This is a genomic window from Klebsiella sp. CN_Kp106, from assembly GCF_040064575.1.
In the GTDB taxonomy this organism is placed as follows: domain Bacteria; phylum Pseudomonadota; class Gammaproteobacteria; order Enterobacterales; family Enterobacteriaceae; genus Klebsiella; species Klebsiella michiganensis.
On sequence record NZ_JBEAIG010000056.1, the window covers coordinates 1 to 86,300 of the forward strand.

The 86,300-nt window shown below is 55.0% G+C and carries 67 protein-coding genes and 1 pseudogene; 25 read left to right on the forward strand and 43 right to left on the reverse strand.

The features are described from left to right. Together ABLU96_RS19405 and ABLU96_RS19410 are read right to left on the reverse strand one after the other, a co-directional pair. Positions 1–1,756 (reverse strand): Ig-like domain-containing protein (locus ABLU96_RS19405; protein WP_348862731.1); only part of this gene is annotated, 1,756 nt, incomplete at its 3' end. A 602-nt stretch (positions 1,757–2,358) separates the two neighbouring features. Then, the gene (locus ABLU96_RS19410) at positions 2,359–2,772 is read right to left on the reverse strand and encodes a CoA-binding protein (RefSeq protein ID WP_014228669.1); all 414 of its coding nucleotides are present in this window, start codon (positions 2,770–2,772) and stop codon (positions 2,359–2,361) included. A gap of 154 nt (positions 2,773–2,926) precedes the next feature. Here ABLU96_RS19410 and mgsA point away from each other — a divergent pair, with 154 nt between their 5' ends. Then, a complete protein-coding gene (gene mgsA, locus ABLU96_RS19415; protein ID WP_014228668.1) occupies positions 2,927–3,385 on the forward strand; it encodes a methylglyoxal synthase in 459 nt (152 codons plus the stop codon). A 28-nt stretch (positions 3,386–3,413) separates the two neighbouring features. Here mgsA and helD read toward each other — a convergent pair whose 3' ends face one another. Further along, positions 3,414–5,468, reverse strand: a complete 2,055-nt coding sequence (helD, locus tag ABLU96_RS19420) for a DNA helicase IV (RefSeq protein ID WP_032695058.1) — start codon at positions 5,466–5,468, stop codon at positions 3,414–3,416. Between the two features lie 122 nt (positions 5,469–5,590). Here helD and ABLU96_RS19425 point away from each other — a divergent pair, with 122 nt between their 5' ends. Together ABLU96_RS19425 and yccS are read left to right on the forward strand one after the other, a co-directional pair. Next, positions 5,591–6,037 carry a YccF domain-containing protein gene (locus ABLU96_RS19425; RefSeq protein ID WP_004849527.1) on the forward strand — a complete coding sequence of 149 codons (447 nt, stop codon included), beginning with the start codon at positions 5,591–5,593 and terminating at the stop codon, positions 6,035–6,037. A gap of 17 nt (positions 6,038–6,054) precedes the next feature. Beyond that, positions 6,055–8,190: a YccS family putative transporter gene (gene yccS / locus ABLU96_RS19430; protein ID WP_046878166.1), complete on the forward strand. Its 2,136-nt coding sequence runs from the start codon at positions 6,055–6,057 to the stop codon at positions 8,188–8,190. Here yccS and ABLU96_RS19435 read toward each other — a convergent pair. Continuing rightward, entirely contained in the window at positions 8,178–8,801 is a 624-nt protein-coding gene (locus tag ABLU96_RS19435; protein ID WP_046878167.1) for a TfoX/Sxy family DNA transformation protein, read from the reverse strand. The two genes, yccS and ABLU96_RS19435, sit on opposite strands and share 13 nt — an antisense overlap. A gap of 462 nt (positions 8,802–9,263) precedes the next feature. Here ABLU96_RS19435 and sulA point away from each other — a divergent pair, with 462 nt between their 5' ends. Together sulA and ompA are read left to right on the forward strand one after the other, a co-directional pair. Then, positions 9,264–9,773, forward strand: a complete 510-nt coding sequence (sulA, locus tag ABLU96_RS19440) for an SOS-induced cell division inhibitor SulA (RefSeq protein ID WP_048261052.1) — start codon at positions 9,264–9,266, stop codon at positions 9,771–9,773. A 353-nt stretch (positions 9,774–10,126) separates the two neighbouring features. Beyond that, entirely contained in the window at positions 10,127–11,197 is a 1,071-nt protein-coding gene (gene ompA, locus ABLU96_RS19445) for a porin OmpA (protein ID WP_004849520.1), read from the forward strand. Positions 11,198–11,299: 102 nt separating this feature from the next. On the opposite strand, the gene matP is transcribed toward ompA, so the two are convergent. Next, positions 11,300–11,752 carry a macrodomain Ter protein MatP gene (matP, locus tag ABLU96_RS19450; RefSeq protein WP_014228663.1) on the reverse strand — a complete coding sequence of 151 codons (453 nt, stop codon included), beginning with the start codon at positions 11,750–11,752 and terminating at the stop codon, positions 11,300–11,302. A 185-nt stretch (positions 11,753–11,937) separates the two neighbouring features. Here matP and ABLU96_RS19455 point away from each other — a divergent pair, with 185 nt between their 5' ends. Next, the gene (locus ABLU96_RS19455; protein ID WP_032749746.1) at positions 11,938–13,695 is read left to right on the forward strand and encodes a Lon protease family protein; all 1,758 of its coding nucleotides are present in this window, start codon (positions 11,938–11,940) and stop codon (positions 13,693–13,695) included. 69 nt (positions 13,696–13,764) lie between these two features. After that, positions 13,765–14,283, forward strand: a complete 519-nt coding sequence (fabA, locus tag ABLU96_RS19460) for a bifunctional 3-hydroxydecanoyl-ACP dehydratase/trans-2-decenoyl-ACP isomerase (RefSeq protein ID WP_004849514.1) — start codon at positions 13,765–13,767, stop codon at positions 14,281–14,283. 64 nt (positions 14,284–14,347) lie between these two features. On the opposite strand, the gene rmf is transcribed toward fabA, so the two are convergent. From rmf to rlmKL, 6 genes are all read right to left on the reverse strand, one after another. Continuing rightward, positions 14,348–14,515, reverse strand: coding sequence for a ribosome modulation factor (rmf, locus tag ABLU96_RS19465; protein WP_004100764.1), 168 nt, complete (start codon positions 14,513–14,515; stop codon positions 14,348–14,350). A 255-nt stretch (positions 14,516–14,770) separates the two neighbouring features. After that, a complete protein-coding gene (gene pqiC / locus ABLU96_RS19470; RefSeq protein ID WP_233932896.1) occupies positions 14,771–15,334 on the reverse strand; it encodes a membrane integrity-associated transporter subunit PqiC in 564 nt (187 codons plus the stop codon). After that, positions 15,334–16,971, reverse strand: a complete 1,638-nt coding sequence (gene pqiB, locus ABLU96_RS19475; RefSeq protein ID WP_014228660.1) for an intermembrane transport protein PqiB — start codon at positions 16,969–16,971, stop codon at positions 15,334–15,336. The genes pqiC and pqiB overlap by 1 nt, the downstream gene beginning before the upstream one ends. Then, positions 16,961–18,229: a membrane integrity-associated transporter subunit PqiA gene (gene pqiA, locus ABLU96_RS19480; protein WP_014228659.1), complete on the reverse strand. Its 1,269-nt coding sequence runs from the start codon at positions 18,227–18,229 to the stop codon at positions 16,961–16,963. Before pqiA ends, pqiB begins: the two co-directional genes overlap by 11 nt. Positions 18,230–18,243: 14 nt before the next feature. Then, the gene (locus ABLU96_RS19485; protein ID WP_049082163.1) at positions 18,244–20,151 is read right to left on the reverse strand and encodes an ABC transporter ATP-binding protein; all 1,908 of its coding nucleotides are present in this window, start codon (positions 20,149–20,151) and stop codon (positions 18,244–18,246) included. Positions 20,152–20,163: 12 nt separating this feature from the next. Next, positions 20,164–22,269 carry a bifunctional 23S rRNA (guanine(2069)-N(7))-methyltransferase RlmK/23S rRNA (guanine(2445)-N(2))-methyltransferase RlmL gene (rlmKL, locus tag ABLU96_RS19490; protein WP_014228658.1) on the reverse strand — a complete coding sequence of 702 codons (2,106 nt, stop codon included), beginning with the start codon at positions 22,267–22,269 and terminating at the stop codon, positions 20,164–20,166. Between the two features lie 98 nt (positions 22,270–22,367). On the opposite strand from rlmKL, the gene ABLU96_RS19495 reads away from it, so the two are divergent. Beyond that, a complete protein-coding gene (locus ABLU96_RS19495; protein ID WP_064404621.1) occupies positions 22,368–23,477 on the forward strand; it encodes a YcbX family protein in 1,110 nt (369 codons plus the stop codon). Here ABLU96_RS19495 and zapC read toward each other — a convergent pair. Together zapC and pyrD are read right to left on the reverse strand one after the other, a co-directional pair. Next, positions 23,474–24,016, reverse strand: a complete 543-nt coding sequence (gene zapC, locus ABLU96_RS19500) for a cell division protein ZapC (protein ID WP_004849504.1) — start codon at positions 24,014–24,016, stop codon at positions 23,474–23,476. The genes ABLU96_RS19495 and zapC overlap by 4 nt on opposite strands. 168 nt (positions 24,017–24,184) lie before the next feature. Next, positions 24,185–25,195, reverse strand: coding sequence for a quinone-dependent dihydroorotate dehydrogenase (gene pyrD / locus ABLU96_RS19505; RefSeq protein WP_004130996.1), 1,011 nt, complete (start codon positions 25,193–25,195; stop codon positions 24,185–24,187). 248 nt (positions 25,196–25,443) lie between these two features. On the opposite strand from pyrD, the gene ssuE reads away from it, so the two are divergent. Genes ssuE through ssuB form a run of 3 tightly spaced genes read left to right on the forward strand, consistent with a single transcriptional unit; the run spans position 25,444 to position 27,637 of the window. Continuing rightward, entirely contained in the window at positions 25,444–26,019 is a 576-nt protein-coding gene (ssuE, locus tag ABLU96_RS19510) for an NADPH-dependent FMN reductase (RefSeq protein ID WP_009653287.1), read from the forward strand. 56 nt (positions 26,020–26,075) lie between these two features. Further along, complete coding sequence (ssuC, locus tag ABLU96_RS19515) at positions 26,076–26,867, forward strand: aliphatic sulfonate ABC transporter permease SsuC (RefSeq protein WP_064404623.1); 792 nt, start codon at positions 26,076–26,078, stop codon at positions 26,865–26,867. Next, positions 26,864–27,637 (forward strand): aliphatic sulfonates ABC transporter ATP-binding protein, encoded by a 774-nt coding sequence (gene ssuB / locus ABLU96_RS19520; RefSeq protein WP_064404625.1) that lies wholly within the window; start codon positions 26,864–26,866, stop codon positions 27,635–27,637. Before ssuC ends, ssuB begins: the two co-directional genes overlap by 4 nt. Positions 27,638–27,702: 65 nt before the next feature. Here ssuB and pepN read toward each other — a convergent pair whose 3' ends face one another. Then, complete coding sequence (gene pepN / locus ABLU96_RS19525) at positions 27,703–30,318, reverse strand: aminopeptidase N (RefSeq protein WP_233932894.1); 2,616 nt, start codon at positions 30,316–30,318, stop codon at positions 27,703–27,705. A 327-nt stretch (positions 30,319–30,645) separates the two neighbouring features. On the opposite strand from pepN, the gene pncB reads away from it, so the two are divergent. The 4 genes from pncB to ABLU96_RS19545 all read left to right on the forward strand — a co-directional run bounded on the left by pncB (position 30,646) and on the right by ABLU96_RS19545 (position 36,607). Next, complete coding sequence (gene pncB, locus ABLU96_RS19530; RefSeq protein ID WP_025107499.1) at positions 30,646–31,848, forward strand: nicotinate phosphoribosyltransferase; 1,203 nt, start codon at positions 30,646–30,648, stop codon at positions 31,846–31,848. Positions 31,849–32,151: 303 nt separating this feature from the next. Further along, positions 32,152–33,552 carry an asparagine--tRNA ligase gene (gene asnS, locus ABLU96_RS19535; RefSeq protein WP_004849497.1) on the forward strand — a complete coding sequence of 467 codons (1,401 nt, stop codon included), beginning with the start codon at positions 32,152–32,154 and terminating at the stop codon, positions 33,550–33,552. 591 nt (positions 33,553–34,143) lie between these two features. Next, complete coding sequence (locus tag ABLU96_RS19540) at positions 34,144–35,229, forward strand: porin (RefSeq protein ID WP_014228653.1); 1,086 nt, start codon at positions 34,144–34,146, stop codon at positions 35,227–35,229. Positions 35,230–35,416: 187 nt separating this feature from the next. Then, positions 35,417–36,607, forward strand: coding sequence for an amino acid aminotransferase (locus ABLU96_RS19545; RefSeq protein ID WP_009653304.1), 1,191 nt, complete (start codon positions 35,417–35,419; stop codon positions 36,605–36,607). A 59-nt stretch (positions 36,608–36,666) separates the two neighbouring features. Here the strand turns inward: ABLU96_RS19545 and ABLU96_RS19550 are convergent, their stop codons facing one another. From ABLU96_RS19550 to cmoM, 7 genes and pseudogenes are all read right to left on the reverse strand, one after another. After that, the gene (locus ABLU96_RS19550; RefSeq protein WP_049083180.1) at positions 36,667–37,314 is read right to left on the reverse strand and encodes an MBL fold metallo-hydrolase; all 648 of its coding nucleotides are present in this window, start codon (positions 37,312–37,314) and stop codon (positions 36,667–36,669) included. Positions 37,315–37,327: 13 nt separating this feature from the next. Beyond that, positions 37,328–37,879, reverse strand: a complete 552-nt coding sequence (locus tag ABLU96_RS19555; RefSeq protein ID WP_004130967.1) for a YcbK family protein — start codon at positions 37,877–37,879, stop codon at positions 37,328–37,330. Between the two features lie 300 nt (positions 37,880–38,179). Then, entirely contained in the window at positions 38,180–39,973 is a 1,794-nt protein-coding gene (gene ldtD / locus ABLU96_RS19560) for a L,D-transpeptidase (protein ID WP_046878173.1), read from the reverse strand. A 183-nt stretch (positions 39,974–40,156) separates the two neighbouring features. Further along, positions 40,157–44,605, reverse strand: a complete 4,449-nt coding sequence (gene mukB / locus ABLU96_RS19565) for a chromosome partition protein MukB (protein WP_064404632.1) — start codon at positions 44,603–44,605, stop codon at positions 40,157–40,159. Next, complete coding sequence (gene mukE / locus ABLU96_RS19570; protein WP_004100725.1) at positions 44,605–45,309, reverse strand: chromosome partition protein MukE; 705 nt, start codon at positions 45,307–45,309, stop codon at positions 44,605–44,607. The genes mukB and mukE overlap by 1 nt, the downstream gene beginning before the upstream one ends. After that, positions 45,290–46,612, reverse strand: a complete 1,323-nt coding sequence (gene mukF / locus ABLU96_RS19575; RefSeq protein WP_014228648.1) for a chromosome partition protein MukF — start codon at positions 46,610–46,612, stop codon at positions 45,290–45,292. The genes mukE and mukF overlap by 20 nt, the downstream gene beginning before the upstream one ends. After that, positions 46,609–47,395, reverse strand: a pseudogene (gene cmoM, locus ABLU96_RS19580) (tRNA uridine 5-oxyacetic acid(34) methyltransferase CmoM). Before cmoM ends, mukF begins: the two are co-directional and overlap by 4 nt. Before the next feature lie 121 nt (positions 47,396–47,516). Between cmoM and elyC the strand changes: the two are divergent. Next, positions 47,517–48,296: an envelope biogenesis factor ElyC gene (gene elyC, locus ABLU96_RS19585; protein ID WP_064404637.1), complete on the forward strand. Its 780-nt coding sequence runs from the start codon at positions 47,517–47,519 to the stop codon at positions 48,294–48,296. Here the strand turns inward: elyC and ABLU96_RS19590 are convergent. The 13 genes from ABLU96_RS19590 to ABLU96_RS19650 all read right to left on the reverse strand — a co-directional run bounded on the left by ABLU96_RS19590 (position 48,273) and on the right by ABLU96_RS19650 (position 63,352). Beyond that, positions 48,273–49,166 carry a YcbJ family phosphotransferase gene (locus ABLU96_RS19590; protein WP_014228646.1) on the reverse strand — a complete coding sequence of 298 codons (894 nt, stop codon included), beginning with the start codon at positions 49,164–49,166 and terminating at the stop codon, positions 48,273–48,275. The two genes, elyC and ABLU96_RS19590, sit on opposite strands and share 24 nt — an antisense overlap. 141 nt (positions 49,167–49,307) lie before the next feature. Continuing rightward, on the reverse strand, positions 49,308–50,054 hold the full coding sequence (gene kdsB / locus ABLU96_RS19595) for a 3-deoxy-manno-octulosonate cytidylyltransferase (RefSeq protein WP_025107504.1): 747 nt from the start codon (positions 50,052–50,054) through the stop codon (positions 49,308–49,310). After that, on the reverse strand, positions 50,051–50,233 hold the full coding sequence (gene ycaR / locus ABLU96_RS19600; protein WP_004130952.1) for a protein YcaR: 183 nt from the start codon (positions 50,231–50,233) through the stop codon (positions 50,051–50,053). Before ycaR ends, kdsB begins: the two co-directional genes overlap by 4 nt. A 52-nt stretch (positions 50,234–50,285) precedes the next feature. Beyond that, entirely contained in the window at positions 50,286–51,515 is a 1,230-nt protein-coding gene (locus ABLU96_RS19605; protein WP_046878175.1) for a winged helix-turn-helix domain-containing protein, read from the reverse strand. 45 nt (positions 51,516–51,560) lie between these two features. Continuing rightward, positions 51,561–52,541: a tetraacyldisaccharide 4'-kinase gene (gene lpxK / locus ABLU96_RS19610; RefSeq protein WP_064404639.1), complete on the reverse strand. Its 981-nt coding sequence runs from the start codon at positions 52,539–52,541 to the stop codon at positions 51,561–51,563. Further along, a complete protein-coding gene (gene msbA / locus ABLU96_RS19615; RefSeq protein WP_004849478.1) occupies positions 52,538–54,286 on the reverse strand; it encodes a lipid A ABC transporter ATP-binding protein/permease MsbA in 1,749 nt (582 codons plus the stop codon). The genes lpxK and msbA overlap by 4 nt, the downstream gene beginning before the upstream one ends. A gap of 45 nt (positions 54,287–54,331) precedes the next feature. Next, the gene (locus tag ABLU96_RS19620; protein ID WP_064404641.1) at positions 54,332–56,587 is read right to left on the reverse strand and encodes a ComEC family protein; all 2,256 of its coding nucleotides are present in this window, start codon (positions 56,585–56,587) and stop codon (positions 54,332–54,334) included. 215 nt (positions 56,588–56,802) lie between these two features. Beyond that, the gene (ihfB, locus tag ABLU96_RS19625) at positions 56,803–57,090 is read right to left on the reverse strand and encodes an integration host factor subunit beta (RefSeq protein WP_004100704.1); all 288 of its coding nucleotides are present in this window, start codon (positions 57,088–57,090) and stop codon (positions 56,803–56,805) included. 150 nt (positions 57,091–57,240) lie between these two features. After that, a complete protein-coding gene (gene rpsA / locus ABLU96_RS19630; protein ID WP_004100702.1) occupies positions 57,241–58,914 on the reverse strand; it encodes a 30S ribosomal protein S1 in 1,674 nt (557 codons plus the stop codon). A gap of 137 nt (positions 58,915–59,051) precedes the next feature. Further along, positions 59,052–59,735, reverse strand: coding sequence for a (d)CMP kinase (gene cmk, locus ABLU96_RS19635; RefSeq protein ID WP_004849475.1), 684 nt, complete (start codon positions 59,733–59,735; stop codon positions 59,052–59,054). 292 nt (positions 59,736–60,027) lie between these two features. After that, positions 60,028–61,311 carry a 3-phosphoshikimate 1-carboxyvinyltransferase gene (aroA, locus tag ABLU96_RS19640; protein WP_004849473.1) on the reverse strand — a complete coding sequence of 428 codons (1,284 nt, stop codon included), beginning with the start codon at positions 61,309–61,311 and terminating at the stop codon, positions 60,028–60,030. Positions 61,312–61,384: 73 nt separating this feature from the next. Then, a complete protein-coding gene (serC, locus tag ABLU96_RS19645) occupies positions 61,385–62,473 on the reverse strand; it encodes a 3-phosphoserine/phosphohydroxythreonine transaminase (RefSeq protein ID WP_004849472.1) in 1,089 nt (362 codons plus the stop codon). 186 nt (positions 62,474–62,659) lie between these two features. Continuing rightward, a complete protein-coding gene (locus ABLU96_RS19650; protein ID WP_014228639.1) occupies positions 62,660–63,352 on the reverse strand; it encodes a DUF421 domain-containing protein in 693 nt (230 codons plus the stop codon). Between the two features lie 114 nt (positions 63,353–63,466). On the opposite strand from ABLU96_RS19650, the gene ycaO reads away from it, so the two are divergent. The 4 genes from ycaO (at position 63,467) to pflA (ending at position 69,748) form a co-directional block, all read left to right on the forward strand. Next, positions 63,467–65,227: a 30S ribosomal protein S12 methylthiotransferase accessory factor YcaO gene (gene ycaO / locus ABLU96_RS19655; RefSeq protein WP_014228638.1), complete on the forward strand. Its 1,761-nt coding sequence runs from the start codon at positions 63,467–63,469 to the stop codon at positions 65,225–65,227. Positions 65,228–65,612: 385 nt separating this feature from the next. Continuing rightward, positions 65,613–66,470, forward strand: coding sequence for a formate transporter FocA (gene focA / locus ABLU96_RS19660; RefSeq protein WP_004849465.1), 858 nt, complete (start codon positions 65,613–65,615; stop codon positions 66,468–66,470). Between the two features lie 51 nt (positions 66,471–66,521). Further along, on the forward strand, positions 66,522–68,804 hold the full coding sequence (gene pflB, locus ABLU96_RS19665) for a formate C-acetyltransferase (protein ID WP_014228637.1): 2,283 nt from the start codon (positions 66,522–66,524) through the stop codon (positions 68,802–68,804). 203 nt (positions 68,805–69,007) lie between these two features. After that, positions 69,008–69,748: a pyruvate formate lyase 1-activating protein gene (gene pflA, locus ABLU96_RS19670; protein WP_004871674.1), complete on the forward strand. Its 741-nt coding sequence runs from the start codon at positions 69,008–69,010 to the stop codon at positions 69,746–69,748. 54 nt (positions 69,749–69,802) lie between these two features. On the opposite strand, the gene ABLU96_RS19675 is transcribed toward pflA, so the two are convergent. Continuing rightward, a complete protein-coding gene (locus ABLU96_RS19675; protein WP_233932892.1) occupies positions 69,803–70,660 on the reverse strand; it encodes a MurR/RpiR family transcriptional regulator in 858 nt (285 codons plus the stop codon). A 122-nt stretch (positions 70,661–70,782) separates the two neighbouring features. Between ABLU96_RS19675 and ABLU96_RS19680 the strand changes: the two genes are divergently transcribed. The 5 genes from ABLU96_RS19680 to ABLU96_RS19700 are packed head-to-tail and all read left to right on the forward strand — an operon-like array spanning position 70,783 to position 74,552. Then, positions 70,783–71,058: a PTS sugar transporter subunit IIB gene (locus ABLU96_RS19680; RefSeq protein WP_014228635.1), complete on the forward strand. Its 276-nt coding sequence runs from the start codon at positions 70,783–70,785 to the stop codon at positions 71,056–71,058. A gap of 17 nt (positions 71,059–71,075) precedes the next feature. Beyond that, positions 71,076–72,341 (forward strand): PTS ascorbate transporter subunit IIC, encoded by a 1,266-nt coding sequence (locus ABLU96_RS19685; RefSeq protein WP_014228634.1) that lies wholly within the window; start codon positions 71,076–71,078, stop codon positions 72,339–72,341. A gap of 12 nt (positions 72,342–72,353) precedes the next feature. Next, positions 72,354–73,151, forward strand: coding sequence for a transketolase (locus ABLU96_RS19690; RefSeq protein WP_064404645.1), 798 nt, complete (start codon positions 72,354–72,356; stop codon positions 73,149–73,151). Next, on the forward strand, positions 73,151–74,062 hold the full coding sequence (locus tag ABLU96_RS19695) for a transketolase C-terminal domain-containing protein (protein ID WP_025107510.1): 912 nt from the start codon (positions 73,151–73,153) through the stop codon (positions 74,060–74,062). The genes ABLU96_RS19690 and ABLU96_RS19695 overlap by 1 nt, the downstream gene beginning before the upstream one ends. A gap of 52 nt (positions 74,063–74,114) precedes the next feature. Continuing rightward, complete coding sequence (locus ABLU96_RS19700) at positions 74,115–74,552, forward strand: PTS sugar transporter subunit IIA (protein ID WP_025107511.1); 438 nt, start codon at positions 74,115–74,117, stop codon at positions 74,550–74,552. 39 nt (positions 74,553–74,591) lie between these two features. On the opposite strand, the gene ABLU96_RS19705 is transcribed toward ABLU96_RS19700, so the two are convergent. The 8 genes from ABLU96_RS19705 to ftsK all read right to left on the reverse strand — a co-directional run. Beyond that, the gene (locus tag ABLU96_RS19705) at positions 74,592–75,740 is read right to left on the reverse strand and encodes an MFS transporter (RefSeq protein ID WP_009653261.1); all 1,149 of its coding nucleotides are present in this window, start codon (positions 75,738–75,740) and stop codon (positions 74,592–74,594) included. A 274-nt stretch (positions 75,741–76,014) separates the two neighbouring features. Then, complete coding sequence (locus ABLU96_RS19710; RefSeq protein WP_025107512.1) at positions 76,015–76,878, reverse strand: dimethyl sulfoxide reductase anchor subunit family protein; 864 nt, start codon at positions 76,876–76,878, stop codon at positions 76,015–76,017. A 1-nt stretch (position 76,879) separates the two neighbouring features. After that, the gene (locus ABLU96_RS19715; protein WP_009653301.1) at positions 76,880–77,497 is read right to left on the reverse strand and encodes a DMSO/selenate family reductase complex B subunit; all 618 of its coding nucleotides are present in this window, start codon (positions 77,495–77,497) and stop codon (positions 76,880–76,882) included. 10 nt (positions 77,498–77,507) lie between these two features. Continuing rightward, entirely contained in the window at positions 77,508–79,946 is a 2,439-nt protein-coding gene (gene dmsA / locus ABLU96_RS19720) for a dimethylsulfoxide reductase subunit A (RefSeq protein ID WP_032720981.1), read from the reverse strand. A 201-nt stretch (positions 79,947–80,147) separates the two neighbouring features. Further along, positions 80,148–81,440 carry a serine--tRNA ligase gene (serS, locus tag ABLU96_RS19725; RefSeq protein WP_009653254.1) on the reverse strand — a complete coding sequence of 431 codons (1,293 nt, stop codon included), beginning with the start codon at positions 81,438–81,440 and terminating at the stop codon, positions 80,148–80,150. 91 nt (positions 81,441–81,531) lie between these two features. After that, positions 81,532–82,875, reverse strand: coding sequence for a replication-associated recombination protein RarA (rarA, locus tag ABLU96_RS19730; RefSeq protein ID WP_004849446.1), 1,344 nt, complete (start codon positions 82,873–82,875; stop codon positions 81,532–81,534). A gap of 8 nt (positions 82,876–82,883) precedes the next feature. Further along, positions 82,884–83,495, reverse strand: a complete 612-nt coding sequence (lolA, locus tag ABLU96_RS19735) for an outer membrane lipoprotein chaperone LolA (protein ID WP_004130911.1) — start codon at positions 83,493–83,495, stop codon at positions 82,884–82,886. A 121-nt stretch (positions 83,496–83,616) separates the two neighbouring features. Then, positions 83,617–86,300 (reverse strand): DNA translocase FtsK (ftsK, locus tag ABLU96_RS19740; RefSeq protein WP_348862738.1); only part of this gene is annotated, 2,684 nt, incomplete at its 5' end.

Sequence of the window (86,300 nt, forward strand, 5' to 3'; positions counted from 1 at the left end):
CAGAATCCGAATCGCTGTCAGAATCCGAATCACTGTCGGAATCGGCATCGCTGTCGGAGTCCGAGTCACTGTCAGAGTCAGAGTCCGAGTCGCTGTCCGAGTCCGAATCGCTGTCTGAATCCGAGTCACTGTCGGAGTCGGAGTCCGAATCGCTGTCGGAGTCGGTGTCATCGCTAAGATCGACAGTTAATATAAATATCGGGGATCGTTCGCTGACGTTGCCGGCCAGATCGGTCACCGTGGTGCTCAGGCTATGGGATCCTTCAGCCAGGGCGTCAGGAGTAAAGCTCCAGCGTCCGTCCTCGTCCGCAATCGCGGTGCCCAGTACGGTATCACCGTCATAAATTGTGATCGTGGCGCCCGCTTCTGCCGTACCGCTCAAGGTTGGTGTATCATCATCCGTCACGCTACCGCTGTTCAGTGTACCCGTGTCTTCTCCTGCATTATCAGTTACCTGCAGATCGCTAACCGGGTTCACTATAGTGTCTACCGTCAGTTCAAACGCCGGCGAACGTTCGCTGACGTTCCCGGCTTTGTCCGTTACCGTAGTGCTCAGGCTGTGGGCGCCTTCCTCCAGACTAGCTGGCGTGAAGCTCCAGCGTCCATCCTCGCCGGCAACCACTGTGCCCAGCACGGTGTCGCCGTCATAGATCGTCACCGTGGATCCCGCTTCCGCCGTGCCGTTCAGGGTGGGCGTCGCATCGTTAGTCAGATCCCCGCTCTGCAGCTGGCCGGTGTGCTCTGCAACATTGTCGGTTACCTGCGGAATGCTGGCTGCCGGCGCAGTGGTATCGATGGTCAGTTCAAACGCCGGCGAACGCTCGCTGACGTTGCCGGCTTTGTCCGTCACCGTCGCGCTCAGGCTATGGGAACCCTCGCTCAGCTCCGGTAACGTGAAGCTCCAGTTGCCATTTTCATCCGCGACGACAGAACCCAGTTTGGTATCGCCGTCATAAATCGTTATCGTTGCCCCAGCCTCTGCTGTCCCTTTAATCTCCGGGGTCGTATCGTCAGTGACATCACCAGAATGCAGCACACCGGTGATGGGGCCCACATTGTCAATGACCGCTATGTTCTGTGCCGCGGTAGGTAGCTCGGTATCAGTATCGGAATCACTGTCAGCATCAGAATCACTATCCGCGTCGCTGTCAGCATCCGAATCACTATCTGAATCTGAATCCGAGTCGGAATCACTGTCAGAATCGGAATCACTATCTGAATCAGAATCACTGTCTGAATCAGAGTCGCTATCGCTGTCAGCATCCGTATCACTGTCGGAGTCTGAATCACTGTCAGCATCAGAATCGCTTTCAGAAACCGAAGAGTGGTGGTCTTTGTTTGAGGTGCCGGCGAACATTGCCGCAATACCCAGCAAAGCCGCGCCAGCCATAACCCAACCGGCAATACTTTGTCCCGCGCCACCGGTCGCGATGACTTCTGAAAGATCGCTAATCAGCGAATAGTGTGCCCCATCGGTACCCGCACCTTCTAGCCACCATAGCGCGCCGGTCTCATCATCCATAAGAACCAAATCACTGTGCTGTCCATGCTCATCCACAACGAAAAAGTTTTTAATTGTAACGGTGTCACCGTTTTGGAGTTTTAGAACAAGATCATTACCTTGTCGGGTATATGAACGAATATCCTCACGCTTAACGTGCAGGAGGACCACTGACTGCGTATTGAGATTAACTTGATTGCCATCGACGGTGTATTCAGCACCAGTTTCTTTCACTGTCACATTTATATTTTTCATCAGGTTGCACCCTTGAGATGAAGACGCAGTCAGAGGTATGAGATAATTCTTAATTATGCATCTTATTAGATATACCACTTAACGGAGTCCCGCAAGGTGAAAGCAAAATAATCCAATTACATTCTGTAATAAATTAAATTACTTAAATTACAACAAATTAAAATAATAAACTTACATTTTGAGATGTTAATATAGACCATAAGAAAAATGATTGCTCACGGTTATTACAATGAAGATAAAATCATGGATAATACATTTCTTATATCACCAAACCTCCATTTTAACGCTACGCCAAAAATATCTGTGATATTAGTCATATAAATGACATGAGAAAAAACAATTATTTTTTTAAACTTTAAAATATTTTATAAGGATTCCCCATATATTTTCTATGGTTTATTTATAAGAAATAAATTATCCTCGCAAGGAAATTTTAAGTAATAAGGGAGATAAAACCTGGACGATGCCTGTTAAATCCACAAAGACAATGGGTTTTATTTTAAAATAAAGAAACGTTTCGATGTAGTTTTAATTAAAATATTGACCATTAATAACTTAATCAATATTGATAATAAAAAACCCCGCCAGGCGGGGTTTTAGGTTTAACGGGCTAATCCTAATCGCGGGATCTCTATCGCCGGACAGCGATCCATCACCACGTTTAGACCGGCGTCTCGGGCGAGAACAGCCGCCTGTTCATTGATTACCCCCAGCTGTAGCCATAGCGTTTTCGCACCGATAGCCACTGCCTCCTGGGCGACGCCCCAGGCCGCTTCTGAGTTACGGAAAACATCGACCATATCCACTTTTTCCGGCACGTCAGCAAGCGTGGCATACCCTTTTTGCCCCAGCAGCGTGGTACCCGCAACCTTAGGGGAAACGGGAATGACGTGATATCCCTGCTCCAGAAGATACTTCATCACCCGATAGCTTGGGCGGTCAGGTTTGTCACTTGCCCCCACCAGGGCGATAGTCCGTGTCGAGGTCAAAATACCTGCGATATCGTTTTCTTTCATCATCATCCTCCTGCTATTTAGCCCAAGTGTATGCTAATCCGGATGAACCCGCATGAGTCCTGACCTGCAGATGCGTCAAATTTTTTCATCCCGACGCTTGCAGCAACAGTCACTTCCAGTAATCTGTCTACAGGCCAAAATGTGGAATGAAATGATGGAACTAACAACACGTACCTTGCCAGCACGCAAGCATATTGCGCTGGTTGCTCACGATCACTGTAAAGATATGCTGATGAAGTGGGTCGAGCGCCACCAGCCATTGCTGGCGCAACACACGCTCTCGGCGACAGGAACGACCGGAAATCTGGTGTCACGCGCAACCGGGCTGGAGGTGCATGCGATGCTGAGTGGTCCCATGGGCGGCGACCAGCAGGTGGGTGCGCTGATTTCAGAAGGTAAAATCGATGTATTGATTTTTTTCTGGGATCCGCTAAATGCCGTGCCACACGACCCGGATGTTAAAGCGTTATTACGTTTGGCGACGGTATGGAATATTCCCGTCGCCACCAATGTCTCAACCGCCGACTTTATTATCCAGTCCCCGCACTTCAGCGACCCCGTTGATATCCTGATCCCTGATTATCAGCGCTACCTTGCAGAGCGTCTGAAATAAGCCCCGCTGGCGGCCACGCCGCCAGCCATCATGGCTTTCTTGCTACCGGCACATCCAGCGCCTCTAGCATTTCAACAAACGGCGAAGGTTGCTCTTTATTAAACAACAGCCATACGCGCAGGCGGGCGCGGGTGATGGCGACATACAGCAAACGCCTCTCTTCGGCATCGGGAAAATCCTCCGGCTGCGGTAAGAGCGCCTGCTCCATAATCGACTCACGCGCCGGTGCAGGAAACGCATCATCCCCCTCCTGAAGGCCAAGAATTATGACGTAATCAGCTTGTTGTCCTTTGCTGGCATGAATAGTCATAAAATCGAGCTGCAGATGCGGCCAGCGCGTGGCGGCTTTCTCCAGCGCCGCCGGCTTCAAATGATGATAGCGCGCTAGCAATAAAATCCGCTGCTCTCGTTTGACATAGCCGCTCATTTTATCAAGCAGATCGTCGAGTTTGTCCTCCGCCAATAACGTCACCGCTTTTTTGTCCCCTGCGACCAGGCTGTTTAGTGGTTTCGTTAACTGGTGCGGATTTTGCTGGATAAACCCGTTGGCTATCTCGCCTATCCGGCTATTAAATCGGTACGTCGTATCCAGCGCACAGCAATCCCCTTCGCCAAAATAGTGATTAAAGGCCGTTGTTAAAGAGAGCTGAGCACCGCTGAAACGGTAGATGGCCTGCCAGTCATCGCCAACGGCAAACAGCGTCGTCTGCGTGTTTTGCCGACGTAACGCGGCGAGTAGGGATGCCCGCTGCGGGGAGATATCCTGAAACTCATCCACCAGAATATGCTTCCACGGGCTGACGAACCGCCCTTTATCCAGAATATTGATCGCCTGATGAATCAGGCCGGAGAAATCGACGGCGTTTTCATCTTTTAACGCCGTTTTCCACGCTTTTAGCAGAGGGGCCATCAGCTTAACGCGCTTGCCAAAAAGGTCGCGTACCTCTTCAGGGGCCCCGGCAATCATCTCAGCCTGCGAGCCGCCATGCATACGCATCAAGCTAACCCAGCGGTCAAGGCGGCTGGCAACACGACGTTGCAGCTTTTTGTCCTGCCAGAAATCCCCTTCAGGGATCTGCCACCCCATTTCCTCCTCCAGCCACAATCGCCAGCCTTTCGCCTGCGCTTTTTTCTCCTGGCACTGCTGCTGCCAGCTCTGTACTAAAAGTTTTTGCCGTGCAGCGCTGTCGCTCTCCAGCTTGCTGATCGTCGGGGCTTTTTTACTGCCCTGCTGGATAATGTGCAGGGCAAGGGAGTGAAAAGTACGCGCAGAGATCTCTTCAGTGCCCAGGCGCTCGCGGATGCGCTCATCCATCTCCTGCGCGGCTTGCCGACCAAACGCCAGTAGCAGAATTTGCTCAGCCGCCGCCTCGCCACGGGTCAATAACCAGCCTGCGCGCGCCACTAACACGGAAGTTTTACCGCTTCCGGCACCCGCCAGAACTAATAACGAACGCTCGCCGTTTACGACTGCGCGTGCCTGAGCCGGATTCAACGGCGATGATTCCACTGCGGCAAAAAATCCGCGGTATTGCTCCAGCATGGATTCCGTAAAAGTTTGGTTATGCTCGAGCCTGGCTTTTTCCGTATTACTCAACCAACTCTGGCATTGCCGCCATAGCTCGCGGCAGTTATCAAAAGCATCAAGACGGACTGTCGGCACTGGTAATCCGCTCAGCGCATGGCGTATTTTGCGCTGAATATCGCTTACCTGCTGACGCGTCAACCATTTACCTTCCGCGCTGGAACGCGCCACTTCCGCCAGCTGCTGGCGAAGTACATCAGCGGCAATATCGCTCATTTCCGCGCTCCACTGCTGCCAGAGCGTGTTCAGATGATGGTAAAAACGCTGGGTTTCACTCCATTCGGTACCGTGCAAACGCACAACTTTCTCGCCCGGTAGGGTAAACTCCAGCTCCCCCCAAACCAGCCCACGCTTGCAATGAATTGATAATAACTGATTGAAAGGTATAAGATATTCATGGCTATCACCGGAAACCTTTACTCCGGCATTAAGAAGTTGCACCCTGTCATAAGGATGCTGAGCCATACGCTTGCCCAATGTTGTCGCTCTAAGTTCCATATAATGTCGAATTTCAATCAGGTTGGATGTTTTTAAGTTTAACCGCCAGCGACCGGGTGCTCCAGCGTAAAAAACGCTACAATGGCCGTGCCTTATTATCCACCGTATTAAGCAGAGGGTTTATGCGTACCGTTCTGAATATTTTAAACTTTATCCTTGGCGGATTCGCCACCACGCTCGGCTGGCTTCTGGCGACGCTGGTCAGCATTGTGCTGATCTTTACCCTGCCTCTCACCCGCTCCTGCTGGGAGATAACAAAACTCTCTCTTTTTCCCTATGGGAATGAGGCCGTTCATGTCGACGAACTCGATCCTCAGGGAAAGAATAGCCTGCTAAACGCGGGTGGGACACTATTGAATATTTTATGGTTTATTTTCTTTGGCTGGTGGCTGTGCCTGATGCATATCTTTTGTGGTATCGCCCAATGCCTGACTATCATTGGCATCCCGGTTGGTATCGCCAATTTTAAAATCGCCGCTATTGCTTTATGGCCAGTAGGCCGACGAGTCGTCTCCGTCGAGACCGCTCGCGCCGCGCGTGAAGCCAATGCGCGTCGCCGCTTTCAGTAATTGAATGGAATAGAGAAATGCTCACCCCCCTGCTACGCCGCTATACATGGAACAGTGCCTGGTTATATAACATCAGGATATTTATCGCACTCTGCGGCACGACCGCATTTCCCTGGTGGCTTGGCGAAGTAAAACTCACGATTCCTCTAACACTCGGGGTGGTGGCAGCGGCGCTGACCGACCTTGATGACCGCCTGACAGGACGTCTGCGTAATCTGGCCATTACCCTCGTGTGCTTTTTTATTGCTTCAGCCTCAGTGGAACTCCTTTTTCCCTGGCCGTGGTTATTTGCGGCGGGATTAACCGTTTCAACAATCGGTTTTATTTTGCTCGGCGGCCTGGGCCAACGCTATGCCACCATCGCCTTTGGTGCTTTGTTAATCGCCATCTATACCATGCTGGGCGTTACGCTTTACAGCCACTGGTATCTTCAGCCGCTGTTTTTGCTGGCTGGCGCGGTGTGGTACAACTTACTTACCCTCTCCGGACATCTGATTTTCCCTATCCGTCCTCTTCAGGACAATCTGGCACGCAGCTACGAGCAGTTAGCTCACTATCTGGAGCTTAAATCACGCCTGTTCGATCCGGATATTGAAGATGAAAGCCAGGCTCCGCTGTATGACCTGGCGATAGCCAATGGCCAGCTTGTGGCCACGCTGAATCAGACGAAAGTTTCCCTGCTGACTCGCCTGCGCGGCGATCGCGGGCAGCGCGGAACGCGTCGCACTTTGCAGTATTACTTCGTGGCGCAGGACATCCACGAACGCGCAAGCTCATCGCATATTCAATACCAAACGCTGCGCGATCATTTTCGCTACAGTGACGTGATGTTCCGCTTCCAGCGTATGCTGTCAATGCAGGCGCAGGCCTGCCAGAAACTGTCTCGTGCCATCCTGCTACGCGAACCCTACCTTCATGACACTCACTTTGAGCGCGCTTTTATGCATCTTGACGCCGCGCTCGATCGCGTAAAAGCCAGCGGCGCGCCGGCAGAACAGATTAAGGCGTTGGGATTTTTGCTTAATAACTTACGCGCCATTGACGCCCAGCTGGCGACAATTGAATCCGTCCAGACGACTGTACAGTCCAGTCACAACACGGAAAACCTGTTAGCCGACGACCAACCTGGCAGTTTCAGCGATATCTGGCTGCGCCTGCGCAGTAATATGACCCCAGAGTCAGCTCTGTTTCGCCATGCGGTTCGAATGTCATTAGTCCTGTGCGCAGGTTATGCATTTATCCAGTTAACCGGACTGAACCACGGTTACTGGATATTGCTGACCAGCCTGTTCGTATGCCAGCCAAACTATAACGCCACTCGTCACCGGCTGGCGTTAAGGATAATCGGTACGCTCATCGGCGTAGCGATAGGCCTGCCGGTGCTGCTTCTCGTCCCTTCCGTCGAAGGCCAGCTGCTTTTAATTGTCCTGACCGGCGTGCTGTTCTTCGCGTTCCGTAATGTACAGTACGCCCATGCGACCATGTTCATTACCCTTCTGGTTTTGCTGTGCTTTAACCTCCTGGGGGAAGGTTTTGAAGTCGCCCTACCGCGTATATTTGATACGCTGATCGGCTGCGCTATCGCCTGGGCCGCAGTCAGCTTTATTTGGCCAGACTGGAAATTCCGCAACCTGCCCCGAGTACTTGAACAAGCAATCAATGCCAACTGCCGATATTTAGACGCCATACTCGAGCAATATCATCAGGGGCGCGACAACCGTCTTGCCTATCGTATTGCGCGAAGAGCGGCGCACAGCAGGGACGGTGAGCTGGCATCCGTTGTATCAAACTTATCAACAGAACCCAGAGCGGGCTCGCAAATGCGGGAAACCGCTTTTCGGTTGTTATGCCTGAACCACACTTTTACCAGCTATATCTCCGCCCTGGGCGCACACAGGGAAAAGCTGACAACGCCAGATATCCTGGCGCTGCTGGACGATGCCGTTTGTTATGTTGATGACGCGCTGCACCACTCACCGGCCGATGAACAGCGGGTACAGCAAGCTCTAACAAGCCTGCAAACCCGGATACAGCATCTTGAACCTCGTGCCGATAGCAAAGAGCCGTTAGTGCTTCAACAAATCGGGCTGCTACTGGCGCTGCTGCCAGAGATTTGCCGGCTACAGCGACAGGTTGAGATTCAACCTGAATAGCTCTCACTCTCCCGCATCTGTTCCGTTGCCCACTTCTCAAGCTCCTGACGCTGCTGCGTCGGGAGCGTGGCCGCGTGGACGCCTTCAATAGCCCCCTGTAAGGAATAAAGAATATTCACCGTTAGCGCTTTATTTATTTTTCGTAACCTCAACCAGGCTTCTTTGGCCCCAATCTTACGCAGCATTAATTCATCCGTAATGCCTGAATTAATCAGCTGTAGTTCCATATGAAAACTGATATTTGGCAAATTTTTTAATCTTCCGGAATGTCGCTGCCGATGTTTTTCATGACGCGCGCTCTGTAATGACAGCGCCGATAAATGAAAAAGCATTTTGCTATCCCGCCACAGTTCCTCATCAATATGATAATACTTCAGCGCGACCAGACGACCATTCTTCTGCATCTTCAACAGCGGGTTTTTATGCGCCACGCGGTACTCCGCGCTCTGCTCGCAAACCCGAAGATAGATTTCTCCCTCAGCCATCATGGCAAACACGGTATTATCTATCGCCAGGCTATAGCCACCAAATAAGGGCCGACAGCTTATTTTTCCTAATGGAGACAAACATGCCCGAAACTGATGGATCCTAAGACATATAAGTTTCTTCATGATTATTCCTTTGTTAATCATGTAAATAATACATAAATGTGCTAACGGATCCGTTAAAAGAGAAAATAAGTGACTTCTCTTCATGCGGCAACATGAATTATCTGTTCATTTTAATCAGCGTGTTTTTTTGCGAGCCGCTTTCAGAAAATAGTCATTTGATGAAGTTAAACGCGGGAAAGATAAAATGCTTAATTAATATTCATCACAGTAGCGTACAGAGAGCAGGGCATCCCTGTTCGCTCATAGACCGTTAATGCCATCATTTATGAGAAGAATTTAGCCAGCAAGAAAGCGCGACAACCATGAATTCACATTGTGTACGCGCGGACATCCGATGCGACCGGTTCGGGTTCACTCCCGGCGACGTACAAATTTCATCCAGCAACAGAGAAAATAGGGTTGATCTTTCACCCGGCCGCATATACTGTATATGCATACAGTAACCCACAGGCGGGATAGACTATGTTTACATCAGCTCACGCAAATCGTTCACCACTGACTTCTACTTCAGTACGTCGTCGCTCTCATGACGCTGCCGAACAGCCAGCTAATGGGCTGATCAGTGAAATAGTCTATCGAGAAGACCAGCCCATGATGACGCAGCTGCTATTGCTTCCTTTATTACAACAGCTTGGCCAGCAATCGCGCTGGCAGCTCTGGCTGACGCCACAACAGAAGCTGAGTCGTGAATGGGTGCAGTCGTCCGGTTTGCCGCTGTCGAAGGTGATGCAGATCAGCCAGCTCTCCCCCGCTAACACCCTGGAATCCATGGTTCGCTCACTGCGCACCGGAAATTATAGCGTCGTTATTGGCTGGCTATCAGAAGAACTGAGCATTGAGGAACATGAACGCCTGGTTGCCGCTGCAGAAGAGGGTCACGCGATGGGCTTTATCATGCGTCCGGTAAGAAATACCAATCAGCCAGGCAGACAACTTTCTGGGCTAAAAATTCACTCAAACCTGTATCATTAACCGAGTTTAGGATTAATCCTGGAATTTTTTTTGCCCTGGCGCGAGATGGGCTTTCTTGAACGGCATTTTTGTTAAAATGCTTGTCTGATGCGGCTTCGCGACTTTTTTTGCCTCGATTAAGTTCAACCGTATTGGTTAAACATAGCGTACACAACCCTTTTTTTTCATATGCCTGACGGAGTTCACACTTGTAAGTTTCGAACTAAGTTGTAGACTTTACATCGCCAGGGGTGATCGGCTTACGCTGCATGTATCAGCATAGTTAACAACAAGTCACGCCCCGGGTGAAGGATTTAACCGTGAGGTCTTCTGAACCTTCATGGCGAATTTTGGATGATAATGAGGCGCAAAAAATGAAAAAGACAGCTATCGCGATTGCAGTGGCACTGGCTGGCTTCGCTACCGTAGCGCAGGCCGCTCCGAAAGATAACACCTGGTACGCAGGTGCTAAACTGGGCTGGTCCCAGTATCACGACACCGGTTTCTACGGTAACGGTTTCCAGGGCAACAACGGCCCGACCCGTAACGATCAGCTGGGTGCTGGTGCGTTTGGTGGTTACCAGGTTAACCCGTACCTCGGTTTTGAAATGGGTTACGACTGGCTGGGCCGTATGGCTTACAAAGGCAGCGTTGACAACGGCGCTTTCAAAGCTCAGGGCGTTCAGCTGACTGCTAAACTGGGTTACCCGATCACTGACGATCTGGATATCTATACCCGTCTGGGTGGTATGGTTTGGCGCGCTGACTCCAAAGGTAACTACGCTTCTACCGGCGTTTCCCGTAGCGAACACGACACTGGCGTCTCCCCGGTATTCGCGGGCGGCTTAGAGTGGGCTGTTACTCGTGACATCGCAACCCGTCTGGAATACCAGTGGGTTAACAACATCGGCGACGCTGGCACCGTTGGTACCCGTCCTGATAACGGCATGCTGAGCCTGGGCGTATCCTACCGCTTCGGTCAGGACGACGTTGCTCCGGTTGTAGCTCCGGCGCCGGCTCCGGCTCCAGAAGTGACTACCAAGCACTTCACCCTGAAGTCTGACGTTCTGTTCAACTTCAACAAATCTACTCTGAAACCAGAAGGCCAGCAGGCTCTGGATCAGCTGTACACCCAGCTGAGCAACATGGATCCGAAAGACGGTTCCGCAGTTGTTCTGGGCTACACCGACCGTATCGGTTCTGATGCCTACAACCAGCAGCTGTCTGAGAAACGTGCTCAGTCCGTTGTTGATTACCTGGTATCCAAAGGTATCCCGGCTAGCAAAATCTCTGCTCGCGGTATGGGCGAATCCAACCCGGTTACTGGCAACACCTGTGACAACGTGAAAGCTCGCGCAGCTCTGATCGACTGCCTGGCGCCGGACCGTCGTGTAGAAATCGAAGTTAAAGGCTACAAAGACGTTGTAACTCAGCCGCAGGCTTAAGTTATCTCGTTAATAAAAAACCCCGCGATGCGGGGTTTTTTTTACCTTAAATTCCGCTATCAAAAAGCAGCAGCGCACCGATATATCCCGATGCTTGCATCACTACTCTTTACCTAACAGTACCTGCAAATCATGCTTCAGGCTGGACATCTTGCTGGCATACTTCTCTTTATGCTCAGCATCCTCAATCAACTGCACAATGGTTTCAGAAAGCGTTTTACCCCGTCTTTGCGCCAGACCCGCCAGACGCTGCCAGACCATGAACTCCAGGTCGATAGACTTTTTACGCGTATGCTGATGCTCCGCGTTAAAATGACGCTTACGTCGGGCGCGGATAGTCTGCTTCATGCGGTTCACCAGCGCCGGATTGATATGCTGCTCAATCCAGGTATTCACCAGCACGGGTTCATTTTCGAGCGTCAGTAATAAATCGACGGCGGCTTGCGCAGCGCTGGCTTCAATGTAGCGGGTAATAAGCTCACCTTCCCGGTGCTTTTTTACCAGATAAGTCCATTTCCAGCCGCTTTCAAGATTTTCCAGTTGTTGATATTTCATTGCGATCTCAATGTGACCGTGTAACTCATTTCAGGATATCAGTTTTTTCCTGATGTGCTGAGAATAAATGATCTTTCGTGATGTTGGTAGATTCGTTATCACCGCGACAATCGCAATCCCTCGTGTGCTCGGACGCCGCATAATGTATAATCGCGCGTTTTACATCTGACTAAAAAACAGCGACTTTGACCATTACGAAACTTACCCGAAACGACCTCGCTCCTGATACGGAAAGTTATCAGGCGCTGTTTGCACAAGCCGACTTAGCTCACGCAGAGACATCGCTCTCAGGCGAACTGCAACCCCGACTCTTCTATGGCCTGGAGCAGCTCCTGGTCACTCCAGCCATTTCGCCGTTTATGCTGGTTAAAATTCCGGAAGAGCCGGAGTACCTGCAGTGGCTGGCTAACGAAACCCGTACTTTACACCAACCGGCACAAACGCTCTGTGGCGTTCGCTATCAGGTTGATGGCGGAAAAATCTCGCTCTCCCCGGCGCAAACGGCTGAAGATAATTTCGCCAGCGTTGCGCCGGTTGAAGCCGCGGACTGGATCGAAGCAGAGCAGCTTTTTGGCTGCGTGCGCCAGTTTAATGGTGAAATCACGTTACAACCCGGTCTGGTCCATCGCGCTAACGGCGGGGTATTAATTCTCTCCCTCCGTGCATTACTGGCACAGCCCCTGCTGTGGATGCGGCTAAAAAATATGGTAACCCGCCAGCGTTTTGACTGGTTATCATTCGATGAGTCCCGCCCTCTTCCGGTCAGCATTCCCTCTATGCCCCTGAGTTTGAAAGTTATCCTGGTCGGCGAGCGGGAATCTCTTGCTGATTTTCAGGAGATGGAACCCGAGCTTTCTGCGCAGGCTATCTACAGCGAATATGAAGATAATCTGCAAATCGCTGACGCCGATACGCTGAAGCAGTGGTGCCAGTGGGTCTGGCAAAATGCTCAGCTGCTCGAGCTCCCGGGGCTGTCAGCTAACGCCTGGCCGCTGCTGATCCAGGAAGGTGCGCGTTATACAGGCGATCAGGAAACCTTGCCGCTGTGCGTGCTCTGGATTGCTCGCCAGCTTCGCGAAGCCGCCGCGTTCTGTGAAGGTGAAGAGATTAGCGCTGAAGAGATGCAAACCATGCTGGAGCGTCGTTTGTGGCGCGAAGGCTACCTTGCTGAACGCATCCAGGATGAAATACTGCAGGAGCAAATCCTGATCGAGACCGAAGGCGAATGCGTCGGACAAATCAACGCACTCTCCGTCATTGAGTTTCCGGGCCATCCGCGTGCGTTTGGCGAGCCTTCACGTATTAGCTGCGTCGTACATATCGGCGACGGCGAATTTATTGACGTTGAGCGTAAGGCCGAGCTCGGTGGCAACATTCATGCAAAAGGCATGATGATCATGCAGGCGTTTCTGATGTCCGAGCTGGAGCTCGAACAACAGCTCCCCTTCACCGCCTCCCTGACCTTCGAGCAGTCCTACAGCGAAGTGGATGGCGATAGCGCCTCCATGGCCGAACTGTGCGCGCTGATCAGCTCGCTGGCCAATGTGCCGATTAATCAGAGCATCGCCATTACCGGTTCTGTCGATCAGTTTGGTCGCGTACAGCCGGTTGGCGGGCTTAACGAGAAAATTGAGGGCTTCTTTGCTATTTGCCAGCAGCGTGGGCTGACCGGTAAACAGGGAGTCATCATTCCCTCCGCCAACGTTCGTCACCTGAGCCTGGCGCAGGAACTGCAACAGGCCGTTGCGGATGAGCAGTTCTTTATCTGGGCAGTCGATGACGTGACGGAAGCGCTGCCCATTCTGACCCAGCTACTCTGGGACGGCGAAGGACAAACGTTACGGCAAACCATTCAGGAACGTATTGCGCAGGCGACACAGCAAGAGAGTCGTCATCGCTTTCCGTGGCCGCTACGCTGGTTAGGCGGTTCAGGTTCGAACTGATCGGACTTGTTCAGCGTACACGTGTTAGCTATCCTGCGTCCCGAACTCAAAATAAGGCTTACTGAAAACATGGTAGATAAACGCGAATCCTATACAAAAGAAGACCTTCTTGCCTCTGGTCGTGGTGAACTCTTTGGCGCCAAAGGCCCACAGCTGCCGGCGCCAAGTATGCTGATGATGGACCGCGTCATCAAAATGACCGAAACCGGTGGTAACTATGACAAAGGTTATGTTGAGGCAGAACTCGATATTAACCCGGACCTGTGGTTCTTCGGTTGCCATTTCATTGGTGACCCGGTGATGCCGGGCTGTCTGGGCCTAGATGCCATGTGGCAGCTGGTTGGCTTCTACCTGGGCTGGTTAGGCGGCGAAGGTAAAGGACGTGCATTAGGCGTGGGCGAAGTGAAGCTCACCGGCCAGATACTGCCAACGGCGAAGAAAGTGACCTACCGTATTCATTTCAAACGCGTGATAAACCGTCGTTTGATTATGGGGCTGGCGGATGGAGAAGTGCTGGTTGACGGTCGTTTGATTTACACCGCAACCGATCTGAAAGTGGGCCTGTTCCAGGACACTTCCGCGTTCTGATAAACATCACGCGTTAGAAAAGGCGAAGCCCCCGCGCAGCGGAGGCTTCTTTTTAAAGAGACAGTCAGGCAATTTGTACCCTGTCCTCCATGGCCTCTCGCCAGCCTCCTAGCCAATAAGACCTTTGGTTTAAGGTCTGGTAAGGACACATTTCCTTAGACCTTCCGGTAATACCGGCCTGGTACCCACGCTGATGTGCCCGCTCCAGGCGATCTCGTTTTTGTCTCTTCATGCCTCGTTTCCCTCATACTTTGATCTGGTGGAAAAGAAAACAATGGTCACTAAATACGCAACCACGGTTAACGAATACCGCGAATCGGGGATAGCGTCAATGCGCAAAATTCACGCCATTGTCATATTTGTGAGCTACATGAAACTTCGTTTGTACAAAAACTGTGAACCAGCACAAGTAACAAACTGATGAGACAAATAAAAAAGCCGCTGCGATTTTCACTGTCGCAGCGGCTTTTATTCTTATTAATTTTACTTATGGCAAGCGGTTAATCTCGCTGGCAATCGCCGTCGCTTCCTGGGTCCAGGCCTGCGCGAGCGTTTTCACCATCGCGTCGTAACCATCCTCTTGTTGCTTAAGCTCAATATGGAACGGCCGCTTAATCAGCTGCCCCTGATGCTTCAGCAGCCACTCGCCGCTAACGATGACCCGGCCATCGTAACGGCCGTAAAAACCGCTGACGGACACGTTCAGCGTATCCTGCTCGCTCCCCAGCGGTTGAGAGGCAACCACCCAACCCGGAAGCTGGTTGCTAAGGTTCGCCACCAGCGTCGTTTTCAGCTGTTGATCGAGCGGGCTCGCCCACAGATTGTTATTCGCAATCACATACTGAACATCGGTGGTCTGATAGACCACCCCGTTACCGGCAAGATAATCCGGAATGCTCACCTGCTCGACCCAAAGCAAGTTTTTGCTTTGGTGGGCGGCGCTTTGCGCGCCACCCTGCGCCACGGGAAGCTGATAGTAAGTTTTACTCTCACCGCCGCTGCTGCATGCCGTCAGCGCGCATACCGCCGCCGCTATTAGCCATTTCTTCATTATTTCGCTCCCTTCGGCTGCGGATCTTTTTTATCCTTCGCCTCAAATACCAGCGCATTGCTCTTATCATTGAGCGTTTTCAGTACCGGCTGCAGTTCACGAAGAACCTGATCGAGACGCTGCATATCCGCAACCATCTTATTGTATGCCGCAGATCCCGGCTGGAAGCCCTGCATACTACGATTAAGCTCGCGCAACGTATTCTGCATATCGCCCGGTAGCTGCTGCATCGACTGACTTGACGTTATCTTGTTCAGACTGTCCAGCGTCGCCTGTACGTGCTGCATCGTTTTTTCACTTTGCGCCAGCGTACTGGTTGCCTGCTCCAGCAGCGGGTTAATTGGCAGATTGTTAATTTTATCCAGCGCGTCCATCAGGCGCTGCTGGATCTGCGCCAGACCACCGCTCACGGTTGGAATAATCGGATAACCGCCAAACTCCTGCATCTTGCCGCGCGGAGGGGCTTTCGGGTAGAAGTCGAGATCGATATACAGCGCGCCGGTGACCAGGTTTCCGGTTTTAAGCGAACCGCGCAGCCCGCGATTCATTAGATCATCGATATGCTTACGAATGTCAGGATCGGCGCCTAACTGATTGATCAGACGTTCCGGCTCAATTCGCACTTCTACCGGGATACGGTAATCGTCGTTGATGTTCTGCTTCAGGCCTGGGATAAAGAACGGCACCTTGCCGACGGTCCCCAGACGGATACCGCGGAATTCAACCGGCGCGCCGGGCTGCAAACCGCGAATCGAATCTTTAAAGAACATCACGTAGTCAATATGCTGGGTAAACACCGAATCCTGGATGCTGCGTTGATCGTCAAACAGATGATATTCTGTTTTATTCGCCACCGGCTCACCTAACGGTAGCCCTTCGGGAATATCAAAGCTGACGCCGCCGCCAAACAGGGTCGACAGCGATCCCATCTCAACGCGCATACCCGCAGCGGTCAGATCCACCGCAATACCGCTATCTTTCCAGAAGCGCACGTTATTGGTCACCAACCGATCGTTAGGCGCGCTAATAAACAGCTGATAGGTAATATTGCGTTTTTGCGCATCGAAGGTGCTGGTTTCAACTGAACCTACGCGGTAGCCGCGGAAAAGCACCGGATCGCCGGGTGAAAGCTGCCCCGCTTTGCTGCTTTCCAGCAGAATGCGAATACCTTTAGCATCAGGGGAGGCCAGCGGCGGTGAATCCAGCAGCGGATACTGAGCAGGAACAGAGCCTTTGCTTCCCGGCTGCAGTTCGATATAGGCGCCGGATAACAGCGTTCCCAGACCGCTAATCCCTTCACGGCCGACCTGCGGTTTAACCACCCAAAAAACCGAATCCTGATGCAGCAGTTTTTCCATACCTGAATTCAGCCGCGCTTTAATCTCCACGTGGGTCAGGTCGTCCGTCAGCGTCGCGCTTTCAATCACGCCGACGTCAACGCTGCGGCTTTTTATCCGGGTTTTGCCCCCTTCAATACCTTCTGCGTTAGTGGTTATCAGGGTCACTTCCGGCCCCTGGTGGCTATAGTGATAAAAGAGAATCCATGCGCCAATCAGCGCCGTGACTATCGGGAAGATCCACACCGGTGACCAGTTCTTCACCTTTTGCACTTTCGCTTCTCCGCTCTTATTTTCCATGCTGCAGTCTTTCCTCATGGCTTGAATCTGGCTCACGATCCCACAATAAACGCGGGTCAAAGGTCATGGCCGAAAACATTGTCATTACTACGACCAGCGCAAACATCACTGCTCCTATCGCCGGATAGATATTCATTAATCCACCGATGCGAACCAGAGCGGAGAGGACTGCGATAACAAACACATCAATCATTGACCAGCGGCCAACAAACTCGACGACTTCATAAATCAGATGCATGCGCTCCGAGTCGCGCGCTCCCTTGCCGCTGGCGTTCCAGCATAGCCAGCCAATGGCGATCATTTTTAACGTCGGCACCATAATACTGGCAATAAAGATCACCATCGCCACCGGATACGATCCTTCGCTCCACAGCAGGATCACCCCCGCCATAATCGTGGAAGGCATTTTATCGCCCAGCAGGTCGGTAATCATGATCGGCAGAATATTGGCGGGCATATAGAGGATCAGCGAAGTCACCAACAGCGCAAGCGTCCACTGCAGGCTGTTTTTACGCCGGGCGGTTCCCCTTGTCCGACAGCGCGGACAAACGGCCTCATCGACGGGCAAAACCGCCGTGCAGCATGAGCACGAGCGTAGCCCCTGACGCAGGCCGGAGACGCCGACTTTCAGCGGCTGTGTAATCGCCGGCATTGGTGCAATATCATCCCATAACCAGCGGCGATCCACGCACTGGAACGTCCTCAGCTGTAACAGGCAGAACATACACCAGGGAACGAAGCTCAGGCCGATGCCGATATCGCCGTAGGCCATCAGCTTAACGAAACTGACCAGCACCCCGGCGAGAAAGATTTCCGCCATCCCCCAAGTTTTAAGGTGAAACAGGATCCGCGCCAGAAACGCCTTTAGCCCGGAAGGCATGCTCACCCGATTGACCAGCAGCAGTATGGTGACCAGGCAGAAAGCCGGCACCAGCTGGACGAAAAGTAAAAAGAAGGTACCGAGGCTGGCGTAATCCTCGCTAAACAGCACGTTCGGAATTTCCAGCAGCTCGATTTCGCTGCTGATCCCTCCAACCTTCATATAGATGAAGGGGAACAGATTGGCCAGCAGCAGCATGAACAACGCGACCAGCGCGTAGGCTGTGGGACGCTGCCGGGGCGCGTCCCATGACGTTGTCAATGTCGTTCCGCAACGCGGACACGTAGCTTTCTGGCGATGCTCCAGCTGCGGCAAAGCCACCAGCAGATCACATTGTCGACACAGGATATGCCGCGCAGCATGATGATGATCGCACATGAAAACTCCTCAGCTTATGCGCCGTTTTTTAAACCTTCGAGATATTCCCAGCGTTCGAAGGCGGTTTCCAGCGCCTGCTCCGCTTCACTCAGCTGTGCGAGCACCTGCTGCGTATGGTCATGCGACTGACCAAAGAAAGAAGGGTCGGCAACCTGCCCCTGCAAATTCTGCAGCTGGGCTTCCAGTTCTTCCAGTTTTTGCGGCAGCTGTTCCAGCTCGCGCTGCAGGTTATAGCTTAGTTTGCTGGCAGCGCGTTTGACACTTTCTGCTTTCGGTTGAGCAACTTCAACTGTCTTTTTAGAAACCGGCTGTTTTTTCGCCAGATACTGCGCCTGCTGACCGCGGGCGTCATGATAGCCGCCCACGTATTGGCCAATTTGCCCCGCGCCTTCGAAGATCCAACACTCCGTTACCGTGTTATCCACAAACTGACGGTCGTGGCTAACCAGCATCACGGTTCCCTGATAACCGTCGACAAGCTCTTCCAGCAGCTCCAGGGTTTCGACATCCAGATCGTTTGTCGGTTCATCGAGTATCAACAGGTTGCTGGGCTTGAGGAACAGGCGCGCCAGCAGCAGGCGGTTACGCTCCCCGCCCGACAGTGCCCGCACCGGCGTCATTGCGCGTTTCGGATGGAACATAAAGTCCTGCAGATAGCCCAGGACGTGGCGCGGCTTGCCGTTCACCATCACTTCCTGTTTACCTTCCGCGAGGTTGTCCATCACCGTTTTATCCGGATCAAGTTCCGCGCGGTGCTGGTCGAAGTAAGCCACTTCCAGCTTGGTACCCACATGAATACGTCCGCTATCCGCCTGCAGCTGACCGAGCATCAGCTTCAGCAGCGTAGTTTTGCCGCAGCCGTTCGGGCCAATCAGCGCAATTTTGTCGCCGCGCTGGATTTGGGCGGTGAAGTCTTTAACCAGCACCTTGCCATCAACCTGGTAGTTGACGTTCTCCATTTCGAACACAATCTTGCCCGAACGCGCGGCCTCTTCCACCTGCATCTTCGCGCTGCCCATCACTTCACGGCGCTCACCGCGCTCGCGGCGCATGGCTTTCAACGCCCGCACGCGCCCTTCGTTACGGGTGCGACGCGCTTTGATCCCCTGACGGATCCACACTTCTTCCTGCGCCAGCTTGCGATCGAACTCCGCGTTCTGTAACTCTTCCACGCGCAGCGCTTCTTCTTTATCCAGCAGATATTGATCGTAGTTCCCCGGATAGGTCACCAGCTTACCGCGATCGAGATCGACAATTCGCGTCGCCATGTTGCGAATAAAGGAACGGTCGTGCGAAATAAAAATAATGGTGCCTTTGAACATCTTCAGGAAACCTTCCAGCCAGTCGATAGTTTCAATATCGAGGTGGTTGGTCGGTTCATCGAGCAGCAGCACGCGCGGCCCGCTGACCAGCGCGCGGCCGAGGGCCGCTTTACGCAGCCAGCCGCCGGACAGCGAGGAAAGCTCGGCGTTAGGATCCAGATTCAGCTGTTCCAGCACTTCATTAATGCGGCTATCGAGCTGCCACAGCCCTAAATTATCCAGTTGTTCCTGAAGGCGCGCCAGTTCGTTCAGATTCTTGTCGCTCGGGTCGGTCATCACCAGCTGCGAAACATCGTGATAACCCTTGAGGTATGCCGCTTGTTCAGCAATACCTTCCGCCACAAAGTCATAGACGGTTCCGGTAACATTACGCGGCGGATCCTGCTGTAGACGCGCCACAACCAGATCCAGTTCATAGATAATGCGCCCGTCATCAAGACCCTGTTCACGATTGAGGATCTTCATCAGGGTCGATTTACCCGCACCGTTGCGCCCTACCAGGCAGACGCGTTCGTTATCTTCGATATGCAGTTCAGCATTATCCAGCAGCGGCGCATCGCTGAAAGAGAGCCAGGCGCCGTGCATACTAATTAAAGACATTCTTTATTCCTTTCAGGCTGCGGTAATCAGCCAGCAGTTGTGAATCTGACGGTTGCGGGCAAAATCCTGAGACAGCGTTTTTTGCGTAATCTCCTGCGCCTTCAGGCCCAGCTGCGCCAGCCCGTCATGATCCATACGGAAACCGCGTTTGTTGTTCGAGAACATAATCGTGCCGCCTTTACGCAGCAGACGTTTTAAATCGGTCATCAGGCGCAAATGGTCGCGCTGAACGTCAAACGCATCATCCATACGCTTGGAGTTGGAGAAGGTTGGCGGATCGATAAAGATCAGATCAAACTGTTCGGTGGTCTCCCGCAGCCAGCCCAACACATCAGCCTGCATCAGGCGATGCGCGCGGCCGGTTAAGCCATTGAGGCGCAGGTTACGTTCAGCCCATTCAAGATAGGTACGGGACATATCGACCGTCGTCGTGGAACGCGCGCCGCCAAGGCCGGCGTGGACGCTGGCGCTACCGGTGTAGGAGAAAAGGTTGAGGAAATCTTTGCCTTTGCTCATCTGGCCCAGCATGCGGCGAGCAATACGGTGGTCGAGGAACAGCCCGGTATCCAGGTAGTCGGTCAGGTTTACCCACAGACGTGCGTTATACTCCTGCACCTCAATGAACTCACCTTTTTCACCCATTTTCTGATACTGGTTTTTCCCTTTCTGCCGTTCGCGGGTTTTCAGCACCAGCTTGTTCGGCGCAATCCCCAGTACGGCAATGGTGGCGGCGATAATATCAAACAGGCGCTGGCGGGCCTTGTGCGCGTCAACGGTTTTCGGCGGCGCATACTCCTGCACCACCACCCAGTCGGCGTAGCGGTCGATAGCGACGTTGTACTCCGGGAGGTCGGCATCATACAGGCGATAGCATTCAATGCCTTCCTGACGCGCCCACTTCTCATATTTTTTCAGGTTCTTACGCAGACGGTTGGCGAAATCTTCCGCCAGCATCGCGGTTTTGCCGCCTTCGTTTTCTGCAAGATGATAGTTCTTCTGGACGCAGTCGAGCGGTCCATTTTTCGCTTTGAACTGCTTATCAGCGCGCAGCTGCAGGCAGCTCAGCAGATCCGGCGAGGCGCTAAACAGCGACAGGTTCCAGCCGCCAAACTGATTTTTCATGATCCGCCCCAGCAGGCTATGCAGGGCAATCAGCGCCGGTTCACTCTCCAGACGCTCGCCGTACGGCGGGTTGCTTATCACCGTGCCGTAAGGGCCCTTCGGCAGTGGGTTGCTAAGCTGGGCAACATCTTTCACTTCGAAGGTAATCAGTTCGCCAATACCGGCGCGGCGGGCGTTGCGCTGCGCGCGTTCGATGACGCGGGCGTCAACGTCGGAACCGTAAAAGCGCGACTCATACGCCGCCAGCCCCTGACGGGCGCGGGTTTGTGCTTCGGACTTCACCTCTTTCCAGATAGCATCGTCATGCTGCGCCCAGCCGCCGAAACCCCAATGGCCGCGGTGTAAACCCGGCGCACGATCGGTAGCAAGCATCGCCGCTTCAATCAGCAGCGTACCGGAGCCGCACATCGGATCGAGCAGCGGCGTACCGGCAGCCCAGCCGGAACGCATCACTATCGCCGCAGCCAGGTTTTCTTTGATTGGCGCCATACCGGTGCCGTCGCGGTAGCCGCGCAGGTGCAGCCCCTCGCCGCTAAGATCCAGGGAGATATGCGCGGTCTCTTTATTCAGCCAGACGTTAATACGCAGATCGGGATTTTCGCGATCGACGTTGGGACGCGGCAGATTCTTACGCGTAAAGCTGTCGACGATGGCATCTTTCACCTTCAACGCCCCGTACTGGCTATTGCGGATCTCTTCGTTCAGCCCGCTAAAGTGCACGGCAAAAGTGGCATCCTGAGTGAAAATCTCCGTCCATGGAATGGCCTGTACGCCAAGGTACAGATCCAGGTCGCTGTATACGCTGCACTGCCCCAGCGGCAGCATAATCCGCGAAGCCAGCCGGCTCCACATCAGGCTTTGATACAGCAGCCGCGTATCTCCCTGAAAATGGACCCCGCCCTGGACCAACTGGCAGTCCACCGCGCCCAGCCCTTCCAGTTCAGTTTTTAACAGCTCTTCCAGCCCACGAGCCGTACTGGCAAACAGAGAATTCATATCGTCACTTTTACTAAAAGAAAATTGGTGCGCATTATAGCCAATATGCGCCTCATGTCATAAAGTTAAAGGCTTATTTTTAAAGCCAGGGGCAGCGTATGGTAACCCTTTCGCGACTTTTCATTCATCCCGTCAAATCGATGCGGGGAATGGGGCTCAGCCACGCTTATGCAGACAGCAGCGGGCTGGCCTTCGATCGTATATTTATGGTGACGGAAACCGATGGCACCTTCATTACCGCCCGTCAGTTTCCGCAAATGGTCAAATTTATTCCCGCGCCGCTCCATGATGGTCTGCATCTGACCGCGCCGGACGGCAGCAGCGCGATGGTGCGCTTCAGCGATTTCTCCATACAGCAGGAGCCGACCGAAGTCTGGGGCAACCATTTTACCGCCCTGATTGCCCCGGACCGGGTGAACCAGTGGCTAAGCGGGTTCTTCAACCGCAGCGTTCAGCTCCGCTGGCTAGGGCCAGCGCTTAGCCGCAGGGTAAAACGTCACGATGCCGTCCCCCTCTCTTTTGCCGACGGTTTTCCCTATCTGCTGGCCAATGAAGCCTCGCTGCGCGATTTGCAAAATCGCTGTCCGGCCAGCGTAAGCATAGAACAATTTCGCCCAAATCTGCTGGTGACCGGCGCGGCCGCCTGGGAAGAAGATACGTGGAAAGTGGTGCGCATTGGCGAGGTCATTTTTGAAGTCGTCAAACCGTGCAGCCGCTGCGTATTGACCACCGTCAGCCCGGAGCGCGGGCAAAAGCATCCTTCCGGGGAGCCCTTAAGCACGCTGCAGCGTTTCCGCACAGCGCTGGATAACGGCGATGTCGATTTTGGCCAGAACCTGATCGCGCGAAATAGCGGCGTAATCCGCGTGGGCGATGCGTTAGAAGTGCTGGCCCGCGGCCCGGCGAAGGCCTACGGCGCAGGCGAGAGTGATGCTACGCCGGCACCTGAAGCGCAGGAGAACGCGACGGTAGAAATAGCGTGGCAGGGAGTGAGTTTTACCGGTAATAATCAGCAAATCTTGCTGGAGCAGCTGGAACAACAGGGAATTCGTATTCCTTACTCCTGCCGGGCTGGGATTTGCGGCAGCTGCCGCATCCGGCTGGAAGAAGGAGAAGTCAGCGCGCTGAAGAAAAACGCGGTCGCCGCAGATGGCACCATTTTATGCTGTAGCTGCGTGCCGAAAACCGCGGTGAGGCTGGCGCCTTAAACCGCCTGACCCAGGCTGTAGCTGGCGACGCCTGGCGCTGGCTGCAGCCTGTCGTTCATAATTTTAATCACGTCGCCGAGCTGCATCACCCGCCCGGCAAGCGTCAGACCGGGCTGGGCTAACAGGCACAGCGCGGCGTTTTCTCCGGGCTCAACCACCAGCAGATTCACCTGCTGGCCGGTATCGCTGAGCCATGCGCTGGCGGCATCGCCAACGCCGGGCTGCCAGCTCTCTTCATGCGTGTTGAAATGCCAGCTTTTCGGCATTTGCGGCTTGAGAAAACGAATCGCAACCAGCGCATTGAGTACTAATTCAGCGCGCTGTTCTTTTGATAATTCGAGATCGCGGCACTTTTCTTCAAATGAAAAATAGAGCGCTGCGTCATCAACGCAAAATCCGGAAGGCGCGAAGGCGTCGGGCGTCAACATGCGGCGAGCAAAACGCGATCTGAATAACATGCCATTAGCCAGATCGAGCATCATGCGGTCATGCTCTTCATCGTAATACCAGCGCCAGTTATCGTCAGGTTTGATCCGCATTTCTACCCCCGTCCTCTTCCACTTCCGTCTGTAATAAACAGGTAAACTGCTACAGAATATTTCAAAAATTAAGAAAAGACTAAAATGTCTAAATAAGCAACAATGAAGGAATATAAAACAACCAGGGCTATAAATAAAGCCCTGGTGGAGTATCAGAGGGGGAAAAGATTAGATATGGGTAACAATTTCTTTAATCAGCGGCGGGCCTTTAAAAATAAATCCGGAATAAATCTGCACCAGCGTCGCTCCGGCGGCTATCTTTTCCCGGGCGGCAATCACTGAGTCAATACCGCCGACTCCGATAATTGGCAGGCGGCCATTTAATTCCGCAGACAGCATGCGGATAATTTCCGTACTCTTCAGCTGCAATGGACGTCCGCTAAGGCCACCGGTTTCATCACAATGTTTCATCCCCTGCACCAGCGATCGATCCAGAGTGGTATTGGTGGCAATGACGCCATCTATATTATGCCGGACTAAACTGTCCGCTACCTGGATCAATTCTTCGACGGAAAGATCCGGAGCGATCTTTACGGCCACAGGAACATATTTTTGATGTTTCTCTTGTAGCTCGCGTTGCTTATTTTTAATACCAGAAAGCAAATCGTCCAGCGCATCTCCGTATTGTAAAGTACGCAAGCCTGGGGTATTCGGCGAGGAGATATTAATGGCGATATAGCCGGCATAAGCATAGATTTTTTCCATACAAATCAGATAATCATCTTTGCCTTGTTCTACCGGAGTATCTTTATTCTTGCCAATATTAATACCCAGAATGCCGTCAAAATGCGCCTTTTTTACGTTCTCCACGAGGTTATCAACACCGTGGTTATTAAAGCCCATGCGGTTGATCAAACCTTCGGCATCGACCAGGCGGAAGATCCTTGGCTTATCGTTGCCCGGCTGTGGACGCGGCGTCACGGTACCAATTTCAATGGAACCAAAACCCATCGCCCCGAGGGCATCAATGCACTCGCCGTTCTTATCCAGCCCGGCGGCCAGGCCCAGCGGGTTCTTAAATGTGAGCCCCATACAGGTTACCGGCTTTGTCGGTACCTTCTGGCGAACCAACATTTCCAGCGGGGTACCCGAAACACGGCGTAATTGTTGAAAAGTGACTTCATGAGCGCGCTCAGGATCGAGCTGAAAAAGGGCTTTACGAACGAAGGGGTAGTACATGAACTCTCCTGGATTCCCGGTGTGCAAACCGGGGGCGTATTATGTGCGATCCACCCCGGAAAGGGAATTGACCTACGACAAAAAATCTTACCTCCGACGCAAACGTTTACTTTTCTCCCGCTCGTTATGCACTTTCTGACAATCCAACGCCGGATAAATCATTTAGGGAAATAAAAGCGCTCTGTCACACTGCGGCTAAATGTTATCAATTATAGATAAATGCAAATATTTAGTTATAAGGAGAGAGTATGCGAGTCATCACACTTGCGGGCAGCCCGCGCTACCCTTCCCGCTCCAGCGCGCTTCTGGAATACGCCAGAGAGACGCTTTCGGCGGCGGATATCGAGGTCTGCCACTGGCATCTGCAGAATTTCGCTCCGGAAGACCTGCTCTACGCTCGCTTTGATAACCCAGCCCTCCATGCGTTAAATGAACAGCTTGCCGGCGCCGATGGGCTGATCATTGCGACGCCCGTCTATAAGGCCTCTTTTTCCGGCGCGTTAAAGACGCTTCTGGACCTGCTGCCGGAGCGCGCGCTGGAGGGCAAAATCGTTCTGCCGCTGGCTACCGGCGGAACCATCGCCCATATGCTGGCGGTGGATTACGCCTTAAAACCGGTACTCAACGCGCTGAAAGCCCAGGAGATCCTCCACGGCGTTTTCGCTGACGATAGCCAGGTTACGGATTATCAGCATAAACCGCAGTTTACCCCGAATCTGCAGGGCCGCCTCGACCAGGCGCTGGAAACCTTCTGGCAGGCGCTGCATCGCCCCAGCAGCCGCGCGCCGGCGCTGAAAACCTTACAGCGGGTTGAGCACGTTTAAAGTTCAGCGTTGATGCCCGTCACCAGGCAAAACGCTAAAGAATAAAGGAACACTGTATGGCGACGCTTTCGCAAAAACTCCTGATCCGCATAGCCCCCTGGCTTTTGCCGGTTGGCAGCGTGATTGTATGGCAATTCGCCTCTTCCGTTGGTTGGCTCTCTACCCGTATTTTGCCGTCACCGGAAGGAGTGCTCAAAGCCTTCTGGACGCTCTCCGCCAGCGGCGAGCTTTGGCAACATCTGGCCATCAGCTCATGGCGGGCGCTTATTGGTTTCAGCATCGGCGGTTCCATTGGCCTGGTTCTCGGGCTTATCAGCGGCCTGTCGCGCTGGGGCGAACGCCTGCTGGACACCTCCATTCAGATGCTGCGCAACGTACCGCACCTCGCGCTGATTCCGCTGGTAATTTTATGGTTCGGCATCGATGAAAGCGCCAAAATTTTCCTCGTGGCGCTGGGGACGATGTTCCCGATTTATATCAACACCTGGCACGGTATTCGAAACATTGACCGGGGTCTGGTGGAGATGGCCCGCAGCTATGGCTTATCGGGTTTTGCTCTGTTCCGTCACGTGATCCTGCCGGGCGCCCTGCCCTCCATTATAGTCGGCATCCGGTTTGCGCTCGGCCTGATGTGGTTAACGCTGATCGTGGCTGAAACCATCTCGGCTAACGCCGGTATCGGCTATCTGGCGATGAACGCCCGCGAATTTCTGCAGACCGATGTCGTGGTCGTCGCCATTATTCTTTACGCTATTCTCGGCAAACTGGCCGACTTCAGCGCACAGCTTCTTGAACGCGTCTGGCTGCGCTGGAATCCGGCTTACCACCTTCAGGAGGCCAACGCATGACAACCGCGCGTCTTAATCCGGGGATCCCGCTGCTGCTAAACGGCGTAAGCAAGCGTTACGGCAGCAAAACGATTCTGAATGAACTCGATCTGCATATTCCCACCGGGCAATTTGTCGCGGTGGTCGGACGCAGCGGCGGCGGTAAAAGCACCCTGCTGCGGCTGCTCGCCGGGCTGGAAAAACCCAACGCCGGGCAGCTGCTGGCGGGTTCGACGCCGCTGGCGCAAATCCAGGAGGATACCCGGATGATGTTCCAGGATTCCCGCCTGCTGCCGTGGAAAACGGTGATCGACAATGTCGGCCTCGGGCTGAAGGGGCAGTGGCGCGAGGCGGCGCTCAAGGCGCTGGCGAGCGTCGGCCTTGAAGACCGCGCCGGTGAATGGCCCGTGGCGCTTTCCGGCGGGCAAAAGCAGCGCGTGGCGCTGGCTCGCGCGTTAATTCATCGCCCCGGATTATTACTGCTTGATGAACCGCTGGGCGCGCTGGACGCCCTCACTCGCCTGGAGATGCAGGATCTGATTGTCTCGCTGTGGCAGGAGCACGGATTTACCGTTCTGCTGGTCACCCACGACGTCAGCGAGGCGGTGGCGATGGCCGATCGCGTTTTGCTGATTGAAGAGGGGAAGATAGGGCTGGATCTGCTGGTGGACATTCCCCGTCCGCGACGCACGGGTTCAGTGAAGCTGGCCGAACTGGAAGCGGAAGTACTGAATCGGGTGATGCAGCGCGGCAAGAACGAATCCTCGCCACGCTTAGTGAGCCACGGTTAACGACAGCGACGTTCCCCCGCTCGCGCTGCGCTTAGCGGGGCTACAGGTTTGGACTCGCGCTGGCGTTACGCCAGCGCTTTACTGATTTTCTCGAACAGATCCCCGGAAAGATTCTCCAGACCCTTCAGCTGCTCCAGCGCCCCGCGCATCAGCGCCTGACGTTTCTCGTCATAGCGTTTCAGACGAATCAGCGGCTCAATCAGACGCGAAGCCACCTGCGGGTTGCGGCTGTTCAGCTCAGTCAGCATCTCGACCAGGAACTGATAGCCGCTGCCGTCTTCTGCATGGAACGCCGCCGGGTTGCTGCCGGCAAAGGCGCCGATCAGAGAACGGACGCGGTTCGGGTTACCCATGCTGAACGAGCGATGATGCAACAGGCCGCGAACCGTCTCCAGGACGTTATCCGCCGGGCTGGTGGACTGCAGGATAAACCATTTATCCATGACCAGTCCGTCCTGGTGCCACTTGTCGTCATACTCCTGCATCAGCGCATCGCGGCACGGCAGCTGGGCCGCTACGGCTGCGGCCAGCGCCGCCAGCGCGTCGGTCATATTGTCCGCATGGTGATACTGCGCGCTAATCAGTTTATCCGCCAGCTCGGTATCGCCAAACGCCAGGTAGCGCAGGCAGGTATTACGCAGAGAACGCTTATCGATATCGGCATGCTCAACGCGGTAGCCGTCGAGCTTGTTGGCGTTGTAAACCGCCAGGAACTCGTCAGCCAGCTCTTTCGCCAGCGTGCGGGTCAGCGCTTCGCGCACCGCCGCGATGGCAAGCGGATCGATAATCGCAAACAGCTCCGCCATTTCATTCGCTGAAGGCAGCGTCAGGATCTCCGCCGCCAGCGCCGGATCGATCTTCTCATCCAGCAGAATCGCGCGGAACGCATCGGCGACGTGAATCGGCAGAGACAGCGGCTGCCCCTGCTGGTGACGGTTGACGTTGAGTTTGATATAGGTCGCCAGCAGGCTCTGCGCCGCGTCCCAGCGGGAGAAATCATTCCGCGCGTGGCGCATCAGGAAGGTCAGCTGCTGATCGCTCCATTTGTACTCCAGCTTCACCGGCGCGGAAAACTCGCAAAGCAGCGCCGGGACCGGCTGGAAGTAAACGTTGTCGAAAACAAAAGTCTGCTCCGCCTGGGTGACGTTCAGCACGTGATGCACCGGGTGACCGCCCTTCTGCAGCGGGATTACCTTGCCTTCGTTATCGTACAGCTCGATGTCGAACGGAATATGCAGCGGCAGCTTCTCCGCCTGCTCAGCGGTCGGCGACGTGCGCTGGCTGATGGTCAGCGTGTACTGCTCCGTTTCCGGGTTGTAGTCATCATGGACGGTGACAATCGGCGTACCGGACTGGCTATACCAGCGGCGGAAGTGGGACAGATCGACGTTGGAAGCGTCCTCCATCGCCTGGACAAAGTCGTCGCAGGTCGCGGCGCTGCCGTCGTGGCGCTCAAAATAGAGCTGCATGCCTTTCTGGAAATTCTCTTCGCCCAGCAGAGTATGCAGCATGCGGATCACTTCCGCTCCCTTCTCATACACCGTCAGGGTATAGAAGTTGTTCATCTCAATCACGCTATCCGGGCGAATCGGATGCGCCATCGGGCTGGCGTCTTCGGCAAACTGCAGGCCGCGCATGGTGCGTACGTTATTAATGCGGTTCACCGCACGCGAGCCGAGGTCGGAGCTGAATTCCTGATCGCGGAAAACGGTCAGCCCTTCTTTCAGGCTGAGCTGGAACCAGTCGCGGCAGGTCACGCGATTGCCGGTCCAGTTATGGAAATATTCATGACCAATCACGCGCTCGATATCCAGGTAATCTTTATCGGTCGCGGTATCGGTACGCGCCAGTACGTATTTGGAGTTAAAGACGTTAAGGCCTTTGTTCTCCATGGCGCCCATGTTGAAGAAATCGACGGCGACAATCATATAGATGTCGAGGTCGTACTCGAGACCAAAGCGGGTTTCGTCCCACTTCATAGAATTTTGCAGCGAGGTCATCGCCCACGGCGCGCGGTCAAGGTTACCGCGGTCAACGTAGAGCTCCAGCGCCACTTCACGCCCCGAACGGGTTTTGAAGGTATCGCGCAGGACGTCAAAATCACCGGCCACCAGCGCAAACAGGTAGCACGGTTTTGGGAACGGGTCCTGCCACTGGATCCAGTGACGGCCATTTTCCAGCTCGCCCTGGGCCACGCGGTTACCGTTGGAGAGCAGAAACGGGTATTTTGCTTTATCGGCGATGATTTTGGTGGTGAAGCGCGCCAGAACGTCCGGGCGGTCCGGATACCAGGTAATGTGGCGGAAGCCTTCCGCCTCGCACTGGGTACACAGCGCTTCGCCGGACTGATATAGCCCTTCCAGCGCGGTATTCGCCGCCGGGCTGATTTCATTGACGATGGTCAGAGTGAAATGTTCCGGCAACCCGCTAATCACCAGCTGGTTATTTTCTTCCTTGTAGTCGCTCCACGGCTGACCATCAATCCGCAGAGAGACCAACGTCAGGTCTTCGCCATCCAGACGCAATGGCACATCAGACGTAGCCGCGTGGCGGGAGACCTTGCTCTCAGCCGTCACAACGGTTTTCGCGGCATCCAGGTCAAAGGTCAAATCGATATCGCTAATCAGATACTCCGGCTCACGGTAGTCGTGGCGGTATTTGGCTTGGGGCTGTTGTGTCATAAAAAACCTTTAGCGTGTCCTGTAAAGTGTCGACTCAGTCTATTCCTGTTGCGCAAATCTCGCTATGCAGAATCTTCATCTTTTCAATGCTAAACATGAAAATTGCTACATTTTGATAACACAAGAGGCACGAAATGCGCTCGACCAGGCGCAAAGCTTGTGGTGTGATGCGTGTTCAATATATTAAACTAGGCCTCGCAAATGACCGTCAGCGTAGCCATCAGCCGTCACCGCGGGACAGCGTCGGGTATTACAGGTATACTCCGCCTCCTTTTACCGCTTTGGTTTTGATGGAAACGCTCCAGTGAGAGGATGCTACTGCGCACCATGACCCAATTCACTTCTCCTGTACTGCACTCGTTGCTTGATACGGATGCCTACAAGCTGCACATGCAGCAGGCTGTCTTCCACCGCTACAATGATGTACAGGTTGCGGCGGAGTTCCGCTGCCGCGGGGACGATCTGCTCGGCATCTACGCCGATGCGATTCGCGAGCAGGTTGAGACGATGCGCGACCTGAGACTGCAGGACGATGAATATCACTGGTTGTCGAGCCTGCCCTTCTTTGCGCCAGACTATCTCGAGTGGCTACGCGGCTTCCGCTACGACCCGCGCCAGGTCACGGTCATCAATGACAACGGCAAGTTGAATATTCGCCTTTCCGGCCCCTGGCTTGAAGTTATTATGTGGGAAGTTCCGCTGCTGGCGGTGATAAGCGAGCTGGTACATCGCTATCGCTCGCCGGAAATCAGCGTCGATCTCGCGCTGGACACCCTTGAGCATAAGCTGACTGACTTTAACCGCCTCACTGCTGATATCGATATGTCGGGCTTCCGCCTGATGGATTTCGGTACCCGCCGCCGCTTCTCCCGCGAGGTGCAGCAGGCGATTGTTCAGCGTCTTCAGCAAGAATCCTGGTTCACCGGTACCAGCAATTACGATCTGGCGCGGCGTTTGAATTTGACCCCAATGGGGACCCAGGCTCACGAATGGTTCCAGGCGCATCAGCAGATCAGCCCGAACCTGGCGAGCAGCCAGCGCGCGGCTCTCGCTGCCTGGCTGGAAGAGTATCCCGATCGGCTGGGGATTGCGCTGACCGACTGCATTACGATGGACGCTTTTCTGCGCGATTTCGGGCCGGAGTTTGCGACCCGCTATCAGGGGCTGCGCCACGACTCCGGCGACCCGGTGGAATGGGGCGAGAAGGCTATCGCCCACTACAAAAAGCTGGGCATCGACCCGCTGAGCAAAGTGCTGGTATTTTCCGACAATCTCGACCTGACAAAAGCGGTTGATCTCTATCGCCACTTCTCATCGCGGGTGAATCTGAGCTTCGGTATCGGCACGCGTTTAACCTGCGATATTCCTCAGGTGAAGCCGCTCAATATTGTTATCAAGCTGGTGGAGTGCAACGGTAAACCGGTGGCGAAACTTTCGGATAGCCCGGGTAAAACGATTTGTCACGATAAAGCTTTCGTCCGCGCGCTGCGCAAAGCCTTCGATCTACCGCCGGTTAAAAAAGCCAGCTAGGTCATATAAAGACAAAATGCGTCCGCCAAAACGGGCGCATTTTTATTCGCCTCCGCTTATCACCCCGAGACGTTATCAAGCATTAAGAACCCCGGTCGCCCTGCATGGGATAATCGCAATGAACGAATCTCTCTGAATATCAGGCTCTCACGCAGCAAAGTAGACTATCTCCTTATTTATTTCCTAAAACCCCCCTTTCTTGTGCGAAATCTACTTGTCTGATGGAAGATGACAGGTAACATAGATATCCCCCTGTTGCAGGGGAATACAGATTTTTCTATTGGACTAACAAGAGAGACTATTATGAGCGTTGTGCCTGTAGCCGACGTACTCCAGGGCCGCGTTGCCGTTGACAGCGAAGTCACCGTGCGCGGATGGGTGCGTACCCGCCGAGATTCTAAAGCTGGCTTTTCTTTCCTCGCCGTCTATGACGGTTCCTGCTTTGATCCTGTACAGGCCGTTATTAGTAATTCTCTTCCCAATTACAATCAGGAAGTGCTGCGCCTGACCACCGGCTGCTCGGTCGTGGTGACCGGTAAAGTCGTGGCATCTCAGGGCCAGGGTCAGAGCTTTGAAATCCAGGCCAGCCACGTGGAAGTCAGCGGCTGGGTGGAAGATCCGGATACTTATCCGATGGCGGCTAAACGCCATAGCATCGAGTACCTGCGTGAAGTTGCCCACCTGCGCCCGCGCACCAACCTGATTGGCGCGGTGGCGCGCGTTCGCCATACCCTGGCGCAGGCGCTGCACCGTTTCTTCGACGAGCAGGGCTTCTTCTGGGTTTCGACTCCGCTGATTACCGCTTCCGACACTGAAGGCGCCGGCGAGATGTTCCGCGTGTCAACGCTGGATCTGGAAAACCTGCCGCGCAACGAACAGGGCAAAGTCGATTTCGATAAAGACTTCTTCGGCAAAGAGTCGTTCCTGACCGTTTCCGGCCAGCTGAACGGCGAAACCTACGCCTGCGCGCTGTCCAAAATCTACACCTTTGGCCCGACCTTCCGTGCGGAAAACTCCAACACCAGCCGTCACCTGGCGGAGTTCTGGATGCTGGAGCCGGAAGTCGCCTTTGCTAACCTGAACGATGTGGCAGGTCTGGCGGAAGCGATGCTGAAGTACGTCTTCAAAGCCGTTCTCGAAGAGCGCGCAGACGACATGCAGTTCTTTGCCGAACGCGTTGATAAAGACGCTATCGACCGCCTGCAGCGTTTCGTTTCCGCTGATTTTGCCCAGGTTGATTACACTGACGCGGTCACCATTCTGGAAAACTGCGGTAAGTCGTTCGAAAACCCGGTCTACTGGGGCGTGGATCTCTCCTCCGAGCACGAACGCTATCTGGCGGAAGAGCACTTTAAAGCCCCGGTGGTGGTGAAAAACTACCCGAAAGACATCAAGGCGTTCTATATGCGCCTTAACGAAGATGGTAAAACCGTCGCCGCAATGGACGTTCTGGCGCCGGGCATCGGTGAAATTATCGGTGGCTCCCAGCGTGAAGAGCGCCTGGACGTGCTTGACGCGCGTATGGCGGAAATGGGTCTTAATAAAGAAGACTACTGGTGGTATCGCGACCTGCGCCGTTACGGCACCGTACCGCACTCCGGTTTCGGTCTGGGCTTTGAGCGTCTTATCGCCTACGTGACCGGCGTGCAGAACGTTCGCGACGTCATTCCGTTCCCGCGGACCCCGCGTAACGCGACTTTCTGATTTTTTTCTGCAATTTTCATCCGGGGCCAGCGCAAGCTGGCCTTTTTTTATGTCAATTTACGTTAACGAATATCAGGAAACTTAAACATCAACCATCCTGATTCACAATTATGTTACGCACTATTTCATTAGCGACCGCTAATTAAAACCGCACCTTATGTTCATAAATTGGCAAACATGCTGATTATATTGCTCGTTTTTTAACCAGTCACAGCACAACTTGCAACGACAAGATTTGAATAAAAATAAAGCAAAATGCTGACGTAAAATGCACAAACCCTCTCTTATCTAAATTAATCATAATTAATTCATATAGATATATAAAGACAGGTGATTTAATCGGCGAACAGGGGCGGAATGTTGATTGAGTTCACAAAGTTCCCAAAAATACATATTTAGTTACATAGAATTTCCTTTTGTTACTCATATGCGATATTGGTAGCATTTTCAGGCTAGCGAAACGTTGTTCTGAATGGAAAGATGCCTCCAGACACCAAACTATCATCAATAGTTCTGTAAATTTTTATTGACGAAACTTATTGACGGCAGTGGCAAGTGTTCATAAAAAAATATAAATGAGGGTAATAAATAATGATGAAGCGCAAAATTCTGGCAGCGGTAATTCCTGCCCTGCTGGTAGCCGGTGCAGCTAACGCTGCAGAAATCTATAACAAAAACGGCAACAAACTGGACTTCTACGGAAAAATGGTTGGCGAGCACGTCTGGACCACCAACGGCGACACCAGCAGCGATGATACCACCTACGCCCGTATCGGCCTGAAAGGCGAAACTCAGATCAACGATCAGCTGGTCGGCTATGGTCAGTGGGAATACAACATGGATGCGTCCAATGTTGAAGGTAAACAGACCACCAAAACTCGTCTGGCTTTCGCAGGCTTAAAAGCCGGTGAATACGGTTCATTCGACTACGGTCGTAACTACGGCGCCATCTACGACGTTGAAGCGGCAACCGATATGCTGGTTGAATGGGGCGGCGACGGCTGGAGCTACACCGACAACTTCATGACCGCGCGTACCAACGGCGTAGCCACCTACCGTAACTCTGACTTCTTCGGTCTGGTTGACGGCCTGAGCTTCGCGCTGCAGTACCAGGGTAAAAACGACGCTTCTAGCCGTGATGTTAAGAAACAAAACGGCGACGGCTTCAGCACCGCGGCAACCTACGCGTTTGACAACGGCATTGCGCTGTCTGCAGGCTATGCGAACTCCAACCGTAGCGGCGATCAGAAAGCTGACCGTCAGGGCGAAAAAGCTGAAGCATGGGCAACCTCCGCTAAGTATGACGCGAACAACGTCTATGCTGCGGTCATGTACTCTCAGACTTACAACATGACGCCGGAAAACGAAGGCAACTACTTCGCTAATAAAACTCAGAACTTCGAAGCCGTTGTTCAGTATCAGTTCGACTTCGGCCTGCGTCCGTCCATCGGCTACGTACAGACTAAAGGTAAAGACCTGCGCTCTCGCGCTGGCTTCTCCGGCGGCGATGCTGACCTGGTTAAATACGTCGAAGTGGGTACCTGGTACTACTTCAACAAAAACATGAACGTCTACGCTGCGTATAAATTCAACCAGCTGAACGACAACGATTACACCAAAGCCGCTGGCGTTGCGACCGACGATCAGGCCGCAGTGGGTATCGTTTACCAGTTCTAATCTGCAGTACACCCCTTCGTGATATGCCTAAAAAGCAGGACTTCGGTCCTGCTTTTCTGCTTTCCTGAGAGGAAGATCGTAACTTTCAAAAACCTTCTCGCTTTTTGTCGCAAACGGTTGGCAATTAACATAACTCCCGTTAACCTGATAGCGGATTTCCCTTCAGTAATCACAATGGAACCTCGTCATGTTTGAGAACATTACCGCCGCCCCTGCCGACCCAATTCTGGGCCTGGCCGATCTGTTTCGTGCCGATGACCGCCCAACAAAAATTAATCTTGGAATTGGTGTTTATAAAGATGAAACGGGTAAAACACCGGTCCTGACTAGCGTGAAAAAAGCAGAGCAGTATCTGCTGGAAAATGAAACCACTAAAAATTATCTGGGTATCGATGGTATTCCGGAATTTGGCCGCTGCACCCAGGAGCTTCTGTTCGGGAAAGGAAGCGCAATTATCAATGATAAACGCGCCCGCACCGCGCAAACGCCCGGCGGTACAGGTGGCCTGCGCGTCGCCGCCGATTTTCTGGCGAAGAACACCGACGTTAAACGTATTTGGGTGAGCAACCCCAGTTGGCCGAACCATAAAAGCGTGTTCAATTCAGCCGGGCTGGAAGTGCGCGAATACACCTACTACGATGCCGCTAATCACAAACTCGACTTCGACGGGCTGCTGGCCAGCCTGAACGAAGCGCAGGCCGGCGACGTGGTTCTGTTCCACGGCTGCTGCCATAACCCAACCGGCATCGATCCGACGCTGGAGCAGTGGCAACAGCTGGCGCAGCTCTCCGTAGAGAAAGGCTGGCTGCCGCTGTTTGACTTTGCCTACCAGGGCTTTGCCCGCGGCCTGGAAGAAGATGCTGAAGGCCTGCGCGCTTTCGCCGCTCTGCATAAAGAGCTGCTGGTTGCCAGCTCCTACTCGAAAAACTTCGGCCTGTACAACGAGCGCGTGGGCGCCTGTACGCTGGTCGCCGCTGACCAGGAAGCGGTAGACCGCGCTTTCAGCCAGATGAAGTCGGTTATCCGCGCGAACTACTCAAACCCGCCCGCTCACGGCGCCTCAGTAGTGGCGACCATTCTCAGCAATGACGCGCTGCGCGCCATCTGGGAGCAAGAGTTGACCGACATGCGTCAACGCATCCAGCGTATGCGTCTGCTGTTCGTTAATACCCTGCAGGAAAAAGGCGCCAGCCGCGATTTCTCTTTCATCATTCAGCAAAACGGGATGTTCTCGTTCAGCGGCCTGACCAAAGAGCAGGTACTGCGTCTGCGTGAAGAGTTCGGAATCTACGCGGTGGCGTCCGGACGTATAAACGTCGCCGGTATGACGCCTGATAACATGGCGCCGCTGTGCGAAGCGATTGTTGCCGTACTGTAACCTCAGCGCAGGGCAAAAAAAAGGCCGCATGTGCGGCCTTTTTTATATGCTGGTTTAGGTCACCAGACCGGCATTTCATCCTGCAGGAATGGGTTGTGCAGACGCTCATAGCCAAGGGTCGACATCGGTCCATGACCCGGAATAAACGACACGTCATCGCCCAGCGGCAACAGCTTGCGCTTAATCGCATCGATCAGTTGGCTATGGTCGCCGCGAGGGAAGTCGCTACGCCCTACTCCGCCTTTAAAAATCACATCGCCAGAAATCAACAGTCGGGAAGCAGGATCGAAGAAGACCACGTGCCCCGGCGTATGGCCTGGGCAGTGCAGCACCTGCAGGGAAATATTCCCCACGCCGACCGTATCGCCTTCGTTCAGCCAGCGATCCGGCTGCAGCGGCTGGCAATCTTCCAGACCGAACATCCGGCTCTGCGCCGGTAATCCTTCCAGCCAGAACTCATCTTCTTTTTCCGGCCCAATAATCGGCACGCCATAATGTTGTGCCAGCTCCGCTGCCGCACCAACGTGATCGAGATGACCGTGCGTGAGCAGAATCTGCATCAGGCTAACGCCTGCCGCCGCGACTTCCTGTTTGATTCGCTCAGCATCACCGCCGGGATCGACCAGCGCCGCCAGTTTGGTTTGTTCACACCAGATTAAAGAACAGTTCTGCGCGAACGCGGTAACCGGAATAATACGATAGTTCATGAGGCTCCTTTCGTTACCAGTGCCGTACTGGCCCGGTATCAATATGCACAAAGTTGCTACGTGGGTAGTATCCTACACCACCTGTGCGCATAGATAACGCGGCTTTGCGAACATTGCTTAACGAAATGCCTTCAATATGAAAATCCATGGCCTGGCCTTTAGTGTGGTAGCTGTGTTTTGCCACACCCCGGCTACGCGCGCGAAGCTCATTATTGGTATCAACAGAACGATAACCGGAAATAAGCTGGACAGGCTTGTTGGTACCAAGTAATCCCTGCAAACGATAGAGTTGATCGAACAAACCGGGATCGATGGACTTAATCTTATTCGCGCGATAATCACGGAAAAAATGATTAAGTCTTGCTAATTCATCCTGAATATAGCCTCTGCCATCGAAAAACTCCGCCTTGAGTGATTCACCGGTATGCAGGTTGTTCAGCGTCAAAATACGCGGTCGGGGGGTCGAGAGGGTGGCAAATGCCGGCGCAGGCAGAATGGCAGCAGCACCGAGCGCGGCTCCACCTAACGCCAGCAGTTTGCGGCGATTAGCGTCAAATTTGTCCATGATAATCAGGTCTACAGGTAAATGAATCGTAATATACTTTTCCCGCAATGCGCCCGTTAGCCGCCAGCACGCGCTCGCTCCCCTACGGCTAATAAATATCAGCTATGGAGAACGGGCTGCTTACTGCCACAGCGCCTTTGCAGGATTATATGTATATGCACTTCTGGCGCACGAAAGGCACCTTACCGGGCATTATTGCCAACGTCAAGGTAGCCTAACCCCAGTAAACTCGGGCCTTGCAGCGTGCAAGGCCCGTTTTCACACAGAGGTAGGACAACCAAATCCGTTGAACTACTTCATTTATCTGATTAATTGTTCAGCTTTAGGTAGAATTTGTGCGCTGGATCGCGCGGTGAGATCGTAATTGTAAATATCTGTTCGATATTGTGTACGTCCATCAGCGCCGACGAACGCGGTCAAATAATAGAGATTAACCGGGATATTCTGGCGAATATTAACGTAGCGGGTATTCCCCTGTTTAAGCGCATCTGAAATACGCGCATCATTCCAGCCAGCATCCTGAAGCAGCATATTGGCCAGTTCTGAGGCTTTATTCACGCGCACGCACCCGGAACTCAGCGCGCGTCCATCACGCTGGAACAGATTGTGATTGGGCGTATCGTGCAAATATATCGCATCTGAACTTGGCATATTGAATTTATAGCGCCCCAGCGAATTGCGCGCGCCGGGAGCCTGCTGGAAGCGGAACGGCAGATTCGATGCGGTTATCGTTTCCCAGTCCACCTGATACGGGTCGATAGTCTCTTTGCTATTCCAGCCGCGCATCATCGTATAGCCGTGCTGCTCAAGATAGCCTGGGTTATTGCGCACCTTCGGCAGAATATCGTTGCGCGCCAGCGTCGGCGGAACGTTCCACGGCGGGTTGACCACAACGTTGTTCAGCGCACTGCTCATCATAGGGGTTTTGCGGTCCGGACGGCCAACGATAACCCGCGATGCCAGCACCTGGCTACCGTCCTGGTAATAGACCAGCGAAAAGGCGGGAATATTCACCATAATTCCGGTCGCCAGATTACCCGGCAGCAGGCGCAAACGCTGGATATTCAATGCCAGCACGCCGGCGCGCTGCGCAGGAGAAACGTTGAGCCAGTCGCGGGTCGCCTGACCAATCACGCCGTCTGCGCCCAGTCCCTGCCACGCCTGGAAGCGCTTAACGCCCTCCACTAACTGGCGATCGTAAACGCCACGGCCGCTGCTTTTGGCCTTTTTCCCGGCGGACGGACTCACCACCTCATCGCCGGGCAACGAAATTTTTGCCGCGTCATCCAGCATACCGGTGCGCTGTAAAATTTCGCGCAACGCGCCGGCATCGTTGCTCCATTCCCCCGGCCGCAGCGACGTCTTACCGGTGAGCTGCGGCCAGGGACGGGAATCGGCAACCTGAGCTAATAGCGCCTGATGCATTGCGGCATACTGCGGATGCTGCGGAGCCAGACCCGCAATAAACTGCGGCAGCGAACCGTTATCCAGCGCCACCTGCCACTGGTTAATCACCGACAGAGGCGGCGTCGACATGGCATACGGTTTCGTGCCATACAGCCAGCGGTTGCCCTGAGTCGGAATACCGCTAATAAAATGCAGATAGCCCATCATGGCGTCAGACAGAACGACATCCCGCGCCAGACCGTTCACTGCCGGGTCGGTCAACAGCTCAACCCAGGTGGTGAACTGCGGCTGAAAACCGGCGATAGCAACCTCAGCCAGCTGCTGTTGAAACGCCTGCACCGCCTCGCGGTTATCCCACATCGGTTTCATATCCCTGGACGCATACAGCGATACCAGCGGATTCATAAATACGGGTTGATAACCGGACGGCAGTACCGCCTGAATCCCGGCGCGGCTCTTCGCTGCCGCATCGGCAGAAAGCGCCTGCTCGCCGGCCATTTGGGCGACCGCCGCGGATTGGTTTGCGCTTTGGCTTAGCGCGGAAGAGAGCTCGCTGATGGTGGCAGAGCTATCCGATGGTACCACTTCAGGCTCTTCAGCCTGGACATTGAACAGTGGAGCAAATGCAAACGCCAGGCTCAGGCTGAGCGCAGACAATTGACGACCATACCGTTTCTTTAGCAACATCCCTTGCCCCCTGTTAACACATTGCTGCCCGCTAAAATGGGGCTTACTTTCAGTATATGAAGACGAAAACGCTTTTGCCTTCCCAAATGTAAAGAAGTTAAAAGATTATACAATCCTAAAATACAGGAACGGATAACAAAAAGGGCGACATCGCGTCGCCCTTTGGCTGGTTATTGTACCATCCTATGAAGCATTTGCCGTTCCCGGCAGCGTTTCGGGCAGCTGCGGTGCGAAGCCACGCAGCCCGACGACGTGCACGTGCTCGTGATTATTCACGACCTTACGCACCAGCTTATAGGTGGTACCTTTTTCCGGGCTGATATTTTCCGGCGCCGCAATAATCAGCTGCATCTCCAGACGATCGCAGAGCTCGAACAGCGTCGCGATAGAGCGAGCATCCAGACGCGCCGCTTCATCAAGGAACAGCAGACGACACGGCGAAATGTCCTTACCGCGCAGGCGCATGGATTCATCTTCCCAGCTCTGTACTACCATCACCAGAATCGACATCCCGGTACCGATAGCCTCACCGGTCGATAGCGCACCGGATTCCGCGCGCAGCCAGCCGTCGGAACCGCGGTTAACTTCCACTTCCATCTCCAGATAGTTGCGGTAGTCCAGCAGCTCTTCACCGATGGTCTGCGGCGTACGCTGCCCCATATCAATCTGCGGATTGAGGCGCTGATACAGCTTCGCCAGCGCTTCCGAGAAGGTCAGACGATTGCTGTTAAACAGGTCCTGATGCTGTTCATGCTGTTCTGACAGCACGTCCAGCAGCATCGAGTGGGTTTCCCGCACGTTGACGTTCAGACGCACGCTGTTGACCTGGCCGAAGGAGACGCTCTGCAGCCCCTGGTTGAGCATACGAATACGGTTTTGCTCGCGCTGGATAGTCTTGCGGATAATATTGGCCACGCTGCGGGAGCTGATGGCCAGCTTCTGCTCGCGGTTGGTCAGCTCTTCCGTCAGACGGCTGAGTTCGATCTCCATCTGCTCAATCGCTTCCACCGGATCGTCGGTGCGGATGATATCCTGGCGAATACGCTCGCGCAGATGCTGATAAACGGCGACAAAGAACTGGATTTTACGCTCCGGGCGTTTCGGATCTTCAGAAATACGCAGTACATCGCGCAGGTGTTCGTTATCCGAGACCGCCAGACGCAGCGCGCCGAGCGCCTTATCCGACATCGAGCGCAGTTCATCTGCCGAAAGGTAGGCCAGCTCGCGACGATGCAGGCGACGCTCCACGCCGTTGTCTTTCACCAGGCGCATGACCGCACACCAGCCGGCTTTAGCGCTGACCACCTGTTCGCGCATTTCGCAATAATCGCGCTCCAGCTTGCGCAGCCTGCGGGTCAGGTTATCCATTTCCGCTTCGCAGAAGGTCAATGCTTTTTCGAGCTGGTTCCGCCGCGCGCGGTTGTTGCTGAGCTGAGCATGAAGCTCATCGCGGCGCAGACGAGCGCGCTCTTCGGCGCCGGCGTCGGCGCGCACGCCAATGTCCTGAAGCTCTTTATGCAGGTCGTTGAGCAGCTCTTTCTTGGTGTCGTAGGAGCTTTTCAGCGATGCCAGCACCTGGTTGTACTGATTGAGCTGCGCGGCGTGGGTACGCAGCGCTTCGCGGGTACGGGCGCGCTCCGCCTCAGCCTGCTCCAGACGCTGGCGCAGCTTCTCGTTCAGATCGCTATTACCGCTCAGCATCTCTGCGGAATCGGAGTAGCTAAAGTGGGCGCGACGCTGCACCACTTCGGTCAGCGCAAATGCCTGCTGACGCGCGTCGCGCTGAGTCTGCTGCGAATAGGCGTAATCTTCTTTCAGCTGTTCAAACTGCTCCGGGTCGCTTTGAAGCACGGAAACGATCGGCTCCAGTTTTGCCAGCTGATTCCCATGCTGCTGGACGAAGCGCGCGGCTTCCTGCGCTTCGTCAAGGCGTTCCTGGATCTCATCCACGCGATCGGCCAGCGAGTCATCGGCCAGCAGATTCAGACGCGGCAGCAGGCGGTTGAGTGCGGATACGCCCTCTTTTGCCTGCTCATACTGCACCCGGTTCTGCTGGTTATCGCTCTCATGGGCGGTCAGCGCCCGCTCCAGTTCGCCGCGACGCGTATTCAGTTTACGGATTTCTTCTTCCGGGTCGTCCTCAAAGGCCACCGCAAGATGGTTGCCGATAAAGCGGCTGAACGCCTGATGGAGGCGCTGGGTTTTCTGCACATCAAACGACAGGGTCGCAAAGCGCTCGGACAGGCTTTCGCGCTCGGCGTGCAGCGTTTCAACGCGGCTTTCACGCGCGGCGCGGCCAAACAGCGGCAGCGTCGGGAAGCGTGAATAGCGCCACTGACGATCGGCAATCTTAACGACCACCGCTTTTTCCAGCTCATCGACGCTGAATACGCTGTCATCAAACGACTGCGGATCGCCCTCGATCAGGTAGAGATCTTCGGGACAATCTTCGAGACCTTCCAGCTGATCGGCAATCAGCGACAGATCCGGTACCACAATGGCGTGGCGGGAAGGACCGTAGAGCGCGGAGTAATACGGCGCATCATCGAGGCTCACGTCATCGTAGATTTCCGACAGCAGTACGCCGCCAAAACGTTCCGCCAGCGCGTTCAGGCGCTGATCTTCCGAACCGCCCGGCTGGCTAAGACGCTCAATTTCATCGTCGATAGCGCGCTTGCGGGCCCCGACTTCATCGCGCTCCACGATAGCTTCGCGTTCACGCTCCAGCAGCTGCTGGAGATATTCGGTGACGTCCTGGCTTGACTCAAACTGCTCGCCGCTCTGCTCGCACAGCTGATTGAGGCTGTTCTGCGCCGCCAGCCAGATGGGCGCGCGGCGCATCAGCGTTTGCGTCCGCGACTGCAGCTGTTCCAGCTCCTGACGCAGGGTCATCCGCCGTTCGCTGGCGGTGGAAACGCTGTCGGAAAGGGATGCGATGCGGGCTTCCAGCTCCTGGTGCAGGGCTTCCAGCTCGTCGATATCGTAGCGTTTGCCCTGGCGCTTACAGAACTCATTGAGCTGGCGTTCGGCATCCTGCTGTTCACGCAGACGCTGTTCAAGCTCCGTCAGACGACTGCGCAGCCCGTGCGCCTGTTCGGCCTGATGACGTTGATTAACGCCTTCGCGCAGCAGCTCGCGCGCCACGTTCCAGGCTTCATTACGCGCCAGCGGGCCGTTGATCTCCACCACCAGCTGGTAAGCCTGTTCAAACTGGCTGTGCGCGGTTTGCGCCACGCTCATCTTCTGTTCCAGCGACAGCATTTTCTCCGTCGCTTCCTGCTCTTTCGCCTGGAAAGTTTCCAGCCACTCGTCGGCGCTCTCCGGCGTTAAATCCGGCAGATGGCAGAGGGCTTTTGCCCGCTCCAGCGCCTGCAGCGCCTGGGTGTACTGAATCGCGCGAGTCTGCTGCACGTCCAGCGCCTGCTGGTAGTCGGCAAGCTGGTTTTTCAGCTCATCCACTTCCAGCTCGGCGGCTTCGGCGCGGGCTTCGTTCTCTTCCTGCTGGTCAACCGCTTCCGCGACAACTTCATTTTGCTCTTCGAGGCGAATCTGCAGTTCATCAAGATCCGCTTCATAGCGCTCGATTTTTTCCTGCTGGCGCAGAGCGGTCTGCACCAGGTTCAGATGGTCGCTGGCGGCCTGATAATCGGCTTCCAGATCGCCTTCCGCGCCGTTATGTTCCTGCAGCTCGCGGGCCATATCGACGTGCTTATACTGTTCCGCCGCGAGCTGAGCGCGGGAGGTGAACAGATCGCGACGATACTCCAGCGCCTTGTCGAGATGAATGCGTCGCTCGTTAGCGTGACGCATATAGTCGGCGGCAACGTAGTTGGTGGCTTCGCTGATCAGATGCTTGAACAGGTCGCGGTCCGACTGCGTCACGCGGATAGCTTCCAGCGTCATGCGGTTTTCACGCAGCGCCGCTTCCATATCCTGGAACGCCTTACGCACGCCGCCGTTTTCCGGCAACAGGTAGTCGCGCAGCGAGCGGGTAATGGTGCTCGAAATACCGCCGTACAGCGAGGCTTCGATCAGGCGATAGTATTTGCTACGGTCCGAAGCCGAACGCAGGCGGCGAGCCACCACGCCCAGGTCGAACATCAGCGAGTGATACTCGGTAATAGAGTTAAACTGCTTGAACTGCACCCCTTCCATCGCTTCGAGCTTATCTTTCAGCTCGTTGAGCGTCACCACGCGCGCCTGGCGTTCGTTAAGGGTTTCGGTCAGCAGCTGAGTTGGCTGGATGGAGGTTGGCAGGCCCTGGATCGCAAAAGGCTTGATATCGACTTTACGATCGCGACCGGCGACCTGCTGTAGACGAACGCCGACCACCACGCGCTGGTGGCGGGAGTTGATCACGTCCAGCACGGAGTAGCAGACGCCAGCGCGCAGCTTACCGTGCAGGCCTTTATCGCGCGAGCCGCTGGTCGCCCCCGCTTCCGTGGTGTTACGAAAGTGCAGCAGCGTCAGGTCCGGGATCAGTGCGGTGACGAAGGCGGCCATGGTCGTGGATTTACCGGCACCGTTACCACCGGAAAGCGTGGTCACTAATTCATCGAGATCAAAAGTACGGGCAAAAAAACCGTTCCAGTTAACCAGCGTCAGCGAGCGAAACTTACCGCGTTCAATCATTACTCTTCCTCCCCGCTATCCGGCTGATTCTCTTCATTCTCATCATTAAGCTGCAGGCGATTTTCCAGCGCCATCGCTTCACCGTCGCGGATCATACGCAGCTGGGCTTCGCGCGGATCGTCACCGGCGCGCACGTCGGCGCCGAAGCGAAACACCGATTCGGTAATGCGGAATTTGCTGCTGTCATGGCCCATAAACCACACCATGCCGAGGCGGCGCAGGCGGTTGAGCGAAGCGCGCATTTTTTCCTGCAGCTTCTGGCGGTCAAGGTCGGACCCGGTAGAACGGTTATTGACCAGCTTGAGCAGCTTGGCTTCGTCTGCGAGGGTCAGCAGCTCGTCGTAAAGCTCCTGCTGAGTGAAGATGCCCTCGTTGGCCAGACGCTCCGGGCTGAGGTAGAGATAGCAGAGAATTTTACCCACCATCATATCCAGCTCGGAGAGCACCGAGCGCGGGATCAGCGTGGTCGACCGCGGGCGCAGATAGAAAAAACCCTCCGGCGCGCGAATCAGCTCGACGTTGTAGCGAGCATAAAACTCTTCCAGGTAATCCTGAAAATCCATTAAAAATGCGTGATTATCCAGCTCGTCAAGGCCGATATGACGGCCCGCGCGCAGGGCGCTATCCAGCGCCGGAAATAACGGATTAGCCAACGCTTGCGCCAGTTTAACCGGCATCACTTGTTCAATATTTGTCGATGACATGCGCCTGTACCTTGGCTCCGTAATCATTAATCGGCTGCCATTTTGCCGGCAGTCCGGTGAAATCTGCTTGCGCTACGCCCAAACGTACCGCCTGGTCGACCACAATACGCGCGACGTCAAAGTGGCGCGCGCGCGGATACTGCGACAGATATTCGCGTACCACCAGGCCAAGATCCAGCGGCAGTCCCTTCTCTTTATAGACCACCAGCTGTCCTTCAATCAGCGCCGCCAGCTGTTCGCGAATTTCGTTAAACTCTTCGTACTCCAGATCCGTTGGAAGTTCCCCGGTAACCTCTTCATCATGCAGCGCCATCTCTTCATCGCGCATATCAAGCAGACGATCGGCATTCGCATGGGTGAGCGCCCAGGGGGCGTCGAAGTAGGTTTGCACCGACTGACGCAAACGCTGTGCGAAGACGCGGTTTTTATCCATATCAATGGCGGTACGGATAAATTTATGCACGTGGCGATCGTAGCCGATCCACAGGTCAATCGCCTGCTGCCCCCAACTGACGATACGGTCCAGCTTGCTTTGCAGATCGAACACCAGACGATCGATAAAATTCAGATCGTCGCGCGCCATGGTCGAATCCTGGATACGCAGCAGGTTTGCCTGCAGCTTATCGCCCGCCGCGTCCAGGGTATCCTGCAGTTCCCGCAGGGTGCCGGACGTTTCCGACAGCAGCAGCTCGCAGCTGGAGATCGCCGCCCGCCAGTCTTTGTTCAGCAGCTGGGCAATATCATCTTTCACCAGCTGCTGCTGCTCATCCATGATTCGCTGAGTCAGGTCAATGCTGTCAAAGATTTCCGCTACCGAGTACTTCAGCGGAGCGAAAACGTTACGATGCCAGTGGAACTCATCGCCGCCCTCTTCTGCCGAGTCGGCGGCGCGCTTGAGTTCGCTGGCAACGATGGAGAGCTGCATCGACAGTCGCAGGGTGGAGAACTCGCGCTGGCGAATATAGTAGTCGGTGATCCCAATGCCCAGCGGCGTCAGGCGATAAATAGCGTTACCCTCGGTGATTTCGCTGGTAAAGCGGTTCAGCAGACGCTGGCGCACCATATCGTTAATAGCATTATTGGCGCGCTGGCTGATGGTTTCGCTGGTCTGCTCAAACGCATCACTCACGTGGCGGAACGCATCCACCAGTTCTCCCTCGGTCATTTCCCCTTCCATCCGCTCGCCGTTCAGCGTGGCAATCGCCAGCAGAAAAGAGAGTCTGTCGACCGGCAGCGAAATAGAAAAATCATTTTTCCTGGCCCAGGCAACCAGTTCGGGGACTGTCTGGGAAAATTCACTCATAGTTTATCCTTGCATCTGCGGCTTAAGCGCGGTGACGTGAATATAACGGCCTAAGCTAATATACGGCTCCTGGCGACAGTAGCGCGTTTCCAGCTCCAGCAGCGCCGCAAATTTATCGTGCTGTTGGTGTTTTTCACGCAGATAATCATGAAACACCCGCACGCCGGTCTTGCCGGTAATCTGCCAGCCAATCTCTTCCAGCCAGCCGTAAACCTGCTGCGGATCGCGCGGATAGTCCGGCGACAGCGTGCGTTTTTTCTTTTTCGGCATGCCGATTTGCACATAGTCGAGATTTCCGGCGACCATATTGTGCATCAACAGACCGTTAGCATTGTAGAACATCAGCGACAACGCGCCGCCGGGGCGCAGCATCGACCAAAGGGTACGTAACATCGCCTGTGGTTCGGCTATCCACTCCAGCACCGCATGAAACAGTATCAGATCGACCGGACTTTCCAAATGCTGCTCAATATCCTGAGCCGCGCATTGTACAAAATGCATGTTGTCGATCACACCTTTATCGGCAGCCGCCTGCCGGGCACGAGCCACCATTTCACCAGAGAGATCGCATAACGTGACGTGATGCCCCATTTCCGCCACTTTGATCGCCGTCTGCCCTTCGCCGCCGCCCGCGTCAAGAACTCGCAATGGCCCAGGCCCCAGCCGGTCCAGCAGCGGTTGCAGATCCTGCCAGAGGATCGCCTGCCGCAGCTGGCCTTTGGTGGTGCCGTATATATTGCGCGAAAACTTTTCAGCAATATCATCGAAATTACGATCCTGCACGGGTGACTCCACACGCCAACACAAAGCCGCTATTTTGTCATACCCGCGCGGAGAATGAAGCGATCTGTTGTAAGATCCGGGCATATCTTTGGTTATATGGTTAAAAAAGGAACCGTACGGCATGCTTTTTACGCTGAAAAAGGTTTTAGGCGGTATGATGCTGCCGCTTCCCCTGCTGCTGCTGCTCATTGCGTTCGGCATAGCCCTGCTGTGGTTTAGCCGTTTCCAGCGTACCGGCAAGCTCTGCGTCAGCCTCGGCTGGCTGCTGTTGCTGCTGTTGAGCCTGCAACCGGTCGCCGATAGCCTGCTCAAGCCAATTGAAGATAAGTACCCGACGTGGCGAGGTGAAAAGCGCGTGCAGTACGTGGTCGTGCTTGGCGGAGGCTACACCTGGAACCCGGACTGGGCGCCCAGTTCCAATCTCATCAATAATAGCCTGCCGCGGCTGACGGAGGGGATCCGCCTGTGGTATGAAAATCCGGGCTCGAAACTCATCTTTACCGGCGCAGCGGCAAAAACAAATCCGGTCAGTACGGCAGAAGCCGGGGCCAGAGTGGCAGAGAGCCTGGGCATACCGCGCAGCGAAATCCTTGTTCTGGATAAACCCAAAGATACCGAAGAGGAAGCCGCTGCGGTGAAGATGGCGATAGGCGATGCGCCGCTCCTGCTGGTCACCTCCGCCTCTCATCTGCCGCGGGCGATGATTTTCTTTCGCCGCGCCGGGCTAACTCCCCTGCCCGCGCCGGCCAACCAGCTGGCGATTGAGTCACCGCTTAACCCGTGGGAGCGGGCTATTCCTTCGCCCGTCTGGCTCATGCATAGCGATCGGGTGGGTTACGAAACGTTAGGCCGCATCTGGCAGTGGCTAAAAGGTTCTTCAGGCGAGCCAGGGCAGGATTGATTTTGCCGCCAGGTCAAACCGGACGCGGTCAAAGCGTCCGGTATTCACCAGATTATCCACTTCGTCCCACAGCAGATACAGCCAGCGCCGCCAGAGAAACGCTTCCGCCACCGGCGCCCGGCGCAGATAGTGCCACAGCAGCTCCTCTTCCTGACCGCTCTCGGCCAGACGGAAAAGCTCGTATTCCCGCGGCGCCCAGAGCATCATGCCCGGCCCCACCATCGCCAGCAGCTGATCGCTGCGCGGATCTTTAAGCATGCTGCGCAGCGTGAAGCTACCGTGTACCAGCACGCAGTTATCATTGAAACCTTTAAACAAATCCATAAGGCATTCGCGCGTGCGGAACAGGATGCGTTTGTCCTGCATCGTCAGGCCGGTATCCTGATAAAGATTCAGCGTACTCCATAGCACCTCCACGCGCTGGCGGTACCAGTAGGGCCAGAGATTTTCCTGAGTGCTATCGACCATCCCGACGCAGCCGCCGCTATCCTGACGATGCCAGGCCAGCAGCGCTTCCACGATCTGCTCCTGCAGCTGCTCCCAGCGCTCCGGCGTGCGGGCGGGGGCTTCAACCGAGACGCCGCGCAGTCGTTCAATCAGCAGTACATCGGGACCCGGATGCTCGTCGTGCGTCATCACGCCGTAGACAACCGGCATACGGACGGTGCCGCTTCGCGCCAGGGTTGATATCTTCCACGCCAGCTGACGCGCCACGCCCGGCGTCGTAAAGCTGCGCGCCAGCAGCGGCATTGGGTTTCCCTGCGCATCATATAGCGACCACAGCGCCGACGACGGTTTCTCGCTGACGCACTCCACGCGGCTTAGTTTTTCACCCAGCAGGTGGCTCAGCTCGGTACGCAACTGTTCCATTTCTGATTACCCCTATGAATACTACCGGTTTCATAATGAGCGCCTGGGCCGGGGTTGTCATCGGGTGAGATCAAAATTGACGTAAAAAAGTATGGAATAACGGCCTGGGGATATCCCCTCCTGGCGGAGGGGATGGGGGGATTAACGCAGCTCCGCGCGAACGCGCTCCAGATCTTCCGGCGTATCGACACCTGTACCGGGAACCACTTCCGCCACCGCGACATGGATTTTCTCGCCATACCACAGCACGCGCAGCTGCTCGAGCATCTCTATTTGCTCCAGCGGGCTCGGCGCCCAGCTCACATAGCGACGAATAAAACCGGCGCGATAGCCATAAATACCGATATGACGCAGCAGCGAATCACCGATAGCCTCGCGGGATTTAGCGAAACGATCGCGATCCCACGGAATGGTGGCGCGGGAAAAATAGAGCGCGTAGCCCTCAGCATCCATGACGACCTTCACCGCATTTGTATTAAACGCCTCTTCCGCATCGTGGATTGGCACCGCTAAGGTTGCCATACCACTGGTGCTGGCAGCCAGATTCTCGGCTACCTGGCGCACGATCGCGGGCGGGATCATCGGCTCATCGCCCTGAATATTCACAATGATGGTGTCATCGCTGAAGGCGCATTTTTCAACCACCTCGGCCAGGCGTTCGGTGCCTGACTGATGATCTTCACGGGTCATGCAGACTTCACCGCCGGCGGCTTCCACCGCGCGGGCCACGTCTGGATGGTCGGTAGCAACGATAATCCGCTCGGCCCCGGATTCGCGAGCGCGTTCCAGAACATGGACAATCATCGGCTTGCCGTTGATATCCTGGAGCGGTTTCCCTGGCAGGCGGGTAGAAGCAAAGCGCGCGGGGATAATAACCACGAAACTCATGACTGGCTCTCTTCTACAGGAAGCGGGCGGGCTTCGGTTTCCAGTAGTACGGGAATGCCTTCACGCAGCGGAAAAGCCAGGCGATCAAGTTTGCAGATCAGTTCTTGCTTATCCTGGCTGTAATACAGCTTACCGTTACAAACCGGACAGGCGATAATTTCAAGTAAACGGTGATCCATGATTCCTCCAGATGGACCGAATAGATTCTTCAGCAGCATATCACACGTGGGCTCAGGCAGCGTCAATTTCCCAACCCTGTTGCCGCCCGGCAAAAAGTTCCGCCGGCAGCTTCCCGCAGCTCACCCGCGTGGCGTCCTGCCAGAGGGCAAAATCATCAATGGCACGTTTTAGCCCGCTCTCCAGGCCCGACGTCACCTTGACGCCCTCCTCCAGCCACAGGGCGATAATTTCCAGAACGCCGGTTTTGCGGTGCATTTTGCTATCCATTCTGCCAACCAGTCTCCCCTGGTGCAGCAGCGGTAATACGAAATAGCCATACTGCCGTTTCGGCGCGGGCGTGTAGCACTCCAGGCGATAGGTAAAGTTAAACAGCTGTTCCGCTCGTTTGCGATCCCAGACTACCGGATCGAAAGGCGAAAGCACCGCGCTGCGGCTGGCGGCGAGCCTACCGCCGGGAGAAGACTCCAGCAGCGCCAGAGCATCACGGTGGAGCCACATTTCGCCCAGCGCTTCAACGTTAACCGGCACCACCAGCCCCTCCTCCTGCCAGCTCGCCAACAGTAGCGGCAGCGGGGGCTGACGCAGACGATAATAATCCGCCAGCCACTGCGCGCGAAAAATCCCCAGGCTGCGAGCACTACTACGTAACATCATGGCTTCAGCCTGCTCCTGAGAGAGCCCGTCGCGCTCATCGTCCCAGTCCGGCATGACCCGCTGCGTCAGATCGTAAACGCGCTGAAAATTACGCCGCTCGATAACCATCACTTCACCGGCGGTGAATAAGCCTTCAAGATGGCGCTTATGCGGTTTCCACTCCCACCATCCGCTGGCGCCTTTGCGCGGATGCTCGAAGTCGGCCGAGCGAACCGGGCCATTTTCGGCTATATGCGCCAACAGCGCCTGAATGCCCTCGGCGTGTTCGGTCATCCACGCTTTGTGATATTTCCAGCCCATTTTATCCGGCGTCAGCATGCGGTGACGCACCAGTGAAAAGTCGCTGCGCGGTAAAAAGCAGGCTTCGTGCGCCCAGTACTCCATCAGCTCGCCGGCGCGGAGCGCCTCGTCCAGCCAGCGCTGCGGATAGTGGCCGAGGCGGCTGAACAGCACCAGATAAGGACTGCGCGCAACAACGTTGATGGTATCGATTTGCAGCAGGGACATCTGCTTAATGGTCTGCAGAATATCCCCGGGCTTTGCGCGGCGACGGGGCTTTTTTAGCAGCCCCTGAGCGGCAAGGTGAAGATGGCGGGCTTCTTTAAGCGAGAGGGACAATACCGGCATGCAGCTTCTCCGTTAAGGGTTCCGGCGCAAGCGGTGATACGACGATTAGCGTTGCGCCAGGGTAACTAAGTCCGTGAGCAACCGCTGCGCGCGTTGGTCAGTCATTATCGCGTCGACCGGAAGATACCACCAGTTTGCCTGAGCAAATTCGCGACACTTCACAGCATCTTTTTCGGTCATCAGCAGGGTTTGCTGCGGCGTCGCCAGCGCGGCGACTGCGCTCTGCGCCAATGCCTGATGATCGGCTAAGGCGATGGTTTTTACCGGACTGACGCCGCAGCTTTCAAGGGTGGCGAAGAAGCGCGGCGGGTGGCCGATTCCGGCCATCGCCACCACGTTGTCCAACGCCGCCGCATCCCGGCGTTCGCCGGTCAGCAGATTTACCGCCTGCCCGGGGCGAAGCTGCATCGGGATCTCTCCCGGACGGGCGAGACCGCCGTTAACGATAACCGCATCCACGCTGCGTAAACGCGAAGCGCGCTCGCGCATGGGGCCGGCAGGCAGCCACCAGCCGTTGCCAAAACGGCGCACGCCGTCAATCACCACAATTTCTTTGTCGCGCGCCAGCTTATAGTGCTGCAGGCCATCATCTGTGACGATAAGCTGAAGATCGTGGGCGGCGAGCAGGGCCTGTACCGCATCGCTGCGTACCGGCGAGACGGCAACCGGCGCGCCGGTACGCTGGTAAATCAGCACCGGCTCATCGCCCGCTTCCGCTGTGGGGGTAGCCGTATTCAGCAGCAGCGGATAGCTCACCGCTTTACCGCCGTAGCCGCGTGAAACGACGCCAACGCGAATACCGCGCTGCTGGAGCTGTTCCACCAGCCAGACGACAACCGGCGTTTTACCATTACCGCCCGCGGTCAGATTACCCACCACCACCACCGGCACCGGCGCTCGCCAGGCTTTTTGCCAACCGAGTTTATAGCTCAGCCGTATCAACCCGCTCACCAGGCCATAGAGCCAGGAGAGCGGAAGCAGCAGCCGCCATAAGGGCGACTCACCGGACCAGATGCGTGCAATCATGCGCCGAACTGCATCTTATGCAGCTGGGCGTAAACGCCCTTGTGCTCAAGCAGGTCGGTATGGCTGCCGCGTTCAACGATCTGGCCATCTTCCACCACCACGATCTCGTCGGCCTGCTCAATCGTCGACAGACGGTGGGCAATCACCAGCGAGGTGCGGTTTTTCTGCAGTTCGTCCAGCGCCGCCTGAATAGCGCGTTCCGATTCGGTATCCAGCGCCGACGTGGCTTCGTCGAGGATCAGTATCGGGCTGTTACGCAGCAGGGCGCGAGCGATAGCGATACGCTGGCGCTGACCGCCGGAAAGCATAACGCCGTTTTCCCCGATAATCGTATCCAGGCCATTGTCCATTTTGTTGATAAAGTCCATGGCATAAGCCATACGAGCGGCTTCTTCTATCTGCTCGCGGCTGTACTCTTCGGTACGCGCGTAGGCGATGTTATTCGCTACGGTATCGTTAAAGAGATGAACGTTTTGCGACACCAGCGCAACCTGATCGCGCAGGGAGCTCAGGGTGTATTCACGCAGGTCGTGGCCGTCCAGTAAGATCTGCCCATCATCGACATCGTAGAAACGCGTAATCAGGCTGGCGATGGTCGACTTACCCGAACCCGAGCGCCCTACCAGCGCCACGGTTTTCCCTTCCGGAATATTCAGGTCTATATTGCGCAGCGCGGCGACTTCACGTCCCGGGTATCTGAAGGTGACGTTTTTAAATTCGAGGTTGCCCTTCGCGCGTTCGATAACCCGCGTGCCTTCATCTTTCTCCTGCTCGGAGTCAAGGATAGCGAAAAGCGTCTGGCAAGCGGCCATCCCGCGCTGGAACTGCGCGTTGACGTTAGTCAGTGATTTCAGCGGACGCATCAGGGCGATCATTGAAGAGAAGACAACGGTGATGGTACCCGCCGTCAGCGTCTCCATTACGCTCGGGAAGCTGGCAGCATAAAGCACGAAAGCCAGGGCCAGAGAGGCGATCAGCTGAATAATCGGGTCAGAAATTGACGACGCAGAGACCATTTTCATCCCCTGCAGGCGCATTTTATTGCTGACTTTATCAAAACGTTTGGTTTCGACGGCCTGACCGCCAAACATCAGCACTTCTTTATGCCCTTTCAGCATCTGCTCTGCGCTGGTCGTTACCTGGCCCATGGTGTTCTGCATATTCTTGCTGATATTACGAAAACGCTTCGAGACCACGCGAATCGCAATAGACACGATCGGCGCCAGCACGATCAGAATCAATGACAGCTGCCAGCTGTAATAAAACATCATCGCGAAGAGGCCAATAATCGACGCGCCTTCGCGCACAACGGTAATCAGCGCGCTGGAGGAAGAAGACGCGACCTGCTCGGAATCATAGGTAATACGCGATAGCAGCGTCCCGGTGGACTGTTTGTCAAAGAAGGCAACCGGCATCCCCATCATGTGGCTGAATAAACGACGGCGCATCGTCATCACGACCTTGCCGGAAACCCAGGAGATACAGTAGCTCGAAACGTAGCTGGTAATGCCGCGCAGAACCATCAACCCGATCACCACCAGCGGCATCCATATCAGCACCGAGCGATCCGTTTTACCAAAACCATCATCCAATAACGGTTTAAGAAGCGATAGCATGAAGGTATCACTAGCCGCGTTAAGCACTAACGCTACCGCTGCCACGATTAGCCCGGGTTTAAACGGCGCTATAATCGGCCAGAGTCGGCGGAAGGTCTGCCACGTGGAGAGATCTTTATCGTTCTGCATTCAATAAACCAGCTTGTGTTGAAATAGCCGCATATTCTACCCGTTCTACGCCTTCCCGCCAAACCACTGATGATACCATCGCGGTAAAACTTGATCCCGTAAGCCATGGATTTGCCAGCTATCCGGAGAAAAAACCACCGTAATTTGCCCCTGATGCGGCGTGTCGAACCACTGATAACTCTGTTTTCGGTAGCGCTGAATCACTTTGGTTGATGGCATGCGCCATGCGTTATAGCGCGAAGCGGAAGCCAGCGCCGCTTCTCCGCCAACGCTACGCAGCAGGGCGATTCCCGACGAGGTATTACTGCCGTGGTGGGGGACCTGGATAAGTGTAGACGTAAGATGCTGCCAGTAGCGGCTAATCATCGCCCGTTCCGCGGGCGTTTCGATATCCCCGGTCAGCAGAATACTGTGTTTACCGTCATCAATACGCACCACGCACGAGCGATTATTCCCCTGCGCTGTCGCTCCGGGCAGCGGCCAGAGCGCGCGAAAGGTTAAACCCCGCCACTGCCAGGTTTCTCCGCGCTGGCAGGCTAAATGACCCGCCCAGCCTAAAGGGCTTCGCACCCATATCCGGGGCCACGCCTTTAACACCGAATTTAGCCCGCCGCGGTGATCGAGATGCTCGTGGCTGAGAACGATGCCTTCAAGCTGCAAATGATGCCAGCGTAGCCAGGGAATAATGATCTGCTGACCGCTGTCTCCCTCGGGCCAGGCCAGGCCGGTATCATAGAGAAGCGCCGCGCCCTCGCGTTCAATCACCATTGCCAGCCCCTGCCCGACATCCAGCATGGTGACTCGCCATTCGTTAGCAGCCGTACTCCGCCAGAAGGGCCAGCTCAATAGCCCGAGAAATGCTAAACAAAACGCGGGCAACGTGCGCCACGCATGAAAACGCCAGACGATTAACGCCAGCCACGGCAGCAAGCTTATCCCAAGCCAGCGCGCATCCAGCGCCAGCCAGCCGGGCGGCAGCTGTCGTAAGAACCAGAATAGCGCGGCCAGAACACGGTCCGCCGATTGCCAGACCGCCATCTCAATGATAAACGGCGCGCAGAGGTGTAAAAACATCGCGGTCAGAATTAGCGGGACAACGACAAAGGTCACCAGCGGTACGGCAATCAAGTTGGCCAGCACGGACGTCAGGCTGATGCCGTGAAAAAGTGCGATCTGTAGAGGAGCAAGTAAAAACATTAAACCGATCTGCAGATGACATAACGCGAGGCTTTGACGCAGTAGCCCGCTCCTTTTGCCGCCCGGCATCGGCGCCAGCTGATACCAGAAGATAAGCGCCGCAACGGCAAACGCGGAGAGCCAGAGGCTTTCGGACAACACCGCCAGCGGATCGGCAAACAGCATTGCGCCAATGCAGCAGACCCATAGCTGCCATGGCGACCAGCGTTTTCCGGATAGCCGCAGCGCGCAGCCGGCGGCCAGCGCGACGCAGGTGCGCAACGCGGGTGGCTGCATGCCGGTCAGCCCGGCGTAAAAAATCGCGCTCGCCAGGCCAACGAGCAGCGGCGCCCGCCAGCCAAGCCAGCGGCACGGGAGAAAAAACTGCACACCTCTGAGCAGCAACCAGCCCAGTGAAGCCCCTAGCGCGATATGTAAGCCAGAAATCGCCATCAGGTGCGATGTCCCGGTTTCCTGCATCAGGGTCTTTATCTCGCGCGGTATTGCCAGACGCTCCCCCATGCCTAACCCTAGCATCACTGATTGCCACGGCAACGCGTTCAGCGTTTGATTCAGCGAAGCAAGATAACGCGCCCGCAAACTACAGGTCCGTACCCGAACGTCAGCGGTGATAAAGCGTCCGGTTAACGGACGATGCTGCGACAATGCATGACGCTGGCTATCAAACCCGCCATCGTTGAGCTGTCCGTGTACCGGACGCGCGCGCAGCGTCATCGCCCAAACCTGACCTGCGCAGGGCGTTTCTGGCAGGTAGCTACCGTAGAGGCTAATCCCTGGCGCAGGAAACAGCCGTCGCCCATCCAGACGGATAATCTTCCCCTGATGCGTTGTCTGCCCGTCCGTTGCGGTTAGCTCAACGTCAACCTGGCGATTCCTGTCCGTTAACCTCTCCGTCGGCCACAGCACCTCGCCTGCGCTGAGGGCTCCCCAGGCAAAAAACAGCGTTATCAATGCCGCGTATTGCGCAGTTGTGCGTCGACATTGCGCAATGAGTAGCGCCAGGGCCATGAGCCCCCAGATAACCCACCGCCCGGGCAGCACTGGCAGCCAGAGCAGCGGCAGAATACCGATAATCACACAGCCGGCAAGTTGTGGTAAACGCATTAGCACCTCCCTGTCAGAGGGAGTGTTACGCTAAACGGGGGGAGTGTCGCCAGGCAAGGAAAGGAACTGCGTCGCGCCATCCGCAAAATCTACCGCGTTAACGCAACAGAACCCGCGTTTTGCGAGGTCACTTCAAAGAGAGATTTAAAGGCATAAAAAAAGCACCCGAAGGTGCTTTTTTAACGTTTAAGTATGTTGTCGCCGATCGGCGAAACTTACTCTTCGTAAATATTGGCGCGGTCGCGTAATTCTTTGCCCGGCTTAAAGTGGGGAACGTATTTACCTTCCAGTTCAACTTTATCGCCAGTCTTTGGGTTACGCCCGGTGCGGGGTGCTCGATAATGCAGAGAGAAGCTGCCGAAACCGCGGATTTCAATGCGCTCGCCTTGAGCAAGCGTTGAGGCCATATGCTCCAGCATTTCTTTAACAGCATCTTCCACTGCTTTCGCAGGAATGTGAGATTGCTGGCTGGCAAGTCTTTCTATCAATTCTGACTTGGTCATTATTCCTCCGGTTTCCTTCAAGGCAAAATTAGCTAACAGCTTAAACAAGGGCGGCCGTAGCCGCCCTTTGTGCTTGATTACAGGACGAATCCTGCAATCTGTCAAGTAAACTCGTCGTAATTCAGGTTGTTGTAACCCGAAAGACTAAGATTACTCGCCTTTAGCTGCTTTGAAAGCTTCAGCCATTGCGTTGTTGGAGAAGTTTGCATCTTCCTGTTTGTTAACAGTTGCGATTGCATCTTTCTCGTCAGCTTCGTCTTTCGCACGAACAGACAGGCTGATTGCGCGGTTTTTACGATCAACGCCGGTGAATTTAGCTTCAACGTCGTCGCCAACGCTCAGAACCAGAGTTGCATCTTCAACGCGGTCACGGGAAGCTTCAGAAGCGCGCAGGTAACCTTCAACGCCGTCAGCCAGCTCTACGGTTGCGCCTTTAGCGTCAACTGCAGTGACTTTACCGTTTACGATTGCGCCTTTCTTGTTCAGTGCAACCCAGTTGTTGAACGGATCTTCTGCAAGCTGTTTAACGCCCAGAGAGATACGCTCGCGCTCTGCGTCAACCTGCAGAACAACTGCTGCGATTTCGTCGCCTTTTTTGTATTCACGAACTGCTTCTTCGCCTGCAACGTTCCAGGAGATGTCAGACAGGTGAACCAGGCCATCGATGCCGCCGTCCAGGCCGATGAAGATACCGAAGTCAGTGATAGACTTGATTTTACCTTCAACACGGTCGCCCTTGTTGTGGGTTTCCGCGAACTGCTGCCATGGGTTGTTTTTGCACTGCTTCAGGCCCAGGGAGATACGGCGACGTTCTTCGTCGATATCCAGAACCATAACTTCCACTACATCGCCAACGTTAACAACTTTGGACGGGTGGATGTTTTTGTTGGTCCAGTCCATTTCGGAAACGTGAACCAGGCCTTCAACGCCTTCTTCGATTTCAACGAAGCAGCCGTAGTCGGTCAGGTTGGTCACGCGACCGGTCAGTTTGGTACCTTCCGGATAACGCTTAGCGATAGCTACCCACGGATCTTCGCCCAGCTGTTTCAGGCCAAGAGATACACGAGTACGTTCGCGGTCGAACTTCAGCACTTTAACAGTGATTTCGTCGCCAACGTTTACGATTTCGCTCGGATGCTTAACGCGTTTCCATGCCATATCGGTAATGTGCAGCAGGCCGTCAACGCCGCCCAGATCAACGAATGCACCGTAGTCAGTGAGGTTCTTGACGATACCTTTAACTTCCATGCCTTCCTGCAGGTTTTCCAGCAGCTGATCGCGCTCTGCGCTGTTTTCGGATTCGATAACGGCACGACGAGAAACAACAACGTTGTTACGTTTCTGGTCCAGCTTGATGACTTTGAATTCAAGCTCTTTGCCTTCCAGGTGCAGCGTATCGCGCACCGGACGAACGTCTACCAGGGAGCCCGGCAGGAACGCACGAATACCATTCAGCTCAACAGTGAAGCCACCTTTAACTTTGCCGTTGATAATACCGACTACAGTTTCAGCGTCTTCGTAAGCTTTTTCCAGCGTGATCCAAGCTTCGTGACGTTTAGCTTTCTCACGGGACAGCAGGGTTTCACCGAAGCCGTCTTCTACTGCATCCAGAGCAACGTCAACTTCGTCACCAACCTGGATTTCCAGCTCGCCCTGGGCGTTTTTGAACTGCTCTGCCGGAATGGCAGACTCAGATTTCAGACCGGCGTCAACCAGTACTACGTCTTTGTCGATAGCAACAACAACACCACGAACGATGGAACCCGGACGGGTTTCGATTGTTTTTAAGGATTCTTCAAATAGTTGAGCAAAAGATTCAGTCATGTTTAATCTTCAGGTTTCATATTTAACGTCCACCTGGCTCCATGCCGGATGGGGTTGTTTAACATACCCGCTAACACTCCATTGCTGCGGGGGTACTGCTATAATTCGGAGGCTGTTGTGCTTTATCGATAAGACGATTAAGCGGAAGCCAGTTTTTCGCGCGCATAGTGTAGCGCTTTTTCAATCACTTGCTCAATGTTTAGTTCTGTTGAATCAAGAACCAAAGCATCGGCAGCCGGGATCAGCGGCGCGACTGTACGATTGCGGTCGCGATCGTCGCGCTCTTTTATCTCGGATAAAAGGCGATCAAAGTTAACACTAAAGCCCTTCTCCTGCAACTGAAGCATGCGGCGATGAGCACGTTCCTCCGCGGAGGCGTCAAGGAAAATTTTCACCTGCGCATCAGGGAATACGACGGTGCCCATATCGCGTCCGTCGGCGATCAGGCCTGGCAATTCGCGAAAGGCCCGCTGGCGGCGCAGCAACGCTTCACGCACGCGGGGAAAAGCCGCCACTTTAGAGGCCGTGTTGGCTACATCCTGAGTGCGAATCTCAGCGCTAACGTCCTCCCCCTCCAGTACCACTTCCAGGCTACCGTTAGTGGAGACAAACCGAACATCCAGGTGCGCAGCCAGCGGCACCAGCGCCTCTTCGGATTCAACATCCACATGATGATGTAGCGCAGCGAGAGCAAGCACGCGATAAATCGCCCCAGAGTCGAGCAGATGCCAGCCCAGCGTTTCTGCCATTGCCTTGCATAAGGTGCCTTTGCCCGCACCGCCAGGCCCATCAATGGTGATTACCGGAACTGTTGCCGTCATCTTTTTCTCCTTCAGCAAGGCGCATCAATATATAAACGCCGCGCATTATACGCATCTCTTCGACGGAAAGTGAGCATTGCTTGTAAATTACGGATAACAGGAAATCTCCTGTGGAAGAATTGTGCAATTATAGCGGGCTGACAGAGCAACAGCCCGGAAGATGATGCCGTTTTACCGTTAATCTGCGGCGATGCCAGCGCGAATGTACTGCGCCAGGGCTTGCCGGTTTAACACGCGGGCATAAAAAAACGCCGACACGATGGCCGGCGTTTTTACCTTAAACGCGCGTTATTCAGGCCAGCGTACTGATTCGCGCCAGCTGCTCAAAGTAGTCCGGGAACGTTTTCGCCGTACACTTCGGATCAAGGATGGTGACCGGCGTATCGGAAAGCGCCACCAGCGAGAAGCACATTGCCATACGATGGTCGTTATAGGTGCCGATCTCAGCAAACTGGAGCTTCGCGGGCGGAGTAATGCGGATGTAATCCTCCCCCTCTTCCACCTCTGCCCCCACTTTACGCAGCTCCGTGGCCATCGCAAACAGACGATCGGTCTCTTTGACACGCCAGTTATAGATGTTGCGCAGCGTCGTGGTGCCCTTCGCAAACAGGGCCGCCGTGGCGATAGTCATCGCCGCATCCGGAATATGATTCATATCCATATCGATGGCGTTCAGTTCACCATGGGTGCAGGCAATGAAGTCATCGCCCCAGGTGACGGTTGCGCCCATTTTTTCCAGCACATCGGCAAAACGGATATCGCCCTGGACGCTGTTGCGGCCAATACCGGTGACTTTCACCGTTCCGCCCTTAATTGCGCCGGCAGCGAGGAAGTAGGATGCCGAGGAGGCATCGCCTTCAACCAGGTAGTCCCCCGGCGAGCGGTAGTGTTGATTGCCGCGTACGATAAAACGCTGGTAAGACTGATTTTCAACCTCAACGCCAAAGGTTTTCATCAGGTGCAGCGTAATATCAATATAAGGTTTGGAAACCAGATCGCCTTTAATCGCGATGACGGTATCCTGAGGCGCCAGCGGGGCGGTCATCAGGAGCGCGGTCAGAAACTGGCTGGAAACGCTGCCGTCCACTTCAACCTGGCCGCCGCTGAAACCGCCGCGCAGGCGCAGCGGCGGGTAGTTTTCCTGCTCCAGGTAATCAATCTGCGCCCCGCCCTGACGCAGCGCGTCAACCAGGTGGCCAATCGGCCGCTCTTTCATTCGCGGCTCGCCGGTCAGCACAATATCGTTACGGCCTAAACATAACGCCGCCGCCAGCGGACGCATCGCCGTTCCGGCATTACCGAGGAACAGTTCTAATGCTTCAGCCGCCTGCAGAGGGCCGCCGTTGCCGGTGACTTCACAGCGGGTACGATCGGAAGACAGGGTGTAATGAACTCCCAGCGCGCTCAGGGCATTCAGCATGTGGCGTACATCGTCGCTATCCAGCAGGTTGGTCAGCACCGTCGTGCCGCGGGCCAAAGCCGCCAGCAGCAAGGCACGGTTAGAGACACTCTTGGACCCGGGCAGGTTAATCGTGCCATCTACGCGTGCGATGGGTTGTAACGTCAGGGATTCCATTAAACTCAACTCTCAAACAAACAGAATAAAAACCCCGCAGACCGGCTGCGGGGATGAAAAAACGCGGCGACGATTAACCGTGACGGCGTTCGAAGTCCTGCATAAAGTCGGTCAGCGCCTTCACGCCCGCCAGCGGCATGGCGTTATAAATGGAAGCGCGCATGCCGCCCACGACGCGGTGGCCCTTCAGCGCATGCAGACCTGCGGCAAAGGACTCTTCGAGGAACAGTTTATCAAGCGCGCTGTCCGCCAGCTGGAACGGCACGTTCATGCGCGAGCGGTTCGCCGCAGCGACATCGTTGCGATAGAAACCGCTGTTATCGATGGTGCTATACAGCAGGTCGGCTTTCTGCTGGTTGATTTTATCCATAGCGGCAACGCCGCCCTGCTCTTTCAGCCATTTAAACACCAGACCTGACAGGTACCAGGCAAACGTCGGCGGCGTGTTAAACATGGAGTCATTGGCGGACAGGATGGAGTAATCAAGAATCGACGGGCAGGCTACGCTGGCTTTACCCAGCAGATCTTCGCGCACAATAATCAGCGTCAGACCTGCGGGACCGATGTTTTTCTGCGCGCCCGCGTAGATCACGCCATAGCGGCTGACGTCAATTTCACGGGATAAAATCGTCGATGACAAATCCGCCGTGACGACCACATCGTCGCCAAAGTTTGGCGCTTCTTCAATGGCAATACCGTCAATGGTTTCGTTCGGGCAGTAGTGCAGGTAGGCCGCGCCAGGGGTCAGCTGCCATTCGCTCATCGGCTTAACCGCGCGCAGGCCGTCAACGGTGATTTTGGCGTCGATCACGTTCGGCGTGCAGTATTTATGCGCTTCTTTTACCGCGCTGGCCGCCCAGTAGCCGGCATCGACGTAGTCGGCAACGGTTTTATCGCCAAGAAGGTTCAGCGGGATACCGGCAAACTGCCCGCGACCGCCGCCGTGGCAGAATAAAACTTTATAGTTGGAAGGAATATTGAGCAGGGAGCGAAAATCCTGTTCCGCTTCTTCAGCCACCTTAATGAACTCTTTACCACGGTGGCTGATTTCCATCACCGACGTCCCCAAACCGTTCCAGTCGCACAGTTCCTTTTGTGCCAGTTTGAGTACTTCCGCCGGCAGCATTGCCGGGCCTGAACTGAAGTTATAGACCTGAGCCATTTCCCCTCACCACTTGCTATGTTATTTACCCGCGAACCGTCGCGGGCATAAGTTATTCCTGTGGCTATCGGTTTTATCATTCAGTGACACGCACCGCAATGGCTAAAACTGAGCGTCGGGGAAATGCGGCCTCGCTCACACAAAAGAATCTGCCAGCTTGACGTCATAAAACCGACATAATTGCTGTCAGGTGACTCTTTTTGCCCGGCTGACCTTCGACCATTCTGCATTTGCGCAGCGAGGGCATAATTGTTTATCCCCGGCTCGTAGCGTAAGGATTGCGCTACAGCGAACGCAGGCATACTCGTCGTCCCGGGGTATCGTGGTAAAACGATCGGTAAAGCGGGAAGGAAGAATGGAGAGTCCGGCTTTAACATCGTCATCCTCATAGAAATAGAGGCTGATCTGGCCGTTGGTTTCCAGAATAGCCAGCCGCACCTGCCCCAGTTGCTCAACCCCGCTGATTCGCAGCTCCATAAAAAACTCAAATTCGGTCATATTTTCCGCCTGCAGTTTCTCCCAGGCCAGCTCGCCGTTTTCCACAACAATAATCGGCTTACCCTCCAGCAGATCCTCCAGTTTTTCGCTATGCCCCATCAGCCACATAATCAATCGGTACAGCAGGGCCAGAGTGATAAAAACCGCCAGTACCGGCAGCATCGGAACGTCATCATAGAATGCGACGTCGCCCGCGGCCGAACCGAGGGTCAAAATGATGAGCACTTCGAACAGTGACATCTGACGAACGCCCCGCCGCCCGGTTATCTTGAGAAAAATAAATACCAGTACGAAGGTGTAGAGGCTCCGTAATGCCACCTCGGCCAGAAATTCCACGGGCACTTTATCCAGTGCCATACGATGCCAGTCAAATGTCTTCATGATTAACGCCTGAACAGTTATTGAGTGACATAAGCATAGCCAGACGATGGAGATAGCACCCGTCATCTAAAACCCGTATCATTGCGCGCTTTACGTACGATAAAAGTGACTGCCATGACTCAAACATTTATTCCCGGCAAAGATGCCGCCCTGGAAGATTCCATCGCTCGCTTCCAGCAGAAGTTGCACGACCTCGGATTCGATATTGAAGAGGCCTCATGGCTCAACCCGGTTCCGCACGTTTGGTCAGTGCATATCCGCGATAAAGAGTGCGCCCTGTGCTTCACCAACGGCAAAGGCGCCACCAAAAAAGCCGCGCTGGCCTCCGCGCTCGGAGAGTACTTTGAGCGCCTCTCGACCAACTATTTCTTTGCCGACTTCTGGCTGGGCGAGACTATCGCCAACGGTCCCTTCGTTCACTATCCGAATGAAAAATGGTTCCCGTTAACCGACGATGACGAAGTACCGGAAGGCCTGCTGGATACCCGCCTGCGCGCGTTCTACGATCCTGACGATCAGTTAACCGCCAGCATGCTGGTCGATCTGCAGTCAGGGAATGACGATCGCGGCGTCTGCGGTCTGCCGTTCACCCGCCAGTCTGATGGTGAAACGGTCTATATTCCGATGAATATTGTCGGCAACCTGTACGTTTCTAACGGGATGTCCGCGGGCAACACCCGCAACGAAGCCCGCGTTCAGGGCCTCTCAGAAGTGTTCGAACGGCATATTAAAAACCGCATTATCGCCGAAAGCATCAGTCTGCCGGAGATCCCGGCGGAGGTGATGGCGCGCTATCCGGGCGTAGTTGAATCGATCAATAAGCTGGAGGCCGAAGGTTTCCCGATTTTCGCTTATGACGGTTCGCTCGGCGGCAAATATCCGGTTATCTGCGTCGTGCTGTTTAACCCAGCTAACGGCACCTGTTTCGCCTCTTTCGGCGCGCATCCCGATTTCGGCGTGGCGCTGGAACGTACCGTTACCGAACTGCTCCAGGGCCGCAGCCTGAAAGATCTCGACGTCTTCACGCCGCCCACCTTCGACGATGAAGAAGTTGCCGAACATGCGAACCTTGAAACGCACTTTATCGATTCCAGCGGCCTGATCTCCTGGGATATGTTTAAGCAGGATGCCGACTACCCGTTCGTGGACTGGAGCTTCTCCGGAACCACGGAGGAAGAGTTCGCCACCCTGATGGCTATCTTTAAACAAGAAGATAAAGAAGTTTACATCGCCGATTACGAACACCTGAGCGTCTACGCCTGCCGAATCATTGTCCCGGGCATGTCTGATATTTATCCGGCGGAAGACCTCTGGCTGGCAAATAACAGCATGGGCGCGCCTCTGCGGGAAACGATTCTTTCCCTGCCGGAAAGCGAGTGGGAAAAAGAAGATTATCTGGCGCTTATCGAACAAATGGATGATGAAGGCCTTGATGACTTCACCCGCGTGCGCGAACTGCTGGGTCTGGCGACCGGCAAAGACAACGGCTGGTATACGCTGCGCATTGGCGAGCTGAAAGCCATGCTCGCGCTGGCGGGCGGCGATCTCGAGCAGGCGCTAATCTGGACCGAGTGGACCATGGAGTTCAACGCTTCAATCTTTAGCGCCGAGCGCGCTAATTACTACCGCTGCCTGCAAACCCTGCTGCTGCTGAGCCAGGAAGAGGAGCGCCAGCCGCTGCAGTATCTGAACGCTTTTGTACGCATGTACGGCGCCGATGCCGTAGAAGCCGCCAGCGCCGCGCTGAGCGGAGAAGCGCCGTTCTACGGCCTGCAGGCAGTAGACAGCGACCTGCTCGCGTTCCCGGCTCATCAGTCGCTGCTGAAAGCCTACGAAAAGCTGCAGCGCGCAAAAGCAGCATTCTGGGGTAAATAAGCGCGCTTTACTGCCTGAATAACCCTATGATGGGGGCCGGCGAAGGCCCCCATTTTTATGTTTTCCGCAACCCCAAAGCCCGATTGTAGCCATAAAGTTAATTAGTGGTGAGAAATAATAAAATCCCACCGCAAATATTGTTAATTTTAATAAAAATACCCCATTTTAATTAACCGAAAAACGGGGGTAAAATGAAAATAATCAACATTATTTGTAAATTTTAAAATTTATTTTTTTATTAAAAAACAACAATTTAAACCAACATTAAGGCAAATCCACACACTCAAAAGGCCTATAGTTCCGGTAGGATATGATCTACATCAAATTCCCTTCTATAATGCTTTGTTAGTATCTCACCGCCAACTTACATAAAGAGAGAGTTAGTGTGAAAGCTGACAACCCTTTTGATCTTTTACTCCCTGCTGCCATGGCGAAAGTCGCCGAAGAAGCGGGTGTCTATAAAGCGACAAAACATCCGATAAAGACGTTTTATCTGGCGATCACCGCAGGTGTCTTCATCTCTATCGCTTTTGTTTTCTATATTACCGCGACAACCGGCACGGCCGGGATGCCATTCGGGGTTGCCAAACTGATTGGAGGCATCTGCTTCTCACTAGGTTTGATTCTCTGCGTTATTTGCGGTGCCGACCTGTTTACCTCAACCGTTCTTATCGTTGTCGCGAAAGCCAGCGGAAGAATCACATGGGGTCAACTGGCGAAAAACTGGCTCAACGTCTATGTTGGTAACCTGATTGGTTGCTTACTCTTTGTATTGCTGATGTGGCTTTCAGGCGAATATATGACTGCCAACGGTCAATGGGGACTTAACGTTCTGCAAACCGCCGACCACAAAATGCACCATACTTTTGTTGAAGCCGTGTGCCTGGGTATCCTGGCAAACCTGATGGTCTGCCTTGCGGTATGGATGAGCTACTCCGGCCGCAGCCTGATGGATAAAGCCATGATTATGGTTTTACCGGTGGCAATGTTTGTTGCCAGCGGGTTTGAGCATAGTATCGCGAACATGTTTATGATCCCGCTGGGTATCGTTATCCGCGACTTTGCAAGCCCGGAATTCTGGACCGCTGTCGGTTCAACTCCGGAAAGTTTCTCTCACCTGACCGTCATGAACTTCATCACTGATAACCTGATTCCGGTAACTATCGGGAACATCATCGGCGGTGGTCTGCTGGTTGGGTTGACATACTGGGTCATTTACCTGCGTGGCGACGACCATCACTAAGGGTTGTTTCAGGCAGTAAATAAAAAATCCACTTAAGAAGGTAGGTGTTACATGTCCGAGCTTAATGAAAAGTTAGCCACAGCCTGGGAAGGTTTTGCGAAAGGTGACTGGCAGAACGAAGTCAACGTCCGCGACTTCATCCAGAAAAACTATACCCCGTACGAAGGTGACGAGTCCTTCCTGGCTGGCGCAACTGACGCGACCACCAAGCTGTGGGACACCGTAATGGAAGGCGTTAAACAGGAAAACCGCACTCACGCGCCTGTTGATTTTGATACTTCCCTTGCATCCACCATCACTTCTCATGACGCTGGCTACATCGAGAAAGGTCTCGAGAAAATCGTTGGTCTGCAGACTGAAGCTCCGCTGAAACGCGCGATTATCCCGTTCGGCGGCATCAAAATGGTAGAAGGTTCCTGCAAAGCGTACAATCGCGAGCTGGACCCGATGCTGAAGAAAATCTTCACTGAATACCGCAAAACTCACAACCAGGGCGTGTTTGACGTTTACACCAAAGACATCCTGAACTGCCGTAAATCTGGCGTTCTGACCGGTCTGCCGGATGCCTATGGCCGTGGTCGTATCATCGGTGACTACCGTCGCGTTGCGCTGTACGGTATCGACTTCCTGATGAAAGACAAATACGCTCAGTTCGTCTCTCTGCAAGAGAAACTGGAAAACGGCGAAGATCTGGAAGGAACTATTCGTCTGCGCGAAGAAATCTCTGAACAGCACCGTGCGCTGGGTCAGATCAAAGAAATGGCGGCAAAATACGGCTGCGATATCTCTGGTCCGGCAACCACCGCTCAGGAAGCTATCCAGTGGACCTACTTCGGCTACCTGGCTGCCGTTAAATCTCAGAACGGCGCGGCAATGTCCTTCGGTCGTACCTCCAGCTTCCTGGACATCTTCATCGAACGTGACCTGAAAGCCGGTAAAATCACCGAGCAAGACGCACAGGAAATGATTGACCACCTGGTCATGAAACTGCGTATGGTTCGTTTCCTGCGTACCCCTGAATATGATGAACTGTTCTCTGGCGACCCGATTTGGGCAACCGAATCTATCGGCGGTATGGGCGTTGACGGCCGTACTCTGGTCACCAAAAACAGCTTCCGTTTCCTGAACACCCTGTACACCATGGGGCCGTCTCCGGAGCCGAACATCACCATTCTGTGGTCTGAAAAACTGCCGCTGAGCTTCAAAAAATACGCCGCGAAAGTGTCCATCGATACCTCTTCTCTGCAGTACGAGAACGATGACCTGATGCGTCCTGACTTCAACAACGATGACTACGCTATCGCTTGCTGCGTAAGCCCGATGGTTGTTGGTAAGCAAATGCAGTTCTTCGGCGCGCGTGCTAACCTGGCGAAAACCATGCTGTACGCAATCAACGGCGGCGTTGATGAAAAACTGAAAATGCAGGTTGGTCCTAAATCTGAACCGATCAAAGGCGACGTTCTGAACTTCGACGAAGTGATGGACCGCATGGATCACTTCATGGACTGGCTGGCTAAACAGTACGTCACTGCGCTGAACATCATCCACTACATGCACGACAAGTACAGCTACGAAGCTTCCCTGATGGCGCTGCACGACCGTGATGTTATCCGCACCATGGCATGTGGTATCGCAGGTCTGTCCGTTGCGGCTGACTCCCTGTCTGCAATCAAATATGCGAAAGTTAAACCGATTCGTGACGAAAACGGTCTGGCTGTCGACTTCGAAATCGAAGGCGAATACCCGCAGTTTGGTAACAACGACTCTCGCGTCGATGATATGGCCGTTGACCTGGTTGAACGTTTCATGAAGAAAATTCAGAAACTGCACACCTACCGCAACGCTATCCCGACTCAGTCCGTTCTGACCATCACCTCTAACGTTGTGTATGGTAAGAAAACCGGTAACACCCCTGACGGTCGTCGCGCTGGCGCTCCGTTCGGACCAGGCGCTAACCCGATGCACGGCCGTGACCAGAAAGGTGCTGTTGCCTCTCTGACCTCCGTTGCGAAACTGCCGTTTGCTTACGCGAAAGATGGTATTTCTTACACCTTCTCTATCGTGCCGAACGCGCTGGGTAAAGACGACGAAGTTCGTAAAACTAACCTCGCCGGCCTGATGGATGGTTACTTCCACCACGAAGCGTCCATCGAAGGCGGTCAGCATCTGAACGTCAACGTTATGAACCGCGAAATGCTGCTCGACGCGATGGAAAACCCGGAAAAATATCCGCAGCTGACCATCCGCGTATCCGGCTATGCAGTACGTTTTAACTCCCTGACGAAAGAACAGCAGCAGGACGTTATTACTCGTACCTTCACTCAGACCATGTAATGGTATTGACTGAAATCGTACAGTAAAAAGCGTACAATAAAGGCTCCACGCAAGTGGGGCCTTTTTAGCAATATCATCCTGCCCCAGTCTCTTTTGTCTGCTGTCTATACTTTATGGATAACAGCCAAAACAGACTCGACATAGCCTTTGAGCTGTGCATCTACATAGGCCCCGGATGGGCCAAATTCGGAGATATCACCGCAATGTCAACAATTGGTCGCATTCACTCCTTTGAATCCTGTGGCACCGTCGATGGCCCGGGGATCCGCTTTATCACCTTCTTCCAGGGCTGCCTGATGCGCTGCCTCTATTGCCACAACCGCGATACCTGGGATACCCACGGCGGCAAAGAGATTACCGTTGAAGAGCTGATGAAAGAGGTGGTGACCTATCGCCACTTTATGAACGCTTCCGGCGGCGGCGTGACGGCATCCGGCGGCGAGGCTATCCTGCAGGCCGAATTTGTTCGCGACTGGTTCCGAGCCTGTAAGAAAGAAGGTATTCATACCTGTCTCGATACCAACGGCTTTGTGCGCCGCTACGACCCGGTTATTGATGAACTGCTGGAAGTCACCGATCTGGTGATGCTCGACCTCAAGCAAATGAATGATGAAATTCACCAGAATCTGGTAGGCGTCTCTAACCATCGGACGCTGGAGTTTGCCCGTTACCTGTCAAACAAAAACATCAACGTCTGGATCCGCTACGTTGTGGTTCCGGGCTGGTCCGACGATGATGATTCCGCGCATCGCCTGGGCGAGTTTACTCGTGACATGGGCAACGTCGAGAAAATCGAACTGCTGCCGTACCACGAGCTGGGCAAGCACAAATGGGTAGCCATGGGCGAAGAGTACAAGCTGGACGGCGTCCATCCGCCCAAGAAAGAGACCATGGAACGCGTGAAGGGCATTCTGGAACAGTACGGTCATAAAGTGATGTACTAAAATCCCCGCCCGGTAGAGATTGCGCTACCGGGTGTTTCCCCAACAAAATCAGCGTCAGGACATAAAATATTCCGACAGCTTATTCGTCACGCTCTCAATCGAGAAAATGCGCTTCTGATGCGCTTTTCGGTATTCCGCATAGCGTTCATCCTGCTCTTCCAGCGCGCTGAGGATCCGGTCGGCCACCATCATTGCGCCGGCGATTTCCGCAAATCCCGACTCCCCTTCCCCCTGTAAAGCCACCGCCGCCTGAAGATTCCAGTCAGATAAACGGGCCAGCGGCGCAAACGTCCCGCGGGTCACCGATAAAATTTTAACGCCCTGCTGCTTTGCCAGCGACAGGGCCTGCATCATATCCGCCGATGCCTGTTCGCTGTGAACGACGATGATGCCGGTTTTTTGACTGTCAGCCAGCAGCGGCATCGCCGCCGGATAGGAGCGATCGATAAAGCTGGCCGCCTTACCCATATTGATTAAATTCATCTGCAGGAACAACGCCACCGGCACCGCCGTGCCCACGGCATAAATAGCAATGCTGTTCAGGGTGTTAAGCCAGTCGGCCGCGGCTTTCAGCTCCTGGTTATCGACAATGGCATTACTGTCGCGAATGCTCGCCAGCACCGGCGCAATCTCTTCGCTCTCGTTGATACCGTGGTCTTCCGAGCGCGCGGCACCCTGCTCCATCGCCAGCGCGGTTCTGAAATCCGAGAAACCTTTAAAACCAAAGGCCCGACAAAAACGGGTGATACTCCCCTCACTGGTATCAATGGAGTCGGCCAGTTCTGAAATCGTGTGACGCATCACAAAGTCAGGATTTTCCGTAATAAAACGGCCAACTTTCTCCAGTATCGGGCTTAGCCCTGAAGCTCCGTTTCTTATTCTTATCAACAAGTTATTGTCTATCTGGCTCATGTTTTGCCTTATTTGCTCAAAATGCAAACACAGTCACATCTTTCGTCCTGCCGCAAAGATAATAATTATTATCTCACACAAATAAATAAAAATAATTATTTTTACAAACAGGAGAACATCGAATGAAAGGTCTCATAGTCTGTCGTACCGGTATGGGCAGCTCCTTAATGCTCAAAATCAAAGCACAAAAAATCATCGACAAGCACGGCTGGAATATCGAGCTGGAGCATGACGTCCTCTCAGGGTTACGCACCTGGCGAGATATTGATTTTGTCATCACTATGCGCGATCTCACCGACGAAGTCGAAGCCGCCGGATTCAGAGCGGTCGGCATCACCGACCTGATGAACAGTGAAGAGATGGAGTCTGCGCTCACCGATATCGTTCAAAGCAACTAACCTCTCCCGGAGGCAATATGGATTTCCTCAGATTTATTGTATTCGACATTCTGGGCGTAACCCCACTTTTAGTTGGCTTTATTGCATTAATCGGCCTGTTAATCCAACGCAAGCCGATTGAAAAAGTCCTTTCCGGCACCTTCAAAACCATCGTCGGCTTCCTGGTTTTTGCCGGCGGCGCCGGTCTGGCAGTCACTTCCCTGGGTAACTTTCAGACCTTGTTCAGCGATGGATTTGGCCTGAAGGGCGTCATGCCGCTGGCAGAAGCGCTAACCGGACTGGCGCAAACCAAATTTGCCATGTGCGTGTCGCTGATCATGGTGATTGGTTTTGGCTGGAACCTGTTTTTTGCCCGCGTGACGCCGTTTAAATACATCTTTCTTACCGGGCAACATAATCTTTATCTCTCCGCGCTGCTTACCGTAACGCTGAAGGCGCTGGGCTACAGCGACATGACGACCATCATTGTCGGCTCCGTGCTGCTGGGTCTTGCCGCCTGCCTCTATCCGGCCATTGCGCAGCCGTGGATGCGAAAAATTACCGGTAATGATGAGATAGCGATGGGGCACTACGTCACCCTGGCCTACGCCGCCTCCGGCTGGATTGGCGCAAAGGTCGGCGATCCGAAACAATCCACCGAAAAGCTGAATCTTCCCGGCTGGCTGGGGATCTTTAAAGATTACATCGTCTCGGTGTCGATCTCGGTGAGCATCTTCTACTACATCGCCGCGCTCGCTGCCGGAAAAGCCGCGGTCACCGCAGCGGCAGGCGGGATGCACTGGCTGGTTTACCCGCTCTTTCAGTCGCTGACCTTTACCGCTTCGCTGTACATCATCATTACCGGCGTACGCCTGCTGCTGTCAGAAATTGTTCCGGCCTTCCTCGGCATCTCGGAGAAGTTTATTCCTAACGCCAAACCCGCGCTCGACTGCCCGGTGGTCTTCCCCTACGCCCCGACCGCCACCGTGCTGGGGTTTATCTCTTCGTTTGTCGGCGGGCTGGTGGTGATGGGCTTTCTGGCGATCCTTGGCCAAACCGTGATTATCCCGGTAGCCATTCCCTACTTCTTCATTGGTGCGACCGCAGCGGTATTTGGTAATGCCTCCGGCGGCTGGAAAGGCGCGATTGCCGGAAGCTTTATCACCGGGATCCTGATCGGCATCGGCCCGGCGCTGATTTACCCAATTATGGAATCCGTCGGTCTTTCAGGCACCAGCTTCCCGGAAACCGACTTCGTCGCTCTGGGTCTGGTCGTGTACTACATCGGTAAAATGCTGCCCTAAGAAGGAATGAACATGAACATTGATGAATTGAAATCCCACGCGCTTGCCGCCCGCCGCGAGATCGTCACCATGATTTACGAGTCCGGAATTGGCCATCCGGGCGGGGCGCTGTCGATAATCGACGTGCTTACCTGGCTCTATTACCAGGAAGCCAATCTGGCCGCCTTCCCCCGCTCGCGCGTGGTGATGAGTAAAGGCCACGCCGTCGCCGCGCAGTACGCCATGCTGTATCAACAAGGCAAGATCGAGCGCAGCGAGTTCAATACGTTCCGACAGATCAACTCGCGCCTGCAGGGGCACCCGAGCATTAAGTCGCTGCCGGAAGTCGATGCGACAACCGGACTGCTTGGCCAGGGGCTATCGATTGCTTTTGGTATGGCGGCCGCCAAAAAGCGGCGCAACGATCCGCACCGGGTATTTGCCATCGTTGGCGACGGCGAAATGCATGAAGGCCAAATCTGGGAAACCTTACAGCAGGCCGGGCATATGAAAATGGATAATCTGGTCGCCATCATCGATTACAACGGCTTCTCTTCCCACGATCCGGTCAATGACGTCATTAATCTCGAGCCGCTGGCGGACAAAATCCGCAGCTTTGGCTGGCATGTACTGGAACTGCACAACGGCAATGATATGCATCAGGTTGCCGATACCCTGATGCTATCCCGTCACCTGAAAGGTAAACCTGTCGCCATCGTGGCGCGCACCACCAAAGGTTCCGGCGTCAGCTATATGGAAAACAACGGCGACTGGCACTCAAAAACCCCGAGCAAAGAACAATTTCAGCAGGCGATGGAGGAGTTACAGTGATGAAAGCACCCCGTGATGAGATCGGGCATGCCCTGATTGCGCTAAAAGAAAAGGGCTATCCCGTTGTTGTTATCGACAGCGATTTAGCCAGCTCTACCCGTACCGACCAGTTTCAGGCCGTCTATCCTGAGGCCTTTTTCGAAATGGGCATTGCGGAAGGTTCCGCCATGAGCTTCGCGGTCGGCCAGGCGCTGGAGGGCTTTATGCCCTTCTATGTTAACTTTGCGATGTTCGTCACCGGCACCGCCTGGACCCAGCTGCGGCAGGCCTGCTATGCCAAAGCCAATATTAAACTCGTCGGTAGCCACCCCGGTATGGATGATGGCCCGGACGGCGCTTCGCACCATGCGCTGGAGGATTTAGCGCTGACCCGCGTCCTTCCGGGATTAACCGTCCTGACCCCGGCAGATGCGGAAGAAATCGCCGAGGCTTTCGAGCAGGCGGCAAAAATAAAGGGACCCGTTTATATTCGCGTGGCGCGCGAGCCGATGCCGGTTCGCGACAAAAGCGTCGTTCCCCGGGTCAGCGATATCGCCGCCATCGCCGACAGCGGCACGGATTTTGCGATTCTGTTTGAAGGAACGGTACTGGAACAGGCTACCGACGGCTATGAAAAGCTGCTCGCCAGCGGCAAAAAGGGCAAGCTTATTCACGTTGCAACCGTCAAACCCTTCAACCAGCAGGCGTTTTATCGGCTGGTCGAAGGCTGCCCGCTTATCGCTACGCTTGAAAATCACACCGTCAACGGCGGCCTCGGCGGCCTGATCGCGGAAACCCTGGCGCAAAAGGCACATCCGGCGCGCCTTACGCGTCTGGGAACGCAGGACACATTTACCGAATCGGGTAATAGCAGGCAGCTAAAAGCGAAATATGGCATCTCGGGAGACGCGCTGTTTAACGCGCTACGCTAACCACCAGGCGAGCCGGTCAGTTGGCGGTCGGCTCGCGCTTAAGGGAACGTTTATGGAAGAGAGGCTATTTTCCGCCTGTCAGTTCACCAGCGACTGCCTGAGCTGGCGCAGCGCCGTTCATCTCGCCTGCCGCCCGCTTGAGGAGCAGGGAAAAATCACCGGGGGCTATGCCAGGGCTATTATCAGCGCCACGGAGCAGGATGGCCCCTGGTATATATTGAGCCCGGCGTTTGCGCTACCGCACGCGCGTCCGGAAGCCGGCGTGCTGAGCAGAAACAGCGCGCTTTCGCTGCTTTGCTGTAGCGAGGCCGTTGATTTTCCGGAGCATCCCGGCATTCGGCTGATAGTCGTACTGGCGGCGGCCGATAGTGAACAGCATATCCAGACTATCCAGCGGTTAGTCTGCTGGCTGGATGAGGGGGAAAGACTTCAGCGATACAGCACGGTGCAAAACCGGGCACAGTTTATTGCGCTTCTTGCGTCGCATTAATCTATAGCCAGGGTCGTACCCTGGCTATGTTCTGAAAAATCAGGCGTGCGCCACCGGCGTAGGATGGTGCCCCGCTTTGCGCAGCAGCGTCAGCAGGTAGATGAATGACACGCTGGCAATCATGATAAACAACAGATTGTCAGAGAAGTTCTGCATCAGCATGGCGGTCAGCGTCGGCCCAAGCAGGCTGCCCACGGTATAGCTCATTAACAGCGCCTGGTTCATCGCCACCAGCTGATGACGCTCAACTTTTTCGCAGGCCCAGGCCATAGCCACCGGATAGAGCGTAAAGCCGGAAGCGCCCAGCACGAACAGCGCGGGCGCCATTGCGGCCTGGCTTAACATCGCCAGACAGCCGAGAATCACCACAAACACCTGAACGCGCAGGACCAGCAGACGGCCGTAGCGATCGGCGAGCCGGCCAATCGGCCACTGCCCCACGATACCCGCGCTCACCATCACCGCCATCCAGAAGCCGATGCCGGAATCGCTAACGCCCTGGTGGTTGAGCCACAGCGGCATCAGGCCATACAGCGAACCGAGCACAATGCCGGAAATAATGCAGCCGTTGACGCCATGACGGGCCTGACGCAGCCTTAACATTGGCCAGATACGCGCCGGTTCGTGCGGCTCATCGGCCTGAGTCGCCACGCGAGCAAACAGCAGCGGCAGAATGGCCGCCAGCGCCAGCGCCGTCACCCACGGCAGAACGCTCATCAGATCCGTCGGCAGCTTGCTGACCATTAACTGGCCCAGCACCGTGCCGACGTAATAAATCATCATATACGCCGCCAGCAGGCGACCCCGGCTCCGCGAAGTGCCGCTACAGACCAGCGCGCTCTCCACCACCACCCAAATCATCGCGCAGCCGACGCCGGCGATAAAGCGCCAGCTGAACCAGCTCCAGAAGCCCAGCGTAATACCAAGACCCACGCAGCCCACGGCAAAAATAACCGATGCCAGGTAATAGCTGCGGTTAAAGCCCAGACGCTTAATTACCCATCCGGCAAGCAATGTTCCCACCAGATTACCGGTAAAATAGGACGAGCCCACCATCCCGACCTGCCAGGTCGGCATATTTTCATGGGCGAGCCAAAGCGGGACGAGCGTATTTAAAACCGCTATCGCCAGGGTCAACAAAAGCAGGCCACAGAGCAGCATTTGCACTGGCCGGGTGTAGATGGTCATGGATATAAACCGTGATGGAGTTCAGATTTCGTGCGCATCATGCCACTGCTGCAAACATTGTCAATCCGCCTGAAATCAGGCGTGACGCGGTTTGCGGGGGAACGATAGAAGTTTTTTATCCAGCGGATCGACAACAGAATAGTTATTTATATTATTCCATTGTTTTTATTAATTTATTGGAAAATAGCGGTGGGAATATCGGTAGAAATATTTCATGAATCGACCGCACTTTTTATCGCGCCAGAATAAGGGTTTCTGGCGCGATAAAGGGCGATTAGCTGGCGATTGCCATTCCAACGGTCATATGCAGGCCGTAGAAGACGCCGCGGCCGATCGTCTCACCGATCAGCACCAGCACAAAAGCCAGCCCCAGCATCGGCAGCGCAGGCTGGTAGCCTTTGAGCTGGGGGGCAATCCAGCAGACCAGCGCCAACGCCAGCGCAACCAGGCGCCACGCCATCAGCGAGCCGTAGGCCGGCACCAGCGCCGAGGCCTGCTGAATAGAGCTATGGATTGTCGCCAGCTCGCTGCCTTGCATCAGCACCACGATGGCGCTAATCACCAGCGCCAGCAGGGTCACCGCCGGCAGCAGGCGCATCGCCCAGCCGTTGACATCGGCAACGCGCAGCAGCAGATATCCCAGCAGCGGACCACCGATAAACATCGTCAGGAAGAAGCTAAGCGGCGTCCAGACCGTATACCAGGTGGGTACCGTATCAATAGTGTTATAGACGCGGACCATCATCCAGACGAAGATAATCCCCAGCACCATGGTAATGACCAGCCAGAGATGACGCAGCCCCGCCGGTAGCTTATTGACCACCGCCAGCAGCCAGCCAATGCCGCCAACGGCGAAGAAAAGCGCCCCGCTGGCGATTTCGTTACTGAGCGACGAGGCGCCTACGCGATTAAGCGAGTTAAACGCGCGCATGGGCGACCCAAGATGCAGGGTTGAGGCAATAAAGCCCACGCCCATCAGCACCCACAGGCCAAACATGCTCCACACGACGCGCTGTTGCTGTTCACGCGATAAGTCGCCTTTCATTAGCGCCAGAGCCAGCACAATAAAGCCGCCCACCACGCACTGACCAAAGACCGTGAAAACAATCAGCGGCCATTCATGCCATCCACTCCCCATCTCACACCTCCTTCGGGTTGGCCAGGTAGCCGGTGGTATCTCCACACGGTCGGCTGTTGGCGTTAGGTTTAATCACGATACTCGGTTTAGTGAAGTGGGCCGAAGGCAGCGGCGCAACGGCGGCCAGCTGGCCGTGTTTTTGGCGCAGCTCTTCAATCGGGCCGAAATCTAACGCGCGCAGCGGGCAAGATTCCACGCAAATCGGCTTTTTGCCGTCGGCGACGCGCTCGTGGCAGCCGTCGCATTTGGTCATATGACCTTTTGTCGCATTGTACTGCGGCGCGCCGTACGGGCAGGCCATATGGCAATAGCGACAGCCGATACAGACATCTTCATCGACAACGACAAAGCCATCTTCACGTTTATGCATCGCCCCGCTCGGGCAAACTTTGGTGCAGGCCGGATCCTCACAATGGTTGCAGGCAATAGAGAGGTAATAGGCAAAGACGTTTTGCTGCCAGACGCCGTTATCCTCCTGCCAGTCGCCGCCGGCGTATTCGTAGATACGACGGAAGCTCACTTCCGGCGTGAGGTTTTTATAGTCTTTACAAGCCAGTTCGCAGGTTTTGCAACCGGTGCAACGGGCGGAATCAATAAAAAATCCATATTGAGTTGTCATCGGTTACTCCTTACAGCTTTTCAACCTGGACGAGGTTGCTATGCGATGGATTGCCTTTCGCCAGCGGCGACGGGCGTTGGGTGGTCAGCACGTTAATGCAGCCAGCCTGATCCACGCGGCCTGCGTCCGGGTTATACCAGGCCCCCTCACCCAGCGCGACCACGCCCGGTATCATGCGCGGGGTCACTTTGGCCTCGATATGCACTTCACCGCGATCGTTAAAAATGCGGATCCGATCGCCATTGGCGATACCGCGCTTCTGTGCATCAAGCGGGTTGATCCACATCTCCTGACGGCAGGCGGCTTTCAGTACGTCAACGTTGCCGTAGGTGGAGTGTGTGCGGGCTTTATAGTGAAAACCGGTCAGCTGCAGCGGATACTTTTTCGCCAGCGGATCGTCATAGTTTTCAAACCCAGGGCTGTATATCGGCAGCGGGTCGATAACATCCTCTTCTTTCAGCTCCCAGGTCGCGGCAATTTCCGCCAGCTGCGCAGAGTAGATTTCAATTTTCCCTGACGGCGTCGTGAGCGGATTGGCGGCGGGATCTTCGCGGAAAGCTTTATAGGCAACGTGGTGGCCTTCCGGATCGCGCTGTTTGAAGATTCCCTGCTTGCGGAATTCATCAAACGGCAGCAGCGCCGGGATCGCTTTACGGGATTGCTCATAGAGGTGACGCAGCCACTCTTCCTGAGTGCGGCCTTCGGTGAAACGTTGCTCAACGCCCATGCGCTTCGCCAGCTCCGTGGTCATCTCATAGATGGTTTTGCATTCAAAACGCGGCTTGATGGCCCGATCGGCAAAAATCACGTAGGACATGTTGCCGCAGGAGGCATCGAGGGCAAAATCCATCTGCTCCGAAGCCGTACAGTCCGGCAGCAGAATATCGGCATATTTCGCCGAGGAGGTCATATGGCAATCAATGACCACAATCATCTCGCACTTCTTGTCATCCTGAAGGATGTCATGGGTACGGTTAATCTCTGAATGCTGGTTGACCAGGCAGTTACCGGCATAGTTCCAGACCATTTTAATAGGCACGTCGAGCTTATCTTTGCCGCGCACGCCGTCGCGCAGCGCGGTCATTTCCGTCCCGCGCTCAATCGCATCGGTCCACATAAACATGGAAATACTGGTTTCCACCGGATTATCCAGCGTCGGCATACGTTCAAAAGGCAGGGAGTAAGAACCTTCACGCGCGCCGGTATTGCCGCCGTTAATCCCGACGTTGCCGGTTAAGATTGCCAGCATGGAAATCGCGCGGGAAACCAGCTCACCGTTGGCATGACGCTGTGGGCCCCAGCCCTGAGAAATATAGGCAGGTTTAGCGCTGGCGATTTCGCGCGCCAGCTGCACGATACGCGCCTGGGGAATGCCGGTAATCGTCGACGCCCACTCAGGGGTCTTCGCGATACCGTCTTTGCCCTGACCGAGAATATAGGCCTTATAGTGGCCATTGGCCGGCGCCCCTTCCGGCAGCGTTTTCTCGTCATAGCCTACGCAGTACTTGTCGAGGAAAGGCTGGTCAACGAGGTTCTCGTTAATCATCACCCACGCCAGCGCGGAGACCAGCGCAGCATCGGTTCCCGGGCGGATAGGGATCCACTCGTCTTCGCGTCCGGCGCCGGTGTCGGTATAGCGTGGATCGATAATAATCAGCCTGGCGTTGGATTTCTCCCGCGCCTGTTCCAGGTAGTAGGTCACTCCGCCGCCGCTCATGCGGGTTTCCCCGGGGTTATTGCCAAACAGCACCACCAGCTTGCTGTTTTCGATATCCGACGGGCTATTGCCATCGGCCCAGCCGCCGTAGGTGTAGTTCAGTCCCGCGGCAATTTGTGCGGTGGAGTAGTCGCCATAATGGTTGAGATAGCCGCCGCAGCAGTTCATCAGGCGGGCAATCAGAGTTTTCCCCGGTGGCCATGAGCGAGTCAAGGTTCCGCCGAGGGTTCCCGTTCCGTAGTTCAGATAGATGGACTCATTACCGTACTCTTTTATCAGGCGCTGCATATTGCTGGCGATAGTATCGAACGCTTCTTCCCAGCTGATTTGCTCGAATTTGCCCTCGCCGCGTTTGCCCACGCGCTTCATCGGATATTTCAGGCGGTCCGGGTTGTAGACGCGTCGACGCATCGAGCGGCCGCGCAGACAGGCGCGAACCTGATGCAGACCGTCGTAGCTATCGTCGCCGGTATTGTCCGTTTCAACATATTTTATCTCACCACCCACCACATGCATCCGCAGCGGGCAGCGGCTGCCGCAGTTCACCGTACAGGCGCTCCAGGTGACCGTTTCGCTGGCGGGGTTGAGGTTGTCTGCGGCTTGGGCAATGCGCGTGAAGGGTAAGGTAAAAGCGCTGCTGGCCATCGCCAGCCCGCCAATCGCCGTGGTTTTCATTAAACCACGCCGGCTCACCTCAGCAGCCAGTAAAGCATCGGAGGTTTTGGTTTTCATAGATACTCGCTTTGGTTGCTCACAATTAACTTAATGCCGTTATATAGTTATATATACAACGTCATTAACCTTTGTTAGTTTTTTATCCTGTTTAATCCAAAGGGAGTATCTTCGTAATCGCGAAGGCGATTATTGCCCGGTATCAAGAAGGGGGTAAAAAAAAAAGCGCCCGCAGGCGCTTTTGAGAAGAGCGTTGAAAAATCAGCCGATAAATTCAAGGCCGCGCATATACGGGCGCAGAACTTCCGGGATCTCGATGCGACCATCCGCCTGCTGATAGTTTTCCATCACCGCCACCAGCGTACGTCCAACCGCCAGGCCAGAACCGTTCAGCGTGTGTACGAGGCGAGTTTTCTTGTCAGATTTGCTGCGGCAGCGTGCCTGCATGCGACGCGCCTGGAAATCCCAGACGTTGGAGCAGGAAGAGATCTCACGATAGGTATTCTGCGCCGGCACCCACACTTCCAGATCGTAGGTTTTGCATGCGCTGAAACCCATATCGCCCGTGCACAGAGCCACTTTACGATACGGCAGACCCAGCAGCTGCAGCACTTTCTCGGCGTGGCCGGTCATCTCTTCCAGCGCCGCCATGGAATCTTCCGGACGTACAATCTGCACCATCTCGACTTTGTCGAACTGGTGCATACGGATCAGACCGCGGGTATCGCGGCCGTAAGATCCGGCTTCAGAGCGGAAGCACGGCGTATGCGCGGTCATTTTGATCGGCAGATCGTCTTCATCAATGATTTCATCGCGAACCAGGTTGGTCAGCGGAACTTCCGCCGTCGGGATCAGCGCGTAGTTGCTGCTGTCGGCTTCTTCTTCCAGCGGACGGGTATGGAACAGGTCGCCGGCGAATTTCGGCAGCTGACCGGTACCGTACAACGTGTCCTGGTTAACCAGATACGGGACGTAGTTTTCGCTGTAGCCGTGCTGTTCGGTATGCAGATCCAGCATAAACTGCGCCAGCGCGCGGTGCAGGCGTGCCAGCTGGCCCTTCATGACCACAAAGCGAGAACCGGTCAGCTTCACGGCGGCGGCAAAATCCAGCCCTCCGTGCATTTCGCCCAGCGTGACGTGATCGCGAACGTCAAAATCGAACTCGCGCGGGGTTCCCCAGCGGCTGACTTCAACGTTGTCGTTTTCGTCGCGACCGGCCGGAACGTCGTCGTGCGGGATATTAGGGATAGCCAGCGCGATATCGCGGATCTCCGCCAGCAGCGCGTCCAGCTCGGTCTTAGCGGCATCAAGCTGCTCGCCGAGTTTGTTCACTTCCAGGCGTAATGGCTCAATATCTTCCCCGCGCGCTTTCGCCTGGCCAATGGATTTCGATCGGGAGTTGCGCTCCGCCTGCAGGTTTTCAGTTTGAACCTGCAGAACTTTACGACGCTCTTCCAGAGCGCGAAGTTTATCTACATCCAGCTTAAAGCCCCGGCGTGCCAGTTTTTCTGCGACTGCGTCTGGCTCGGTACGCAGCAGATTGGGATCGAGCATGCTTATCCTGTGCTTATCGAATTAATAAAAGAAAAATGGCCGCAGAGCGCGACCACGGAAATAGTGTGACAACCTTACCGCAACGCCTCAATTATCGGTAGCGTTTTATCGGGCTATTTTGATCCTGTTCGGTTAACCAGGCGAGCTTTTCGCCTATTTTGCCCTCCAGCCCCCGGTTTGTCGGCTTATAATAGCGCGTTTGCGCCATTTCCTGCGGGAAGTACTGCTCCCCGGCGGCATAAGCATTCGGTTCATCGTGAGCATAGCGATACTCTTGCCCGTAGCCCATCTCTTTCATCAGCTTCGTTGGGGCATTGCGCAAATGAACCGGGACGTCGTAATCGGGACGTTCGCGGGCGTCGGCCATTGCCGCTTTAAACGCGGTGTAAACCGCGTTGCTTTTGGGCGCACAGGCAAGATAGACAATGGCCTGAGCAATCGCCCGTTCGCCTTCCGCCGGTCCGACACGGGTAAAGCAGTCCCAGGCGGAGATCGCAACCTGCATCGCGCGCGGATCGGCGTTGCCGACATCTTCCGAGGCAATCGCCAGGCAGCGGCGGGCAACGTAGAGCGGATCGCCGCCGGCGGTAATAATCCGCGCGTACCAGTAGAGGGCGGCGTCCGGGGCGCTGCCGCGAACCGATTTGTGCAGCGCGGAGATTAAATCGTAAAAGCGATCGCCTTTGTTGTCGAAACGCGCGCTGCGCTCACCGGCAATTTCAGTCAGCAGCTCAACTTTCAGCACGCGATTGCCGGAGGCGTCGGCTTCGGCCATATCGGCCATCATTTCCAGCGTATTCAGCGCCCGGCGCGCATCGCCGTTGACAAGGTCGGCGATGGCCTTGCGCGTCTCGTCCGGCAGGACGATATTTTGCCCGCCGTAGCCGCGCGTTTTGTCGCTCATCGCCTGGTTGAGCACCTGCTCGATGTCGTCGCTGGTCAGCGACTTCAGCAGATAAACGCGCGCGCGGGATAACAGCGCGGAATTGAGTTCAAAGGAGGGATTTTCCGTCGTCGCGCCGATAAAGGTGATGGTCCCGTCTTCAATATGCGGCAGAAAGGCGTCCTGCTGGCTTTTATTGAAACGGTGCACTTCGTCGACAAACAGGATCGTGCGGCGACCCGCGTTGCGGTTTTGGCGCGCGCGTTCAATGGCCTCGCGGATCTCTTTCACCCCGGAGGTCACAGCTGAAATACGTTCAACGTCGGCGCTGGCGTAGCGCGCAATCACTTCGGCCAGGGTGGTTTTTCCTGTCCCGGGCGGTCCCCAGAGAATCATCGAGTGTAGATGCCCGGCTTCAATCGCCCTCGGTAAGGGTTTACCCGGCGCCAGCAGGTGCTGCTGGCCAATGTACTGCGCTAAATTTTCTGGCCGCATACGGGCGGCCAGAGGTTGAAACGCGTTATCGGAAAAATCGAGCGACAGGTTGCTCACGTTCGCCTCTATTTACGTTGATCGTCCACCGTAACCCCTTGCGGCGGCGTAAAGGTGAACTTAGATGCATCCACGGCACCATTTTGTTGCGATTTCAGCTGATAGCTGCTGCGTTGATCGTCCTGTTCCACGGCGCTAAACTGATGAATCGTACCGTCGCGACCCACGTTGATGGTGAACTGCTTCAGATTACCGCTGCCGTTTTTCGGCGTCAGAACAAAATCGTCACCGTTCTGCTTAATGTTGTAGTTCTGCCAGTCGCTGGCCTGATTGCGGGCAATCAGCATAAACGGCGTGTTGCTGGTCGCATCTTTCAGCCAGGTAGCGGTAGCCTGCTCAACAAACGGGTTGTAAAACCACAGCGTTTTGCCGTCGGAAACCAGCACGCTTTCATCCGGCTGGGTCATATGCCAGTTGAACAGATTAGGCCGCTTGACCCACAGGTCCCCCTGCCCGTCCTGCACGGCATTACCACTGCCGTCCGTCACTTTCTGCGTAAAGCTGGAGTGGAAGCTGCTCACTTTATCAAGGCGGCTTTTTAAATCGCTGGCGGCATCCGCCCATACCTGACTGACGACAAAACTGGACAGTAATGCACAGGTGATTGCGAGTTTTTTCATTGTTATTCCTTAATGTGCGTCACTCCCGACGCGGGAGCCTGGTCTGCTGCTAATGTAGAACGGCCAACGGCCGTAAAACAGCAGAACAGGCTGATTTTCACTTATTTACCCAACTTTGCGGTTACTCAAAAGGCGGCGGCGCCAGCACTTCACGGTTACCGTTATGCCCCTGCTCGCTCACGATCCCCTGAGCTTCCATTTGCTCAATGATACGCGCGGCGCGGTTATAGCCAATGCGGAACTGACGCTGTACCCCAGATATGGAGGCTTTGCGTTTTTCCGTCACAAAGTTGACGGCCTGATCGAACAGCGGATCGAGCTCTTCACCGCCCTCGTAGCCACCGCCGCCGCCTTCGCTTTCGCTATCGGAGGTAATGCCATCGACATACTGCGGACGCCCGCGCGCCTTCCAGTCCTGAACGACGGCGTGAACTTCCTCGTCGCGTACAAAAGCGCCGTGGACGCGCACAGGGATCGTCGAGTTAGGCGCGGAGTAGAGCATATCGCCCATTCCCAGCAGTGATTCCGCACCGCCCTGGTCAAGGATAGTACGTGAGTCAATTTTACTCGATACGGTAAAGGCGATACGCGTCGGGATGTTGGCTTTAATCAGGCCGGTGATAACGTCAACCGACGGTCGCTGGGTCGCCAGCACCAGGTGGATCCCCGCGGCGCGCGCTTTCTGCGCCAGGCGCGCAATCAGCTCTTCCACTTTCTTGCCGACGGTCATCATCAGGTCGGCAAACTCGTCGACCAGCACCACGATGTAAGGCTCTTTTTTCAGTACCGGATGCGTCGCATCCATACTGTCGCCAGGCTTCCAGTAAGGATCCGGAATGGGCCGTCCCATACGTGCGGCTTCAGCAATCTTCTCGTTATAACCCGCGAGATTACGTACGCCCAGCGCAGACATGAGTTTATACCGGCGCTCCATCTCGTTGACGCTCCAGCGCAAAGCATTGGCCGCGTCTTTCATATCCGTCACGACTTCCGTTAACAGATGCGGTATTCCCTCATAGACCGACAGCTCGAGCATTTTCGGGTCAATCATGATGAATTTCACGTCTTCCGGCTGCGCTTTATAGAGCATGCTGAGGATCATGGCGTTGACCCCAACGGATTTACCGGAACCGGTGGTACCCGCTACCAGCAGGTGCGGCATCTTCGCCAGATCGGCAGTGACAGGTTCGCCCGCAATGTCTTTCCCGAGGACCACCGTGAGCGGTGAAGGATTATCGCGGAATTTCGCATTATCCAGCACTTCGCGCAGGTAAACGGTCTGGCGCTTTTTGTTAGGCAGCTCCAGGCCAACGTAGGGTTTACCCGGAATCACTTCCACCACGCGAACCGCCGCAGTGGACAGAGAACGGGCCAGATCGCGCGACAGGTTGGAAATGCGCGCCGCTTTCACGCCCGGCGCCAGGTTAAGCTCAAAGCGGGTAATAACCGGGCCAGGTGAGTAGTTCACCACATCGGCTTTAATGCGGAAATCGGCCAGACGAGCTTCAACCAGACGCGCCATTTGCTCAAGCGCAAAGGTATCGATCGGCTCAACTTCAGCCGGTGGCGGCGTGAGCAGGTCAAGCGAGGGCAGCAGCGTTGTCGGCTTCTGTAACGGGCGACTGTCGCCATTGCGCATCAACAGCGGGTGAATGAGACTTTCCTGCGGCTGCGGGATCGGCTGCTGCGGAGCCTGCTGCTGCGGATAGCTGCCAGGAGCCTGCTGCGGCATCGGCTGATGGTGAACCGGCTGCTGCGGCGCGGGTTGATAAGACTGCTGCTGCGCATGTTGCGGCGGCTGAGGCATCTGCTGGTGCGGCATCGGCTGCTGTACGGGCTGCGAATGCTGGGCCGGCTGCTGATTCTGCGGGGCAGGCTGCTGTACTTCCGGCAACGGCGTGAAGACAGGCTCGCTCGGCGTATCATCAACTAACGTTTTCATTGGCGAGAATTCATAATCCGCCGCAGAGAACGGATGCGATCCCGGCGGCTGCTCGCTGGCGTAGCGCTGCTGCTGGGAAGCGGCAAACTGACGGGCAAGTTCGGCTTCAGCGGCAGAATCCTCGTCTACATCAGCCTCTTCCGCAGCGTAGCTATCGCCATAGCGCTGATTTTGCGCAGCCGCGAACTGACGCGCCAGCTCACCCTGCTCAAGCTCTGCAACTTCCTCGTCCGTCAGCGCATCGTCATCATAGTGCTGATGCTCTGCCTGACGCGCACGTTCTTCAGCCAACCGCTGCGAAGGCAACTTAATGCCATAGGAAGCCAGCTCACGGCGCGTGGGCACGCGAACGCGGTTTGGACGCGGCAATTTCGGGCCTATGCCCTCTTTTACCTGCGCACGCGGGCCGCCCGACACCGGGCTAAACAGCGGCGCGGCGCTGGATGCGGCAGATGCGACGGAGGCCGCCCCGGTGGCCTGATGGACGCCAGACGCCAGCGCGCTCACCGCGGCAACATCAGCCGCCGGAGCAGGCGGAGGCGAGATCGGTTTTGTCGCAACCGGACTGACCGGCTCCGGAATCGGCTGATACCATGCGGCAAGCTGCTCGCGTTCACGCGCGCGTTTCTCTTCCACTTCTTCGAAGTAGTACATCGGCGGACGCTGAGGCTTCACCTCCTCTTGCGGAGGCTCAGGCTCAACGGAGGCGGCGTAAGGCTCAGGCTGCTGTACCGGGGCCTGTTCCGGCTGGTACGCATGCTGCGGCTGGTAAGCCGGTTCCGGCTGATACGCTGGCTGCTGTACCGGCGCCTGTTCCGGCTGGTACGCATGCTGCGGCTGGTAAGCCGGTTCCGGCTGATATG

What these genes read in the sequence shown, in the direction of transcription:
- ABLU96_RS19410 (WP_014228669.1), bottom strand. Translation starts at nt 2,772, where the DNA reads ATGAAAGAAAACGATATCGCAGGTATTTTGACCTCGACACGGACTATC.
- mgsA (WP_014228668.1), top strand. Translation starts at nt 2,927, where the DNA reads ATGGAACTAACAACACGTACCTTGCCAGCACGCAAGCATATTGCGCTG.
- helD (WP_032695058.1), bottom strand. Translation starts at nt 5,468, where the DNA reads ATGGAACTTAGAGCGACAACATTGGGCAAGCGTATGGCTCAGCATCCT.
- ABLU96_RS19425 (WP_004849527.1), top strand. Translation starts at nt 5,591, where the DNA reads ATGCGTACCGTTCTGAATATTTTAAACTTTATCCTTGGCGGATTCGCC.
- yccS (WP_046878166.1), top strand. Translation starts at nt 6,055, where the DNA reads ATGCTCACCCCCCTGCTACGCCGCTATACATGGAACAGTGCCTGGTTA.
- ABLU96_RS19435 (WP_046878167.1), bottom strand. Translation starts at nt 8,801, where the DNA reads ATGAAGAAACTTATATGTCTTAGGATCCATCAGTTTCGGGCATGTTTG.
- sulA (WP_048261052.1), top strand. Translation starts at nt 9,264, where the DNA reads ATGTTTACATCAGCTCACGCAAATCGTTCACCACTGACTTCTACTTCA.
- ompA (WP_004849520.1), top strand. Translation starts at nt 10,127, where the DNA reads ATGAAAAAGACAGCTATCGCGATTGCAGTGGCACTGGCTGGCTTCGCT.
- matP (WP_014228663.1), bottom strand. Translation starts at nt 11,752, where the DNA reads ATGAAATATCAACAACTGGAAAATCTTGAAAGCGGCTGGAAATGGACT.
- fabA (WP_004849514.1), top strand. Translation starts at nt 13,765, where the DNA reads ATGGTAGATAAACGCGAATCCTATACAAAAGAAGACCTTCTTGCCTCT.
- rmf (WP_004100764.1), bottom strand. Translation starts at nt 14,515, where the DNA reads ATGAAGAGACAAAAACGAGATCGCCTGGAGCGGGCACATCAGCGTGGG.
- pqiC (WP_233932896.1), bottom strand. Translation starts at nt 15,334, where the DNA reads ATGAAGAAATGGCTAATAGCGGCGGCGGTATGCGCGCTGACGGCATGC.
- pqiB (WP_014228660.1), bottom strand. Translation starts at nt 16,971, where the DNA reads ATGGAAAATAAGAGCGGAGAAGCGAAAGTGCAAAAGGTGAAGAACTGG.
- pqiA (WP_014228659.1), bottom strand. Translation starts at nt 18,229, where the DNA reads ATGTGCGATCATCATCATGCTGCGCGGCATATCCTGTGTCGACAATGT.
- ABLU96_RS19485 (WP_049082163.1), bottom strand. Translation starts at nt 20,151, where the DNA reads ATGTCTTTAATTAGTATGCACGGCGCCTGGCTCTCTTTCAGCGATGCG.
- rlmKL (WP_014228658.1), bottom strand. Translation starts at nt 22,269, where the DNA reads ATGAATTCTCTGTTTGCCAGTACGGCTCGTGGGCTGGAAGAGCTGTTA.
- ABLU96_RS19495 (WP_064404621.1), top strand. Translation starts at nt 22,368, where the DNA reads ATGGTAACCCTTTCGCGACTTTTCATTCATCCCGTCAAATCGATGCGG.
- zapC (WP_004849504.1), bottom strand. Translation starts at nt 24,016, where the DNA reads ATGCGGATCAAACCTGACGATAACTGGCGCTGGTATTACGATGAAGAG.
- pyrD (WP_004130996.1), bottom strand. Translation starts at nt 25,195, where the DNA reads ATGTACTACCCCTTCGTTCGTAAAGCCCTTTTTCAGCTCGATCCTGAG.
- ssuE (WP_009653287.1), top strand. Translation starts at nt 25,444, where the DNA reads ATGCGAGTCATCACACTTGCGGGCAGCCCGCGCTACCCTTCCCGCTCC.
- ssuC (WP_064404623.1), top strand. Translation starts at nt 26,076, where the DNA reads ATGGCGACGCTTTCGCAAAAACTCCTGATCCGCATAGCCCCCTGGCTT.
- ssuB (WP_064404625.1), top strand. Translation starts at nt 26,864, where the DNA reads ATGACAACCGCGCGTCTTAATCCGGGGATCCCGCTGCTGCTAAACGGC.
- pepN (WP_233932894.1), bottom strand. Translation starts at nt 30,318, where the DNA reads ATGACACAACAGCCCCAAGCCAAATACCGCCACGACTACCGTGAGCCG.
- pncB (WP_025107499.1), top strand. Translation starts at nt 30,646, where the DNA reads ATGACCCAATTCACTTCTCCTGTACTGCACTCGTTGCTTGATACGGAT.
- asnS (WP_004849497.1), top strand. Translation starts at nt 32,152, where the DNA reads ATGAGCGTTGTGCCTGTAGCCGACGTACTCCAGGGCCGCGTTGCCGTT.
- ABLU96_RS19540 (WP_014228653.1), top strand. Translation starts at nt 34,144, where the DNA reads ATGATGAAGCGCAAAATTCTGGCAGCGGTAATTCCTGCCCTGCTGGTA.
- ABLU96_RS19545 (WP_009653304.1), top strand. Translation starts at nt 35,417, where the DNA reads ATGTTTGAGAACATTACCGCCGCCCCTGCCGACCCAATTCTGGGCCTG.
- ABLU96_RS19550 (WP_049083180.1), bottom strand. Translation starts at nt 37,314, where the DNA reads ATGAACTATCGTATTATTCCGGTTACCGCGTTCGCGCAGAACTGTTCT.
- ABLU96_RS19555 (WP_004130967.1), bottom strand. Translation starts at nt 37,879, where the DNA reads ATGGACAAATTTGACGCTAATCGCCGCAAACTGCTGGCGTTAGGTGGA.
- ldtD (WP_046878173.1), bottom strand. Translation starts at nt 39,973, where the DNA reads ATGTTGCTAAAGAAACGGTATGGTCGTCAATTGTCTGCGCTCAGCCTG.
- mukB (WP_064404632.1), bottom strand. Translation starts at nt 44,605, where the DNA reads ATGATTGAACGCGGTAAGTTTCGCTCGCTGACGCTGGTTAACTGGAAC.
- mukE (WP_004100725.1), bottom strand. Translation starts at nt 45,309, where the DNA reads ATGTCATCGACAAATATTGAACAAGTGATGCCGGTTAAACTGGCGCAA.
- mukF (WP_014228648.1), bottom strand. Translation starts at nt 46,612, where the DNA reads ATGAGTGAATTTTCCCAGACAGTCCCCGAACTGGTTGCCTGGGCCAGG.
- elyC (WP_064404637.1), top strand. Translation starts at nt 47,517, where the DNA reads ATGCTTTTTACGCTGAAAAAGGTTTTAGGCGGTATGATGCTGCCGCTT.
- ABLU96_RS19590 (WP_014228646.1), bottom strand. Translation starts at nt 49,166, where the DNA reads ATGGAACAGTTGCGTACCGAGCTGAGCCACCTGCTGGGTGAAAAACTA.
- kdsB (WP_025107504.1), bottom strand. Translation starts at nt 50,054, where the DNA reads ATGAGTTTCGTGGTTATTATCCCCGCGCGCTTTGCTTCTACCCGCCTG.
- ycaR (WP_004130952.1), bottom strand. Translation starts at nt 50,233, where the DNA reads ATGGATCACCGTTTACTTGAAATTATCGCCTGTCCGGTTTGTAACGGT.
- ABLU96_RS19605 (WP_046878175.1), bottom strand. Translation starts at nt 51,515, where the DNA reads ATGCCGGTATTGTCCCTCTCGCTTAAAGAAGCCCGCCATCTTCACCTT.
- lpxK (WP_064404639.1), bottom strand. Translation starts at nt 52,541, where the DNA reads ATGATTGCACGCATCTGGTCCGGTGAGTCGCCCTTATGGCGGCTGCTG.
- msbA (WP_004849478.1), bottom strand. Translation starts at nt 54,286, where the DNA reads ATGCAGAACGATAAAGATCTCTCCACGTGGCAGACCTTCCGCCGACTC.
- ABLU96_RS19620 (WP_064404641.1), bottom strand. Translation starts at nt 56,587, where the DNA reads ATGCGTTTACCACAACTTGCCGGCTGTGTGATTATCGGTATTCTGCCG.
- ihfB (WP_004100704.1), bottom strand. Translation starts at nt 57,090, where the DNA reads ATGACCAAGTCAGAATTGATAGAAAGACTTGCCAGCCAGCAATCTCAC.
- rpsA (WP_004100702.1), bottom strand. Translation starts at nt 58,914, where the DNA reads ATGACTGAATCTTTTGCTCAACTATTTGAAGAATCCTTAAAAACAATC.
- cmk (WP_004849475.1), bottom strand. Translation starts at nt 59,735, where the DNA reads ATGACGGCAACAGTTCCGGTAATCACCATTGATGGGCCTGGCGGTGCG.
- aroA (WP_004849473.1), bottom strand. Translation starts at nt 61,311, where the DNA reads ATGGAATCCCTGACGTTACAACCCATCGCACGCGTAGATGGCACGATT.
- serC (WP_004849472.1), bottom strand. Translation starts at nt 62,473, where the DNA reads ATGGCTCAGGTCTATAACTTCAGTTCAGGCCCGGCAATGCTGCCGGCG.
- ABLU96_RS19650 (WP_014228639.1), bottom strand. Translation starts at nt 63,352, where the DNA reads ATGAAGACATTTGACTGGCATCGTATGGCACTGGATAAAGTGCCCGTG.
- ycaO (WP_014228638.1), top strand. Translation starts at nt 63,467, where the DNA reads ATGACTCAAACATTTATTCCCGGCAAAGATGCCGCCCTGGAAGATTCC.
- pflB (WP_014228637.1), top strand. Translation starts at nt 66,522, where the DNA reads ATGTCCGAGCTTAATGAAAAGTTAGCCACAGCCTGGGAAGGTTTTGCG.
- pflA (WP_004871674.1), top strand. Translation starts at nt 69,008, where the DNA reads ATGTCAACAATTGGTCGCATTCACTCCTTTGAATCCTGTGGCACCGTC.
- ABLU96_RS19675 (WP_233932892.1), bottom strand. Translation starts at nt 70,660, where the DNA reads ATGAGCCAGATAGACAATAACTTGTTGATAAGAATAAGAAACGGAGCT.
- ABLU96_RS19680 (WP_014228635.1), top strand. Translation starts at nt 70,783, where the DNA reads ATGAAAGGTCTCATAGTCTGTCGTACCGGTATGGGCAGCTCCTTAATG.
- ABLU96_RS19685 (WP_014228634.1), top strand. Translation starts at nt 71,076, where the DNA reads ATGGATTTCCTCAGATTTATTGTATTCGACATTCTGGGCGTAACCCCA.
- ABLU96_RS19690 (WP_064404645.1), top strand. Translation starts at nt 72,354, where the DNA reads ATGAACATTGATGAATTGAAATCCCACGCGCTTGCCGCCCGCCGCGAG.
- ABLU96_RS19695 (WP_025107510.1), top strand. Translation starts at nt 73,151, where the DNA reads ATGAAAGCACCCCGTGATGAGATCGGGCATGCCCTGATTGCGCTAAAA.
- ABLU96_RS19700 (WP_025107511.1), top strand. Translation starts at nt 74,115, where the DNA reads ATGGAAGAGAGGCTATTTTCCGCCTGTCAGTTCACCAGCGACTGCCTG.
- ABLU96_RS19705 (WP_009653261.1), bottom strand. Translation starts at nt 75,740, where the DNA reads ATGACCATCTACACCCGGCCAGTGCAAATGCTGCTCTGTGGCCTGCTT.
- ABLU96_RS19710 (WP_025107512.1), bottom strand. Translation starts at nt 76,878, where the DNA reads ATGGGGAGTGGATGGCATGAATGGCCGCTGATTGTTTTCACGGTCTTT.
- ABLU96_RS19715 (WP_009653301.1), bottom strand. Translation starts at nt 77,497, where the DNA reads ATGACAACTCAATATGGATTTTTTATTGATTCCGCCCGTTGCACCGGT.
- dmsA (WP_032720981.1), bottom strand. Translation starts at nt 79,946, where the DNA reads ATGAAAACCAAAACCTCCGATGCTTTACTGGCTGCTGAGGTGAGCCGG.
- serS (WP_009653254.1), bottom strand. Translation starts at nt 81,440, where the DNA reads ATGCTCGATCCCAATCTGCTGCGTACCGAGCCAGACGCAGTCGCAGAA.
- lolA (WP_004130911.1), bottom strand. Translation starts at nt 83,495, where the DNA reads ATGAAAAAACTCGCAATCACCTGTGCATTACTGTCCAGTTTTGTCGTC.